A 115,343-nucleotide genomic window follows, 5' to 3' on the forward strand; every position below is an offset into this window, starting at 1 on the left:
GCCGTCGGCCGAGAGCCTGGCGAGGGAGGTCTCGCTGAGATCGTCGAGCGTGGTGAAGCGATGCTCGCCCGATGGACGGATGTAGATGTGCGAGCCGTGGGCATTGCGGTACTTGACCAGAGAAAGCCTTTCGAGGACCGCCGCGGCCGAGATGCCGTCGAGTCCCGGAAGCATTCCACGCTCACTGAGGACACCGACATCGTAGAGCGGTGCCTCGATAGCAGTGAGCATGATGCGAACAGTGGATTCGGTCATGTCCATCGATGTCTCCTTCCAGATGCCTTTTGGCTTGGGAGGGGTGCGGGGGAGGAACGGCCCCCGCCGCCCGCCTTTGAGTGGGCGAATCTTGGCATCTACTATCTAAGCGGGATGAGAGAGGCACTTTTTGACACCATTGCCCACTTTTTTGCGAAGAGAAGGGGGCTGCAAACGCAACCCCGACTCAGAGGGTGGTATTTTGCATGGGTGGTTCATCCTGTTTTGGGAACTGCGGCTTAGTACGGGATCGTCGAACCCGAGTCCAGGGCAATGCTCTTCTTAGAAACTCCCTGTGAGCGGCGTCCAGCGATAGCCTCGCCTGATGCAGGTCGAAGAGAGAGAAGCAAATGGAGCATCCACCCTTGATTCCACCACGTCCTTCTCGCTCCGGGTTGTAACGTGGATGCCGTTCGCACTTCGCCTTCACCCGCTCGGCGACCTTGAGTTTGTAGCTGAACTGAAACATGATCTCCTCCTTTTGGAAAAGAGCGGGAGCCGGTGAGCTGACTCCCGCTTCGGGTTAGGCTGCAACTTGTTTCTTAGCCGTCTTCTTCTTCGCTGCGTTCTTTTGAGTGGCCTTGATCGGTGTGGGTGCCTTCGCCGTCTTGCTGGCCGTCTTCTTGGGTTGTGGGGGAGCAAACGCGGCTTCGGCTTCGGTTAGAAAGTCGATCTCGCTTTCGCGTGGAATGGGTGTGTGTCCAGTAAAGACAAGCCGGAGGGCAAACCCGGTGAGCTTGTCATCTGGTAGTCCGTCGATGGTGGAAAGCAGAATCTCTTCGGAGGTCTGCTGGTTGTTCTCGTCGTTGGCGGCAAGCTGTTCCGCTACGTCATCGAAGGTGTAAGGGTCAATATTCACGAGGGCGCGAAGAAACACCCTCAACTGCGCCGCGCTGAACATGACTGGAGCCTTGTCGAGAATGCGGTCGAACTTGGATACACGCGCCTTATGCACCTTCTCTCTCCGGGCGCGTTCGGCTTCATGCTCCTTCTGTTCCCGCTCGAACTGCTGCTTCCGCTCTTCGGCTTTCCGCTCCTGCTCCTGCTCGTACTCCTTTCGTTGCTGTTCGTAGTTGCGCTGGCGTTCCTCGGCCTCTTCCTGTGTCTCGGCCTCGGGCGCGGGTGCCATTGTGGGGACTGGATTGGCGGCTTCTTCTGCTGCTGCTCGTGGGTCGTGTACGGGACAATCGTCGTCTGTGCATACGGTGAGAGTGGTTCCTACGCGCTTGCCATAGACGATGATTGCGGGCTTAGTGGCTGCACACGGCGGGGCGGGCTCGGCGTCCGGGTTCTCGACTACCGTTTCGATCTCGCGGAAGTGGCCGCGCTGGACGGCTCCGGGCCTCTGCTCTCGTGCGTTCCTCCAGCCGTTCTCGATCTGGATAAGCTCGGGACGGGCTGCAATCTCGCGGTCGATATGCGCGGTGAGCTTGATTTGATAGCAGGGTCCGGAGAGGCATTATGTGGAATCAGGGCAACTGGCAAGTATTTTCCGCTGGCCCGCCACCGGCGCACTCCCAGCGTGAGGAGAGATCACCGTCAAGGAAGTATTTGCCTCATTTTTTTTTGATCAGTGGATTGTCTCTGAGTTGCCGACGACTCGGAAGTAAAGAGGAAACTTGCCTTGTTCATTGTCTATATGACCTGAAGTTGCTCGAGTATCCAGCTTCCGAACTACTACTGGCCATTCCTATGCTCACGACTCGAACTACATCTACTCCAGGCGCAACGCACTCGTAGGATTCACGCTCGCTGCACGTCCTGCAGGCACCGCGCTCGCTAGCAGAGCTACAAGAGCAACACCAAGAATCGCGAATAAGTAGCTCTCAAGATCGAGCGGTTTCATTCCGTACAACGAACTCTCCAGTCCCTTGCCAGCCGCCATAGCGAGCGGCACACCAATTACAACGCCTGTCGCACACAACAGCAGGCTTCCGCGCAGCACCATCCACACCACCTGCGAACGCTTCGCACCTAGCGCCATGCGCACCCCGATCTCCGCAGTGCGACGGTTTACGCGGTATGCAAGCGTTCCGTAGAGCCCTGTCGCAATAAGCACCACAGCCAGCACACCGAAGCAGCCGGCGAGACGGGCGAAGAGAGCCTGCTGCGCGATGGACTGCTCGAAGACCGCGCTCTGTGTCATCGGCGCCAGCAGAGGCATGTCGGGATCGATCTGGGCGATGACCTTGCGCACGGTCGGCAGCATCGCCATGGGATCGCCGGGCACACGCATCTCGATGTCGAGTTGACTCACCGCACCACCCTGCGTAAACACCGTCCAGAGCATCGGCATCGCCTCTTCGGTGATGCTGGTGTACTTGTGGTCTTTCACCACGCCCACGATGAGGATCGGATGGCCGCCTTTCGAGTTGGTGAGCACGTGGCCTACCGCATTCAAGGTTCCGACATACTTCTTCGCGAAGGTCTCATTCACGATCAACACCTCTGGGGCGGACGTGGAGTCGGCATCGGAGAAGTCTCTTCCCTGCACGAGCGGGACACCCATGGTGCGAAAGTAGTCCGCGCCTACGGTGTTCTTTCGAAAGTTTGCCTGCCCCGGTTCAACCCCATTCGGCTTGTGCCCGTCCACTGTGACACCCGCGTTGTTGCTGGACCATCCGGAGCCGGGCCGACTGCTCGCCATCGAGACGCTCTCCCCACCGGGGATCGTCCGCAGCCTCTGCTGCAGCGCAACGAAGAAGGTGATACTTTCTTCCTTCGTATGCGCGTGCTGCGGATGCACACCGAAGACAAGCAGGCCCTGTGGCTTCTGGCCGAGGGGTGTCTTCAAAAGGTTGCGCAAGGTCCCGAGGAGCAGCCCCGCGCCCACCAGCAACACCACGCACAGGGCGATCTGCGTAACGATGACCGCATTGCCGGCACGCACCTGCTGCGAGCTGGACTGGGATACTGTCGCGGAGCTGCGGAGCACGAGCTCCGGGCCACTCGACATGGCAGACCGCAATGGGGCGAGCCCAAACACCAGCGCCAGCAGTAAGAGCACGCCTAGTGTGAACCCCAAAACCACTCCATCCGGCTGCAGGTTCGATTGAATCTGCGCCCATGATCCGAGGGCACGCGTTGCGCCCACTGCGAAGAACCACGCTGCGGAACCGCCGAGTGCGACGAGCAAGAAGCTTTCGGTAAGGAGCTGCCGGGCGATCTCCCTACGGCCTGCGCCGAGCGCGAGTCGGACGCTGAACTCTCGCTGCCTGCTGGCGTTGCGCGCGATGAGCAGCATCACGACGTTGCTCATCGCGATCAGCAGGACCAGGCCTACCATCGTCATCAGCATCGTCAACGCCCGGGCGAAGGAGCCATCCTGACTGTCGAACTGCTTGGCCTCATTGAACGAAAGCCGGTACGTCTCGTCGCCCGCGCGCTTCTGTGCAACGCCGGTGTACGCTGCCCGTTCAAAGAGGCCCTGCGCCTTCGCCAACGCCTGTTCCCGGCTGACGCCCGGCGCCGTGCGGACCATCAGCTTCATGCACCAGAACTTTTGCTCGGTCAGGTACATGCCATCCTCTGCCGGACTCCCCCACGCATTGAACTCGGGCCTGCTCTGCAGGGGAATCCAGAGGTCCAGCGGCAGCTTTCCTTCGGTGCCTTCGAATCCCTTCGCCGCCACACCCACAATGGTGAACGGAATCGACTTGATGTAGAGCGTCTTGCCGAGCACGTCGCGGCTGCGCTCATAGTGCGTGGCCCAGAAGCTCTCGCTGAGGACGACGACGGGCGCGTGGTCGTCCTCATCCTCCTCGGCAAAGCCGCGGCCAAGCTCCGTGCCGACGCCCAGCCCGCGGAAGTAGTTGCCGCTGACCATGTCGCCCGCGGCCTCCTCCGGCATGGTGCCGACGCGTACCGGGGCCTTGCCGCTGGTGGACATGGGGATGAAGGTCATGACCTCCTGCAGGCCGCCTTGCTCGCGTAAGGCTCGATAGACAGGGTATGAGAAGGAGGTATTCGGGTCGCCTGTCTGCGAGGCACCGTCCGGGTATCCCGTTGTGTGCACATAGAAGACACGCGAGGCGTCCTCGACAGGCAGCATCTTCATCAGCACCGCATGCATCACGCTGAAGACGGCTGTATTGGCACCCACGCCCAACGCAAGGGTCAGCACACACACGATGGTGAACACCGGCGTCTTCGCCAACTGCCGCACACCGTACCGTACATCCCGCCACACATTCGCAAAGAACATCGTTGTCCTCGATTCCCTCTGTCGCTGTTTCAGCAAAGCCGTATTGCCAAACTGTCGCCGTGCCGCTCGCGCTGCTTCCCGCGCGCTCATGCCCTCGCGCTCATACTTCTCCGCGAGCATCTCCAGATGCGTACTCATCTCTTCGTCGAAGGCACTGTCGGCTCGTCTCTGCGCAAAGAGTGCCTTCAGCTTTGCCATGAATGTCAGCACGCGGTCAGACATGACTAAGCCTTTGCCTCGAGCGCCAGCACGCGGCCAATCACCGCTGCAATGCGCTCCCAGTTCTCTGTCTCGACGGCGAGCTGCTTCATCCCGCGCCTGGTGATGCTGTAGAACCGGGCGCGCCGATTGTTCTCGGAGACACCCCACTCGCTGGCGATCCAGCTCTTCTGCTGCAGCCGCAGGAGCGATGTATAGACGGTGCCCTCATTCAACGTCAGCACGTCTTCGCTCAACTGCTCGATGCGCCGTGCAATCCCAAAGCCATGCAGCGGGCCTAACGCCTGCAGCGTCTTGAGGATCATAAGATCCAGCGTCCCCTGTAAAACCTCAGATTTGTCCGTTGCCATGTCTACTCCTTTGGATACTGCAAAGGAGCTATCACTTTCTCCTTTGGAATGTCCACAGAAGAGCTTTACGCAACGCTTTGTCGAATTGTTCCGTGCTTTTGCAGTTTCTCAATGGCAGAGCGATTACATGAGATGAGGAACGCCATTTGAAATTCGCAATTAGTAACCCGGATCATATGGTCCAAATCAATCCACGGCTCCGGCTACCAGTTCCTCTTGGTCACGGGCTTGTCGGATCAATCCAACAGGTTACAAGTGATCCGATGATGTTGTTCGCGATGGTCTCAAGGCCGTAATCTGCACGAGGTCGCTGCCAATCTGTCTCTGGGTCGGACCAGCAGGCGTCGGTATGTCTGTCAGCTTCAGCAAGAGCTTTTCGTAGGCAGCAACGCCGTCCTCCACGGCGGCCTCTTCCGCCTCGCCGAGTGGAATCTCCTGAAGCAGGCGCAGCAGGTTCGCCTTGCCTTCGAGCAGAAGGGCGGCTGAAGACTGCTTGGGCATGTAGAAGTCGCACTTGGCGCAGGCCATGCGATGCGGGCACTGCTCGAAGAAATCGTAGGTGCAGTAGCCGTGCCCAAGATCGTAAAACTTCCATGGATCTGCTGGAGCAATCCCGGTACGAACGGCATCCTGGTCGATGAGGACTTCAATCGCCCGGAGGTTACGCGCGAAATAGCCTGCGTCGGCATAAGATTTCGCCAGCTTTAGCGGAGTGATCTTTGCGTAGTGCTGGGTTGCAGAGGGACTTGCATGGCCCAACCACTCCTGCAGTTCAAAGAGCGTCATCGGCTCTTTTGCGTTGAAAAGCTGAGACGCAATAGTCGACCGCGCCCGGTGTGTGGTGATGTTGCCTCGAACGTCGGCGAGCGGAACGCCAGCCTTCCTACACAACGCGGGAATTATGGTCCGGTTGAGATAGTGCTTGCCAACTGTCGTGTTGCGAATCAGAAAGAGGAATGAAACGACCTCGCCAGTCTTCCAATCGGAGAGCTTGTTGCCTTGCGGTCGCACCTTCTCCCATGCAGCGATGGCTTCACCAACGAGGCGGTCTACGGGCTTGGTGAATGCCGTTCCGGTCTTGTTTACGGGAACATCAAGGAGGCAGACAGCATCGCCTGGAAGAAGTTCTCCGGTACCTGGGACCGTAGCGTCTTCCCGTTGCCAGCGAATACAGCCTAACCGCAAACAGATGATTTCGTTGTTGCGAAGGCCCGCAAACAGCCAGGTAACGACGAGTGCCCGGCACATCTCGATCGGATAGGCGCTGTGGTGCAGGCCAGAAGGTCGCGTGGGACCTTTATAGGGAAGATCTTCCGCAGTGATGTTCAGGCCGGCCCAAACGAGCTTGGCCCAGATATCGTCCGCTATAACGCGTGGGTTCGGTCCGATGAGGCCGACCAGACTCCTGGGCGCGGTCAGGTGACGCATGGGGTCGAACCTACGGGGGATCAGCTCCCACTCCTGTAGGTCACGAAAGAAGATACGGAGCGCGGCGATGCGGCCTGCCCTTGTACTGGGCGCGAGTATCTTGCCACGGCTCTTCACATGCGCCGGATCGACGCTGCACCAGTCGCCACCGTGCCACTGGCAAACGACAGAGACAAGTTCCGTGGCGAGATCACGGTTCCAATCGGCTGGGGAAGTCGCTGTGGGATGCGTATGACCGAGCCATCTTCCGACGTTCAACAGGAAGTAGAAGCTCTGTACTCTGGACCGCTCCGCATACGCGGAACGGTCGAACCATGTGTTGCAGAGCCGCATCCACTCTGCAGGCACACCGCGAGTAAGTGCCGGAGATGATCTATTGCTCAGCACTGGACGCTTGATCTCCATCGCCTCGGGCACTGTGCCCATACTGGCTAATACGCGGGAAAAAGCAACGATGCACCAACTGCCGACATGCCGCGGTCTGCGTGCAATCAGTGCCTCAAGGTGCTCCAGCTTCAACTCGCTCAGGTGCGGAGATCGAATGAACAGGAGCGCTTCGAAGACGGTCCGCATTACCTTCTTGCGTGTGCCGGTCATCCCATAGCCCCACTCGAGGAGCAGTTCTTGCATGCCCTGAGAGCCTGTACCGTCGTCCGAGTAAGGTATGGTCCGCCGCGCCAATCAGAAAAGCCTACCGAATGGGCTGGGGTTACGCTAGGGCAAAAAAGGCTCACCGGTCTCCGACGGGGCCCTCTTTAGTCGCAGCTGCTGGCACCCCATCAATCCTCTTGACAATGATCGTTGCAACGAATATTGTTGAAATGTAGATGAAAGCCACTGTCCAAATCGATCGCAAGCCAAAGCCGGGCTCCAGCCCGGAGGAGGTGATGTATCTGGAGATGATGCGGACGATGGAGGCTCTGTCGCATCGGTTTGCGCAGGTGTTGAAGGCGGAGGATCTTTCGTCGACGCAGTACAACGTCCTGCGGATTCTGCGCGGGGCGCCGGAAGGGCTGCCGTGCGGGGAGATCGGCAACCGCATGGTGACGCGGGACTCGGACATTACGCGGCTGCTGGACCGTCTGGAGAAGAGAACGTTGATCTCGCGCTGCCGGGAGAGCAAGGATCGGCGGACGGTCTGGACCCGGATTACGCCGGAGGGGTTGGAGACGCTGGCGCGGCTGGATGAACCCGTGCGTGCGGCGCATCGCGAGCGGCTGGGGCACCTTGGGATCGAACGGTTACACGTGCTGACGGATCTGCTGCGTCTAGCGCGCCGAGCTCCGAATTAAATTTTTTCGCCATATAGTTGTTGCAACGAATGTCATTGCAACGAATCAAATCACTGAAGCAACACAATTCAAACCATCTGAAAAAGGACACACCACTATGAGCACAGTTGCTACCCCCGCCATCACCACCTGGAACGTCGATCCGACTCACTCGGTTGTCGAGTTCAAGGTCAAGCACATGATGATCTCCAACGTGAAGGGTCAGTTCACGGGCCTGAACGGCACTCTGTCGCTGCATGAGGCCGATCTGACGCAGTCGAGCGTGGAGGCCGCGATCGAGATTGCGTCGATCCACACACGGGATGAAGGCCGCGATGCCCACCTGAAAGGTGCGGACTTCTTCGACGCCGAGCAGTTTCCGACGATGCAACTGAGGTCAACCCACATCGCGTTGAAGTCGGATGGGGAGGTTGTGCTTACGGGCGACCTGACGATCAAGGGTGTCACCCGCAGCGTGGCGTTTGCGGTGGAGGGACCGACGCCGGCGGCGAAGGATCCCTGGGGCAATACTCGCATCGGCGTGGCGGCGACGACGAAGATCAACCGCAAGGACTTCGGGCTGACCTGGAATGCGGCGCTCGAGGCCGGCGGATTGATGGTGGGCGAGGATATCGGCATCACTCTGGACCTGCAGTTTGTGAAGCAGGCGTAAGGGCGGCGGTGGAGATTGGAAGGATTCGCCGCCAGGGCATAGCAGCAACGTGTTCTGGCGGCGCAAAAGGAGGAAACGCGATGTCACTTCGTGCAGTGAAGGAAGTTATACATACACAGGCTACGCGGGAGGGAGCGGGGGTGAAGCTGGAGCGAGCCTTCGGTTTCGGAAAGACCAAGGAGTTCGATCCGTTTCTGCTGCTGGACGACTTTCGCAACAACAACCCGGCGGACTATCTGGCGGGGTTTCCGTGGCACCCGCACCGGGGGATCGAGACGATTACGTATGTGCTCGCGGGATCGGTGGAGCATGGCGACAGCCTGGGCAACCGGGGCAGCATGACGGCGGGCGATGTGCAGTGGATGACCGCGGGCCGTGGGATTCTGCACCAGGAGATGCCCAAGGGCGATGCGCAGGGACGGATGCATGGCTTTCAGCTGTGGGCGAACCTGCCTGCGTCGCTGAAGATGACGGCGCCGCGCTACCAGGACATTCCGGCGAGTGCGATCCCGGAGGTGACCGACGATGACGGCACACATGTCCGGGTGATCAGCGGCGAGTTCTGGGGCAAGAAGGGGCCGGTGAAGGGCGTGGCGGCGGATCCGCACTATGTGGATGTGTCGGTGGCTCCGCGCCGGCGAAAGCGGCTGAAGGTGGACATTACGCGCAACGCGTTTGCGTATGTGTTTGCCGGATCGGGCACCTTCCGGGATGCGTCGGCGCCGCAGGCGGTGCTGACGGAGCAGGCGATCGATCCGCATGCAGAGGCGGTGTACGACATCGGCAATCACTCGCTGGTGCTGTTCGATCGTGGCGATGAGATCGTGGTGCAGGCGGGGCCGTTGGGGATTCGCTTCCTGCTGGTCTCGGGTAAGCCGATCGAGGAGCCGGTGGCGTGGCATGGACCGATTGTGATGAACACCCAGATGGAGCTGCGGCAGGCGATGCATGAGCTGGAGAACGGAACGTTCATCCGGTAGGGAGTGCTCATGTGGGCAAAATTCGGAGCTCTGGGCTTCGTGCCCATGGCGAGCGCTTCTGTCTTGTTCTCTAAGAAAAAGGCGAAAACAACGGGTGGCGGTGCGCACTAAGGCACCGCTTGCAGATTCACAACCACTGATCTCCTATCCAGGTTGAAGGGAAATGTGCAGTGACGACCGGCGAAGACACACGCGTGAAGGCGAATCAATTCAGAGGTTCGGACGAAACACTCGCCGGCAGCTTTCATAAGGATCATGTGCGCATCGCTGATGATCGGACCCCGGCATCCCGACGGGGAGGCCAGAATACAAAAAGAGATGACAGGACCCCCCGCATAGTTCCACGCATTGTGGTTGCAGAACAGTGGCTCTGCTTCCTATTGGGCTTGATCTGCATGATCTGCGGCGTTTGCGGTCTCTTTACGAAATACAACCAGGACTCTCCCTTTGCGTATATCCGATGGCTGGGACCAGCACATGAACCGATATTACGAGCCACCGCAATTGCATGCTTCGTCATGGGCGCGATTCTGGTTCGTTGCGGGCTGGCCAGCCCGCAACAATCGTTGGTCTCTATCGATCAAAAGCCGTTGCAAACTTAGCGCGCGCTTCGAATCTATTTTCTGCTTCGGGGCCGATTTTGGTCTTCGGATTGAAGTGGAAGGGGAAAGGGCCACCATGAAAGACGACATATATGACATTCCCATGGTTTATTTGCTGTATATTCTTCTCGCTATTTTAGGAATCGTCGCCGCAGCGGTAATTGCGATCATTAGATGGCTCGATAGAGTGGCCGCCCGCCATGACGCGCCACCTCCCGGCTCACTGTCGACACAGGCCGTTGCAACCCATGGGCAATCTCCCGAATCGACGAACCGGATGCAATTCCACGTGAGATGTCTTCCCGCTCGGCCCGCGTGAGCGTTCGCAACGAGCGCCGACGAGCAGCAGGAACTATCCCGCCGCGCTGCGTCAATAGGAACCGAATAGAACCATGCCCCTTACCGAAGGCACGTCCAATGTCATGCAACGACTCGCCCGCCTTCCAGCGGCGCCACATGTCGATCCGCTGCTCCGTGGAAAGCCTGTCCCGTTTTCCTGGTGCCATAAACACCACCTTTAGAAAATGAATTCATATCAGATGGTGTTGCACCGACCGGTTGAGACCGCCGGACTTTGCGGGAACAATGAGTTCACCCCCGCTTGCGGGCAACCTCTCCGCCGCTACAGACGATCTCTCTCTGTTGAGAAGGGGAGCAAAGCATTGCAACTTCGACCTTCTTTGATCGGCCATAGACAGGGGGGATGCTAGCTTTCTGGTCAAACATGCCTTTGCTCCTGGCCTTAAGTCCGGTTCGGCGATTGCGACGGTGAATACGGCTTGGCAGAGCCCTGCTCGGACGCCTCGAATCACGGTTGAAATGGATAGCGGTGACGCGCGGATGCTCGACAGTCTGCGCGAAGACGTGGCCAGGCACCCCGATGATTTTGTCAGCTTTCAGGCGCAGACCGCGGCGCTGCGATTTATCGACGAACATGGCTTGGCTCGTGTTAACCCATTTCAAAAACGGAATCGCAATGTAACTACTGTTAGATCCTCCAGACCCAGACAGAACAAATAGTGTTAGGAAGATGCGGAGACGTTAGAGCGCGAAGCTAACGTTGCGGCACAAAGCCTCGCTCGATTAGCGTGATCCTTCGTTCTGAAAAAGCTAAAGTCAGAATCTCAGGGGGCGGTTTGAAGAAGGCAAGAGGAGTCATCGTCTCTTCGATCTTTTTTGGATTGGCAGTTGGAGCAAACGCGGGCACGGGTTCTTCCAATTCGAATACGACCTCCACGGCCTGGAAGAACGGACACTTTCATGTCGATGTTGCAGGAGTGCTGAGCCGGTCCGAAATCGTTCTGTCCCGTCCGAACCAAGACGCGGGCGAGGCGATGTCTCTTGGGAACGGGAGACTGGGCGTGGCTGTCTGGTCGCAGGAAGGTCTGACAGCGCAACTGAACCGCGCCGATACGTTTCCCGACCGGCTCTCGCCGGGACAGGTGATTCTCCCCGTGTTGGCCGAGCTGACCCGCGCAGGCGACTACTCCGGCAGGCTGGACCTTTATAACGGAGAGTTCCGTGAGCGGGGGGGCGGCATGGAGGTGGCAGCCTATGTGCAGCCTGGCTCCGATACCCTGATCTTCGATGTCATCGGGGCGCCCGCGGAGAAGACGCAGACGGCGGAGTTGAGGCTATGGGAGCCGCGCTCTCCCCGGGCAGTGACCGAGGGCAAGGTAGGGATGCTGTCGGAATCCTGGATCGATAGCGAGCGCCCGGAGTCGTCCGGACGCGCCTTCGGGTCTCTGTCGGCAATCACTGCGGACGGGCGCGACGTCTCGGTCAGAGTAAAGGACTCGAGAACAATCGAGATCTCCTTCAAGCCCTATCAGGACGGACACTTCCGCATTCTGGTCGCCGCTCCGCACTTCGATGGACGACAGGCCCAGTCGAAGCGGGTCCAGGCCGCTCTGGTTGATCGCGATCCCACGGCCCATCAGACGTGGTGGCATGGCTATTGGAATCGCGCCGCCACGATCAGGATCACCTCGGCGGATGGAAGCGGCGAGTACATGGAGAATCTCCGCAACATCTATCTGTTCGCCGCCGCGGCAGAGAAGGGGACGGAGTATCCGGGATCGCAGGCCGGGGTGGCCGACATGCTGTCCTCAGCCCGCGATGCGCATCGATGGGACTCTTCTTCTTTCTGGCAGTGGAACCTGCGCATGCAGGTTGCCGCGAACCTGGGCGCCGGCGTGCGGGAGCTGAATGCGCCTTACTTCAACCTTTACCGCGAGAACCTTCCGAGCATCGAGCAGTGGACAAAACGCCACATGGAGGGACGTCCCGGAGCCTGCGTCCCGGAGACGATGCGATTCAACGGTCGCGGCATCGAGTATGAAGCAAGCTGGAAGCCGGTGAGCATCGGTTACGACTGCGGGATCGAGTTCAAGCCGTACTATAACTCCCGCACGCTGACCACGGGCGCCGAGGTTTCGCTGTGGATCTGGGAGCAGTATCTGGCGACGAACGATCGCGCATTTCTTGCCAGCAACTACCCGGTGATGGCTGCTTCGGCGCGTTTCCTGCTGGCCTATCAGAAGCTGGGGCCGGATGGTCTGCTGCACACCTCTCCTTCGAACGCCCATGAGACGCAGTGGGATGTAAAGGACCCGACGACCGACATCGCCGCCGCGCGCGCGCTTTACCCTGTGGTGATTCAGGCGGCCAGGTTGCTGGGACGAGATGCGGATCTTGTGAGCAGACTTCAGGCGGCACTGCCGAAGATTCCGCCGTTTCCGCGCACGCCCGTGTCGGGCGAACGAACCTTGCTGACCTCGCAGGAGGATGGCGCGGGCCAGGACATGATCGCCGAATCGTACCTCCCTGAGGCAAAGAACCAGAATGCGGAGAACATCGGCCTCGAGCCAGTGTGGCCCTACAACCTGATCGGAGACAACTCGCCTATGTTCGCACTGGCGCGGCGCACCTACGAGCACCGACTTTTTTCGGGAGTCGCCGACTGGAGCTTCGATCCGGTTCAGGCCGCGCGGCTGGGCCTGGGCTCGGAGGTGAAAGACACGCTGGTCAAGATCACGGAGAGCTCGCAGCACAGCCCCAACGGCTTGGCCAACTGGGACAAACAGTATGGAGAGTTCTACGTCGAGCAGGTTGGCGTGGTCGCCCTCGCCCTGCACGAGATGCTGGCGCAGCAATATGACGGCCTGCTGCGGATCGCCCCCGCCGTTCCTCCGGGGTGGGATGTCGATGGAAGCGTCTTCGTCCGAGGAAAGACGAAGGTGAATGTGCAGACTCGCGATGGAGTCGTGACCACCGCGGTGATCGAGACCGGGATGCCGCAAAGGATGCGAGTCAGGAATCCTTGGCCCGGTGTGCCGGTCGATGTGGTGCTTGGGGCTACCGGACGGACGGTCGTGAAGGCGGATGCAGGTCCGGTCCTCAGCTTTCAGGCGATTGCGGGCGGACATTATTGGTTGAAGCGTCATGCGGCCCGCACGACCGAAGAACGTTTTGAACAGATAACGGGAGAACGCGCGCACTCAGCCAGAAGGCTGGGCAAGGTGAGGATTGGACTGGAATAACGGGTCCTGATTGTTCTGCATTGGATCGAGCGAAAGATTGGAAGGGGAGATATGTCTGTGGGAAGAAGGCAGCGAGCATTGACGAAGATAGGATTCCTTGTCGCGATGGCGGCATCCTGCGTGGCGGCATCGGCGCAGCAGATCGGCGTGACCTACTCGGCCGCGGCTCAGACGGAGACGGCGCTGAAGAGCCTCTCGCCGGCGTCGCAGGCGGTGATGGAGCGGCTGGAGCATCTGGGAAGCCTGCCCGTGGGCGACCTGCGCTATCACGCGGGAGCTCTGCCGGATGGATCGTCGGAGGCGCTGAACGATTCGTCGTGGAAGACCATCCAGATTCCGTATACGGCTTCAACGGATGAGGTCTGGCTGCGCAAGCGGATCGAGATCCCGAAGACGATCAACGGCTATGATCCGACAGGCGCGAAGCTCTGGCTTATGGGGCCGACGCGCGGCGACGTGGTGGTCTACGCCGACGGCAAGCGGATCGCGAGAGGCGAGGACATGGAGCCGCTCGTGCTGCTGAATCCGATCAAGCCAGGCGACAAGCTCCTGCTTGCGATTCATCTCGGCAAGACGAACGATCCCAAGCGGCTGCGGCGCATGGAGTTTCATCTCGACTTTGCGCCGAACCGGCCCAATCCCGAGGTCCTGCGCAAAGAGCTGCTGTCGGCGGCGCTGCTGGTCCCCTCGCTTGCGCCCGAGCGCAAGGCCTCTGTGGAACAGGCGATCGAGGCGGTCAACCTGAAGGCGCTCGACACGAGCGATCCGCAGGCCTTTGACGAGTCGCTCCAGAAATCGAAGCAGCTGCTCGACGCCCTCAAGCCGACACTCCAGGCGGGGACCTTCCATCTCTCCGGGAACTCGCACATCGATGCGGCCTGGCTCTGGCCCTGGACCGAGACGGTGGATGTGGTGAAGCGCACCTTCGGCTCCGCCGCGCAGCTGATGGATGAGTATCCGCACTATACCTATACGCAGTCGGCGGCGCAGTACAACGTGTGGATGGCGGAGAAGTATCCGCAGCTCAATGACCGGATCAAGCAGCGCATCAAGGAAGGGCGATGGGAGATCGTGGGCGGCATGTGGGTCGAGCCTGACCTGAATATGCCGGACGGCGAGTCGCTGGCGCGGCAGCTTCTGATCGGCAAGCGCACCTACAAGCAGCTCTACGGCATCGACGTCCGCATCGGCTGGAACCCGGACTCCTTCGGGTATAACTGGCAGTTACCGCAGATCTATAAGAAATCGGGGATCGATTACTTTGTCACCCAGAAGATGTCGTGGAACGAGACCAACCAGCTTCCGCTGAAGCTGTTCTGGTGGCAGTCCCCCGATGGCAGCAAGGTGCTGAGCTACTTTCCCGATGGATACGGCAATGCGAACTTCAACCCCATCCGGCTATCGAACGATCTACTGCACGCGCGAAAGCTGAACCCAGGCCTCGACAACATGATGGATCTGTATGGCGTCGGAGATCACGGAGGAGGCCCGACCCGCGCTCTGCTCGACGAAGGCGAGCAGTGGAAGGCCGCCGACAGGACGATTCCCACGATGAAGTTCGGCACGTCCCAGAACTACTTCGACGATGTTCAGGGGCGGATCGTCTCCGACTCTCCAACATGGAACTACGAGACAGCGGCGGCCGGCAAGACCCAGCTGCCCACTCCGCCGGACGGCAAGATCAGCATCCCGACCTGGAACGACGAGCTGTATCTTGAGTTCCATCGCGGTGTGTTTACCACTCAGAGCAATCACAAGCGCAATATGCGGCAGGCTGAGGTCGAGGTCCTCAACGCCGAGAAGTACGCCTCGCTGGCCTGGCTTGACGGCCAGCCTTATCCCGGCGATCAGATCACGGACGCCTGGAAGAAGATCACGTTCAACCAGTTCCACGATCTGGCTGCGGGCTCGGGCATCGGCGTCATCTATAAGGATGCGCAGGATGACTACGACCAGGTTCGACGCGTCACCGACGAGGTGGACGCGAAGTCGATGCGCACGCTGGAATCGCGGGTCGATACGCGCGTGGCAACGCCGAACGCCGTTCCGCTGCTCATCATGAATCCGCTGGGATGGAAGCGCTCGGGTGTGGTGGAGGCAGACGTCCAGATGCCCGCGGCCACGCCGTCGGGCGTTTCGGTCGTCGATCCCCAGGGACAGGTGCTTCCCTCGCTCGTCGTCTCCAGCGACAAGAAGACCAACACCTATCACCTCTTGATTCAGGCCCGGGACCTGCCGTCGCTGGGCTATGAGGTGGCGCGCGTCGTGGCCGGCAACAGGACGTTCCCCAGCGACCTGAAGGCGAGGGGAACGTCCCTCGAGAACAGCCTTCTGAAGGTGACCATCGATCCGAAGACGGGCTGCATCACCAGCCTGTACGACAAGAAGACAAACTTCGAGACGCTGTCGAAGGGAAGCTGCGGCAACGAGCTGGTGGCCTTCAAGGACAAGCCGAAGATGTTCGATGCATGGAACATCGACGCGGACTTCGAGGACTCCGCGACGAAGCTCGACACTGCGGAGTCGGTGAAGCTTGTTGAGGAGAATCCAGTTCGGGCCGTCGTCCGCATCACCCGCTCCTGGCAGGGCTCGAAGTTCGTTCAGGACATCGTTCTCTATAACGGATCGGACCAAGTGAACGTGGTCAACGACATCGACTGGCATGAGACGCATGTGCTTCTGAAGGCCGCGTTCGAGCTTGCCGCGACCAGTCCGATGGCTACCTACGAGATTCCCTATGGCACGATTCAGCGTCCGACGACGCGGAATAACAGCTGGGAAAAGGCGAAGTTCGAGGTTCCCGCGATTCGGTGGGCCGATCTAGGGGACCAGCAGCACGGCTTCAGCCTGATCAACGAGTCGAAGTACGGCTATGACGCCGCCGGTCATACGCTGCGCATCTCGCTGCTTCGTTCTCCTACCGACCCCGACCCCAACGCCGACCGTGGTCATCACCACTTCAGCTATGCTCTCTATCCGCATGGAGGGGACTGGAAGCAGGCTCTGACGGTGCGCCGAGGCTACGAGTACAACTACAAGCTCGAGGCGCTCCAGGTTCAGGCCCACGCCGGCTCCCTGCCGGCCACGCACTCCTTCGTCGCGCCGGACGCGCAGAACGTCGTCCTGACGGCGGTCAAGAAGGCCGAGGACAGCAACGCCCTCGTCTTCCGGCTGTACGAGTGGAGCGGAAAGCAAGGGGACGTCCGGATTCAGGTTCCTCCTGGCGCTTTGAAGGCTCAGCTGGACAATCTGATGGAGCAGCCCGCCGGTTCGTCCATCTCCATTGAGGGGGGAAACACAGTACGGGTTCCGGTTCACCCCTACGAAATCGTCACGGTGCAGGTCGATTATCCCGCGGCGGCTCCGGCAACACCTTAGTCGGACCACTCTTTTCGTCGTGCACACAGAGCGGGCCCGGCTGAATTCAGCCAGGCCATCTCGCTCTTTGTCCCGGCTGTCACGCCTCTCCAAAGGCTGCCGTCGATCCGTCAGGCGGTTCACGCAATGCTCTTTATGTTTCTCTCCGGAAGGGTATCTACCGTTAGGCATGGTGGTGCGTAGAAAACCTCAATAGATTCAGTTATCTAAGGAGGCGTTATAACGCCTCTATAACGTTGTCATTTGTAGGAACTGAAACATAACGTGATTCGCGGTTCTGAAACCCATAAATTTCGGACTTCCAAATAAACAGCTTTTCTACTCGTTCGTTTTGTGAGAGGCAACAGATGACGCGCACGATTTCATCGTTCATCGCAGAGAAGAAGGGGCTGGCCAGAAACCTCCGGGCCGCTCGAGCCACCGGAATGCTCCTGCTTACGGCGGCAATGTTGTTAATGATGCAGCCCGTTTCGGGATTCGCCCAGACAGCGGGTCTCGGCACGATCTCCGGTATCGTTACAGACCCTTCTGGGGCGGTGGTTCCGGGCGCGAAGCTCACGATCACCAATATGGCGACGGGGGTTTCGCGGGAGAGCGCAACCAATGGCACCGGCTACTATGAGGTGAACGCGCTGACGCCAGGGAAGTACAAGATCCTTGTGGCTCAGCCCGGCTTCCAGGATCTACTGCGCGAGGGAATCACGCTCGAGGCGGCCGCCCATGCCAATGTTCCCTTGCAGGTCGCGGTGGGAGCGAGCGTGCAGACGGTTGTGATTCAGGCCGACGCCAGCCTTCTGAATACGGAGAGCGGCTCCAGCGGCCAGGTGCTGACCACCAAGCAGGTCGAGGCGCTTCCGGTCTCGGGGAATAACCCGACCTGGCTGGCGCTGATCGCTCCCGGTGTTCAGGGCACGACGGGGCAGGCTGCCTCGACCGACGACACACTCGCCTGGACGGGGCTGACCACGAACTTCGGCTCCTATGGCCTCATTGGCTACAATGAGTTCAGCCTGGACGGCGCTCCAAACGAGACCAACAGCCGGCAGTCGGGCGTCAACCTGACGATCGATGAGCTTGGAGAGATGAAGTTCGACGTAGCCGGATACGACGCCAGTGTCGGACATACGTTGGGAGTCCTGGCGACGCAGACGACCAAGTACGGAACCAACGACCTGCACGGCACCATTCGCGAGACCTATACGGCGAAGCGCTGGGCGGCCATGAACCACTTCCAGGGGTTGAACTACCGCTATCAGAAGTCGCTGGCAAACTGCGTCAACGGCGGAAGCACCAGCCCCGACTGCTTCGCGATCGAGAACCAGTACGGATGGCCGGGCACGAACATGAACAACGGCTCCGCCGCGATCGGCGGTCCCGTCCGTATTCCTAAGATCTTCGATGGACGGAACAAGCTGTTCTTCTTCGCTTCGGTCCTGAACGACGTCTTCGCCGGAGCCCAATCGCAGTCGGCGACCCTTCCCACCATGCAGGAGAGGGGTGGAAACTTCTCGGATCTTCAGCAGCAGACCACGAACATTCCGTCGAGCTTCACCGCGGCCTGTCCCGCGGGAACTCCCTACTACGGTCAGTACCAGATCTACGATCCATATTCCGTGACGATCGACGGGAACGGGATTCCACGCCGCCGGCCTTTCTGCGGCAACGTTATCCCAGCGAGCCGTTTGGCCAACAGCGCGATGGTGCAGCTTTACAACAGTCTTCAGCCTGTCCCCACGCAGAACAATCCACTCGGCAGCAACTTCGCCTACACGCAGATCACTCCGCAGACCTATCGGGATTACACGGGGCGGGTGGATTACAAGTTCACGTCGAAGGACAGCCTCTTCGTCCGCTATACGCGGGGGAACTATACCAAGGGCCAGAACGACTGGACGGTGGGCAACGTTGGACAGCAGCAGGGTCCTCGCTGGATCGATGTTCCGGCGATAGGATGGGATCACGTCTTCAACGAGCATACAAATATCGATGTGACGTTCGGAGGCACGAACTACAAGACGCACTGCTGCTACTACCCGGGCTATGACCAGTACAGTCCGAGCTCCCTCGGCCTGCCGACCTACACCGATCAGTACGCGCAGCAGGCGAACGTGCAGCTGCCCGTGCTGCAGATCTCCGCCTATCAGAACGCGGTTCCGGGAGCGTCTCCGACCTCGCTGGGAGTGACGGACAGCGTGGCTTCGACCTATCGTTCCTTTGCGCTTCGTGGAAATGTGATTCATGTGCAGGGACGCCACACCCTGCGTGCGGGAGCAGAGTACCGATGGCAGAACGCTTCGCAGGGTGTCGGCGGAAACGTCTCGGGCACCTATAACTTCGATAACACCTATACGCAACAGAACAACGGATCCGACAGCGCCTACCAGCAGTCGAATACCGGCCTGAGCTATGCGGCTTTCCTGATGGGAATCAATTCGTCGGCCTCGGTCGCCAAGAACTCGTCGCTCTCCCTGCAGTCGCCCTATTATGCGATCTATGCGGGAGATACGTGGAGGCTAACGCCGAAGCTGACGCTCATTCCCGGACTGCGCTTTGAGTATGAGTACGGCGTGGTGGAAAAGCACAACCAGATGATTGTGGGATGGAATCCGAGTGCGGACCTAAGCGGGATCTCGCAGCCCGCGAACGCGGCTTACCTGGGCGCTGTTGCAGGAGCCACCACGGCGCAGAGGGCAATTTTGCCTTCTTCTTTGCAGATCCAGGGCGGCCCACTGTATGCCGGTGTGAACGGTGCTCCCAGAAGTGCGTGGGGCAACAACTATCGCTTCCTGCCCCGCCTCTCCGTCGCCTACCAGGCGACGGAGAGGCTGGTGATTCGCGGAGGGTACGGACTCTTCTTCGACACGCTGAACGCGCTGAATGTCACGGCCAATCAGGACGGGTTTAGCGCAAGTACAAGCGTCGTGACGTCCAACACCTTCGGGACGAACTTCGTACCCGGCGTGTCTCCGCTCTCCGATCCGTTCCCGATAAACGGAAGCGGCTCGCGGTTCAATACGCCGATTGGCAGCGCGGCGGGTTCTCTCTACTACCTTGGCGCCAGCCCGATTATCTTCGATCATGGCCTGGTTCCGGCGCGCCAGCAGCGCGGCTCGATCGGGGTGCAGTACCAGTTGACCGATTCGATGATGCTCGATGTGTCCTACAACATCGCCTACACCAGCAATCTTCAGGTCACGAAGAACTCCGCCTTCACGCCACAGTCGTTCTACGCCGGTGGCCTGCAGCCGAACACCGCTCCCAACGCGGTAATGAACAGCAAGGTCACCAATCCGTTTGCGATCTCGAACTTCAGCGGCGTGGCGTCAAGCAATCCGGCGGCGTACAACCAGATGTCGCTGAACTCGTACTTTACGCAGCAGCAGATCTCCATCTCGAACCTGGTAAGGGCCTATCCGCAGATGAACGGCCTTTCCCTGAACCAGTCTCTTGGAGCCACCCACTTTCAGGAGGCTCTGATTACCCTGACCCGCCGCTACAGCCGGGGCCTGACCGTGATGGGGTCAATTCAGTTCAACCACCAGTATGATCGCGATTACTTTGCGAATGGCTACGATGCCATGCCAAGCTGGGAGATTACGCAGTGGAGCCAGCCGGTGCGGTTTACTGCCGAGGGAGTGTGGGATCTTCCCCTTGGCCGTGGAAAGGCGTGGGCGACCAGCGGATGGAAGTCGGCGTTGTTTGGCGGCTTCCAGCTGAGTGCGAGCTATGAGGCTCAGCCGGGCGTTCCGGTCAACTTCCCCAACGCGTTCTTCATCGGCGATATCAAGGCCAGCAGCATCAAGATCAAGAAGCCGGTGTATCACAACGATCAGGCATCGGGAGGCTCAAACTACGTGCAGTGGCTGACCCCCGGAACCGTGACCGCTACTCCGACTACGGTTGCGAATCCCGATGGCTCGACGACGACGACCTGCAGCTACACCGGCTACGGCTTTGTGACCAATCCGGCGTGCCAGCCCACTGGGTTCAACACGAGGGCCTTCCCCTCGCGCGTGAATGGAGTTCGCCAGATGGGCATGAACGGAGCGGCGGCGAGTGTGCAGCGCGAGTTCCATCTGTATGAACGGCTCAGGCTGGAGACTACGTTCAATGCCTACAACGTCTTCAACCACCAGGTGCTGGGCAGCGTAAACAGCAACCCAACGGACCCGAACTTTGGCAGGGTTTTTGGCGATGGCTGGCCCAGCTCATCAGGGCGATGGCTGTCCATCCAGGGAAGGCTGCGATTCTAACGCGGTTTAGCTGAACCTCCACCGGGGCCTCACCATAGGCCCCGGATTTTTTTCCCCACAACAAAGATGTCATTCCGAGCGAAGCCGAGAATCCGCTTCCAAGGATCAAATTCAAATCCGTCCTCAGAATCTTGTCAAGCCCAAAATCGGCCTAACCAACACAAACTAAACAACATCTCAAGTGCCGATTAGTTTCCTCCACACTGCTAGACTAAAAACGGTAGAAGAAAGCCCGGGAAATACCCTCCCGGCATAACTCGTTTGATTTCAATATTTTTACCCATAAAGCATTTGTTTATAATATTTTAGCGAAAACAAATCGCTTAAATAACACAAAATAAAAGGTTTACATGTCAACCCACGGGGGGCCTGTGGTTCGGGCCAAATGCAGGGTTGCGCGACTTCGCCCCTGAGGCTTCGCGGGTAATGACACTTTTCGAAAGCGAGCAACTGGGAACCAGCAATTGGCACCTGCTGCAACTAGAACTGACAACTAGTGCCCGTCGGTCTCCGGTAGAACATGACAAGCTTCGACGTTGACGTTCGTTGGAGAGCCGGCCATCATGTTCAATCGCAGCAGAAGCTCGAAGTGGTGTACCGGTCCTCCGGGGGTGATGCCGCAGGTTTTGAAAGCTGCGGTCAGGCGGGGCAGGTCGGTTACGAGTTTTCCCGCAGCCTCGGTTCCTTCGGCGTTGGCTCCGCTCAGAAGAAGGACGTTGCCGTTCTGGTCGGGATTCCGAACCATCGCGAGGATGGCATAGGACTGGCCGGTAGCCCATCCCAGGGCCGTCGGCACATATTGGGGTTTTTCATGCGGTCCGGGATGGACGTTGAGGATGATCTCCTGCGAGGAGGCCTTGTCGTAGGAAAACCGGAAGCTCATCTGATCGCTGAAGAGCGTTATCCATGGGTTCGAGCGAGGACTTCCGAGGAGGACGAAGTTGTCGTCGGTCTGGAGATTCGAGAGCTGGATGCTTCTTGCCGCATGAACCTCTACGCGCCGCGAGCTGGCCTGTGCGAGCTCCGTAACTCCGACGGCGATGGGGGTATCGACCAGCGCCGCCTTGTTTCCGCCCAGAAGGATGCGGCAGATCTGGGTCGTCTCGGGCGTCAGCTGCTCAGGGTGAGGAATGTAGTTGTGATTCGCGTAATCGGAGATCGTGATGACCTGACCCGTATATCCCTGAATCTCCGCGATATCGGGATCGCTCGTGATGAGCTGCAGAGGACGCGGAGAGTCCAGGAGGGCAGACCAGGGAAGAACCCGGCGAGGATCCTGGGCGCCCGGAACGTTCCGGTTCCAGAAGAAGATCCACACTCCTATATTAAGGACGGTCAGTGCGAGCGCGGCATAGAGCCACCAGCGAGCCGGTCGCCGGGCCAGCTGTTCTTCCACAGAGGCGGCGGGTTGAGTCTCGGGGGTAGAGGAGGGCTCGTGCGGCGTAGGCTCTGGCGTGGCAATGACAGGAAGTCCGTTTGAAGACGGAAGAGCAACTTCGCTCGTCGCTGGTTCTGTATGCTTTGGGCCGGGTTGTGGGTCGCGAACGATCTCTGGGATGTAGGAGCCGAGCGGAAGACTGATGCGGAACGGAGACTCGTTTCCATAACGGCCATAGTGCTGCAGCAGACGTTTTCGGACGTCGCTCGCGGTGACTCGGACGATTGCGTCCTCGCCGGTGTCGTAGGTTGGGGAACGCCCGAAGAGCTCGACGCCGATCACGCGCTCCTTGATGGAGTCGAAGTGCCCGGCGACGCCCTGATCGATGATGTATTGGAGGAACTGCCCGCTGCGGTGGCTTCCTTTGAAGGCGGCGCCTTCGACGATGTCCTTTACGTGCTGCCTGAGGAGAGCTAGATCTTCTACCGTCTCGGCGATCTTTACGAATTCGACGCTATGAGGATTGCTCTGTCGTGGAGAAGACATGAAAGTGCCGGAAAGGAAAATTCTAGCACTGGGTCTCCTGAGCCTCTTCGGGGCTAACGAGGGCGGTTCCTTTAGGAGTACAAAACTCAACTTATGGCGCAACGCACAAAGCAACTGTGATTCGTTATAAATTGACTCCTCCGCTACAGAACTTTCAAGTTGTCAGCTCACATACTCCGTAAGCTGACACTGCTGGCACCCAAAAGCCGTCTATTATGCGAGCCCTCGCAGTACCAGGGCACTGGGCAAGGCGTAAACCATATCAGTTTGCGTCTCCCTTATTTCGACGAGAGGCGATTAAGGGGTTGAGCGGCAGGTGAAATTGCTCCTGCCGCTCGTGACAGATGCCGATTAAAACGTGGCCAAAACCTGAAGAGCGATCGTCCTTCCGTTTCCATTGTCCGCCGTGACGAGACCGAATTGGGCACTGGTTGGATTCAATTGAGCTCCTCCCACCGGGGCTACACGCTGATGGTTGAACAGATTCAGGATGTCCGCGCGGGCTTGAACCTGAACGCGCTCGCCTGCGTTGAACGTTCGCCCAAAGGCGCCATTCCAGTTATTGAGACCCTGCCCGCGCACACCCTCCACATGGATGGGAAAGACTCGCAGGTTGTAGTTGTTAGGCAGGCAGGCTGGAAGCAGGACAAATCCAGTGCCGCTGTAAGTGCAGTTTGTGATGGAGTTTGTCGTCGAAGCGGTTGCTGTCACGGATTGCGTGTTAAACCCCTGAATTGTCGCGACTCCGGCCGAATAGTTGGTGTTGTAGATCTGATCTTTCAGTTTGATACTGTTCGGATCGCCGATGAAGAAGATATTCCCCTGGCCGGAGCCCGATCCATTCGACGCGAAGGTGAGCAAAGTGCCAGGATTTGCCTCGTACGATCCAGAGAACTGGAATCCTCCAAAGACCGCACTCTGCCAACCGCTGTTTGCGAACCGCATATTTCTTCCGAAAGGAAGCGAGTAGACCCAGGACGCTGTAAATCGCCAGGGCGGGCTCTGCAGGCTCGACTCCAGACTTGGGGTAACATCGAACGGGTTCTGGAAGTAATCGCGATCCTTCTGATAGTTCTTTTGGTACGATGCGTTGGCGATGAGACCGTTACTGATGCGTTTGCTCGCGTTGGCCTGAAACTCCTGAAACTGGGAGCCCCCGATTGAGTTATACAGGCGTAGAGCCGCAAGTTGGGGATAAGGACGCACCAGATTGGCGAGCTGAATCGTCTTTGAGTTGACATAGCTGCTCTTCGTGAGCAGGTTGTAGTAGACCGGATCGCTAGTCGCTAAGCTACCTAGGTTGCCGATGTAAAACGGATTCGGCACATTTGCTCCAAGAAGACTATTCGTCGCGGAGTTCGGTTGAATGCCCCCTGTGAAGAAGGATGCAGGTACGGCCGTTGCGTTCAGGTAACCCGCAGTGTACGTACGAGTGGTATTTGCGCTTCCGTCGAGAGTGATATTTCTCGTACGCGAGGCGACATACGCTACTTGAACAACCAGGCTGCTTCCGATCTGATGCTCCATGCTAATCTGTGTTCTCCATGACCGGGCAGGGACTCGATTGTGGTCATAGATACCGATCGTCGCGGAGCTGCCCCCATAGTAATCCGCTCCTAACGAGCTGCCGACGGGAGCGGCGAAACGTGATCCATTGCTGAGAGGGAACGGATCGGACATGGGAGAGATACCCGGCACGAAGTTGGCGCCAAACGTCGTCGAGGAGGCGATCGGTCCTGTTGTGCTGCTGAATCCGTCCGTATTGATGGTTGCGTTCTCGTTCAACACGTCGAGCGTGTCGTAGTACAGGCCCGCGCCGGCACGAAGCACTGTTTGCGGGGTAATGGAATACGCCGCTCCAAGTCTTGGCAGCACCCTCCAGTTGTTAACCCACTGGCGAGTGGAGGCTCCATTCACACCGGCGTAGATCGGTCCGCCTTGTACCGGCAGATGGGCCGGAGCTACCGCTCTTTGCGCAGCAGTGAGGGAGGCCAGTGTCGACTGGTACGCCGTGTCCACAGTCGACGCAAAGGTAAGGTGCGCGTTGGGGTCCCACCCTACAATCTGGCGATTGTGTTTCTCCGTCGGACCGTATTCGAATTCATAGCGGATACCGGGGATTATGGTCAGCTTCCGTGAGACGCGCCATGTATCGCCAACGTAAAAAGCGTAGTACGGATTCGAGCGGGATGTCGATGTTGTGGTGGTGGTTTGTGAGGTCGTTGGAATACCGAGCAGGAACGATGCATAGCTCAATCCCGTGGACGTCGATGGATAGGTACCGTCGGTGCCGTTATTTTGCTGGACATAGGCATTGTCGAAGTTGAACTGTCCGGAAGGTCCGGCCGTTGTATTCGATGCTGCTGGACCGCCACCTGCCGCATTCTGACTTCTCCACTCGGCGCCGCCTCTTAAGGTGTGATTGGCCAATACCGCCGTCAGGTTTCCCCGGACTGCCAGGCTGCGAAAGTGAGTCACGTTGATCGCGGTCTTACCGATCGTCTGGTACCCGCTCATGGCGATCACAGGGAACTGTGCATTCGATCCTGCATAGTCGTCCAGATAGGTTGGAAGTCCCAGGTCGCTTGGCTTATAGGCCTGCCAGCCGGGGTAGAGGTCGCCGTATCCAGTCCACTCCGTTGCTCCAACGGTGGCATCGACAACCATTTTGGGAGAAAGAATATGAGACCAGCCGAGAGCCCCGGTTGGAATCCAGTGATGCACGCCTTGCCTGCCCTGATCACCCGTCTGGAAATCCTGTGCCAACTGATAATAGTGGGCCCGGCTCCAACGGAAGAAGATGTGATCGGCCTCGGACACCGTATAGTCATACCGGTTCGTTACAGCGCGATAGGTGTTCCAGTTTACGGGCGTGTAGTTGTAGTTATTTCCGGTCGAAGCCGTACTGGATGGGGTGGGCAGGAAGCCGTTGACCACCTGAACCAGCGGCAGATTGCTGATCAGACTGGAGGGAATGACATTTCCGCAGAAAGGGGCGCGCCGGGGAACACCCTTCGAATCGAAGGTCACGGAGTATGGATTGTAAATTTGGTATTGGCCATAGTAGGTTGCGTTCGGGCCACAAGCCGCGGTAAACGTAGCCGGCGCTACTGTGCCTGCCACTGGTAAAGGTAAATCGGAGAAGTCGCCGCTCCGTTGCCGGATCGTGGGTATTGCGAGCGTAGTCGACTGAGCATTATTCGGAGCATCAAGTACAACTCCGACAAAGAAGAAAAACTTGTTTCGGCCGTCGTAGAGCTTGGGGATAAAGACCGGACCGCCGATGGCCGCATCGCCGGAGTTCAAGTGCGTTCCAGGCCACCCATACGTGTTTTCGTCGTATTCGCACGCCGCCGAGCCAGAGTTGGTCGAACACTTGTCGAGCTGCGTGTGGTATTGATACGTGAACTTCTGGAAGTGCTGCAACCCAAACCAACGCAGGTCGTATCTTCGATATCGAACGCCGCCATGCAGGTCATTTGTCCCTGACTTGGTCGTCTGGGTGAGAAGTATGCCGTAAGTATGGCCAACCGAGGGATCGAACGGGGTTACGTTCACGCTGGTCTGACCGAGCTCTTCGGGGGAGAGGTTGATAGCCTGTCCTCGCTGGCCGGCCATATTGGGCGCCCCGTCCAGATTGAACTCGTTAGCGCCGATTCGACCATACGCGCCGAACTGGGGGCCCGATCCATTCCAGTTTGGACTCGCCCCACCCAGCGAATAGTTTTGGGCGTAGTTCGACTGAACACCGGGAGAGAGCATTGCGAGCCAGATCGCTGCCTGCCCGTTCGGAAGGGCCGACATCTCTTCCGAGGTAATTACCTGGCTGATCGACACTCCCTGGGTATCGATCAGGGGAGCTCCCGCATTGACGACAACACTCTCGGTTGAACTGCCGACCTTTAGCTGCAGATCGATACTGGGGTGCCCTTCAGCCTGGAGGACGATGCCGGAACGAATAAACCGCTCAAACCCCTGGACAGTAGTGGAGACTTCATAAGGACCTTCGTTTAAATTCCTTACCTCGTAGTAGCCAGTGTCATTGGTGAAGGCATTGATCGATACGTTCGTGTCGGTATTTCGAACGTTTACCGCCACGTGGCTTACGCTGGCGCCGGTTGAATCGCTAACAATTCCGGAGATGATCCCCTGACCCGTGCTTTGGGCGAGAGCCTGCGATGCGAAGAGTGCGCCGAAGACAACCAGGAGAAGAAGCCGTTCCAGTGGCCGCCGGCGAATGCTATGTCTAGAATATTTTCTTTTCTGTGCGTGCCCAATTCTTGCTGAAGTGTCCATCGATTGGTCTCCGTTTCAAAATGCTTCTGTTTCTACCTGCTGGCGTTAGAAGATGTGTGCAGCGTTGATCTGTGCGAACATCGCTGAGTTCAGGTCTGCCGTTCCGATACGCCCGTCGATATCGCGGACAACTACACGAAGCGACGCTGTTCGAGAGGGCACGGTCAAATGGACCCGGAGCAGGCTATAGCTGTTGGCTCCCGGGTTCGAGGGGAGTTTGAAAGAGACTGCCGAAACGCTATTGCCCAGCAGGACCGCGCTTTGATCGAGGGCGCCAAATACGGACACGATCGAAGCGTGTTCTTCTCCGTTTTCAGCGTCGGTTGCCGTGAGCGAGTGGTTATAGACGATGACCTCACAGGTCACCGTCTTTGTGTCGGCCTGGAAGCCGCAACTGCGGATCGCAACCCCAATCGAGTTGTACGGCATGCGGCTGACCGCGGCCTCATGGAGATCGAAGCGAAGGTCGCGCTCGTTCGGAGCGGCTTGACTGATCTCAGTCGGATAGTAGCCCTGTTTGCTTTGTACCTGCAGGTTCGAGTTCTTTAGACGTATCTCGATCTTCCGGTACCTTCCATCTTCGATGGGTGAGCTAGGTACATAGCCGATCGTGTAGAAGTGGGTCCCTCGATCGATGCTGCTTGCGATCTCATTGTTGAGGTCATTTCCGCCGTAGAAGTATTTGCCTCCCGACTGATCAACGAAACTCGTAAAACTGAAGGAGTGCAAAAATGGGTCTGCGGAGCTGAACGGGCTTATCGTTTGCGGGTTCCCGGATGTGGAGATACGGTCGGCAGGAGGCTCCAGATTGAGAGCGGGATCGACGACGTAAATCGCAGCGCGAGCGGTGAGCAAAAGATCCAGTGTGCTGCTCACGGCCCTGTTGAGGAGGCTCGTCTGTTCTTTCCCAAGCTGTGTGCCGTCCACGCCTGGGAAGCTGCGGCCGATCCATACGATCTGCTTGCCTCCCTTACTTCCCCTGCTAAACAGTGCGATCTGTTGAAGCGCGGCCAAAGACGAACTCAGACGCTCAACCCCGGCGCCGCGAGCCAGCTTCCCCGGTAGTGTCGGTCGCTCTGACTGCAACGCACGCAGAAGTTCCTGTCGCACTCTCGTCAAAGGTGCGATGGGGTGTATCCCTGCATCATCGAGCCAGAGAATCGTCGTCGGCTGGTTGAGGAGTTCGGGCTGCGCAGAGAGATATTTGTTCGCCTGTTGCCGAGAGTAAGCAATCTCGTCAAAGGGCGTGTTCAGGGCATCAAGAACCAAAAGGGTGAGCGGCGAATCTCCCCAGTCGTCCTTGCCAAATTTGTCCTTGCGGGGGGTCTCCGGTATGCGGTCGCTCGGACCTGGTACCGAGAAGTATCGGATCTCCTGCTCGACTCCATCTTCAAAGATCGAAAAATCGTCGCGATTGAGGTTTGTTACGACGCGACCGTCTTTGGTCGTCACGGCTGGGTCGAGTATGACAAGCTGACTCTTTACCCGGAGGGTCGAAGCAGCTGTGTTGTCCTGACCGAAGCAGTCTGGACAAAGAACGGATGTCAGTCCCGTAAGGCTCATCGCCGCCGCCATCAGGGAGCTGTATCCGCCGAGAGACCTGACAAGGCGGTCCAGACGGGATGCTTGAGTCGAATTGCCGCTTCGAGTGCGAAGCGGAGAATCGGACGGGTTCATTGGACTCCGAAAAATTGCCTCAGCTGCCCTCTCCCGGTCTCAGCATCGCTGCAAAGTCCGTTGATCGGTCGAGAGCGTATTGAATGGATCGGTAGAACGCTATGATTGCGTCCAACCTGCTGTCAATGGGGTAGAAGCGCTACGGAACTGATAGGAGGGAGGTTAGGAATGTTCGGCGGTGTCATTCCAGAGAGACGTCGCTATCTCTTGCGTTTAGAATCGCCTGCCGTCAGCATCGTTTGTCGTTGCGCAGCTTCCGCTACCGGTTAGTTCTCGGCTAACGTGTCCGCACACCTGTTTTGTTCGCGAAGCGAATGTAGGCCTTGGGCAACGGTGAACGATGTGGATCAGTATTTCCGAGGCGATTCGGATCGAAAAATCAAACGGCCACCAAGGTCTCGCGGTAGCTCCGCATAAAATCACACGCGATGCTGCTGTAAGGGCAAATGCCAGAATGGCAGCTACAAATCAAATATCAATATTGCAGTTGATGACAAGAAAGCATAACGACATGGCTGGGTAACCCGGCCATCATGTTGAGTTGCAATAGAATCTCAACATTGCCCACTTCGCGCCCGCTAGTGTAACCGCATCCACGAAGTGCTTCCTCCATGCGATGAGCGTCGACTGCAAACTGGCCGGCTGCTTCGGTCCCTTCTCCGTTAAGACCTGCAAGTACCAGGACATGGCCACGGTGATCCGGATTGCGGAGGTAAGCGACGATGGCGAGGGACTGCCCGGTCGCAAAGCCGAGTGCCGAGGGCGTGTACTGCGGCTTCTCCCCCGTTTCGGGCTTTATATCCTCTATATATTCACGTCCGGAAGGCTCTCTCGCAAAGCGGAAATCAGCGTTCGCAAGATACAACGAAGACCAGGGATTCGTGAGAGGGCTGCCAATGACGACATAGTTGCCGTCCGTTGCCAAGTCCGAAAGTTGGATAGCGCGAGCGGTTCGAACGAGCACATCGGTATCATACCTTTGGGCTGTGGCCGCGACATCTGCAACGATGGAGGCATCCACTGCAGCGACCTTGTCGCCACGCAGTATGTTGTTTGCAAACACCAGCGAGACGGGAGAAACTTTGCTCGGATCGGGTATGTAACGATGATTTGCGTAGTCAGAAACCGTGATCCGCTGTCCTGTGAGGCCCTGAATCTCGGCGATGTTAGGGTCGCTGGTAATGATCCGCAAGGGTTGATGCGGGTCGAGCAGGCCGGCCCAGACGGGTGGGGCCTGCGAGCCCGATGTAGTGTGCCCTAACCAGAACCAGCACCCCGAAAACGTGAGTAGCGCAGACGCGAAACAGGTGACTGCTATAGCTAGTGTCAGGGTGCCTTGTTTCAGAGGCGATCGGCCAGTCAAGGCTTCCACGTGCGATAAGGCGGCCGTGGTGGCCTGGGGCGTCTCCGCGACAGCGGGGACCTCCTCGATCGCGGTGGAAGCGAAAGTCCCACCGGTATCAGGCTTATCATGCTGTGGACTATGAATCAGCTCAGGGATATAGCAGCCACGAGGAAGCGTGACTCGCCACTCCATTGCCTCACCAAACTGTCCGTAATACTGCAGCAGCCGCTTGCGGACATCGCTCGCAGTTACGCGGACGATGGCATCTTCACCGGTGTCGTAGGTGGCGGACCGCCCGAAAAGTTCTATACCGATGAGCCGCTCTTTCAGTGCGTCAAAATTCCCAGCGATAGCCTGCTCAACTATATAGATAAGGAATTGACCGCTACGCTGGCTGTTGCGGAATGCTGCGCTCTCTGCGATCTCTCTCACGCACTGCAGAACCCGGTCCGCATCGTGCTTTGACCGGCCGATTCGAACCGCTTCCTTGCGTGCGTCTGGCGCTATCTCTATCGACTGCATTAGGGCTCTTGTCTAGTCGGGAAATCTTCTCACACCAGGATGGCACTCGCCAAGTACCATCACGATGCCCATCGAAATAGGTTACACGGTGCGGTAGAGGCATCGGCTGTTAGGAAACAGCGCCTAACGTCCAATTACATGGTTTCGTCGGTTATGCTTTCTCGGGCCACGAAAGTGACGGATTGGGGCCGAATTCACCAGGCTGAAGCCGGAATCGACTGTTGATGCGATCTTTGATGTTCTCCCTCGTATTTTCTTTTGCGCTGTCGGCGGCGGCGCAAGACCTGAAGGCTCCTGTCGACGAGGTGTCACCGAATATTGGAGGCATTGGCGTACTGCTCTCCGCAACGAAGCCCTTTGTCCAGAGGCCGTTTGGCATGGCGCGTCTCTACCCTATCACTCCTGCCGAGACCAATGATCGATACCTTGCCCAGCAGGTACACGGTTTCCCGGCTGGTCCTGCGACGTTGATGGTCTCCACTGCGGCCCGCAGCACCTCCCCCGCCTCCTACGGGTCGACGTACGACCATGACGACGAGGTGGCGACGCCATACTACTATTCGGCGCGACTCGAGACCCCCGGAGCTTTTGTGGAGTACACGGCCACAGATCAGGCTGCAATCTATCGATTCACTTTGCCGGTCGGAAAACAGACTCATCTTGTCTTCAGTCTTGAAGCCAACGCGGCCATCGATACCTTGAGCCCGAGTGCAGTCCAGGGAAGTGAAAGAGTAGAGGGTGCAGTGACCCAGGCCGTCCCTTCGGCGGGAGAGACAAGGCAATATTTCTATGCTGAGTTCTCGCATCCGCTCACGAACGTGGAAACATGGCAGGGAACAGCAATGGGGAATGACTCCACGCGGAGTGGCGATCATATCGGGTCCGTCGGTGACGTAGACGGCTCGGTGCGGACAATTGAGGTACGGGTCGGAGTCTCGTATATCAGCACGGCCCAGGCGCGACGCAACCTTCAGCGGGAGATACCTGACTGGAACTTCGACAAGATACGCAACGAGAGCCGCGAGGTTTGGAATCAGGCCCTCTCCCGAATCTCTGTCGAAGGAGGCACTGAGCGGCAGCGAACGATCTTTTACACGGCACTGTACCGTTCGCTCCTCCGTATGACCGATATCACGGAGGATGGGCACTATTTCAGTGGTTATGACCATCGAGTGCATCCGTCCGAAGGGCACGACTTCTACACGGATGACGGCCTCTGGGACACCTTCCGGTCCTTGCACCCGCTTCAGCTGATTCTTGATCCGAAGAGACAAGTCGACATGGTCTGGTCCTACGTCCGGATGTTTGAACAGAGCGGCTGGATGCCTTCCTTTCCTTCGGTTGCCGGGGAACAGGCGGTGATGATCGGACACCACGCGGATCAACTGATTCTCGATACCTATGCAAAGGGCTACCGCGATTTCAACGCCGGCCTCGCCTTCCAGGGCATGCGCAAGAATTCAACCGAGGCAACGATGCTGCCGTGGGAGAGGGGTCCCCTTACGGAGCTCGACAAGGTCTACTTCGATAAGGGATTCCTTCCCGCGCTGCGTTTCGGTGAAACCGAGACATCGACATCGGTGAACCGTTCTGAGAAGCGGCAGGCCGTGTCGGTAACTTTGGAGAGCAGCTATGACGACTGGTGTGTCTCGGAGTTCGCGGCAGCTTTGGGCAAAGACGCCGACGCACGCTATTTCGGAAATCTTGCGAGCAACTACCGCAACCTGTATGACCCTCGAATCGGCCTCATGGCGCCGAAAGACGCGAGCGGCGCATGGGTTGAACACTTCGATCCTCGTCGCGGCGGCGGTCAAGGCGGCAGAGACTATACAACCGAGGTCAACACCTGGCTTGCAACCTGGGGCGCCCAGCACGACGTTGCAGGTCTGATCAATCTGATGGGAGGAAGAGATGCTTTCAACGCTAAGCTCGATCGTGTCTTTACCGAGCCCTATGGAACGTCAAAATTCGCATTCCTCGGACAATTTCCCGACGCGACCGGCCTGGTCGGAATGTATGCGCAAGGAAACGAGCCCAGCTTCCATGTTCCTTACCTCTACATCTTTTCCGGTCAACCGTGGAAGACGCAGCGCCTGGTGAGACTGATGATGGACCTCTGGTACAACGACGGACCCATGGGCATTCCCGGAGACGATGACGGTGGAGAGACCTCCTCGTGGTATGTGTTCAGCGCCATGGGCTTTTATCCGGTGACGCCCGGTGTTCCTGTCTATGAGATTGGAAGCCCGATCTTTTCGAAGACCCAGATCACGCTGGCGAATGGAAAACGATTCAGCATCGTCGCCAACCATGTCTCCGCCAAAAATAAGTACATCCAGTCAGCAACCCTGAACGGCGCCCCGCTCGATCGTTCGTGGTTCGCGCACTCTGATCTGTCGCAGGGCGGCACGCTTACGCTCGAGATGGGGGACTCTCCCAATACAAACTGGGCAAGCGCTCCAGGGGCCGCTCCTTCCTCGATGAGCCGGGAGCAGGTGCTCCTCGGCTCATCGAGCGTGTCATCCGGCAAATAAACTCAGCGCAATTGGAAGTTTGCTGAGAGCGTTGCCGTCGAGGAGCCTCCGATCCAGGCGGTATATTGACCCCGCTCTGTAACCCACTGGTGTTGCCTGTTCCAGACGGCCAGGACTCGCTGCGGTACGCGTAGCTCCACCTCGCGGCTCTCGTTCGGATCGAGATGGATCCTTTGGAAACCCTTGAGTGCGCGGCCAGGAGTGGCGACCGAGCTTACCTCCTGTCGAACATAGAGCTGGACGATCTCGTCGCCGCTTCGCGTACCCGTATTTCTGACCGTAACCTTGGCCAGGACGTCCTGGCCGTCCGGTTGGGCACTGATCGTAAAGGCGCTGTATTCAAACGTTGTATAGCTTAATCCAAAGCCAAACGGAAACAAAGGCTTGCCGTCGCTATCCACATACCGGTGTTGCCGGGAAGACAGGGCGCTGTAAAAATCAGGAAGCTGGCCGATCGTTCGAGGAAAGGACACAGGTAGACGGCCCGCAGGGTTGATGTCTCCAAACAGAGTCTCCGCAATAGCCTGTCCACCGTACTCACCCGGATACCATGCTTCGACGATTGCAGGCACATGTTCGGCGGCCCAGCCGATCGTCAAGGGCCTCCCGTTTTCGAGCACAAGGACAACTGGCTTCCCCGTCCCTACCGCTGCTTCCAGAAGCTCCTGCTGATTGCCTGGAAGGTCAAGATTCGTACGGTCGAAACCTTCACCGGAGATCCCCTGCTTCTCCCCCAGTGCGAGAAGGATCACCTCCGCATCGCGTGCCGCCGCAAGAGCCTTTTGAATATCTACACCCTCGTCAAAACTTACGGTAGCTTCAGGTAAGAGTTTTCTTATGCCATCCACGATGCTGATGTGCAAACCATTCTTCTCCTCTTCGTAGTCGCCGTACCGGGCAACTGCACCATTCGGGCCGAGCACGGCGATCCGACGCACGCTCTTCGAGAGAGGGAGCACCGCGTTTGCGTCCTTCAGGAGCGTTATTGATTCGCGCGCGGAGCGAAGAGAAACCGCCAGATGCTCTGTTGAACGGTGCTCTTTGACGGCAAGAGCCTCGTCGACATACGGTTTTTCGAAAAGACCTAACTGAAACTTCACCCGCAGAACGGCAGAGACAGCACGATCCAGATCGGCCTGCTTTAGCCGACCATCGTGAAGGCAATCGATCAGTGCATGTTCAAAGACATCGTGGGGGTAGTCATAAAACTGCATGTCGACCCCTGCATGGACCGCCATACAGACTGCGTCAGAGGGTGAGCCTGCGACGTGATGCGCGGTCTCAAGACGCTTGATTGCTCCGAGATCGGAGAGAACGAAGCCGCGAAATCCCCACTCTCCCCGCAGGATCGTTGTCAGAAGCTCGCTATCAGCGGTGATAGGAATCCCGTCGATATCATGATAGGCCGCCATCGTGGCCATCGCCTGTCCCTCACGAAATGCTGCTTCAAATGGGGGAAGCATCGTTGACCTCAACTCTCTCTCTCCCATGTGAACCGGCGAGGTGTTGCTGCCTCCTTCCGGAGACCCGTGTCCGGCGAAGTGTTTCGGTTCCGCGACGATCGTGTGATCGGTGGCGAGACTGTCCCCCTGCGTGCCTTGAACGTAGGAGACCCCCATCCGGGTCGTGAGGAAGGTATCTTCACCGAAGTTCTCTTCGACACGCCCCCATCTGGGCTCCCGCGCCAGATCCAGCACCGGGGCGAGCACCATGGCCGCGCCGGTCGATCGCATCTCTGCCGCGATGCTCGCCGCAGTGTCATGAGCCAGACCGGGGTCGAAGGTTGCTCCCAGACCGATAGGGGTCGGGAATACCGTTCCGTTGCTGTATCCATGCAGGCCTTCTTCGATGAACAAGGCGGGGATTCCAAGCCTGTTATGACCGATCAGCCAACGTTGCATCCTGTTATACAGCCCCGCCGAAGGCTCCACGTCGTGTACGGCGCCCGCGCCCAGAGTCCCAAAGAGCTGTTCTGCGCGTGTCTCAGAGAAGACATCAGCGCCAGGTGGCGTCCGGTTACTTTTTTTGGGCAGCCCAGGTTGAAGGGACTCATCGCCGTCGTAGAAATCGAGTTGACGAGCCTTCTCCTCCAACGTCATCCGAGTGAGCAGATCGCGAACTCGAGCGTCAACGGACAGGGAAGCGTTGCGATAGGGTGGAGACGAACTGCGTCTTGCCTGCGCAGGGAGGCCGACGATGCCGGCAATCTGAGAGCTGAACAGAATGGCGCTTGAGGCCACCCAAATGAACTTCGTGTGCACTGATCGTCTCCGGGAACTGTTATTCCTTGATCTCATATTCCTTACTCGGTTGCTCCATTCAATTCGATCTGGGCACGCTTGCCGGCGGCGTTCATCACCTGCTGTCGACCCTCGAAGAGGTTGTGGCTTATGACAGCGCTGCGAACTCGCTCTCCAAGCTCAATCTGAGGTTTGCTCTGTTGGAACTCACATCCCCTTACAACAGCCTTGCCACCGGAAAACTGTAGTGCTGCCTTTTTCCCGCTCTTGTCCCATTCGCAAAAGATGCAATCGCTGAACGAGACCGTCCCGTGCCTGTCGCCATCCACCTTTGCGATCTGGGCGCAGGGGCCCCAGAATGCGCTGTTCACGAACCTCACCGAACCACTGTGGCCGGGGAGAACCTCAACTTGAGTGGGGTCGTCCCCAAGAAAGGAGGTGAACTCCCCGTTCGTAATAAGGATGCCATAGCGGGCACTCTGTTCGACGCGAACTGCGCGGTTGCAGCAGTCTGCCCCGATTCCGAGAAAGTTGCCGTTGCAGACGCCGGTGTCTGTCTTCACGAAGGAATACCCTACGCCATATCCAAAGGCAAACGTGTTGAGCACATACTCCCAGTCCGCACGGCCAAAGATGAATGCTTCGCCGTGTACCAGTTGCCATTGATAGAGCGGCCCTGAACTCGTCCACCAGGGATTGAAATGAACGTTCTCGATTCTGCCAATGTCGTAGATTGCGTCTACGAAGATGCCTCGGCGGATCGGCTGTCCCGTCACGTTGCGAATGTTATGCCGGGCGCTGGTCTTCGTGTCGATACCCTGGTAAGGATTGAGCAGCTCCACGTCGAGGACAGCGGCATTATCTCCCCGCATCGCGATTGCCCACGGATATGGCACCGGAGCCACATCGGTCACCTGTTCGGGGTAATAGATTGTCAGCCCCGCAACCGTGGAATTTGTGCCGGCTGTGAGGAATGGAACTCCATCCTCCTGCCCCTTGCCCCCCGTCACGAAAAGAGCTGTTCCGTCCTGTCCGGGTCTGACAGCGTGGAGATTCTTCACGATGCCGGAGTGAGAGGGCACGCAGCCATAGGAACCCCTCAGAGTGACTCCCCGGGGTACCTTCAGGTTCCCACGAAAAAGATAGCCGCCGGGCGGAGCATATACCGTCCCCCCGCCAGCCTTTGCGGTGTCGTCCATGGCCGATTGAAAGGCTTTTGTATTATCGAAGCTCTGGTCGGCGCGTGCTCCGTATTGCAATACATTTCTGTCAGCTGTCCCCAACTCTCCGCCACTTCCGGTAGAAGGAGAACCATAGGCGCTTCGGACGTTGGCCAAACCCTCGAGTCCGATTGCTGAGGCAGAGGATAGAAAGCTGCGGCGGGAAGAGAATTGCATGGGTGATGCGCTCCTTTAGGTTCCGGGGGTCCTGTGTCTACTTTGTTCCTTCTGGGTTTTTGACAGATCGTGTTTGCAACAGGAGAAGGAGATTGCCAAGCAGTCGCGTCGCGATCGGATCCTCACTGCCGATTTCCATCTCGCTTGCGATCAGAGTGCCTTTTCCCAGGCGGATCTGAAGAAGGGGCGATCCCCCAAACTCGGCCATCTGCTCCGGCCGCTTCAGGTAACCATGACGATCCATACAGTAGGCGAGGACACTCACGTCCCTACGAAGGTAACTGACTCTGTAAGTCCCGGAGCAGGCCTTTGGAATAGCGTCCCTTCCCATGTCAAACCAGCTGAGATCCAATGGAGTCAGACCTTCAAATGCGCTCGATTCCGGCCGCCACATCCAGGCATTCTCCCCTTCTGCCTTTCTGTAGCCCTGCACCTGATCCGGGCAAAGATCGGGCAGAGCGCGGCCCGGTTTTAGAAGAAGTGCTCTACCCCCTGCGTTGACGAAATCGCGAATCTGCTCCATCTGTTTCGTGTCTTGTAACAGGGTCTCCGCAGAGGAGACCACCAGGACTTCTTCGCTCGATGCCTCCGCAATGTGGGATATGCGATTGAATCGACCGGAACGAAATGCCGCGTTGATTGTCTGCGAGGGATCAAGAAGACAGAAGCGGTCCGCAGCTGTCATGCTTTGGTTCGCCCAACGCTCCGTGACGGCTGTGATGGAATATTCGTTTTCAGAGCGAGTCCTCTGGCCACTGAGGTATTCAAGATGGAATGTCGCGCTGGTTCTGTCCCGCGGCAGTTGTTGCGGCAGATGAATCTCTGTATCTACCCACACGTTGGAGTAGAAGGATGCCGGGGGGACTGCGACGAGGCCCGATGAAAGTACGGTTCCTTCGGATTGCATGCTCCATCGAACTTGGCCGGCACCGATGTCGGCGCCGTCACCGGAGTCATTGGCAATACAGATTCGAATACCGTACCCTCGACCCCCGACGAGGGTTCTTCCCCACAGCTCCGCGCTGACCAGTACAGGTTCCAAGGCTTTCTTGAGGGAATAATAGGACGGGTAGGGTTCGATCTGGTTGGCAGAAGTGACATTACGAAACCAGCTCACATAGGCAAAATGAAGGATGCCAGCCGACGTGGAGCGCTCCGATCTGCGGAAGGCTTCTGCAAGCTCCTTCGTGGACAGAGCCTGTTGTTCGAGGAAATAACGTGGATCGCGATGTTCGTAAGCCTCGTCCCCGACCATTGCCAGCGCCGTGTAGTGTTTGAAGGTGTAGAACCGGACTGCGTGTCCATCGTCGTTGCTCGAATAGCCGGTGGCCATCTCCTGGCTGATCAACGGCCGTAATTTGGTTGCAGACTGTTGACCGAATTCTCCGCGGAAGTAGTGGAAAAAGGAGCGTTCATACCATCCGAAATAGGAGTGACGATCGTCAATGTCGCCATCGTCAAAATGACGCGGGACGATAAGATTCTGATACTCCTGCGCGACTGATTTGCGAAGGTAACTGGAGTCGCAAACGACCGGGCGCGTGGGGTCGAGAGCTCTGATCGTGGACATCATGTCGTTCAGAACCTCCCATTTCTTCGTCAGCCTCTCTGGCTTTGAACGGTCCAGGACCTCAAATTTCATCTCGTTGTTGACGGTCCAGAACAGCAGGGACGGATGATTGCGAAATTGTCTGATGAGCGAAGCGAACTCCTCTTTCCATGCCTTCAGCAGTGCAGGATCCGGGGGGTCACCTTCAAGCATCAGCCAGGGCCATGTTCCTTCAAACGAAACCCCCATTCCCAGCTCGTCGCAGGCCTCCAGCCAGGTCTTGGTAAACGGCGCCGTATGAGACCGGGTGACGGCGACATTGCCTTCACGGGCGAGCGTGACGAAGCGTCTCGCCAATTCAAGGTCGTTCGGAGCAAGGGCGTGAGGAAAGTGATTTGCTCCGCGCAGCCAGTAGGGGCGGCCGTTGAGCAGTAGACGATTGCCTTCAACCGTGAAGGTTCTGAAGCCGAACGTCGTGCTGTGTCTGTCGAGCACCCGACCTTCGCTCGAGAGTGTGATCTCCAGTTTGTAGAGGTTTGGAGAGTCCGGGCTCCACGGCTTGCACTTCAATGCCGGTGTTTCAAAGTGTTGGGTGGAGCTGCCGGGACCAAGCCGGGATGTCTCCTTATGGAGCGACCCGTTATCTGAGGCTGGGCTGATCTCGTAAGAGAGATCGACGGCATGCTCTGGAGCTGGCCGGCGTAGAGTCACCGAGAACTGCAGCCGGTCCAGGGAGGGACGGAGACAGACCTCATCGACCGAAGTCGGTTCCATCACTCGTAAGTGAACGGGCTGCCATATCCCGCTGGCTTCCGCCGGATACATTCCGTGCGGCAGGGAATTGAGCATCGCCTCAGTCACTTCCACCGTGACCGCAACGCCGCTGACAGTATCGCCGCCATGGGATTGTGCCGGTTGACCGATAACGTGCACTGCGATCACGTTGTGCCCCGGCCGCAGGACCTCCGATATATCGCAGACCACCTCTGCGAACATCCCGGTGTGCTGGCCGACTTTGGTTCCGTTGACAAATACGGTGGAGATCTTGGCCACCGCGTCGAAGCAGAGGACTACGCGTTTGCCGGACAATTCGTTCGGGACGATGAGGTGATGCCGGTACCAGCCGCTCTTCGTCTTGCGCCAATCGAACGTGTAAGAGTCAAGACGAGCGATCTCCGCAGCATAAAGATTGTCCGCGATACCCTTCGTCTCCGAAACTCCGGGTAAGCTGAATCCAGCCTCGTGGTGGAGCCAGGTGAGAGTGGGTGTCCACATCCGGGGAACATCGAGCACGTGCCACTGGTCGTCACAAGAAGTGGGTACCTCAGGTCCAGCGCCCTGTGGCAGCTCGTGATCCGGCACGAAGAGCCACTGTCCATCCAACGCTATGTCATAACGCGGTCCCTGGGCCGCCTTGATCGTCAGGGGGCGGTAGGCGGCGCGAACGTCTCTTCTCTTCGAGGCACGATCCGGCGCGCTCTCCTGACGGTATTGAGACCCGATCGCGAGGAACCTTTCCAGGCATTGGCCCGCTAAAGGCTCCGTCTTCACCTGCCGAAATTCGGCAGCGAGCCATCCGCCGCCGAGCGAGACTGCGCCTCCATCCCAGAGAGCTTCCTTATCCTCTACATTGATCGACGGAACAGGCTCGTCTCCAACGTAAATATGGATGCGTCCCCCATGCGTCTCTGCGCGCAGGCGGTACCACTTGCCAACCTCAGGGCGGAACGGCAGACGGGCAACGCCTAGAAAGCGATTTCCGCCCTCCGGCGCATATCGCGCGAGATAGACATCATTATTCGCTCCTCCGCGAAGGCCAAAGAGATAACGGCTGTCCCGGTCCCGGCATCGGATAGCCGCCCATACCTGGACCTCATGGGCATCTTCCGGTGCACGGCCTTCGAAGCTGAAAGAGCAGCTCTGGGGAGCGATGTCTCTGGACAAGATGAAACCATCTTGCAGCCGGAGAGCACTCGCTCCGTAGTCCGCGGTCAGCCGGCCACAAACCTCCCAGCCCTGGCTGGTGAAGAGATCACGAGCAGGGTCCGAAATCTTCTGTACGCCGTCGTTCTTGGATGAGTCGAGTGGGAAAGCCATCAGATGGCGCGAGCTGGCGGTTGCCAACGCCGCAGCCATACTTTGACCGATAAACGTTCTTCGCGAAAGCTGTTCCATTTGTCAGAGGCCTCGATTCGAACCGTTGCGACGGACGGAAGATGAGGCCCAGCCGTCACGCGTCGCAAGTGTCTGGCTACCCAATGTCATGGTCTGAAGAACTGGCCGAACGGCGCTCCTCTGGATTCCGAGGTGCGCGTGCAATCGACCCATTCTTGGCATCGGTTCGCCCAGGCGTTGCTTGATCGGATCGTAAGATCGAGAGATTGCAGGGCCGTAACAGTTTGGGCAGGCAATCGATCAAGCGCCGCAAGCAGCTTCCAGCCTGTTAGCCAGGCGATAGCCTTTGACATTCAACAAGTCCTCCGAAGGTCGCAAACCTAAAAATCCAGACACTCTTCCGCAAGAATCTCCCCACGTCTTCAGTCGTGCGGAATTAGTCGAGCGTTTTCAGGGCAGAAGATTGCGCACAGCCCTGCCACCCAGCACGAGTATGAGCCTCCAGCCCTCATGGCACAACGTTAGGAGGCCATTTAACGTCGAGCTACATGATTCATTCTTCGGTGGTTAACCCGTAGGCACGCTCCTTACAGTACGAACATGACAGCGCATGCGATTCAGCGTCACTTTGCCGGGTTCTCATATGCTTTTTTGTGCTTCGGGTTGCATATGGAACCAGCTGGGGGGGCCAGACTGCCCATCCTCCTTTTGAAGGAGCGGCTACAGAACAAAGTGAATGGCCTCGGAAACTGTCGAGGTATCGTTCGATATACACTTTCAGCGAATTCAGATGGACAGCCCCGCATAGCGGCCCTCTGTTCATGGTCCGGTTGTGATGCGTTTTGGGCCAGCAAAGTTGGAATCGCAGAATAAATGAGTAACTCCTCAATAACACGCGTCCATTGACCAAAGGGTGATGCAATGTGCTCGGTTAGGCCCGTTGCGAGAACCAGATTGGAGGCGATCAACAGAGCTGGACCGAGCTTTTGCCGATCCACCTGCATACCTGCCTTAGCAGAGCAGAATGCTTGAGATCAAGAAAGGGCGCTGAACACTTGCCTCCGGTGGTGAGGAAGAGAGTTGACGTTCGGTGCGCAGTAGAGATCTGTGGAGCTGGGATTATCGCATTCGGGACCGGGGCCTTCAGAGTAACGTCTGATCCATGCGGATTATGTCAACGGACCGATTGGTCCTGATCTATATTTTGTTGTTCTGTTATGTGAGTCGATGGGTGAGCAGAATGGGATGTCACGAGCGCCATGGGCAACAGCCACGATTCGATATGCGTGGTCTGGTTACGGTAGATCACCACATATGCTCCTTCTGAAAAGAAGAGCAGGGGAAAATTGGTCAGGTCCCGGCGCTTGTGTCCCATGCCCGGTCGCTCGGCTAATACTTCGAATAGGCAGAACAGCTTATCCATCAACTGATCTGCAGCCTCAATGCTATTCTCTGCGATGTTATTCCCACGTCTCAGGCAAGGCAAAGACAACAAATTGGTTGTGTGTACCAGCTTCAGTAGTGGTTGCTTTGGCCTTGCCTCTCGGATGAGCTACACCGCTCGCCGCTGGAACTGCAATGTACTCACGTCCGTTGACCGAGTAGACGGCCGGAACTCCCACTGCCTTCTCTGGAAGATCCCCCTCCCACACTGTCTGGCCCGTGTCCGCATCGATCGCGATCAGCTTCTTCAAGCGCGCCTCCGGAACAAAGAGCAACCTGCTTGCTGTAATAGCGATGCCTACCTTGTTCGTGTCTCCGGTACCTGTCTTGATACCTTTGATCGGATAGCTGGGATCACTATCGACCGGAACCTGCCACAGAAGTGCTCCCGTATTCATGTCATAGGCGGAGAGTGTCGTCCACGGCGGACGCATGACTCCATTTCCTGATTTGGAGTACCAGTAGCCGTAGTCTGTGCGCCAGCGCGGCTCGCCCTCCGCCAAGCCCTTCATCGCCTTGCGCGGTGGCGCGTCGCTGGGGACGAAGCCGTTGTTGATGTAGGTCAGAAGATCCGTCATCGATTGCCCAGTAATACTGGGGAAACCTGGCATCGGCGATTTGCCGGCATGAATGTAATCGATCAGTTCTTCATTATTAAGACGGTTATTGACACCGATGAGTGATGGAAAAGTGGGTGGGTGACCGGTACGGTCTGCACTGTAGCTTTCAAGTTTAGTTGGCGCACTGTTTCAGAGCTATTTGGCGTAATGTTTCAGGATTATTTGGCGTACACGGCGTCAGCTTGTGCCAATCACAAGACTGTCCCGCGCCGCTTCAACTACTTCATTGGAGACGAGGTGAAGGTCGTTAACTTGTAGAACCCGTTCGATTTGGGTAAGGAGTCGAGTCAAGAGCCTGAAGTTTCCGCCGGTCATCCGTATGAGGCTGGCGACAACCTCCGGGATGAGTTTTTCATCGGGAAGCGTAACGCCCGCGGGAGTCCAGCGCTGATCGAGTAGTTCTTGCACTTGGTTGGCATCCAAGGGACGGAATTCATGGACGAAACCGATACGCGAATAGAACTGCGGAAATCGGGCTATGCGCTTCTCGATGCCGGGCATGCCGATCAGCACCATGCCGGCGGTTCCCTCGTCGAAAATCGATCTCATTTGTTCGAGGCTGTTCATCTGGAGGCGATCGGCCTCGTCCACAAGGATTAAAGTAGTCGGGTCTGACACTGCTCGTTGTTTAGCTTGATATTGCTTGTATGTCTCAAAGTATGTCGGATCGACCGCAGGGCGGTCGCACGGAGAACAGCCTGGTTTGTCCATGATTTCCCTACGACTCTTCTCGTCTTTAAGTCTGATCTCCTCCAGAACCATCGTCGCTTCCCGCCGAATAGGGTCCAGTACGATACTCATCACCCTTTCTCGCGCCATCTTGATGTCGTTTTCGACCCTGGAGGGAGTATTGATCACAGAAGTTGTATAAAGCAGGGTGTCGACAGGGCGATCGTCTCTTACTTCGCTTGTCCAGCGATCGCGCGGAACGATCTGATCCGCGCGGCTGTAGCGCACAGCGGAGAGTGTTTTGCCGATGCCGGGTGGTCCATAGCATAGCCCGATGTAGCGGAAGTGACGACATGCATCGCAGAACTCAACAAATCTGCTGTGTTCGATCGTCTCGACAAACGCGCGGCTAGCCACACGAATGCTGATGGTGAATCTCTTCAAGCCGCTCATCATGGGGAAGCCTGTGTCGCAGGAATGGCTCACAGAGATGATGGCTGTGATTCGCAGAGAGAAGCGGAGAGCGGCACAAGAAGTGCGCCAGCAATACTCGGATGACAGGGCAGGGGGCCAATAAGTATGGCGACACAATGGGGACGTAAAGAGACGATCATCTGGCCGCCACACGCGCCGATTATGAGCTATTCAGCCATTGCTGTGGCTTTGCTTTGCACGCTATTTTTCATATGGCAACGCCTCAATGTTTCTATGACGCCGCTCCAGCAGAGCTACATCACGGAGTACGTTCGTTCGCAGGTTGGAGCCACGTTCAAGGGTTCCCAGAACTATCAGCTCGTGTACCTGGCCGGGGACAAAGTGAAGCCCCGGCTCGCCCTGCCCGTCGATCTTACGGATGGAAAGACAACGCTTCCAAACGGAAAAACAGTGCCTATCGGACTGTCCGAGTTGGCATCAGTTCAGGGCTATCGCTGGTTCTACCGCGCCCCAGCTCAAAAGCTTCCCGACGCCTCTATGACCCGCTGGCTTCGTGGCGCGGTTTACAACGACAAGGGCTTGCTGGAGCTGTTCATGGTGAGCTTCATTGAGGGCGGAATCTGCCTCAGTGCGATGTTGTTCTTTGCAATCCCCAAGGACCTGAAGAGGTTCAAACAGATGAAATATGGTCGCGTCCTGCGAGGGCCGACGATGCTCTCTCCGGCTGAATTTAATAAAGCGGCCAAGGGTGACGGCATCGGGTTCAAGACCACGGAACTCGGCAAAATGATGAGAATTCCTGAGCGCAAGGAAGCCCAGCATTTCCAAATCATGGGCGACACAGGCGTAGGAAAAACCCAATTGATCATGCAGATCCTTCGGCAGATCAGGGACAGAGGGGACTCTGCGATTGTTTATGATCCGGCCTGTGAATATGTCCAGCGATTCTATGACGCCAACCGTGGCGACATCATTCTTAACCCACTGGACGAGCGTTGCCCGTACTGGGGTCCGGCCCAGGAGATGGAGACGAATGCCGAGGCCGACGCCATCGCCGCGTCCCTCTATCAGCCGACGACGGACGCGAAAGACGAGTTTTTTCACCAGACGCCCGCACAGATTTTTGCCCATCTATTAAAGAAGGGACCATCGCCGCATCAGCTCGCCGAGTGGATGGCAAACAGCGATACGCTTGAGCGTCTTGTAGCCGGAACCGAGATGAGCTTTTACATCGACCGGAAGGCTGGACCGCAGCGAGCCGGTGTCCTGGCTTCACTAGGATTGGTCGCTAAATCCTTCAGGCTCCTGCCCGAAAAAGAGGAGAGCGCCCGCACCTGGAATGCCCGGACCTGGGCCAAAGAGCGAAGGGGCTGGATCTTCATCACGTCGCGTCCACCCGAGCGGGAAACCCTGCGTCCATTGCATTCGCTCTGGATCGATTTGCTGGTCATGCGGCTTCTTAGTGCCCCGCAGCCGGGACAGCGGCAAGTCTGGTTCGTGATCGACGAGTTGGCCAGCCTGCAGAAGCTCCCCCAGCTCCACACCGCCATAACGGAGAACCGTAAAAGCAAGAACCCTCTCGTGCTTGGATTCCAAGGCAAGGCGCAACTTGAAGTGATTTATGGCCATCTGGCTGAGGTCATGTTGTCCCAGCCTGCGACCAAAATCTTTATGAAGACCGCAGAGCCAAAAGCTGCCGAGTGGATCTCCGAGGCTATCGGCAAAGTCGAAATCGAAAGGCTCAAAGAAACCAAGTTCGACGGGACGCGATCAGGACACAACTTCAGTCTGGACCGGCAGATTGAGCCGCTGGTCATGGGGTCAGAGATCACTGGATTGGATGACCGACACGCCTATCTGAAACTTGGGAACAATGTTGCTCGCTTCGATTTTGACTATTTAGACCTATCTACCCCGACCCCCGGTTTCCTTCCACGCAAGCATTCAGATGGCGGGATGAGTTTTGATCCGGACACGCTCGAACCACGTCACCTTTCGTTCGTAGATAGGGATGACGAGGACGACGATTACGAATCAGAAGATGACTCCGAGATGACGGCTGGTCAGCCCGTTTCCGAAGCATCGACGAGTGGCGCTCCGATCGCACACGCAAGGAAACCTCGACCGATTCCATGGCCGAAAGAGAACGACAATGAACCGGCTCGCGCCGGCGAGACGAACCGGCTCGCGCCTACCTCTGGTATTCAGCCTGTAAGCCCCACATCCTCGCCAAAGAATGAAACCGAAACGGCTCAGCAGATCCTTTTTGCTGACGGCACTCTTAACCCCGAAGGCCCAAGCCTTGAGATAAGGCCATAATCCCATGCTCAGTATTTCCAACGCACTTAATGCGTCCCAGGCAAAGACCTACCATCAGATGGACTATGCCTCCGCAACCCAGAGTTATTACAACAAGGGCGGAGAGGTCAAAGGTGAGTGGAACGGCAAGATGGCGGCCTCTCTGGGACTTTCCAAAGAAGTGAGCCCGCTCGCGTTCAGTCGGCTTGTGGATGGACAGCATCCAGAGACCGGCGAGCAGATGGTTCGGCATCGCCTGTCTCAGCAGTATGAAAACCCGGACGGTTCCGTAACTAAAGCGGTCGAACATAGGGCGGGATGGGACGCGCAGTTTGCGCCGTCGAAGTCGGTTTCCTTGACTGCACTTGTAGGCGGTGACGAACGGATTCGAGAAGCGCATCGCGAGGCTGTTAAGGTGGCTCTTTCCGAATTGGAGAGCTACACCCATGCGCGAATCGGCGGTAATAAACCTGCCGAATCGACCGGACGCTTTATCGCCGCCACGTTCGAACATGACACAGCCCGCCCGGTAGATGGTTACGCCGCCCCCCAGCTCCACACGCACGCCGTCATCTTTAATGTCACCGAACGCGAAGACGGTTCTACTCGCGCTCTACAGGAAAGGCCCTTCTTTGAGAGCCAGAACTATGTGGGCGCGGTCTATCAGGCCGAGCTGTTCTACCGTTTGAAAAACCTCGGTTACGAGATCGAGCGAGGGAAAAGTGGAGCGCCCGAGATCAAAGGCTATTCCTCGGAGTACTTGGAGGCCTCCAGCCAGCGCTCGCAGAAGATCCGCGAGCACATGGAACAGGCAGGGGTGAGCGGTCCTGAAGCCGCTCAGATCGCCGCCCATGCTACCCGTGAAGGCAAACAAAACCTGACTCCGCAAGAAGTCTTAGAAGCCCACCGAAAGATGGCCGCTGAGTTTGGAAACGAGCCGCAGCGCGTCGTTGAAGCAGCCCGCGCCCGTGCCAATCAGCAGGAACAGCGACCCGAAAACACCACTCATGCGAAAGAGGCCATTAGCTTCGCCCGAGAGAGCATCTTCGAGCGAGAGGCCGTCGCCGACAAGCGGGCCATTCTTACGACCGCCCTTCGTCGCGGCATGGGAGAAGCGACCTTTCGCGAAGTCCGAGACGAGTTCCAAACACAGCGTGAGAACGGCAGATTTCGCTCCGTCGAATCGCAGAAATATGACTCGGAACGCAGCTTCACGACGCCCGAGACCATCGCGGCAGAACGCGCCAACGTGAAGTACGTACTCGATGGCCGTAACTCAGTGAAACCGATCATGGGAGCGGAGCAAGCAAGGCATCAGGCGAATACAAAGGACTTTCTAAATCAGTCACAGCGGCAGGCGATTGAAGAGGTCCTAAACTCTTCTGACCGTATCCACGGTTTGCAGGGGCTCGCAGGGACCGGCAAGACAACTACGCTAGAAATCATCCGCAAAGGTGCGGAGACCGAAGGCTATAAGGTGGAGGGTTTTGCTCCCACGTCGAAGGCTGCGGGTCAGCTGCGCGATGCCGGAGTCGATGCGACGACTCTCCAGAGCTTTCTGTCTCGGAAGGTGAAGGCGACCCCCGACGAGCCAGAGCCAAAACACCTCTACATGCTCGATGAGTCCAGCCTCGCCAGCACACGGCAGATGCGAGCCTTTCTCCAAAAACTGAAGCCAGAGGATCGGGTTCTTGTGATCGGAGATACCCGCCAGCACCAGGCCGTGGACGCCGGGCGACCTTTCCAACAGATGCAGGAGGCGGGGATGCAGACCTCGCAGCTGGACAAGATTATGAGGCAGAAAGATCCGGAGCTATTGAAAGCCGTCCAACATCTCGCCAGCAATGAAACCGTCAAAGGAATCGAACTGCTGGCAGAGCAGGGAAGAATAACCGAGGTTAGAAGCGCTCAGGAACGGATTCAAGCCATTGCAAAGGACTACGCAGCCCGTCCAGAAAACACCATCATCATCTCTCCCGACAACAAAAGTCGTCAGCAGATCAATGAAAGCGTGCGGGCTGAACTTTTGAAGACCGGAACGCTCTCCGAAGACGGAAAACAGCTTCGGACCCTGTTGCACCGCTCTGATATGACCGGCGCGGATCGAACCTGGGCGGCACGGTATAACCCCGGCGAGGTTTTGCAGTACACGACGGGCAGCAAGACCGAAGCCATCGACCGCAACAGCTTCGCTACAGTTCGCTCCGTCGACGCCCGTTCCAACATGCTTACGGTCGAGAAGCAGGACGGAACAACCGTCAGCTACGACCCTAAGCGACTCCGTGGAGTGAACGTCTTCACCGAAATTGAACGCAAATTTGCAACTGGGGACAGAATTCAATTTACAGCCGGAGAAAAGAAGCTCAAAGTCTCGAATCGAGATCTCGCGACCATCGTAAAGCTCGAGGACGGTAAGATGACCGTCGAGCTGGACGGCAAGACCAAACGAAAGATCACCTTTGACACGGAGAAATTTCGCCAGTTCGACCACGGCTATGCTGTGACCTCGCATAGTTCCCAGGGGCTCACGGCTGGTCGCGTGCTCGCTAATATAGATACCGACTCCTCTCGCAGCCTCATAAACAGTCGCCTTGCATATGTTGCGATCTCTCGCGCCTCCGAAGACGCTCGCATATATACAAACAACGCTGAAACCCTAGGACAAAGGCTTGCAACCGACATCAGCAAAACGGCAGCAGTCGATTTCCGTCCTTCCACGGAACAGACCCGAGAAGCCGTCGATGCGTTCCGCAGCAATGACCCAGCCAAGGCGACCGAGCTATTGCAAAATCAGGAGCGTGTCTACGAATACGCTAATCCAGATCACCGGGTCGCTGCGGTTGCCCTTGATTACACAGCCCGTCCCGACCGCGCTGTTGTCGTCGTGCCGGACTCGGCCGAGCGAAAGGAGCTGACCCAGCTCATCCGCGCCGAGCTACAGGCGCAAGGCAAAATATCGGCCGAAAGCCATTCCGTTCCCGTCCTGGTCGAGCAGAAGTATTCCAACCCTAAACTTGCGGCTAGTTACTTCCCCGGCGATCAGATTCACTACCGCACCGGCAGCCCCTCCATTGAGGGAATCCCGCATGACAGCGCCGCGACGGTTCTTAGTACCGATGCCAAGAAGAACTTGCTCACGATAGAAACTCGCGACGGCGAGCAGGTCTCTTATAACCCAGTGCAACTCCGACAACAGACCAAACAGAGCACCGTCTACCGGCAGGGAGAGCTTGACCTGGCTGTAGGCGACCGGATCGTTTTCACCCGACCAGATCGTGAAAATCGCATTCGTTCCGGCGATTTCGCCACGTTGGAAAAGGTCGGAGATAACAATGCTCTTACCGTCCGCATGGACAATGGAAGGGAAGTGACCCTAGAAGCTGAGAAGGCGAAACATATCGACTACGGTTATACCGTCGAGACGGCGAAACGGTTGTCAGCAGACCGGATCGTTCTCACTGGTGATAGTGCCCAGCTCGCAGAACAGCAAGCCGCTCTCACAAAGCTTAATCCCAAAGTTCGCGATCTAGCGATCTACACATCCGACAGCGCAAACGCTTTGCATAAGGACCACGGCATTGCTAATGGGAGCCTTCTCACCAAGGAAGGAATCTCCAATGCTCCAAATCTCGGTAGTCTATCGGAGCCATCGAGCCCGGCAATCGAACTCGAAGGCTACGGAATTGGAATGTAAGATCACAACCCGGCTCCCTGGGCCAGAAAGCAGACGATCCATGACGCACCTTCCCCACCTGAGAACCATCGCCTTGCTAACGCTGATTACCGGCACGATCGGAGCGCAGACACAGAAGGCACCGCCGCCGACAGACTGGCAGATCGAGGCACAGGTTCAACAGGCGCTAGCGAAGGACACTGCTTTCAAGGGGTCGTCCATCATCAGCGGAGTTAACAAAGGCGTCGTCACCCTCACCGGCAACGTGCGCAGTGAAAGTGAGAAAGCCCTTGCCTCTCAGGACCTTGCCAATATCGAAGGCGTAAAGACCGTCCTTAATAATCTCACCATCGTAGATAACCGTTTCCACGCACCAGCACCCTCCACTCCAACCGGACCCACAGGCCCGAAGGTCGTCACTCTCGCCCAAGGGACTGCCATTCCAATTCGTCTCACCGACGAAATCAACACGAAGACGGCAAAGGCCGGAGACTCTTTCCACGCCACTACAGCCGCTAGCGTCACACTAGCGGGCTTCACAGTTATTCCTGCCGGAACACCTGTCACTGGCCGAATCATGGAGGCCAAGCCAGCAGGCCGACTCAGCGGAGCAGCTGAACTGGCAATCGAGCTTGTGAGCCTGCGACTCCCAACGCCCGAAGGTGCGCAGGATATTTCGGTGGTGAGCCAAGGACTTTCCAGCAAGGCAGCTGGCCGAGGAACCAATACAGCGGCTAAAGCGGGCGGGGGCGCCGCCCTCGGTGCTGTTGTCGGAGCACTTGCAGGAGGAGGAGCGGGGGCGGGAATCGGTGCCGCTAGTGGTGGAGCGCTCGGACTGGGAGCAAACCTCATCACCCATGGCAAAGAGATCGACTTAAAGCCCGAACAGCTTTTGCAGTTCCGCACCGCCGCACCCCTGAATGTAACGATCATGCTTGAGAACGGGCATCAGGTACTCCCAACTGCCGCTCCCGGCGCTCAGCTTCAGACCCGATCCGCTACAGGCAGTTCGCCTCAGTAGTTGGATCTTTGGCAACTCAAACATCTAAACACCTAACCGTCGAGGCGGTTGGAATGTGGGAGACGCCGGCAGCATCGGCGTCTTCCAAGAGACTGTGGGAAGAGTGGGACAGCCTTACCGTTCCAAGCTTTCCATAGTCACGCCATTTCCACGGCCTAGCAATACACTTGGATCATTGAGCATCATGCTCGAAACACTTTATAAATCCTCGAAACCAGATGTTTCCATCTGGGAAGGCGAATATCACTGTGCGGGTCTTAATACGTCAATGATGAAAGCCTGGGACTCGCCGACCAGGTAGGTTGAGTTATGAGGAGTATGCATGCACGGTGTGCGTAGGCAGTATGCAGAGCGGCGCTGTTGAGTCGCCGCCCTGAGACCAACTACCAACTTACGATCCATCCGCCGGAGGTCCATCTCCACTACCTAAGAGTCCACCTCCCTGTAGCTGAACATAGAAGCTTACGCTAGGAGTAGAACCACTGGTGTTCCCTGTGTACTCGTACGTCGGTTCGGCATCGATCGAGTATTGGTTGTTGCTTGTGTCCCACGAAAGCTTTGCCCCGGAGACAGAATCAAACCAATAGTGGCAGCTTCCCTTAAATCCAACTCCATCCATTGTCCAACTCGCCTGCCCGCCTGCCGCAATCGATGCGGGAGGCTGGGTAATAAATTCACCATCTTGGATTTGGATAGAGGCTGGGTCAAGAGTCAGTTCTAAAACATTTTGATTGTAAAAAGTGATGTCTAATTTGGTTTTTTGCACAAAATCGACGCTTATAGTTGCCTCTGTGCCACTCCCTCCCGTGTATGTAATGTTGTAGTCAGAAGAAGGATTACACGACACCGAATAAGTGTTACCGCTTGATATTGGATTGGACCATTCGACCGTAAGGCTACCACCGCTAGAGAAACCATAAGAAGCGTACGAATTGCTGTACCCTTGGAGTGATGACACTTTCTGAATCCATTGCACTTGTTGTCCTGGCTGAATTACGCTTGGCGGCGCGACATTGTGTAGAATGGAATCTCCCTCACAACTAAACCCTGTTCGATTCAATGTCAAAGACGTATTATTGTAAAAATTCACTGTCGTGGATCTGTTGAAGTCGATTTTCTCGCTCATTATCTACTCCTAAGCTCGTCGTTGAGGATTTTGTAACAAAGATATAAGCGTGCGATTATCTATCTAGATATAGACAACCGGTGATTAGTGCAACGGTACATTGGTATATGTACTTTTGGTATTCCAAGCATTTAGACAATGCTAGTGAACGGCCTTTATCCGAGCGACAATTCACTCCAGAATGAAGGTCAGGCGCGCCATCGTGGGTTTCCTCCCCTGAGCAAGCAAATGCTCATAGAAATCGTGGAACGGCCCACTGCTGCTGGCTCTGGTGGCTGCACCCTTGAAAATATCTTTGAGGTCGTGATTGTGGTCCTGATTCAGGCCACGAAGCGTTACCGGTTTCTTAGAGCGTTGTAGTTGTCCTTCGACCACGCGGTATTGTGCACTGTCATGTGTTTCTAAGCCCAGACCACTGTAGGTCCACAGTTGTCGTTTGGTGCGGAACCGGTGCGGGGTCTGGATCAGCGCGATCAGCAGGGCCGCGCGAATCGGGCCGATCCCAGGAATCAGGCCAAGCAGTCTCCATGTCTGGTGCTTCTTGCTTTCCAGCAACAGATCCCGGCGTATCTGCTGGTGCAACAGGGCGTTTAGCAGTACCTATCGACTAGCACGTCGATTCTGGTTCTTCAGCCAAGCCCGCAGGCCGCGCTCCGCGACGCCCGGCCCGAACATCCGGAACTAGTCCGGCAGGCCAGCGAGCGAGCGCAGCAGCGGCACGCTGTCTTTTGCGATGATGCCGTTGGGCAACTCCATCATCTTCTTCAGCGCCACGTCCCGGCGCTCGCCGAGCTTGGCGCGGTCGTCGGCGGTCAGCCCCTGCATGACCTCCTTCAGACGCGAGGCGCCGAGGTTGGTGCAGTAGGCGGCGCTGCCCGGCTGTTGGCGCCAGGACGCGTCAAGACCGCCGGCGTCGACCCCGTCGAAGCCGATCTCCTCGATTAGGCCGATCACCACATCCTTGGCCCGCTGGTCATCGCCCGCAACCGGCAGGGCGAAGCGCTCCGGCGAGCCCTTGGGGCGCCCTTGATTTCGGAGGCTGTCAAACGAGATATTGTTGAACGCCTTGACGACCGGTCGTCCCAGCTGCTCGGCGACCCACTTCGTCTCGGGCATGCCGCTTTCCAACGGCTCTATGCGTCCGTCACGCATGGAATAGTAGTTGCCAGTGTCGACCACGATGAGGTCGTGGCGTGCGCCATCGAATAGATTGACCGGAAATTGTTGGATAGCCTTCATCGGCACCGAGATAATCAGCACGTCTGACTGCTTGGCGACATCGACGACCGACATCGCCCTCGCGCCGACCTCCTTCGCCAGGTCGGCGAGAGTCTCGGAGCCGCGGGAGTTTGCGATCCGCACGGTATGCCTCGCGTCCTTGAGCTTTCGTGCGAGGCAGGCGCCGATGTTGCCGGCGCCGATCAGACTGATTTCCATGGTTTCTCCCGTTCTAGATGGCTTTGCGTCCGTGCGGCTCGCCCCTCTGGCAGACCGTCGGCGGTGATCAACTTCTTAAGGGCGGCTTCTTCCTGCCGCGGAGCTGATTTACTGCCCTGAAGAAAGACTAAATCTATGGTGATTAACACGCAATAACGCACGAAAAAGTGTAATACTAACCTTTAAGTAACCATGAAAAAGACGAAACAAACATTTACGCAAACATGTTCCACCGTGGAACTGGAAGAAGCGCTCAAAGTGTTGGAAGGGCGATGGAAGATACTCATTCTCTTCCATCTCTTCAGCGCACCGGTGCTGCGGTTCTCGGAATTACGCCGCGCAGTGTCCGGGATATCTCAGAAGATGCTGATTCAGCAATTACGTGACTTGGAAAAAGATGGCGTGGTTCACCGCAAGGTATATCCGGAAGTGCCACCCAAGGTGGAATACATGTTGACGAAAGATGGGGCGGCTCTTCGTCCGGCGCTCAAGGCGCTTAAGTCCTGGGCAGGATCACGAAAGATACCGTCTTCGGCAAAGAAAAAGCCTGCTAGTTAAGCAGACTTTTCGGTGACTCGGGTTTAGATTGCCTGCCCTGGATATAAGGTCTTGGACATACCTTCTTGTGAATACGCCCTGTTTACCTCGATGGGCCTTGTCGTTCGGAATCTGACTGCATCGAGCCAGATTAATTGATCAATTCAAGTTGCTGTGTAGCCGAGCTTCTCGGACAAGTCTTTTCGCCGTCCGTCCGGACCCCTGTGAAGGCGCCCTATGCCGCGCCAAATAGCGTTGAAGAACGACCGCCACTTATCTCTGAAGGTCACACTAATTTCCAATTTCGGCCCCAAAATTGACTTTTCGCGGTTTTAGTCAAAAACACCCATGTACGATTTTGGACGTTTGGTGGGATGACCCTAAATACACTTGAACCAGCAGCGGCACCTGGGGAGGGGCTCATGGCCATTGATGAAATCGGAACGCTAGCCGATCGCTGCAATGTTTCTCGTGGCCGAGTCATCATCTGGGAAAAGGAAGGCCGAAAGGTCTGTGCTGTGTGCTGCGAACCTGTCATCGTTGCGAGTTATATCCAGCCAACGCACGTGGATTTCCGCGTGAAGACACACGAAGCAAGGATCAGCGCCTAGGGGAATTCAAAACGACAATAGCACCACCGTCAACGGAGATGCTATTGTCTAAGTATACTTTCTAAGTTATTGATTCTACGTCTGATAAGTCGGTTTATGTATAGTGAAGCCGTAGACGCATAGAAACGTAGCGACCCAAGTCGAGTGGCCCCCGAAGAAAAGCACAGCTGCCAGTATCCTTATCGAAGGCATTACTCCTTATTTAGGGTAAAGGTTTCGGGGTTGGAGCCTGTCGAGATAGAGGTTTACATCAGTTGAACGCGGTTGAAATCGAAGAAGCCATCTCGCAGCTCGCGGAGCAGCCATTTGACGCTGCGAACTTCGCGTACTCCTTTCTAGAAGCCTTTGGCAACAAGGAGACGACGATCAAGCGGCTGCGCGCTGGGGCTACCAACAAGTCCGACCTCGGCGGCGTTCTCCAGACCGGCAATATCCACATCGCGACTTGCGACCAAGGGCGCGTCACGCAGACTCTCCGGACGCTTAGGGACAGTCCCGCGACAGCCAAGGCGAAGGCGAAGTTTGTTCTGGCGACCGACGGCGTGGACTTTGAGGCGGAAGACCTGGCGGGCGGAGAGACCGTAGCTTGTTCCTACGGGGACTTCCCGAACCATTTCGGCTTCTTCCTGCAGTTGGCCGGTATCACTACGGTCCAGCAGATCAAAGAGAACTCGTTCGATATCCGAGCAACGAGCCGCATGAATCGGCTCTATGTTGAACTCCTTAAGGACAACCCGGAGTGGGGTAAGTCCGAACGCCGCCATGACATGAACCAGTTTATGGCGCGCCTCATTTTTTGTTTCTTTGCCGAAGACACGGACATCTTCATCGGCAAGGGCCTATTCACCAGCACCATCGCCCAGATGAGCGAGCGTGACTCATCGAACACCCATGAAGTCATCGGCGCACTCTTTCGGGCCATGAATACGAAGGTTGGGGGGCGAAAGAGCGCTGGGCTCCCCAACTGGGCTGATTCATTTCCGTACGTCAACGGCGGCCTGTTCTCAGGGAATATGGACGTACCGCGCTTCAGCAAGATTGCGCGCTCTTATCTGCTGCATATTGGCGGCCTCGACTGGACGAAGATCAATCCCGACATCTTCGGCTCCATGATTCAGGCGGTCACGGAAGATGAGGAACGCGGCGCTCTCGGGATGCACTACACCAGCGTGCCCAACATCCTGAAGGTTCTCAATCCGCTTTTCCTCGACGACCTGCGCGCAAAGCTTCAGGAGGCAGGAGACAATCCTCGCGCTCTGCTCAACCTGCGCAAGCGCATGGCTAAGATTCGTGTCTTCGATCCGGCCTGCGGCTCTGGCAACTTTCTCGTAATCGCGTATAAGCAAATGCGTGAGATCGAGGCAGAGGTAAATCGGCGGCGCGGTGAAGCCGAACTAAAGAGTGACATTCCCGTCGAGAATTTTCGTGGTATCGAGTTGAGAGATTTTCCTGTAGAGATTGCACGTCTCGCTCTTGTCATTGCCGAATACCAAGCTGATGTCCTATACCTGGGTCCAAAGCTAGCATTGGCCGAATTCTTACCTCTGCGTTCTGAAAACTGGATCACGTGCGGTAATGCGCTCCGTCTTGACTGGTCAAGCTTGATGGATGTTGGAGGGACGGGTGTCAAATTGGTCGCCGACGATCTCTTCAGCACGCCCCTCAACCAGGCCGAGATCAATTTCGTGAATGATGGTGGAGAGATATACATCTGCGGAAACCCACAATTCAAAGGTGCCAGGAAGCAATCAAGGGCACAGAAGGAAGATATGGCATTCATCTTCAACGGCCATAACGATTTCAAAGATTGTGATTACGTAACAGCATGGTATCTGAAGGCCTCTGAACTCCTACAGAGTTGCAATGCAACGTTTGCATTTGTTTCAACGAGTTCAATTAGCGAGGGTGAGCAAGTCGCACATCTTTGGTCACGCCTTTACGAGGCAGGTTGCCACATCAAGTTTGCACACCAGGGATTCAGATGGCGAAACAACGCGTCGAATAACGCTGTGGTCCAGTGTGTCATTGTAGGGGTCGGTCGAAGTAAGCCGACCCGATGCATCTTATTCGACGGAGATGTCAAACGAGAAGTAGATTCAATCTCCCCGTATTTGATAGCCGGAGAGGAGTTGTATGTCGAAGCTCGCGATTTAACTCTTTGCTCTGAATTCGGAACTATGGTGTCCGGCAGCATGGCGCGTGATGGTGGCAATCTCATCATGACCTATGCCGAATCATTAGATCTACTCAGGAAGGAACCCTTGTCGTGGCCACTACTTCGCATTTTCCTTGGATCGCAGGAGCTAATCCACTTTCAAGATCGCAGATGTCTCTGGATAGAAGATGACCACCTGGAACTTGCCAAGTCGGTTCCAGAGATCAATGAGAGGATTGAGAGCGTCAGATCCTTCCGGGCCGCGTCTTCAGCAAAGACAACCAAGGGATACTCTAGCATCCCTCATAAATTTGCTCAGCGTGCTCACAGAGAGACCCTGTCCATCGCGATTGCTAAAACGTCATCTGAGACGCGAGAGTATCTCCCGGCGAACCTATGCGACGAGAGCATGATCATTTCGGATGCAGCATTTGCGATATATGCTCCGTCATTATGGGAACTTGCATTGCTGTTATCAAAGTTACATCTCGTTTGGATTACAACCGTATGCGGCAAACTGGAGAGTCGCCTACGATATTCATCGACGTTAGGCTGGAATACTTTTCCTGTGCCGACATTGACGGAAAAGAATAGGGGCGATCTAATGCACGACCAACTTTAGCGATTCCCAAGAGGCGGTTAATGCGGGCGTCTCGTTGGGCGTTCCGATCTATGATGTGCCTGTTCAACTCGGAATTAAGTTCACCGACGAGCAAAGAAAAGTCTGGAGAACCGCTCATTGCAGCAACAACACTGGAGATAAGGAAAGTTTTTCTTCCCTTGTGCTGGCAATGAAACAGGCCGCCCCTGAAATTTTGCAGGCATGGACGGCCTGCATTCAGAACTCTTGTGGGGGGCCGAAAGCTGCGCTTTCATGTTCCGTCACTAGCAAAATGAATGGAGCCTTATTCAAAGCGAATTGGGATCACACGGCCGGCGATACCCTGGCACCAAAAGTTGAATTCTTTCAAGCGTACGATGCCAAATGCAGTCCGCCGATACGTCAAAGCCAGACGATTAGCGAAGCCGGTGTTGTTCTAAATTGCAGCATACCCGTAAACCAAGAAGCTGTTTTCATTCTCCAAACGACCCGAGGTACGTGCGCACCGACGGCATCTGGCAGAACCTCTGCCGAGACGTTCTCGGGCAAACAGGTTCTGACAACGCCCAAAAACTACAAGGCTGAAAAAATCCTATTCACAGATGGCGCAGTTCTTGTCACGAACGGCAATAAGGTGACTTTCGACTGCGCTGAAATGGAATTCCAAGGCGCCCCCAAAATTATCTCTTTCGAGCCGGGAACAGCAGCAGGAAGATCAGCGGCTCCAATTCTTATTAAAGCCGATCGCATAAGTGGCACTTCGTTACAGATCATAAACACTGGCGAACCAGGGGCCGATGGAGCCGCGGGGGCACCAGGTGCCCCTGGAGCAAGCGGAAGACAAGGAACACAGAGGGACTTCGATATCACCGGAGCCCATGGAGGATCTAATGGGACTAGCGGAGGAACCGGAGGAGTGGGAGGCGACGGTGCTCCAGGCCAAGCGGGCGGCAACGGAGGGACTGTCATCTTTGATGTCAGCTCAGGAGTAAGGTCGGGCGCGATTCCACGACTCGATATCAAGGCAGATGGAGGAAAGGGCGGCGCCGGCGGCCCTGCGGGCCCGGGCGGCCCGGGCGGGGCGGGTGGCGCCGGAGCTCCCCCGAAAGGCGCTGCAGGAGGTACCGATGCAGGAAGTCCTGGTGCTGCAGGCCCTCCAGGCCGCGTCGGCCAAGCTGGCGCAGATGGCGCCAGCGGTCAAATCCTGGATTATCGGGCTGCCCACTGACTTAGGTAGGAAATTGCACCTGTGAGAGAGGGGCGGCTGATCGAGCGTGCAGAGAGTGTCAGCTCCATCGCGTTCCTAGATGGTTATGCGCTCGACTTCGGCGAGCGTCAATGTGTCACCCGATCGATCATAGAGCTTCGTCGTGCGCGGGCTTTCATGTGCGGCGATGGCTTGCGCGCCTTCGATGCTGCCACCGTTCAGGAGATAGGCAGTGATACCTGTCGCCCGAAATGTATGGCAATTCGACTGACTTCCCATTTCAGCAGCAGCGCAGCGGCGCTTGATCATGCGGAACGCATCGACACGGTGCATTCGGTTCGCACCTAAAACCCGCTCTTTTGTCATCGAACGCCATAGAGGGCCTTGAGGGGGGTGCCCGAGTACAGCCAAATAGGCGTCGAGATATTCTTCCGCAAGATGATGCGCCGGCACGGCATGAGCTTTGCCGCCTTTCTCGGCCAGCCGCAGCCACCATCGCTTACCCTGCTGGTAGTAATCGCCGACGTCCATTCCAACGACAGCCGATACGCGCGCGAAGCTATAGACCATGACGCCGAGGAGAGCGCGATCGCGCAGGCCCGCCGGCGTCGATATGTCGATACTGTCAAACAGCGCTCTTGCTTCGTCCGGCTGCAGCACGGGCGTTTTGCCGACCTTTACGACGTGCTTAGGCCCCCGCACCGACGCGGCGGGATTGAAAGGCAGGATCCCGCCCGTCACCATGAAATCGAACATCATGCGGATCGCGGCCAGATGCTGCTTGACCGATGGCTTCGCCATGTCGTTCGCCAGCAGCGTTTCGACATAGGCGGCGACAAACACCGGCCCGATGCGGTCGAAGCTCAGGCCTTTGTCCTCGCACCAGCTCAGGAACGCGCCGACAGCCCGGCCATAAGCCAGGCGCGTATTGCGGTTGCGTATGGTCGCGGTGAAGAATTCGATGAAGCGATTGGAGGCGCGTTCGCCAGCCGCAGCGATGATGGCCGGCAGGGCCAGACCCGCCGATGAATCGGACGACAGGAAAGAAGCTTGTCGTGCGATTAGCTCTGTCATCGGAAACTATCCGGGCCGGGAAAATCTTCGTAGCCCGCGATCATGACTGTGCCAACCCGGCCGACCGAACCGACATGACCAACCTGGCTGCGTCCTGCAAAGCTGCTGGCCCGCCTTGATCCCTTGGAAGTGTTGGTGATGAGCTTGCCGCTTTTCAGCTCCCCGAGATAAGAGCCATCGGAGCCGAAAACCTCGTCGCCTCGAAAGCGTCCAGCCTCGACGCCGTTCAGCGTGAAAAGCGAATCGCCCTGACGCTTGCCAAAATATGTTCCGCCCCATGTGTACAGACTGCTCATAGCGGCCTCCGCAAGTGAAGTAACATAACGTCCTTTATGTTACTCAATCCATCGACCTTTGAGAGCCCCGAGGAACCCCTTCTGTAACATGCTCGAATGGGTAAAAAACAGAACATCGTGATTGGCTGCTGTTTCTTCGCCGTCGCTTTGCTCCTGGCCGTCTACGGTGCCGGCTTTTCCTGGCGCGCCGTGATCGTGACCGGCGGCGCATTCTTTCTTGCCGGCGTCGGCCACGAATTCTGGAAGAGCGCCCATGCGCCGCAGCCGTTCGCCCGGTTCCAGTTTCGTATCGGGATGAACATCGGCGAAGCGCTTCACGATGCCGGCCTTTACAACGACGCGCTCTCGGAAGCCGCCGGCCTTATATCGAAGGACATGCCCGGTCGTGGCTGGATCGTCTTCACCTGGCTAGAGCCGGAACTTTTCTACGTCAACACGACAAACCATTATTCTTCGACGTTGGAAATCAACATTGATCTTCCGGCGTATGGCGACCGCGTCAGCAAAAGGACTTTCGAGCTTTCCGACCAGATCGAGATGCGCACGACGACGGAGGGCTACGAGCTGGCATTACTCACGCGGGAGCAGCTTTATTCCTTACATGGCTCGACACGCGGCAAAGGCCTAGTGATGTTCATGCTGCCCTATAAATTCTTTTGGGCGTTGCAGCGTGGCTATGAAAGCCACGACAAAGCGCGCGAGATTCTGACCGCCGCCGGCTTTACCTATCAGTCTGATGCCGAAGTCATGAGCGCATGGGACTATCGCAACAAGTACGGTTCGCTTCGCTGGTGGGACGTATGAGGCTCATCATCGAGCGGGCCGGCCTGCTCCTTCTTGTCTTTGCATGCGCATCGGCACTGCATTACTACGGCGGGTTACGCTACGAGGCGGCCTGGCTGATTGGCGGCGCATTCTCGCTTGTCGCAATATGGCTTTACATCCTGAAGGACCTTGCCACTTTCAAACCCTACCGCCTTGTCATCGGCATCAACTATGACGGCCTATGGGAGGATCTGAAGCTCGCGCCGACCGACGGCCCGAAGTTCGAGAACTTCACTTTCACAGCACTTAGCGCCGCGATCTTCGCCAGGTCGGACGACCGCGACTACAGCACGAAGCTGGACCTTTACAAGCAGATACCGTGCGGCGCGGCGACCTGGACGCCCGGGATTGGTGAAATCAGGAACGGCCCGAAGTTCTTTTTCCGGCCGGTGCGCGACGGCTATCAGTTCGGCATTCATGTACAGGATGAAAGGTGGAAGCTGCACAGCGCCCAGCTTGCACCGATGCTGCGTGACCTGCCTTTGTCCTACGGCAATGACGTTGTGCTGGGCCTTTTGCCTTACGGCTACATGCCGGAACATACCCGCCATTGGAATGAGACCATTTCCCTTTGGTACGGTTTCGACCGGAAACAGCGCCAGTGGAAGAAGCGCCTGCAGGACCATGGCTGGACGTACAATGAGGACGACCCCACCCACATAAAGCATCGTTACCTTGGCATCGGCTACAGCGACGTTTAGCCGTTCTTTCCCCGAAGCGTGGGTATGGCATTCCTCTAGTCCAAAGCTCGGACATCGCGCTCATTGATTACGCGAAAAGGGTTAATTATGTCGAGCATGGACATCGTCATAGGAGGTGTCCCCCATTTCGTGCTTATCTTGAATTGAAAGAGCCATCTGAAAGCCTGAGGTTAATTTAACTGGAATCGTTTAAATGTCGATATCAGGAATGTTCACGATCCTCGCGCTTCATTGCACTTCGGACACTTGTTCATATGCCTATAAAACGCTTCAGCGTATTGCCCCGTTGCGTCATCAGGAATATTTGGCGGGGACGCCGCCAGGGCCGGATCGTGCACAGCCCAGCGGCGTAATAACACCAGCCCCGTATCGCACGCGGGAGGATCGAAGTCCCGCCCTGGGACTGGTGTAAGCCATCGTGCATTGAATTCGCTCGGTCTCATGAGTTGGTGCTACGGTTGTTCGGCCACTCACGCTCCGCCGTTTAGGTTCCCCTTCTCTGCCAGACAAATACGACCCTCTTCCGAGTGCTGCCAAACCGAATCCGCCTTCATAGCCGACTTGCACGGGGCGGCGATGTTCTTCGCTACGTCGCCGTGCTGCATGAGCCAAACTTGCAGGTCAGCCACATTCGCTTTACTGAGGTCCGGTTCTGTGAATCCGGCATCTTTAACCTGCTGGACGATACTGGTTTGTGGACTCTCGACAGATCCTTTCTCAGACTTGCAACCTGCCAAACAGATCAGCGCCGCTATCGCTACATATATACGCTTCATCTCTACCCTCCAATTCTATTTGCGTAACATTCGATCCTCTGGAAACAGAGGAACGAGCTTCACTGCAACCGGCTTTACTGCAAAATTCAGGTTAGTTTGTTCGTGCGCTTCTGGATGCTGCTCACGCCATAGAACGCGAAGCAGCTCCGGCCATTCCCTACGAAGCATCTGCGTTCGAGTCACCATAGCATGATGGCCCAGGCAGAGCGTAATCATCAGATCTGGGTTATTGTTTCCCGGCACGCGATGGTGTACGGCCAATGACCGTTTGCCGCGCTTCAGGCTTGTACAACCGGGAATTCTGCATAGATGGCCATCTCGCGCAAGAACGGTCTCGCGATGGCCTCCGAAGTATTCTTCGTCCTGCCTCTTCAGGGTGTAGCAGGTCGCGCAGAGTCCCAACGCAAGAATCTTCTCGCACCCACACGGACAACAGAGCGCACGTTGAATAGGCTTCGTCTTCATCGTTTACATGACCAAAGTACGCCGGGGCTCAACTGCCTCAACCTCAACCATCCAACCGTGGACCTGGAACAATGCTCCATCATCGCAGCGCACAGTGAAAGTTGAATCAAGATCGCACGTCCCAGTGATCGGGTCGAAGTCTTCACCGCCGATAACTTCTCCCTCAACGTCGAACCCACCCCCAGTGCAAATTACTCGCATCACTTCCCTCCCCTCGGCCTGACTGATGTTCTTTTCGACTTCCTCGCTTTCGCAGAGACTTTTAGCTTCACCGGTCCCGGCCTAACGATGCGGTCAATGGTGGACTTCGACACATTAAACATCGCCCCGAGTTCGTGTTTCGAATACTGATTGCCGTCCCACAATGAGCGGATCTTGTTCATCTGGTCCTTCGCCAGCTTCGGCTTGCGTCCTCCCAGCCGCCCGCGAGCTTTGGCGGTAGCCAGCCCCGCCATAGTCCGCTCTCGAATCAGTTCCCTCCCAAACTCGGCCAGCGATGCGAAGACGTGAAAGATCAAGCGTCCTGCGGCATGGCTCGTATCGAACTTCTCTTTCAGAGAGACGAAAGCGATCTTGCGCCGCTGAAGAGTATTCACAATCTCCAACAAATCGGCTAACGATCTCCCCAGACGGTCAAGACGCCACACCACGAGCGTGTCTCCCTCATCCAGCCGGTCAAGGCAACGGGTCAGCTCAGGTCGATCGATATTCCGGCCGCTGATCTTCTCCTCGTAGATCCTTTTGCAACCGGCCTTCTTCAGCTCCGTGAGCTGGGCCGCGTTCGTCTGGTCGTCCGTCGAGACGCGAGCGTATCCAATAACCATGAGAAAAAGATATCACAAATCATGTCATATTCTATTTGTTTGTGACGTGAGTTGTGGTATGATTTAGGGGGATTCAGAACTCGCATCACAAGACGGCTCGCAAACGTTCCATAAACCGTCGTATTTGACGTCCTAAGCTGAAGGCGATGAGGACATCGGCGATTTGGACTAAACCCGCTTCGCGGGTAGCTGGAAAGTAGTACGATTTGGCAGGGCAATTTGCATGCTGCACGCCATCAGAATCAACACGGCGATCAGAACTTTTCTGCACAGGTCAATGTCGGAGTCGGCACGAAATTGCTGCGCTACATTGAATCCCCATAACGCAATTGCCCTGCCAAATCCCCACACGGTTTAGTCCAAATCGCCGTATCCACACTGCTCCACACCAACTGTCCTGCTCTCCGCCAACCTCTATCTGCGGAGCACTGTCGATACGGCACTAGAGATTTATCACTAATCGAGGTTAGAAACGCCGACCGCGGACTAACGAAGATTGTCTCGTAGTTGCCGAAATGTATGGTCCGCCGTCTGAATGCAAGGGAAAAGTTTATGGATGAAGGAATGTCTGCGTCAATGTATCCGGCCTTTTGGTGGAGATCAGTCTCCTGGCCATGATGAGATACGCCGCGTACCTGTCCTACAAAACCCCTCGGCTGTGGAAGAGCCTATTGAGCAATCAGGTTTCAGGTACGCCGTTTGACTGTTCTTTCATCTTTACTTATCCGGTGCAGACCTCGGTGGGAGAACTTGATCTTGATAGCTACGCTTAGCTAGGCCGCGACTGGCTCTTGAACTGCCCGATAGTCCTGGCGGCTTGACAGCACGGCCCAAGCGATCCTTGCCAGTTTGTTTGCCGTGGCGACGATGAGCACGTTGCGTGGCGCTCTGGCTTCAAGAGCGGTCATCCACGCGCCCATGGCGACGCGGTCTCGCTTCGATCGCAATACGACTGCGCGGGCTCCATGGATGAAGATCTTGCGCAGGTAGTTGTTACCGCGCTTGCTGATACCGAAGAGGCGGGCCTTACCACCGGTCGAGTGCTGTCGTGGCACAAGCCCAAGCCAGGAAGAAAACTCACGCCCCTTATGGAAGGCTGCGCCGTTACCGATCGCGGCTACGATCGCGGTTGCGACCAGCGGGCCAACGCCGGGGATCTGCCTGAGCCGCGTGCATGCCGCATCACTTGAGGCAATCAGCTCCACTTCCTGGTTCAGATCGACCACCCGCTGTTCAAGATCCTTCCACTCGTTCCAAAGTTGAGCCAGCAGGTTCCGCATACGCGGAGTGAGATCTTCCTCGGCGTTCTCGAGGATCTCGGGCATGCGCTCGCGCAGCCTGGCCGGGCTCTTTGCAAATACCAGACCCCGCTCCAGCAGGAAGGCCCGCAGCTGGTTGATGACTGAGGTTCTTCGCGCGATCAAACGATCGCGCACACGATGCAATGCCTGCAGATCCAGCTGGTCGTCCGTCTTGATCGGAACAAATCGCATGTTCTCCCGATCCACAGCCTCAGCAATGGCTTCCGCATCCAGGAAGTCGTTCTTGTTCGACTTCACGAATGGCTTCACGAACTGGGCCGGGATCAGCTTCACATCGTGGCCTTGTTCTCGTAAAGTACGGCCCAGGAAGTGCGCCCCGGAACAGGCCTCCATCCCGATCAAAGAGGTCTGCAGGTTAGCGGTGAAGGCAATCAACTGCTTCTGGGTAAACTTCTTCTTCAGCAGCACCTTGCAGTTATCGCCAAGAGCCACCAGGTGAAAGGTCGTCTTGCCAAGGTCAATGCCTACGGAACGAATCTCCATGTCGATGATCCTCCTTCAATCTGCCTATAAGATCCTCATCGCCAGGATGAGGTTTAAGCGGCGGACCATCTCAGTAACCCCGTTTTACGTGCACTACAAAAACAATGATTACCTCCGAATCCCGCACAGAGCGTGCGAGGGCCCTCACGGCTCACCTGTTGCTTTCCCAGTAGAGAATGTGGCATCCTCCTGTTGGTAAGCCAAATGAGCGGCTTGAGGATGCACCCCATGAAACAGAAAAAGGATGTCCAGCAAGGAACGTTGGCGTTGATGGTTCTGAAGACTCTCGAGGTGTTGGGTCCGCTGCACGGGTATGGCGTCGCTCGACGCATCGAGCAGATCAGCGGCGAGCTGCTTTCGGTTAATCAGGGAACGCTCTATCCCGTCCTGTTGAGGCTTGAGCAAGACGGTGCCGTCGCATCGGAGTGGGCCCCCTCGGAGAACAACCGCCGCGCGCGCTTCTATCGGCTGACGCGTGTGGGACAGAAATTGCTGGATGCTGAAAAGCGCAATTGGGAACAGACAGCGGCGATCATCTCGCGCTTTTTTGAAGTGAAAGCGGAGGATCTGGCGTGAGATCCCTGAATCGCTTTTTTACGCGTCTGCTCAACTTTTCAAGCAGGCACCGCAGTGATGAGCGCTTCAAAGAAGAGATGGAATCGCATATTGTGGCTCTGACGGAAGAGAACATTCAGGCCGGCATGACGATCGAAGAAGCCAGCCGCCGAGCCCGTCTGAAGTTTGGGGCCGTGGAGGCGATCCGGGAAAGCTATTACGCTGAAAAGGGCCTGCCATTTGCGGAAAGTATGCTGCTGGACGTGCGTTATGCATCCCGCGTTCTTCGGAAATCTCCTACGTTCACGCTCGTAGCCTTAGTCACTTTGATGCTGGGTATTGGGGCAAACGTCGTCGTCTTCGGAGTGCTGAATGCAATCCTGCTGCACCCGCTCGAGGTACGGGAGCCGCAAAGTCTGTACCAGGTGCGGCATAAGCAGTGGGCGATCGGACGGTTACTGACGACATCATATCCCGCGTTTGAGGATTTCCGGAAGCGCAACACGACCTTCAGCGGAATGGCAGGGATCTACGGGTACTCTCACGCCGGGCTGAGATGGGGTAACGCAGTGATGTCGGTCCATGGCGATGAGGTCACCGGCAATTATTTCGATCTCCTGGGGGTTCAGCCGCAGGCAGGCAGATTCTTCCACGCGGCAGATGAGCATGGCCCGAATTCAGCGCCTTATTTGGTATTGAGCGATGCTCTATGGCGAAGCACATTTCATGCCGATCCAAGGGTCGTCGGGATGACCGTGGATCTGAACAAGCATCCATTTACGGTGTTGGGCGTGGCATCGGCGCAGTTTCACGGCACTGAGCGGTTTGTATGGCCGGACTACTGGGTGCCCATGGTGAACCAGGAGCAGGTGGAAGGGTGGGACGACCTGCATAGCAGAACATCCACAACCGTCACGGTGATCGGAAGGCTTAAGACGGGCGTGACGTCGCAACAAGCAACGGACGATTTGAATGCGATTGCTGCCCAGCTATCAAAGGACTACCCGGAGACTGACGACGGACAGCCGCTGCGCCTCATCCATCCAGGACTCATCGGGGATGAGGGCGATGTCATTCGTGGGTTTCTGTTTAGCGTGACCATGCTGGCGCTGCTGGTTCTGGTGGCAGCATGCGCGAACCTGGCAACATTGTTTGCGGCACGCGTGGCAGATCGCAGCCGCGAGCTGGCGCTTCGCGTGGCCCTTGGATCAGGCCGGCGGCGACTGGTGCGGCAACTGCTGACCGAGGCCGTACTGCTATCGCTACTGGGCGGAGTAGCGGGCCTGGCTAGCGCCTACCTCCTGCTCGGTGTGTTAAACCGGTCGTCTCCGTTCGTTGGCACTCTGAAAGTAGGTGTGGACGCGCGCGTGTACCTGGTAGGTCTGACATTGACGCTCGGAAGTGCGCTTGGGTTTGGCCTGGTTCCGGCGCGGCAGGTGTGGATGAGCGATCCATTGCAGAGCCTGAAGAACGGATCGGCGGATGCAATGCATCTCGGTCGGTTCGCCTTGCGTGACCTTTTGCTGGGGGTGCAGATTGCCATCTGTACGCTTCTGGTAACAGCCTCGCTAGTGGCTGTGCGTGGCATGGTGCGTGCCCTGCAAGTGCCTCTGGGTTTCCAGCCACACGAGGCAATGCTTGTCGACATCGATATGAGCCAGATAGGGGAGACACGCGATGGGTCGCTTCAGACGAAGAGAGCGATCCTTGAGGCGGCGCGTAGTGTCCCCGGCGTGACGGCGGTGGGGATGGTGAGCCGGACGCCCTTTACTGGCGGAATGCACGGGACACCGATCTTCCGGCCGGGGACAACAGAGTTCAAGCTGAACAACGCTGTACTGGCGCCGTACGTGTTTACGATGTCGCCGGGATACCTTGAGGCTGCCGGCACCCGGCTACTGAGCGGGCGTGATGTCTTGTGGCAAGACACCCCTAAGACACCACATGTAGCAATCGTGAACGAAACCTTCGCCCGCAAGATGTGGGGAGAAACACAGCCGATCGGACAACACTTTATCCTATGGGGCTCCTTCACGGAAGTGGTGGGCGTGGCGGAAGACGGTAAGTATCACGACATGCAAGAGTCACCTCAGCCTGTGGTGTATCTACCGTTCTCGCAGAGCGAGGAGAGCGGAGAAGTCTACGTGGTGCGAACGCAGCGGGCGCCAAACGAGATGGCTGCGACGCTCGAACACACGCTGCGCAGCATCACGCCGAATGTGCCAATTACCGTGCATCGCTGGACTGATGCCTTGGATGGTGAGTTGTTTCCGGCGCGGGCTGCTACAGTGGTCCTGGGTGTCATGGGACTGCTGGCTGCGATGCTGGCCGTGACTGGCATCTTCGGTTTGGCAGCCTACAGCGTGAGCAAGCGGACGAAGGAACTAGGGATCCGCGTCGCCTTGGGTGCCCGCAAAACACAAGTGATAAGCGCAGCCATCGGCCGTCCCATTGTCCTGCTCGGCGTGGGATCTATAGCGGGCCTATTGTCGGGCATCTTCGCAAGCCGCCTGATGGGGCAGATTGTGTATCAGGCGAATCCGCGAGATCCCGTAGTCGTGGGTGGAGCCGTACTGACGATGGCGCTCATCGGCATTGCAGCGTCCGTCATTCCTGCCCGTCGAGCGCTTGCCCTCGATCCATCCAAACTCATGCGAGAAGAGTGAGGCAGGTGGAGGGATGCCCATCACACGCCAGCTCTGGACGTGGTTCAGCCATTTCACCAGATGTCGACTCGGTTCATGGCGTCGGTCTGATCGTCGTCCAGCGTGTCCGCAACTTTTGCAGTGTCACCAGCGCCAGACTTGTAAGCTGGCCGGGTCCGTGTTCTCACTCGCTATCTAATGACCAAAGCCTATGCATCATGGCGAACAGGAAGGCGGCGCTCAGCCCGAATAAGAGCCACCCGTTCAGCGCCTCCATTGCGCCCATGAGGTGCCAGCGGTCTTCCAGCTGCAGGTTCGTGTGGCCATAGCTTGTAATCGCGTTCAGCGAGTAAAGCATTGCTACTTGATAATCGGGCAAGGCTTTGAGAAATCGATACACAAGCGCCCAGAGAGCGGCCTCCATTCCGTGCAGGGCCGCCGCCGACAAGGTCATGCCGGAGGTGATCGTGAGCATCATGGTCCTGTGGTGGCGGCGAAGAACGGGATGACTGAGAGCCCGAAGCGCCGTCTGCCTTACCATCCATAGGCCCGACGTGTGGATGAGGACAGTCAGCACGATCAATAGCAATCCCCATGCCCATTCGGCCACCCACGTAGAGTGCTCCGTCATAAAAAAGCTGGAAACGCATCGGACGATCATGATTAACGCCCTCCGTCAATCGAGCTCTCGACGACCGCCCTATGGCAGCCAACTCTGGCTGCGTCTCTTGGAATTGCCGTTTGGGTGAGCAGCTTCGTTCGTCGAACGTCAGCTTCGTCATTGGCATCCTGAATTCACCCTTCCATATGCGCTGCCAGTCTACCTCCCTGAAAGTCCGCTTTCCGGCAAGTTCGAGACTGATCGGGCGCCCTGGTGGTCGTAGTTGCCGAAATGTATGGTCCGCCGTCTGACTGCAAGGGAAAAGTTGGTGGATGAAGAAAGTCTGCGTCAATGTATCCGGCCTGTTTGTGGAGATGTGCCTCCTGGCCATGATGAGATACGCCGCGTACCTGTCCTTCGAAACCCCTCGGCCGTGTAAGGGCCGATTCGGCAAACAGCTTCAGGTGCGCCGTTTTGACTGTTCTTTCATCTTCACTTGTCCGGTGCAGACCTCGGTGGGAGAACTTGATGTTGATGGTTACGCTTGGCTACGCAGCAACCGGGTCTTGAACTGCCCGATAGTCCTGGCCACTCGATAGCACCGCCCATGCGATCCGCGCCAGCTTGTTGGCTGCCGCGACGATGAGCACGTTGCGTGGTGCCCTTGCTTCAAGCGCCGTCATCCATGCGCCCATCGCGACTCGGTCGCGCTTGCATCGCAACACCATTGCGCGTGCCCCGTGAATCAGGATCTTGCGCAGGTAGGGATTGCCGCGCTTACTGATCCCGTAGAGCTTGGCCTTGCCACCGGTCGAGTACTGTTTCGGCACCAGCCCCATCCAGGCGGCGAACTCTCGCCCCTTGTGGAACGCAGCACCGTTGCCGATCGAAGCCACGATCGCGGTTTGCCACCAAAGGGCCAATGCCAGGGATCTGCCTGAGCCGTAGGCATGCCGCATCACTCGAGGCGATCAGCTCCACTTCATGGTTCAGATCGACCACCTGCTGCTCAAGATCCTTCCACTCGTTCCAGAGCAGAGCGAGCAGGTTCCGCATACGGGGAGTGAGATCTTCTTCGGCGTTCTCGAGGATCTCAGGCATACGCTCGCGAAGCTTGGCCGGGCTCTTCGCGAAGACCAGACCGCGCTCAAGCAAGAAGGCACGCAGCTGGTTGATCACGGACGTTCGTCGTGCGATCAGCCGATCTCGCACGCGATGAAGAGCCTGTAGATCCAGCTGATCATCTGTCTTGATCGGCACAAACCGCATGTTCTGGCGACCCACCGCCTCGGCAATCGCTTCTGCATCGAGGAAGTCGTTCTTGTTCGACTTCACAAAAGGCTTCACGAACTGGGCCGGGATCAGCTTGACATCATGGCCTTGTGCTCGCAAAACGCGGCCGAGGAAGTGCGCCCCCGAACAGGCCTCCATCCCGATCAAAGAGGTCTGCATGTTGGCGGTGAAGCTGATCAACTGCTTCTGGGTGAACTTCTTCTTCAGCAGCACCTTGCCGTTATCGCCGAGCGCCACCAGGTAAAAGCTCGTCTTGCCAAGATCAATGCCAACGGAATGAACCTGCATGTCGATGGTCCTCCTGAACCTGTCTACAAGATCCTCCACACTAACCGTGAAGTTCAAGCGGCGGACCATCTCAGTAACCCCGTTTTCAGGGAAACAACGATCAGCCTAACCTTGCCACTTTAAACGAAACAAACGAGGCCTTGAATCTGTCGAAAAGACTCCTGCAGACGCTCAAAGCCTTGTTTGGTTGGGGAGGACTGCCAGTCAGACTAAGACGACCGCCTTGCTTCATCCGCTTCTATGGCCAGCTGCTGCAGCGTTCCAAAGAACTGCTTTGACTGCCCCATGAAAAGCCCGCTTCCTGTGAGACTCTTCACCGCAGCCACCGCACCAGCGTTTTGGTCGGTCAGTGGACGGATGACCGCACACTTCGGCAGGTTGGGGTTGATGAATTCGCAAGGAATGGGGAAGATCAGGTTTGTCTGTAGCTGGGGATTAGGAGGATTGTTGAAGTTGGGGAAGGTGAGACCCTGATCGGTGATGGGGGGGCCTTGAACGGCGTTGCCGGCAAAGTCGACCCACTCGAGAAAGTGAGCGATCTCACTGCCACCAATACCCAGCGTGATCTCGAGCACCTCGGCGCCTGAGGCTTTCTGGCTCATTGCAGCGTAGAGACTTGTGCCACCTTGCTCGATCGAGCCAAAGTGAAATGCAGCGATATCTGCGATGGCCTGAATATGTGTGGAGTTGTCGAAGTCGGCGTCCGTGACCGGGATGGCCGAGCGGTTGTTGATGTTAAGCGCCTGTGGGAAGGTCGCGCCGAAGTCCGGGTTGGTGGTGCTGCGATACCGCGTGTACCAGCTTGTGTCTACGGTGAGGTGCATGAGGTTGGTGAGACGGCCGATATTTTTAGCTCCGGTCGCCTTGCTTCCCTGCAACTGCCGGAAGGCATCCAGGTTCACCGGATCTGCTCCCTTGGATTCCAGGTAAGCATTCAGGAAGTCGGAATGACTTACTTCATCCAGCGTGTTGCTTGTGATGTACTGCATGCCGTCCCCATCCAGATTGGTGAAGGCAGTTTGATAGGCGTTCATCGCGCTACCGGTCACACCTCCCAGTTCGGCATACTGCGTCCAGAGGTCGGCCTCGATCAGCTCCGCTGCGGCGAGAAACCGAAGAATCGCCGAATCGCCCCGGCTCAGATCCCGCCCTCTGTCATCCGAATCCTGTCCGAAGGCTGGACGATTACTGCTCAACAATCCGACGCCCATAGCTGCAGCGCCACCAGCCACTAAACCACCCCTCATAAATGAGCGGCGGTTGAGCGGATCTCCCGTGATACGTGCTTGCTTTTCCATGTGTTTTCACCTTGACGAACCATGAGCTGGCTCGTTGGAAACACGTTAACGAGGGCTCTCGAGCTCGCTTGTCATGGAGTTGTTAGGTGTTTGTCTTGTTCTTGTTCTGCTGATTTGGTTGCTTCGCAACTGCGCTTTTTTCGGTAGTATCCGGTCCTATCTGTGGACCTCCATACACTTCCGAAGCAAGCGGCAATCTCTGGCAGACTGCACATTCATGGTTCAGTAACCTGCGTTGGGGAAGACGAGTGGAACATACGGAACGGAACGGTCTGCCGAACTGTCCGAAAAAAGTCCTCTTTGAGCAAGTTCACTCGGCCAGTGGGGTTCGGTGCCGACTTCCGGAGACTAATTCACTTTTCATGGCTACGGCACCAGCTTCCAGGTGATTTCTCGAAGAATGGTCTTTGAAGCTTCTGGCCCGCGCTGCGTCAGTTCCCGGTCTGTGCATGTACGAGTTGTGAGCTCAACGGGGTTGTGCATCGCCGCGGAAAGTATGTGGCCATGGCGGGTGTCCACGAGAAGTCGAACGTCGAACGTTTCCTTGCCCATCTCTACAGTGAATCCGTCATCCTGCTTGGATACCTGTACGAAGTTGTTGGGCTTAGTCGACGTTGCCTCCTGCATCCACTTCGCAGGTACCTGAATATGAAGCGCCGGAGGAGGCACGTGCTGTATCAGTAGTGTTTCCGTTTGTTGAACCGGGTCTACGGTCTCTACTTTGAGCGAGAAATCAACCACGTCTTGGCCGAGCAAGATACGTTGTCCGTCGGTCCAAGAATTGGGAGTAGTATGCGATACATACGCGGTCTGGGCCGGATGCACAAGCTTTGCCCGCATGGCCAGCAGGAGATCGCTATAGATGGTCAACGTATCCGTGATAGGTCCGATCAGGAGAGGTTGAACGTTAGCCAAGTTCGGCACCTTCAGATACGACACAGGGTCATCCAGAGAGACGGTCTGGCGCAGAGCAAGGCTTGCAGGAGTGAGAGTCTGCTGAGCGTTGGAGGTGAGGCCCGACCAGCCGGTTTCTTCGTAGAATCGACCGTTCGCATCGCGCTTCACCACGTCGGTCGCGTGAATGGTGTACTGCCAGCCGTCGTTATTGCCTGTCATCAGGTAGTGCGAGACCGCCCCTTCTGCATATCGGCGTTGGAGGGTTCCTGCTTCTGTCGCGGCCTGCTGCGCGGCGATTGTAGGCGCTCCTGAAATCAAAATCACAGTGAAGACCAGAGGTATCCATCTCAGCACAGCGCCCTCCCAACTAAGCCACCACTTTACCAGCCAAGAGCGAAGTTTCCAGAAAGTCCTGCTGGCTCAGACGGTCGACGCAACACTTGCTTGCAGTCTAGCTGCAGGAGTTTGGAAACCCAAGGTCTTTCTGGGACGTTGATTCAAGCGCAGCGCGACCTGGTCGAGCTGCGCTTGCGAGATAGGGGCAAGGTTGGTTCCTCGGGGGAAGTATTGTCGCAATAATAGATTGGTGTTTTCATTGGTGCCGCGCTGCCAGGGACTCTGCGGATCGCAGAAGTACACTTTCACCTTGGTAGCCACTGTAAACTCCTTGTGCCTGGCCATCTCCAACCCGCGATCCCACGTCAGCGAACGCCGCAGGGTCGCCGGGAGTTTACGAACATGCCGGCTCAAGGCTTGAACGACCGCTTCAGTGTCTTTGCCCGGCACCTTGACCAGCATGGCAAAGCGTGAATGACGCTCCACTAAAGTCGCGATGTAACTGTTCTTTGCGCCGCTCAGCAGATCACCTTCCCAATGCCCAGGAACCGCTCGGTCTTCCACTTCCGCGGGCCTTTCACGGATCGAGACGGCATCGACGATCTGGCCGCGGGACTGTCCGCTGACCGTTGCATGGAGCGAGCGGCGCATGCGCCGCTTGCTCCGCAAGTGCTCCATCAGCTCTTGTTTCAGCACGCCCCGCGCCTGGATGAACAGGCTTCGGTAAATGGTCTCGTGGGACACGCGCATGCTCTCGTCGTCAGGATACTGTGTCTTCAGCCATCCGGAAATCTGCTCCGGCGACCAGTCCAACACCAGCTTACTCGCAACCATCTTCCGCAACTTGCGGTTGCTGGCCAGAAGACACCTCTTGGGTCGTAACCCCGACCCCCAGGCCTGGTTATCCGCATCGTGGGCGCGATAGGCGGCACGGCCGCCATGGCGCGTGACCTCCCGGCTCACTGTCGACGCCGCCCGACCGAGGCCGCTGGCTATCGTGCGGATCGATGAGCCGGAAGCCATTCCTCGCGAAATGTCCTCTCGCTCAGCCAAGGTGAGCGCTATGCGAGAGCGCTGGCGAGCGGCTGGAGCAATCCCTCCGCGAGGCAACAACACACAGCGAATGCAGTTATGGGGCTTGCCGTAGGCACGCCCAATCTCATGCAACGACTCCCCCGCCTTCCATCGGCTCCAAACATCAGCCTTCTCCGCGGGAGATAGTCTCGACTGCTTTCCTTCACTCATAAACACCATCCTCAATAGAAGAACTTCTACTAGATGGTGTTGCAGCGACCTATCGAATGCACCCCGGTTTGCGGCAAGTTCATTAGCGTCTGAATCGACGGGACGCGAAGTTGCCGGCAACACCGTTTCCGGAAAGTAGCCAAAATCGCAAAGCAGAACCCGGCCGCCCGGGTGGTTACGTCAATTATTCTGAACGGTCTCCAGAGAGGCTTTGAGTGCCCATCCGAAGTCATTTGAACCTTATACGTCTGCGCCTTGTTCATCAGTCCATCAATGAAACTTTCAAGGCTCACTCTTCACCGCGATGAAGCTCACTTATCCGGAGAAATGTCCCTATCCGGCATGAGCCCAATCGATTGTTGCATCGGCCGAATCTCCGGGTTGGACATAAAGGTGCGCCACACCAGCGCTGTGCGCCCATTCTCTATCATCACAGTCTGTGGCGCCTGGTTCAGTCCCATCGTGATTCCCGAATACCAGTTCTCCTGCTCGTTGAAAGCATCGCGAAAGCCGTAGATGTCCCAGAGCTGTGCGCCAAGGTCGCGGTACCAGTGCTTCAACGCCGCCATGGAGGCATTCGGCGTATATGCATACGCGCTGATTGCTCCCGTCGGCGCAATTGTGCCGTCGTCCGTGGCAAACGGCTTGTACTCGTGATACCTGTCGTTCGGCCCGTCTACCGCTGTCAGGCCCCAGCTATTCGCGCCATAACCTTTGAAGTGCCCTGGGTTCGCCACCGAGTATGCCTGGCTTACCAACGACTCGTTTTGGCTGTTGCGGAAGTAGTTGGTGTATTTATCGCGCATGCCGCGCGGATCGTATCCCAGATACGAATATTGTGTGAAGAACAACGGCCCGGGTGATCCCTCCACATATCCCTGTTCGAGCGGAATCCCGAAGTACGTCCGCTTGATCCCGTAGGGCCAACCCGTGCCCTCCCGCGCATATCCTGTCCAGTACAGGCTGGCCGGAACACCGTGCGTTGGGGAAGCGATCGCGAGCAAGTAAGTGATCATGACCTCGTTCCAGCCCTGAAGCCGATTCGCAATGTGATATGCGTAGTCCGGTGACCAATGCCAATAGAGCGCGTCCCGCTTCGGCGTCGCGCGAAACCAGTCCCACTCCACGCCGAGCCAAAGTGCCGTGATCCGGTCACGCAGTTCCCGCTCTTTTGGGTTCTCTCTATTGAAGTATTGCCGGGCTGTCAGCAGGCCTTCCATCAAAAACGAGGTCTCTACCAGGTCCGCACCATCGTCGTAAATTCCGAATACCGCGATCGTGTGTCCTGTCCTTCCGCTCAGGAAGTGCGGCCACGCCCCGTGGTATCGGTCTGCCCGCTCGAGAAATCGTGTGATCTGGAGCATGCGGTCAATGCCTTGCTCGCGCGTAATAAAGCCGCGGTCGGCTGCGACCACCATCGCCATCACACCAAAGCCGCTCGCACCCAGCGCGATGACATCATCAGCTCCCGGCTGCGACTCGCGCGCCATGCCTGATACCGGCTCTGCCGCCTCCCAGTAATAGCGAAAGCTCGCCTCCTCGACCATCGTCAGTAACTCGTCGTCCGTCATTGGCCGCGTTTTTGCCGTTGCCATGTACGTCATCGCCGACTCCGCCATCGCCGAGGTTCGTGCCGAGACCTTGTAGCTTGCCGTCGCATGCGGATCCCCGACATAGTCCGCGTATCGGTTCACGCCGTAACGCTGCACCCCGATCGCCTTATAGGCACCCCCGTTCAGGGAACGATAGATTACATACTGCGCAATTGTCGGGTCGTCCGCGCCCTCCCAGCGGAGATCCACGTGCCGCTCATAGCCGCGCGCCTCAAGGTTCGGTGGCGGTTTCGGCGCTTGTTCGAGCAGCTGACTGTTCTCGATCCGAATATCGTCCAGGTAAAGTTTGTGCAATCTCGCATCCGCCACACCCTGGGCCAGCACGATTGCACTCAGCCGGTTTGTCGCGAACGGTTTCAGCGAGGTGCTCGTGAAGCGTGCCAGTGGCACCCGCACGCGTGTCCAACGCTTCGCCTTCAGCTCCGTCGTAAACGCCCCCAGGGGCATCTGTGATGTGTGTCCACGGTCCAGGTCGATCAGCGCGATCCGGGGCAGGTCAGCTGGCGCGATCGCTTCGTCGCTCCAAAGCCACAGGAACAGGCTGTCGCCTGCCCAGTTGATCTCCCGGTTGCGCCAGTGGTAGACGTTCAACTGTACGTCCCACCCACCGTTCGCCATTGATTTCCATTGCAGCTCGAGCGCATTCGGCCCGCTAACATACTCCGCCGTCTCCACCGGAAGCTTGCCGTCAACCAGCTTAAGCGTACTCGGTGCCGACACCTTCCCTCTGCTATACGGGTACGACCCTGAGGCCACGCTGTTTTCAAAGAACACCTCCTGCGAGAAATGTTGATCCGCCCGCCCGCACTGACCGCTCAACAGCAATCCAACAATCAGCGCGACCGCGGCTACCACGCGAAAGAACTGGTTCTTCTGCCATTCCATTAAATCTTCTCCTTTGCACAACACTCCAACTGGAGGGTTGCGAAGCAATAGGCAACCACGGCGCGCTATTGGGCGACTGCGAATCGGGCTGGAGCGCGAGACGCGAGAACGAGCGGCCCATCGGCCCCCATAATATCGCTGTTCTCAGAAGAGAGAAAAGGGACCTGAGTTCTATTGCTGTCGCGGAACTTACCGATAACCCCGGCGGTCTCGACCGGTTGAGACCGCCCCGTTTTCAGGGAACAACGGCTTGAACCGCATCCGCAAACTTCCGAGAAGCGGACTTGTTAAGACTGATCGTTGTGAGACTTTTTCTTGACATCCCTTTTTATAGAACTCGATTGGTTGCCGGGTGAGTGTTCAAATCTCATCCGCGCCGAAGGCGTGCGCGGGAGATCCGAACTTGGTCAAAATCCCGTTTTGCGGGAGGTTGGGCGATACCGGCTTTCATTTGCTGGTCTTGCTCAACGAGTCAAGAATCTTCAATGCCGATTGGAGATGTTCAGGATTCCCTACGTACGCAATTGTGAAGCCGTCTAACGATCGGCAGTAGTAGTCGCTCTGTCCAGCCCCGAGCTGAGATTCAGCACATAAGACCCGGCCATCAAGGAAAAATCGTCCGTCGGTCTTTTGAAGTCCATGTTCCGCGAAGATGCGAGAACGCTCCTGAAGCCATGTCTTATCGTCCTCACTGGACATCTGACCTGTCTGTCTACCAAAGATCACGCTCGAGAATTTGTCTTTGAAGGCGGGACGGAGCGTCGAGAAAGTTTCTGCTTTCACGGTGTCTCCCCGGTTCGCCACGACCACCCATGGAAAGCCGACGTGGAGTACATGAGCGTGAAAGAGGATTCTACTCGGGTGTGAAGCTCTCCAAGCTAGAACCACAATCGGTTTCCAGAGGAGACTGATGCCGACCGCGAGTACCGAAATTGCAATCCATTTGCTGCGCCCCATCGAGCCCTCGGGCCTCAGGATATCAGCGAATAATATGGTGGGATAACGCTGCTTTAGGTGGTTCCTGAAAAGTCAGGCGGGCTCAACCGGTCGATGCAACACTGGCTTGCAGTTTACTCGCCGGGGTTTGAAAGCCCAAGGTCTCTCGTGGGCGTTGATTGAGGCGCAGGGCTACCTTGTTGAGATCGGCTTGCGAGTAGACGGACAAGTCTGTCCTCTTAGGGAAGTACTGTCTCAGCAGGCCGTTGGTATTTTCATTGGTGCCGCGCTGCCAGGGACTCTGTGGATCACAGAAGTAGACCTTTACATCCGTGTCCACCGTGAAGCTCTTGTGTTTGGCCATCTCGTGTCCCCGGTCCCAGGTCAACGAGCGCCGCAGGGTCGCGGGGAGTCTAAGCACGTGCTTGCTCAGCGCGGCGACGACCGTCGTTGTGTCTTTGCTGGGCACTTTGATGAGCATGACGAAACGCGAATGACGTTCCACCAGGGTTGCGATATGACTGTTTTTGCTGCCTGCGAGCAGGTCGCCCTCCCAATGACCGGGAACAGCGCGGTCTTCAACCTCCGCAGGTCTTTCGCTAATAGAGATGGCATCAACGATCTGACCTCGAGACTGTCCCGCAGCGCGAGAGTGTCGTGAGCGACGTATAAGCCGCTTTGACCTGAGGTGCTGAACCAGCTCTTTTTTCAGCACTCCGCGGGCCTGGATGAATAAGCTGCGGTAGATGGTTTCGTGGGACACACGCATGCTCTCGTTCCTGGGATAGCTCACTTTCAACCATGCCGAAATCTGTTCCGGCGACCAGTCCAGGATCAGTTTACTGGCCACGATCGTCCGCAGCTTCTGGTCGATGGCAAGAAGGCACACCTTGGGTCGCAGAGCCGACTCCCAGGCCTGACGATCTGCTTCGCTGGCTCGATAGAGTGGCCGCCCGCCGTGACGCGACACCTCCCGGCTCACCGTCGAGGCAGTCCGCTGCAGCCCTCTGGCTATCTCCCGAATCGACGAACCGGAAGCAATGCCTCGTGAGATGTCTTCCCGCTCGGCCACCGTGAGCGTTCGCAGCGAGCGCCGACGAGCGGCCGGAACTATCCCGCCGCGCTGCGACAACAAGAACTGAATGGAGCCATGGTCCTTGCCGAAGACGCGCCCAATCTCATGCAACGACTCACCAGCCTTCCAACGGCGCCACATCTTGATCCGCTGCTCCGTGGAAAGCCTGTCCCGTTTTCCTTGTGCCATAAACACCACCTTTAGAAAATGAATTCATATCAGATGGTGTTGCACCGACCGGTTGAGACCGCCCACATTTTGGGAAACTACGGCTTATCGCTTCCCAAGCGCTTTCAGGGAACTGCTGGTTCAGCTTCCCTTCAGCAACTCTTCCAAGATATTCAAACCGAGTTTCGGTTCCCCAATGCATTCGACTCTCACTCTGTTTGTTTGTGACATAGCTTATGGAGCGATTCAGAGGAACTCACAAACCGTCCTTTTTGATACCAAGTGACAGATCAGGATTCAGATGCCGAGGTTATTCCTTCATGGGACAACGTCCCCACCCGCCAGATCGCCGGCGAGTGGATCAAATCCGCCGAGGCAGCGAAGTGGCAGAAGAAACTGCAGCACGAACCGGCAATCGCCTGAACGCCGCGTCTTCAAACAAAGCGGTCACCAGAACACCGGTGACCGCAAACCCTATCACGCCGCCGTCGCCTCTGCCCGCGCCTCACAGCCCCTTGTAGAGACCGCCATCAACCAGCAGCGTCTGCCCCGTGATGTACGACGCACGCTCCGACGCCAGCCACACAATCGCATCGGCCACCTCCTCCGGCTCACCCACGCGCCCCAGCGCGGCCTCCCCCACCAGGCGTTCCATGTACTCACTGTCACTCACGTCCGCAGCACTCGCTCGCTTGGCCACGATCTCCATAAGCCGCTGCGTCGCCGTGTAGCCGGGTCCCACATTGTTCACCGTAATGCCGTCCCTGCCGAACTCGTTGGACAGGCTCTTCACCAGCCCCAGAACCCCCGCCCGCGCCGCATTCGAGTACACAAGGTCGTACACCGGCTGGCGAACAGAGACCGACGTAATAGTGACGATGCGCCCCCACCTCCTCCGCTGCATATGTGGCACCACCGCGCGGGCGAAATGGACGATGCTCATCAGGTTCAGCTCAATCGCCCTCTGCCACTCCTCGCCCGTCGTCTCCAGAAACATCTTCGCTGGAGGCCCGCCCGCATTCGTCACACACACATCCACCCCACCCATCCGCTCCGCCACCTGACCGACGAACCTATGCACCGCCGCCGCATCCGTCACATCCACCGGCTCCGCCAGTACCTCCACCGCATAACGCGCTCGAATCTCCTCCGCCGCCTTCCTCAGCTTCTCGCCATCGCGCGAGCACATCGCCACCCGTGCCCCCTCCGCCGCAAACCTCTCCGCAGCAGCGCGAGCAATTCCTTCGCTCGAAGCCGCAACGATCACACTTCTACCGCGAAGCCCAAGATCCAACCGTCACCCCTTCTCCGCTGTCGTCCCGCGCCGAAGATACGCATCATCGCGATCGATCCAATCCTGCCGCGGAGGATTGAAGATATCGACATCCACCGTGTCCTCCAGCGCATTGGCCTCATGCGGAACATTCGGCGGAATGCACAACACCTCCCCCGCCCGCACCACGATGCGCTCTCCCGCAATCAGGAACTCCAGCGCACCTTCCAGGATGTACGTAATCTGCTCGTTGTGATGATGGTGCAGAGGGACATTCGCGCCTTTCTTCAGCAGAACGCGCGCCACCATCACGTCCTTCCCAACTACAAACTGCCGCCCGATCAGCGGACTCAGTTCCTCCACCTCAACGTCCTTCCACCGCACGTAGGAAGGCCTATCCTTTGGGTCATCCATAACGCTCGCTCTCCTTTATCTTTGTCCCAGCCGGGATAGATCACTTACACAAGACAGACAAATCACGAGTCGTCAGGTCGAGATTGGCTTGCCCGATGTTTTGTACCAATGAGGAGTTAGTGTAGCGCGTTTATCTCTGAGTTCAGATAGCCGCCGTCTGGGGTGTGGAGAAGTGGGAAGCGCGTAGCGGTTTCCACTTCTCCATGCCCCTTGCTTGTTGCGATCATCCGGGCCGCCGGAGCTGGTGGTGTATATCCCAGCGAAGAGTGTGGTCTGACGGTGTTGTAGTGGACGCGCCAGCGTTCTGCCAGCACGCGAAGCTCTTTGATGGAGTAGAAGATCTCTCCGTTGAGGAACTCATCCCGCAGCTTCGAGTTGAAGCTCTCACAGTAGCCGTTCTCCCAGGGAGAGCCGGGTTCGATATACAGTGTCTTTGCTCCTGTGTTCGCCAGCCATTTGCGCAGGTCTTTGGCCACGAACTCGGGCCCATTGTCAGAACGTATGTGCTCGGGAACTCCTTTCCAGACCATGACGTCAGCCAGAGCGCTGATGACCTTGGCCGAACTCCAGCGCCGTTCGGCCCGTATCAGCAGGCACTCCCGGCTGTGCTCGTCGATCAGGTTGAGGATGCGCACACTGCGGCCATCGTGCGTTCGCGCACTCACGAAGTCGTAGCTCCAGACATGGTTCGAGTGTGTCGGCCTGAGCCGCACACACGAGCCATCGTTGAGCCATAACCGCCCTCTCGCCTTCTGCTTCTTTGGTACCTTCAGCCCTTCACGACGCCAGATGCGTTCGACTCGGTCCTTGCCGACCTGCCAGCCGGCTCGCTGGAGTAGCGCCGTGATCCGGCGATACCCATAGCGGCCATACTGGCTGGTAAGGGTAACAATGGCCCGAGTCAGAGCATCCTCGTCTTCACGCTGTGTCGGCCGGTAGCGCTGCGTGCCCCTGGGTTGCCCCAACAGAAGGCACGCATGCCGCTCACTGACTCCATGCTCGCAGGCACGGTTGACCGCATTGCGCCGTCGTTCAGGGCTTAGAAGTTTCCCGAGGCGATGTCCTTCAACACAAGCTTGTCCAGGCTCAACTCAGCGACCAACCGTTTCAGCTTCGCGTTCTCCTGCTCAAGCTCCTTCAACCGCTTCGCCTGATCCACCTGCAGACCGCCATACTCCTTGCGCCAACGGAAGTACGTCTGCTCCACGATTTCCGCTTCCTTGCACGCCTGCGCTGTCGTCTTCCCGTTCGCCACTGCCACTTCAATCTGACGGAGCAGGTTCACCACCTGCTCTGGCTGATACCTCTTACCTCGTGCCATATGCTCTCCTCGTTCCAGTGTGTCTCTTAGTCACTGGTACAAAGCAAGCCGGGCACTCCAGATGCATCTGGCCAGCGTCAGCGTAGCTGAACTTGCCGACCTTCAAATCGACAATGAGCAGACAGCGCAGGCGGCGGTGGAAGAAGACCAGGTCAATGCGAAACCAAGTGTCATCAATGCGAAGCCTCCGCTGACGACCGAGAAAGGTGAAGTCGTCACCCAGCTCCAACAGGAAGTCAGTGAGGTGCTCGATCAGCGACTCCTCCATATCGGATTCGGAGTATTCGTCCTTGAGGTCCAGGAACTCCAGGACGAACGGGTCCTTGATCGTCTCTTCTGGGGTAACGACATCGCTAGGCTCGGCGGTTTCGGCCTTCTCCAACATTGCTGCCTTATTTTTTGATAGGGCGATTCTTTCGTAGAACAGGCTGCTAATCTGCCGATCAAGCTGTCGAACGGACCAGCCAGCTCGGAGAGCTTCTGCCTCATAGAAAATTCGGGCCTCTGGATTCTTGACGGAGAGCAGCCGAACATAAGCAGACCAGGGCAACGGGAACTTTGTAGCCAATTCGGGCAAGGCAATAGATATTGCAGACGGTGTCTGCAGTATCTTCGATGATGGCCATGCGACGAAGAACGCACGCATTTGCATGAGGTTGCGCCATCCGAATCCTCTGCCAAAACGCGGCGTAAGGTCGCTGGCTAACCTCCGAATCAGCGCCTCTCCGTATTCTGCACGTTGCTGGCCTGCCTGCTCCGAATCAACAATCCTTCGTCCGATTTCCCAATACGTAGCAGTCATCAATGCGTTGACCGTGCGGACCGAGGCAGCACGAGCAGTGCCAAGGAGCTTGACGATCCCTTCATGGATGTCTATATAGTTTTCAGGAACGAGAGGGGCGTCATTCATTGCAATAACTCTATTCTCCTCCATAGGCTGCTTTTAAGAATGGCGCATCTCGACAGTTTCGGTCGGCCCATTCACAATCCCAAATTGTCGTTCACCGCGATTTCAATATCCTGCTCGGACCCTAGATAGCGCTCAGTCGACTGGATTGAGGAATGCCCGAGCAAGAATTTGATCTGCTCCAGATCCCCGCCGTTTTTCCGGCACAATTTAGCGCAGGTGCGACGAAGGTCGTGGGCGCCGAAGTGTTCGATCCCTATTTGTTTGGATGACTGTTCAACTATCGACCACACCGCCCAATCGCTCAAGGTGTCGCGATTGATCTTCCCGCTCTTCGAGACCGACCGGAGCAGCCGGCCATCTTTAATCTCAGCCGCGGTCATCCAGACATCGATTTCCCTTCTTCACCCAGATCGGGATGGCAACGGTACGGATCCGCCGGCCCTTCCCCTCGAGGTCCGCCAAGACCCATCGACCCTCCCTTTGCTGGATGGTCGTGACGTCGAGCTCCGCCAGTTCGTTCCGCCTGAGTGCACAACCGACCAGAAGGGCCAGGATCACATAGTCCCGCTTCCCTTTCAGGGGCGAGCGATCGGGGACGGTCAGGAGATCTTTGGCCTGCTCGCGGGTCAGCCAGTTTCCCAGCCGAGTTCCCTTCTGCCGGATGTTCGGAATGTCGGTCAGACTCGCCGCCTCCTCCTGGCCGATCATCCCGGCCCGCCGTGCTTCGCCGACCATCTTCCGTACGGCCGAGAGCCGGACATTAATAGTAGAGGGGGACAACGATTCCAGGGTCGACCTCCACTCCATCAACAGCTCCCGGGAGAGAGGTCGGCTGGCGCAGAATCGGAAGAGGTCATCTAAAGCTTTGGCGTAGTTCCGTCGGCTGTGAGGGGAGGAGACCGAGTCCAGCACCATCTTCCGGAGCAAAGTCTGGGCCGGGGTGAGGGCCAGGGGCCCCCCTTCCCTGCTTTCAGCCGGCACAGGCTGTCACTTTCAGAATTATTTGGCGTAGTTTTTCAGAGCTATTTGTCGTAGTTTTCGGAGGTTCGTTGTGACAGTTGCCTGGGAGCTGTAAAGCCATGTGACTGCAAATGGCATGACGAGTCAAACACTTAGCTGCGCGTATAGCGTCTCTGGCCTGTGCTAACGAGCGTTCGTGCTGCCCAATGTTGTTAGTCGAGCCCAGCAGAAGCGCCATATAACGCTCAAACATTACGACAAATAGCGATCAAAGCTACAGCCAAGGACAGTGCCGAGGAATACCTACGGCTTGCTAAGGAGTGTCTCCACAACAGGGACGTCATCAACGCCCTATCCCAGATCTCGGAAGGGCTTCGGTTGTCCGAAGGCCCCTTCTTTCTGGCCGTGAGGGATCAGCTTCAGGATCTGGCTGCTCAGGTCCGGAAGAAGATCGCTGCGATGACTCGCCAGGAGAATGCCCAGCTCGAGAACGAGTTAGCTCCTGTCCGGCAGCGCGGCTTTGGTGTAGTCAGAGGGGGCTTCAAGCTTTATGACAACCAAGGCAATGAGCTGAGCCTCAGCGCTACGGATGGCCGTTGGGGGAATGCAGTCCGAGCATGTTACCACCGAAGGACGGACCGCCTTGGATGATCTGAGGTAGTAGAAGTACATAAGATGCCTTATCAGTAGAGACTCTTCGAGCGACGACGGCCTGAAAAGGCTGTCGCCGCTTTCCACAATGCAGCCATTGCATCCATTTTTGTTTTCGCCTGTTCTTCGCCTATGGGTGGCGAACGCGAATCGACAACGCGGATGAGGGCGACAGGGGAGGAATGTTGTAGTTGCAAGCGTAGATCGGCATCTCCATTCCCCGGATACGAACGCTATTGCGGCAGGTGTGGACCCGGCCACCGGGTGTACATGCATTTCATGTTGCGTGACGGCTGGTACTGTCAGTTCCTAGAGGCCGACCTGAAGACGTCTCTTCCGCGCACGTTTACCTTTCGGACAGCGGCGAAGATTCGCGAGATGCATGACCGCTTCGGAGCGGATAAGAAACTGGAAGATCGCCAAGCGCTCGACTATGCAATCGAGACCGGTAGAGGTTCTATCTGGCTGAACCTGACGGAAGAACAATACATCAAACTGAAATAGCAACTCATGCATCAATACTGGATAACTGAGGCGTTCGCATGTTCTTTTGCGGTTCGTGTAGCGCTTTCTGCCTGGGGGTGGAATGAGATGTCCAGAATGTAAAGGACGGGACCTTCGCCATTCGCGATGCCGAGGATTTGATCGACTTCTGACGCTGATCTCCATTCGCCCTTTTCGTTGTATGGGTTGCGACGCGAGGTTCTACCGATACAAACTAAGCAAGCACTAGGGATCGCGGCTCTGCTACGCTTTCGCCATGGTCGAACCGTTCACTCTCACAGGCATACCCAATCTCCTGCCCGAGGGAGAGTTCAAAGGGCACCTTGAAACCATCACGTTCGTCACGAGTGACGGATACACCACACACAAATGGTGGTCTACGAATATTGGCACTTACGCGGAAGACCTCGCCAAGGTAATTCCGTCGGAAGAGGCAAATGTAATCCTTGCGAGACTGCGCGCCGGCGAGACAGTCACCTTTCCCGGATTCTGGGCCATCGATGAGATCAAGCACAGGTTCGGAGGACCAGGTAACGAATAAATGGCGACCAAGCGGAAACCACCGAAGAAGGCTGAGCCTCTCGATGTAAGCGCACGTCTCGCCGAAGCACTTGCCGAGAAGCAGCAGACGGAGAGTCACGCGCACCAAGACGCTCCGGTTGTTGGCGATATCGTTACCGTGGGAACTGGTAAGAGCGAACTGAGGATCACAAAGGTTTATGACAATGGGCAAGCGGTCGATCTGGAGTTGCCGGGCACAAACCTTGAGCGGTTCCGAGTGCCCGTTGAGGATCTGGACTTCGTGGAGCGCCAGCCCCGTAAGCCCAAAGAACCGCCGAAGCCGAAGATTGACGTCGCAGAGGTCCGCGAGCACATTGCCGCGGTCCATCACTCGATCATTGATCACATCAACGGAGAGATCGCCATTCTGAAGAAGTACCTCAAGAGCAAAGGTATTTCATCTGGATCTTTGGATGAATTCTGCAAGGCTACCGAAGCGGGTTGGAAGGATGCTGTCGAAGCTATTGAAGACGAGCTGGAGGACTAGGATCATGCAGCCCTCCTTATCTCAGTGGGCATCCAACTATCCATGGATGGTTTGGCAATACCGGTTGATGAGATTGAGCGCGCTAAACTCTGTCTTGCCAGGGCCCTCGTCGAGTTGCCGTGGAGTGTGGGGAGAATTCCACAAATCTTCGACGTAGAACATGAGGGCGCCCGTTGGGAGGTCGCCGTAAGACTCAAGGGCATAGAAGATGGTGACCTCCCCTCATTCGAGGAAAAGGACTTTACCGAGAAGCTGCCCGAATAACACTTGATCTTCAGCATCTAGCTGTGGCACTGTTCCAGCGAACAATCCCAGGATGTATCCGCGGAGGATATCGAAGATTGAGTACGGATAAGAACGCTAATTTCCTTCGCTCGAAGACGTCCACCAGAAATCAAACCTGTGACCTCTACATTGAGGATGCCGACTACCATCAGCTGACGCCAATAGTCCGCAAGACCGCCCAAGAAGCTTCTGAAATCACCGAAGACTGCATCTCCCCGAGTAATCACGGGCAGACTGTCTCGATAGACTTGGACCTTGACATATGGGAATATCGAACGGCCATTCTCAATGAGGATCTTCTTCGCTCTCGTCTCTATCTCAATGGATTGCAAGTGTCGGCCGCTACCACTAAACGCTCCGACAAACACGAGTGATAGGCTGGACCGTCAACATGTGCGGACGTTACTTCAGACGCAGCGACAAGCAGAAGATCGCCGAAGCCTTCCATGTAAAGCAGGTCGTCGACTTTCCCCTGCCGCCTTGGGACTACAACGTCGCTCCTCAGACCATGCAGCCCATCATCCGCGCTAATCGCGACACCGGCGAGCGCGAGCTTGTCCAATTGCGTTGGGGCTTGGTCCCGTTCAGCACCAAGTCCCTAGCAGACCTGAAGGGTAAATCCACCATCAACGCTCGAGCCGAAACCATTACCCGCGGTTGGTGGGCTCAGCCGTTCAAGAAACGGCGATGCCTGGTACCGGCGTCCGGATTCTACGAGTGGACGCACGATGATCCAAAGAACAAGCGCCCGTTCGCCTTCGATCTCGCCAACGGAAAGCCTATGGGTTTTGCCGGCCTCTGGGATGCCTGGAAGAATCCCACCGACGGAAGCTGGCTCCAGACCTACACGATCATCACCACGGATGCCAATGAACTCATGACAATAGTTAAGTGGAATAAAGCTTAGCTGCATGATGCTGTGTCGATGAACTCCACCATGGTGTAGAAAGGCTGCGCGTTCCCAATCGCGCTAGCGCGATTGGGAACGCGCAACGGAGGTGCCATGACTCTTCGGTTCGATCTTGAGCGTCACCATCACCTTGCCGGAGCCATTCATGCCCGTGCGTGGCTGACCATGCGAGAGCAGTTTGGCTTGGCTCCGAACACCCTCGACGCATACGCTCGTGCCGTCGATTCATATCTTGCGTTTATCGAACCCCGGGTTCACGACTGCGAAGCAAGTACGCAATCTGATGTTGCCGGTTGGATCAACGAATCACGTGCAAGAGGGCTGGCGAATTCCACCCTGATCCAGAGAGTGACCGCCCTGCGGTTGTTCTTTGAATATCTGGTTGAAGAAGGCCTGCGACCGGGGAATCCAGTCTCTCGTGGGGGCGCCTTCCGCTGTTGTGGGACGACCGTCTTTCGCACGGCCGGTCCTATTCGACGGATGCACAAGCTGCCATGGATTCCAACCGACGAAGAGTGGGAACGGCTTCTTCGCGCCACCTCGGAAGACTCCATCCGGGATCGCGCCATGCTGGCCTTGGCTTACGACGGTGCCCTCCGCCGGGAAGAACTGTGTTCCATCATGGTCAGCGATTTCGATTTTGCGCGGAAGCTGCTAACGATACGAGCGGAAACGACGAAGAATCGCAGCGGCAAGGTTGTGCCCTATTCGCTTGCCACTTCGGCCCTGCTGGGCCGATATCTCAATCGGCGGCGGACCATGCGGTGCGAGCCCGATGCCGTCTTCCTCTCGGAGTCGCCACGAAATCGCATGATGCCGATTACCTCCTATACCTGGACCAAGGTGGTCGAACGCATGGCTCTGCGCAGTGAGATCCCACATCTGACAACGCACACGATGCGACATCTGCGCCTGACGGACCTGGCTCGCGCCGGCCTTGATATGCATCACATCGCGACGCTCGCCGGTCATCGCGTGCTGCAGTCCACGCTGATCTACATCCACCTGAGCGCACGCGATCTTACCGATGCTCTCGCCAGAACCATGGGGAGCTTGGCTGCGCCTCGTCATCCATCGCTTGGACCGGAGGAGTAATGCCTAAGCTCGCAGCGGATACGTTGCCTTCCAGGCGGCTCGATCTCAGCCGCTACGATAGAACTCCTGAGTTCACACAGAGAGAGCGGTTGCGGATCGCAGCCGTTGCCGAAGGAGAATCTCTCCATCTTCGTCTCGACGACCCGCTTGCTCGTCTCCTGAACCCGCTGAAGGCATGCCTTGGCCTGACGGAGGCGCAACAGTCGCAGCACTCCCTTCTGCGGCATCTTGTAGCGGAGATGCATGCGACCCACACCGTGTTCTGGACCTGGGATGAGGAAGCGTGGACGAGTGTATACCATCGCTGCAAAGAGGCTCGCACTACAGCCAACACGTTACAGCATGTTCTCGCCATGGCGGCTCTGCTGTGTAGTGTCGATCTGCCCAAGCTGCGCAATCAGGAGCGGCGCATCCTTCGCCGCCGTTCTCTGGCGATCAAGGTCTTCGGGCGTGAGGAGGTGGACCGGTCGATCGGCAAGGTTCAGGCCGAGTTGAAGCGCCTGGGCTACACCGGATACTTCCATCTGGAAGTCCGCAACGCTCTGTGCGAGCTGTTCCTGGTCCATGGAACTGCTGACGTTGCGACCCTTACGGCTCAGTCGCTTGAAGGTCTGCGATGCCAGGAATGCGCTTACAGTCTGAAGCAGGCCACGTTCATGCTGTCTCATGCGTTCGTCGCTCTGGGGATCATGCAATCTCCGTTGCGGCCGTATGTCGCGCCGCAAGGTGTAAGCCGGCAAGTGGTACCTGGCGGGATCAGCCCGGAGTGGCTGTCGTGGTGCAATCGCTGGTATGAGACCTCAACACTACGGCCAAGCACAAGACGAAGCACCAGGTCGAGGCTGCTGGTGGTAGGTCGCTGGTTGAAGATCGTGCATCCTGAGGTGTCCCGGCCCGACCAATGGACGCGCCAGCTTGCTGCGGAACATGTGGCCGCCTCGGGAAGCTTCCGCGTCGGAGAGCTCGTCGACGACAAGCGAACAATCTACCCGGACCGGCTACTGAGCGTCGCTTCCCGGCTCGGACATATCAGCGCCCTGCGTTGCTTCTTCACCGATCTTTTGCTCTGGGAGCTTGTTCCTTACCGATTCGATCCCAAGCAGACCTTCCGCTACCCACCATCTCTCGCGCTTCTTCGTTCTCCCAACCCGCGCATCATCGCCGAGGATGTCTGGGCAAAGCTGCTGTGGGCCGGGCTCAATCTGGAGTCATCCGATCTGCTCCGTAGTACAAACTCGATGGGCCGGGTATCGGCTCCCCGGTATCCCGTCGCCATGATGCGGGCTCTGGCCCTTGTGTGGCTGTTCGCTGGCTTGAGAAAGGATGAGATCGGCCGCCTGCGTCTCGGGTGCGTTCGCCGGCACACATCACGAGATGAAGAGCTTGCCAGGGAGGGTGCCGCCGTCTGCCTTCTGGATGTCCCGGCAAACAAGACCAACGGCAGTTATACGAAACCGGTTCATGGTTTGGTACGCGAAGCGATCGAAGCATGGCAACAACTTCGTCCCGCGATGCAGGCAGTTACCGATGAAAAGACGGGAGAGGTCTTCCAGGTCCTCTTCGGCTACCGCGGAAGATCAATGGGAAGCTGCATCCTGAATCACTCCGTTATCCCGATGCTCTGCCGAAAGGCAGGTGTTCCAGACGCTGATGTTCGCGGTCCGATCACCAGTCACCGCGCCCGATCGACCATCGCGACGCAGTTGTACAACGCAAAAGAACCAATGTCGCTGCTGGCCCTGAAGGAGTGGCTGGGCCATCGCTGCGTTGCTTCCACCCAGTGGTATGCGACGGTCTCGCCCGACAAACTCACGCAGGCCTACGTCGACGCGCGTTACTTCGAGCGCAATGTTGCGGTCGTCCAGGTTCTTCTGGATCGTGCTGCAATCGAAAGTGGAGCAGCCGGTCGGGGCGAACCGTACAAGTTCATTCATCTCGGACACGGGTACTGCGCCAACCCATACTGGGCACAGTGCCAGCACCGCATGGCTTGCCAACGATGCGACTTCTACGTGCCGGGAGACTCGACGCGAGCCCAGGCGCTCGAAGCCAACACTCATAACCAGCGTATTCTGGAACAAATCCCCGTCACTGAAACGGAGCGGAAGGCGCTCGCGGGCGATCAGGCGGCGTTGCGGCAACTGATCGAGGCCAGTCCAAGGCTCGGATCAAACGCGGTCTGAACTATCCTGCGTCCGGCTTCCGCGTGATGTTCTCGCTTGGCTGTACAGCCAAGCGAGAACATCACGCCTCACATAAGCTTGACATCTCACCAATTCCACATAATGTCAGTCCACAACCGAATGCCGGTCATACTGCATGAAAGCGATTTCAACCGTTGGCTTGACAGGGAAGAGACACATCAGCCGCCCATCAATCTTCTGAGACCGTTCCCGGCTGATGAGATGGAGGCATTTGAAGTAAGCAGAGACGTAGGTAACGTGCGCAACAACTCGGCAGAATTGCTAGATGGCCTATGAACAAGCTAAGCAAGTCACTCGAATCATCGGTAAACATAAGCGGACTCATCGATACTGATCGCCAGCTACCTCCCGCATTTCTTCCCGGCTCGGAACGTTTATTCCGAGAAGTGCTTCGACAACGAGCTCCTCTTCTTTTGTAGGTTCCATCATGTCGATCCAGACGCCGTCCGCCAGTCGAGCGTGATCGGCAGTGTCTCCGAGCTTTTGCAAAAGACCGTTCTGAGACGCGGTAGATGTTTAGCATGCAATCCCCGGTGTTTTCCGCAACATTGCTAAAGTTAGCACTGACTCTAATGCTAGACCTGTATTCTGCCCTATTCGTCTGTCAATGTAACGGCGCCGAAGGATCAACCGTACGCCAAATGTCCGCACCCTCTTGGGTAACTGCCGTCAGAGATGCTGCGGAGTTGGAACAGGCGTAGATTGTAGATGCGACCGATACTGCCGGGGCCCTGCGCTGGCCGCAATATCGTCAGGAGTACTATGCATCTTCGCAATGAGGATTTCTGGCCGCTAGTGGTTGCTGCAGGATTACTGACGCTGATGCAGAACTCTGTGAGCGTATCGGCGCAGCAGGTGACTGCCAAGTCTGCAGCAACAAGCAGCAACCCGCGCAGCAAGAACCGAACCTCACGGTGGACCGAGATCCCGTAGCTTCGCCTGACCGTGATCCGCCGGCTAAGCACACACCTCAACCGCCACAGGAGGTTGGAATAGGGACGATTGAGCGGGGGGCAGGCGGGAAGTATACGCTGCGTCAGGACGCGTATGAGGTTCGGCTGAACACATCTGTCTTCAATGGGGATGGACGGTCTATCCAGACGCTGGATAAGGATGCTTTCCATGTGTATGAGGATAGCGTTCCGCAAACGATTGCCTCGTTCCGGCATGAAGATCTGCCGGTATCGCTGGGGATAGTCATCGACAGCTCAGGCTCGATGTATGACAAACGTGCGGCGGTGGAAAGGGCTGCGCTGGATTTTGTGAAGCTTTCGAACCGCGAGGACGAGGCGTTTGTGGTGGACTTCTCATGGCAGGCGTTCATCGACCAGGATCTTACGAGCGACATCAATAAGCTGCAGGATGGGCTAGGGTTCGTCAAGTCGAGTGGAGGAACTGCAATCTACGACGCGCTAGTAGCTTCGGCGGACTATTTGGCCAAAAACGCGAAGCATCCAAAGCAGGTGCTGCTACTTGTTACCGATGGCGACGATAATGCCTCGAGTACGACGCTAGAGCAGGCGATCCGGAGGATTCAGGACTTGGATGGACCGGTGATCTATTGCCTTGGGTTGCTGTTCGGGGAAGATATAGATAAGCGCGCATCGAGACATGCGCGCAGGGTACTGGAGACGTTGAGTGAGCAGACAGGCGGGGCGGCTTATTTCCCGAAGTCGCTAAAGGATGTTGACGCTATCGCAGCTGTGTTAGCGCAAGATATCCGCACCCAATATACGATTGCATATCACTCCACCAAGTCACCAACGCTGGGCGGGTACAGGCAGGTGTACGTGGATGCAAAAGCCAAGGGGTTCGGAAAGCTTTCGGTGCGGACGCGGAGCGGGTACTATCCAAAAGTCAATGCGGATACTGCTAAGCAGGGTAAACCCGACCTGAATGCTCCGGGCAAGTTGTCTGAGTGATGCGGGAACGGAGACGAATATGGATTTGGTTAGCCATTACGAGGGAGCTTGAACCAACAGCGTTCCCGTAGAGCGTCAGCTCTTCTCATCATTCGGTAGAATCAACCCCGTGATAGCCTCTTCTCGTAACCGGTCGGCACAATGGCGCCACACAGCCTCTGCCGAGGTCATTGCTCTCCTCCTGTGCGTCATGCCCGCCTTCGCCCAGGACTCCCGTGCAGTGGAATCTAATATTGCTGCTCCGCAAATCTCGCCCGCCGTGCCGGCCCAGCTTCCAGCGCAGCCAATCACCCGGCTGCAAGCCAGCGCCGGGCAACAATCCGTACCCACCTCACAACAAACCCCTGACACCACGACACCACGCTCTAGCGAGCCAGTTACAACTATTAAAGTTCAGGCCAACGAGGTAAACCTCATTTTTACGGTTACCGACAAAAAGGGCCGCTTCATTACCGGCCTAAAACGCGAGAGCTTTGGCTTGCTCGACGACGGCCGTCCTCCGGTCGCCGTCCTTAACTTCACCCAGCAGACTAATCTCCCACTCCGCGTCGGTATCATGATCGACACCTCCAGTTCGATCCGCCAGCGGTTTCAGTTCGAGCAGGATTCTGCAATCGAGTTCCTGCGCCAGATACTTCATAGCGGAGATCTCGCCTTCATCGAGGGCTTTGACATCAAGATTGACGTCTCTCAGAGCTTCACCAACGACATCACCCTGCTCAAACAGGGTATCCAGAAGCTCCGGCCCGGCGGAGGCACAGCAATCTTCGATGCCCTCCAGAAGACCTGCCACGACCAGATGCTCACCGTTCACGGCGAAGGGGCCGTCCGCCGCATCCTTATCCTTGTCTCTGACGGCGACGATAACTACAGCCGCTCTCATGCGTCGGATGCAATCAAAATGTGCCAGCGTGCCGAGACTATCGTCTACGCCATCAGCACCAATATCAGTCCGAGCAAAAGCAAGGGCGACGAGGTACTCCGCGTAATCTCCGAAGCCACAGGTGGTCAGGCCTTCTACCCCGTCCGTATCGAGGACGTAGCAACTGGCTTCCACAGAATTCAAGAGGAGCTCCGGAGCCAATACTCCTTGATCTACCGCCCGGCGAACTTCAAGAATGACGGTTCCTTCCGCACGATCAATCTCCAGGCGTTTGACCGTCGCTATAGGGTTCGCGTCCATACAGGCTATTTCGCTCCCCGGGTCTCCGACTGAAGTCTGCGCCGATCGATGTCATCTCAGGGGCCGCCTTTGGTATCAACACCAGTGCGTTAGCCAACTTAGGAGGATGCAGATGCGATTTCTGCGGGGATCGCAATCGATCCTCTGAAAACAGAGGAACGAGCTTCACTGCAACCGGCTTTACTGCAAAGTTCATAATTGTCTGTTCGTGCGCTTCCGGATGCTGTTCACGCCACAGAACGCGAAGCAGCTCCGGCCATTCCTTACTAAGCATCTGCGTCCGGGTCACCATAGCATGATGCCCAAGGCAGAGCATAATCATCAGATCCGGATTATTGTTTCCCGGCTCGCGATGATGCACCGCCAACGACCGCTTGCCGCGTTTGAGATTAGTGCAACCCGGGCCAAATCACAAGAAGGATGAGCGATGACTAAAGCACCCCCAAAACAACACCACTACGGAAAGATCGTTGTTTCTTCAGCACTTGAACGCTTAGAGAGAATAGCAGCCCTTATTGAATCATTGCCTCTCCGCTGGCCGATACTTTTTTTTGTGATCCTGTATGGCGCTGTCGCGGTAGCTACTGCGAAGACGAAACTACTGTGGGATGACGAGTTTTTCACTCTGTATATCTCAAGAGCCGGTAGTATGACTCAGATACTCGAAGCGCTGGCCACAGGCGCCGATCAACATCCCCCTCTCTTCTATTACCTTACGCATCTGTTTACCGTTGCTTTTGGCACCAGCCACCTTACGGTGCGCTTGCTGCCAATCTTCGGTTTCGGCATGATGTGCGTCTGTCTTTTCCACCTCCTCTACCGCAGAACATCTCTTCTTTGGGCGCTTCTTGGGATGACTCTTCCCCTGGCTTCCAGTGCCTTTTACTACGCAACGGAGGCACGTGGCTACGGTTCTGAGCTCGGGTTCTGTGCGCTCGCTTTGCTCGCTTGGCAACGGGTCACTTCCTCTTCGACTAACCGACCTCAATGGCTTGTGGTCCTCTTCTTTGCTTGCGGCCTTGCGGTCTCCAGCCATTACTATGCCGTGCTGTTCATCTTTGCTCTGGGCCTCGGCGAGGTGGCGCGCACTATCCAACTAAAACGCATTGATGTTTGGACGTGGCTTTCCCTTATGGGGGGCGTGGTTCCTCTGCTCGTCTTCTTCGGCACCATCCGCAGGGCCAGTGGCTATTCAGCGCACTTTTGGGCCGTCCCGATATGGGGAACCTTGATGGACTACTATCTTCAGCTTTTCGGTGGCCTCGCCAACGTTCTTGTTGTCGGCGCCGTACCGTATCTTGTCATCCTGCTCCGTTCTGAGGCTCGAGAAGAGGATTATCGCTTTGAGATTCGCCGCTTTTCTACATATGAGGTCGTGGCATGGAGCTCAATTGCCGCTATCCCTCTCTTCACGATGATACTGGCGAAGACCGTGACCCACGGCTACATAGAGCGGTATGCGATCTCCGCCATGGTTGGAGCCGTTGTTCTTCTATGCCACTTCGGATATGCCGTAGCTCCCAGACCTCGCAGCTTTGCTCTAATTCTATGTACAGTGGGACTGCTCTATTTCACCGCTCACAGTATCTGGCTGATTCGAATAAGTAGGCTCGATGTGAAGAGACTGTCCGATCACATGGCAATTCTTGAATCACATACTTCCTCGCCATTCGTCATGGCCGACATTACGAAATTTCACCAATCGTCCTTTTATGCTCCGCGAAATCAACTGCAAAACGTCGCCTACGTAGCTGATCCCCAAGCGTCAGTGGAGTACATCTTCAAGGACACCGTAGATCGCGGTCTCCTCGATCTGAGGCCTTGGTTTCCGATCAACGTGGTCCCCCGTCAACAGTTCGTCGCCGAGTACCATGATTTTCTCGTCTACAGCTATCTTGGGTCCTGGACTTGGCTCACTTACGTTCTTCTGCCCCCGCACTATCGGACTGAACTACTCGATCGGATCGATGCAAATGTTCTTCTTAGTGCTCGTCTGATAGACCGCACTCCCGCTATCAATGGCGTCTCCACTCGGCCGGTCGCCGATGCCCTGTTCAATAGAATGAGCAAGAATGGCCCGTCGCTCTGTAAACAGTGGATGCCGCATGACGACTTTTGTGACACGATTGAGAAGCAAAGACAAGAGTCAATCGAGGGAAAAAAAGCTGGCAATTCTAAGTAGGCCAACTTGTTGTATCGATAACGAAAAGGCTTTTCATTTTTCAGACACATGAGCAGCTTCTCTAGCCGCATTACGGGTCGGTGTCTTCCGGCTTGCGATAGATTTCAGAGCTCACGAGCCGACTGCCGAGTAGCGATCGGCCCTCGGTCAGTGCATTGGGGATCCATCACTGACCGAGCTTAGGAACCCGTCGACTGCTGGCCAACGGCAATGGCCTTACAGTTTCCCATATGTATGATCCGTCGCAGTGAATCGACCAAGGGACGGTGAAATTAAAAGACCGTTGCAAAGGGGATCGACGAAGAGAAGCAATAAAAGAAGGCGTGGCCCTGTTTGGCTCCACCAGGCGAAACGTGAGCAAATTCACTAACCAAGCGGCGAAGAAATCACAAATCACGTTCTAATCTATTTGTTTGTGTCCCGGCTTATGAGGCGATTTCGAAGGACTCATAAACCGTCATTTGTGAAAAGAGCGCTGACGTGTAATGCGCCATCAGTGAACTCGAATTGTGGGCGCCACACAACTGCATCGAGGTAGACCGGGGCTGCTCAACGCATCGACGTCGAGCACCAGCCCATCCCCGGGAACCGCGGCGATCGATCCCTCGCGGAACCATCAGCATTTGCCACCAATGCCTTGCTCGCGTTTCCTCTCAGCAGACGCGACCAAACTCAATCATCTAATTGACGTAAAAAGGATAATGAGGACATAATCGTTCCTAATGCAGCAAAAAAGGCATGAATACGGATGGGCACGCGTTGTCTTAGGTGCAATTCTCATGCTGTGCGTTTTATGTGCGACGACTTCCGCCGCCAGTCACACTCACCTTGCCGGTCAACAATCTGACAACGGACATTGCAGCCTGTGTATGCTGGGCGCGACACTCGTCGCTGTCGTCGTGGCTCTGGCAATCTACCTATCATGTTGTCGTGCGATGTATACGACAGGCTGCGACTCAGACCTTCCTGGCTTTGTTCAAGTGCGTGTCTATTCGATTCGCCCCCCTCCTGCGGCTTCTTTCCCCCACTAGAACCAGCCCTTCCCGGCGGTGTATGCTGCCGTGCTTTGCGGCGATTCCGCGAATTGCCGCCAGTAAACGCGTCGTTGAACCCAACGCTGGTCTTCGCTCTTCAGGTCGAGCGCTAAGGAAGTTTTATGGGAACCGCTATCTTTTCTGGAATGGACCGGGCAGCAATCGCGCGTCGTGGACGCAATCTCGAGTACTTCACTATCGCCTGGGCGGGTCTCGAAGCTGCAATCGCATTAGTCGCTGCGATCAGATCGAACAGCTTATCATTGACTGGATTTGGCATTGACTCACTCATCGAAGTTGTCTCCGGAGCCGCACTGCTGTGGAGGATGTCGCACGAGATGGACCATCGTCGGCGCCATCACGCGGAACACGTCAGCCTACGCATCGCGGGTGTCTGCTTGTTGGCGCTGGGAGCTTATGTCCTGATCGAGGCGACCTTCAATCTCTGGCGGCACCGTACTTCGGAGACGAGTTGGATCGGAGCCGGAGTCACAACTGCGGCATTGATCTTCATGCCCTTGCTATCCCGCGCCAAGCGCAAAGTGGGGCTGGCGCTCAACAGCACAGCCATGATGACGGACGCCAAACAGACAGATTTCTGCACGTATCAGGCGGCGATCGTTCTGTTTGGTCTTCTGGTTCATGCCACATTCGGCATTGGTTGGGCCGACAGTGCGGCAGCTTTGCTGCTCGTTCCCTTGCTACTGCGGGCGGGCACCCTTTCCCTGAGGGGCCGGGCCTGCTGCGCCCACCATTCCCACGTCCCTAACTAAATCGCTGAATGCAGATCGCAGTAGATGTACGAGAGACGGAAGCCTCCAACGCTTCCGTCAAATGCGCTTCCGGCCAAAATGGCCGACGCCGTACCACCTTATTTCAAGGTCTGCGGAGAAAGGCATGACCCAAGAATCGGGGTCGTCTATCCAGTAATGACGTGGGGGAAATCGTAGACAAAGAAATCGTGATCAAGATATTTAAAGCCCCTCGGCAGATGCGGCTTACGTGGTACATCGCATCCTTCAAGCTCATGAACAGCGCCGCATCTACGACACTGGAAATGATGATGATGCGCCTTTCCGGCAACCTCGTAACGTGCTGGACAGCCGGGAACTTGAACCGTAGTGAGCCATTTATCGTCGACTAGGCTGGAGATGTTCCGATATACAGTTCCTAGGCTCAACGCGTCCGCCCGCCTTTGTGCTAATGCAAGAGCCTCGTCTGGCGAAAGAGGGCGATCCGCTTCGAGGAAAGCTGCGCGGATGGCTTCTTTTTGTCGTGTTTTTCTGGTCTGGATCTCCTTAGTCATCCGAATACACCATAGACTAATAATAATTCACTCTCGTTAGGGTGCAGGCTTGAGGCTAGGTTGCTCTTCTGTTCCGAAAGTTAAGTAGAACGCGGATCGTAGACCACAACGCTGCCGTCTTCAGTAGCGACTGCCAGGTGGCCTGACGCGGTTGACCACGATAGGGCGGTGACCGGTGAGCCAAGCGAGGCTGTCATATCCGGATCGTCCCGCTTGCTTGGCTTCCAGATGGCAACCCTGCCCTCTGCGCACCCTGAGGCGAGCAATGGGCCGTCGCTCTGATAGCGCATGGCGCGCAACGGAAAGAGATGATGTTTCAGAGTCTGTGGCCTTCGCCCGGCTGGCCCTTTGCCGGAGCAATCCCACACCGTGATCTGCGGGCTGCCGGCGGTTGCGAGGTACTTCGATCGTCGGTCCCAGGTGTCACTTTGAGCGCTATTTGGCGTAAGTCTTTGGGCGCTTTGTGGCGTAAGCTCAGGTCATGCAAGAGCTCTTGGCGCTGGCGGAGGAAGACCGAGAGATTGCGATGCAGCGCTTTCGCTGGCTACAACCACACCTGGAAGAGAACAGGTCACTCCGTTTGGTGGCTGCCGAGGCGGGGGTGGCATTCCGGACTGCTCAACGCTGGGTGGCCCTGTACCGCGCTTCCGGTTTGGCGTCCTTAGCTCGCAAGACCCGACTGGATCACGGCGCACGGAAGGTTGTGTCTGACTCGATGAAGAGGGCGATCGAGGGTCTTGCGCTCGAGAGCCATCCGGTCCCGATCACCTCCGTTCACCGCCAGATCAAAGAGTATGCGGAGGCGATCGGCGACACTGTTCCAAGTTATTGGACCGTGTACGACATCGTTCGAGAGGTGCCGCCGAGCCTTCGCACCCTTGCTCACCAGGGAGCCAAATCATACGGCGAGAGCTTTGATCTGATCCATCGACGGGAAGCAAGCAAGCCGAACTCCATATGGCAGGCAGATCACGCACAACTCGACATCAAGTTGCTCAAGGAGGACGGATCGACGGCCAGGCCTTGGCTAACGATCGTGATCGACGACTACAGGACGACTACAGCCGGGCGATCGCTGGATATTACCTCGGATTTGACGCGCCTTCTTCCATCAGAACCTCGCTTGCTTTGCGGCAGGGGATATGGCGTAAAGGGCATCCGCACTGGAAGATCTGCGGCGTGCCCGACATCCTCTACACAGACAACGGCACCGACTTTACGTCCAAGCATCTTCAACAGGTAGCCGCTGACCTCAAGATCCGGCTGGTGTTTTCGATACCGGGTAAGCCTCAGGGCCGCGGCCGTATCGAGCGGTTCTTCCGGACGGTCAACGAGATGTTCCTCTGCGATCTCGATGGCTATATCCGTCATAAGAAGCGTGCCCCGAGCCTGTCCCTGGACCAGTTTGACGAGCGGTTTGGTCACTTCCTGCTTGAGATCTACCATCGGCGCTCGAACGCCGACGGACGGCTCCCCCCTTCTGAGCGCTGGGAGGAAGGAGCGTTTCTGCCCCGCATGCCAGAATCGCTTGAACAGCTCGACCTCTTACTCATGCACGAGGTGCGTGCCAGGAAGATTCGCAGAGATGGAATCCATTTCCAGGGATTGCGCTATCTGTCACTCACCTTGGCTGCTTACGTCGGAGAGGACGCAACGATCCGCTTCGACCCAAGGGATATGGGCGAAATTCGTGTGTTCTATAGAGACCGCTTCTTGTGCAGAGCAATCTCCGCTGAGTTGGCTGGAGAGACCATCCCGCTGCGAGATGTCATTCGCGTCCGCAATCAACGCCGAAAGGAACTGCGGTCGATCCTCCACGACCGCCAGAAGATGGTCGACACTCTTCTGCAACTGAAACAAGGGCCAGCCTTGGAGGAAAGCCATGTACCCGTCCCAGTCCCCGCCAGCCCCACGGTCCGCATCAAGCGATACCGCAACGAGTGATCCGGCCTTTGTGGAGACGGTCGAGCATCGTCGCTTCGTGGAGTTTTGTGACGCCTGCCGTGAATTTCGCTATATCGGGCTCTGCTACGGAGCTCCCGGGATTGGAAAAACGCTTTCGGCGTTGCAATATAGCCGTGCCGAGATGATCCTCAAAGCTCATCGTGAACCCGCAGAGTCGCGTGATCAGCTGCCTATTGACACTGTGCTCTACACCACCGAAGTTGTAAACACTCCAGCGAGAGTTCAGTTCGAGATTCGGACCACTCGCGAGAGGCTTAAGGAGGTGGCTCTTCGTCCCATTCACCAGGAAGCCACCGAGACTCTCGATGCAATTCGCCTACGGGACCAGGCGAAACGCGCAGAGATCCTGAACAAGCCGGGCTGCTCACCTTGTGATCGACCTGCGGTCGATCCTACTTACTTCCAAATTTTCGAGCATTTCCAGGCGCTCAAGAGAGCCGTGCCTGATCCAACGACTCTGATCCTCGTGGATGAAGCAGACCGATTGCACATGAACAGCCTTGAAGCCATCAGGTCCATCTTCGACGATGGGGGTATCGGCATGGTGCTGATCGGCATGCCCGGCATCGAAAAGAGGGTCGCTCGCTTCCCTCAGTTCTATTCGCGGATCGGCTTCGTCCATGAGTTCCGTCCCCTAGACGAAGCGCAGATGACGAGACTTCTGAACGAACGGTGGTTGCCGGCTGGAGTGAGACTTCCTGACGCAGTACTCGCTCCCGACGTGATCGCCACCCTGATCCGGATGAGCGGAGGAAATTTCCGGCTGCTCACCCGTCTCCTAACTCAAGTCGAGCGCATCCTTAAGGTCAATCAGTCTGAGATCGTCTCTAAAGAGATTGTCACCGCAGCAAGAGACAGTCTCGTCATCGGACAAGTCTGAACTCGAGAGTACGGCCCCTTACGCCAAATAGCGCTCAAATATCTACGCCATATTGCGATCCAAGCTACAGAGGCCTATATCACTACGATATTGACCTCTCCAGATAGCTCTAACTCCTCTAAGGCAACCCATAGGTTATGTGGTGGTGGGCCGAGCCAAAACATTCTATGACTCTGCGAATAAGCCAAACCACCTTTATGAATTACTTATGGGCCTTATGAGCTCGATCAACTTCAGCTCATCGGCATGCCTGTACACGAGTCTAGCGCGCTGGAGCGACTGATCCGCATGGATCTGGCTAACCGGATTCCACTGGACCGCAAAATAATGCAGGGTTTGGCAAGAAAAGACATCCCGAAACAGCGAGGAACTGAGGATTTAGCGATTGGCATGTGGTGGTGCGATTGCAGGTAGTTTGGGTTCGTCTAATACTGGAGATTCACCTTGCGAGTAACTATTCGTCTTTTTGCAGCGGCCATCGTTGTCGCTGCTTCCACCATTCCAGCGTGCGCCGATACGTTCACGTATGACTTCAATAGTACTTTTGGGGTGCCGACTTTTGGGGTGCCGTCTTCCTTCACGTACACGAGCCCCTATCTGATTACAACCTTCACACCCGTCACTCCAATAACAACTTGCTCGGTAAATGGATTTGCTTGCCTTCTTGTAGTGTTTGATCCGGCGAATCTGCATTTGCAGATCTACGCTGTTCCGAACGTTGACAACTTTCAGGGCAGCAATTTTTCGGGTTTTGATATGTTTAGCGTCGGCACCCATCAATTCTTCGACAGTATTACGATGACCGTTACCGATAACCCTGTCGCTCCTGTTCCTCCTCCTGTTGCTCCTACTCCTGAACCGTCCAGCCTGATTCTTCTCGGGACTGGAGTTCTTGGTGCGATAGGAGCATTCCGTCGAAAATTTGTCGTGCTCTAGCACTTTACAGCTCGATAAGCTTGCCGTTTTAATTGGGAGTGGAGACCCCGCGACTGGCCTGAGAATCGTCAGGGTGTACAAGCTTGCCCTGACTGCATATCTTGAGAAACGTCTGATTTCATAGAAAGGTAATAATTCGGGTTGCCGCTTCATGGATGCGCAACCCTCGCCCTCTATACGAAACGATAGGCTTATGTTTTCGAAAACCGCTCTGAGCGCATGCATTGGCGATAAATCGCCAATGCACGCTTCGAACATTTGATAGCGAATTCCAGAGTTCCGGACGGCGAACGGGCTATCCGGAAGTAACCCGTTTTACTCAAAAGATCCGGCTAGAGAGTGGTTCCTTTCAATTACGACGCCGAAGTAGCGGGTGCCTCTGCCTTTGGTTGCTTAGACTTTTTCACGACGCGGGCTTTCTTCACTTGAGCAGTCTTCCGATCGACCGCCTTCGCCGTCACTGCCTTCTTAGCTGGTATTGAAGCAGCTTTGTGTGCAGCTTTTTTCGCGACTCTCTTGGATTTTGCCCAGCGAGCCTTTTGTGCTGCGGCGATCTTTGCACGGCCTTCCGCGCTCATAGTGCGTCGTTTGGGTTTCTTCGCAAATTCTACTGGATTGAAGCTAGTTGCCTTATTGGGCATGGCCACACCGGCTGGACGGCCCGGCTTTCGTTTCGTGGTGAGGTCGGTGTCCGTCAAGAGTGCCTTCACCTTCTGCAACTGCGTGATCTCAGCATCGATCGCGAGAACGATATCGCTTGTATTCATGAATCCTCCACTCTCGAGCACAGCGTATAGGTCCGACCCAAGTGACCTTGAAGTATCGGGATTGAGTCTATCTCGTGACATCATGGATGCCCAAACACGTCGCTAGCTTCCGAGTGGCCGACAAACCGGGCAGCTGCATTTGTGCAAATTACTCGCATCACTTCCCTCCCCTCCGCTTGATTGTGGGTCTTTTTGGCTTTCGTGCCTTCGTCAATTGTGACGCGGGGTCGCCGAAAGACCTTAGTTTCCAATTTCCCGTTTTGAAGGTTCGCGAATGATCCGTATTCACTCTCGCACGGCTGATACTGTAGCGTTACCAATTCCAAAAAGGACATCTGAACGAACGGCTGGAGCGGTGGATGGGGCCGAGCGTTCTGAATGGCCATCTTCTGGCCGCTCTAACGCGGCTTTTACAGCCTTGCGGCCTGTTGGCCGACAGCGGCAAGCGCAAACGAAGCAAAAACGGAAAGCGAGCAAATTCGGCACAGCATAAGGAAAGTTCTCCGGGTGGGCAACAGTCTAGCGTAAAGGTCAACAAAAACAAGCAAGTTAGCATTAGTCGAGGTCGTTCCAGCGTCGATGACAGTAATAGGTAGCTCTGATTAAATCGCTGTTTTGAAGGGGTAGAAATGTCCGCCATGGATTCCTACCTTTCTTCAGCGACCTGGGCTATACGAGTGCGCAAGGATCGGTGCGCAGCAGAACTAACTATGTACTTTTATTTTTATGTCGAACCATCGCACTTTCCTGCAAATTCGGCGCTGGTTTAGACGTTCCGGACGTATTACGGGCAATCCGGATGTTTCCCATGAAAAGAGCCTCCCGTATATTGGACAAATAGGATGTCTGCGTAACGGTGGGGCTTATTCCGCCTCCTTACGTAAGCCTCAGCGTGCTCTATTGTCCGTTTTCTGACGGGCCCCTAGATGCCTATACAGTTTGGTGCTGTTACCCTTGATCCGTCGGTGATTTCTAGCAACTCCGCGTCGACATGAAAGACGATTGGTTCTACGACCCGCTTAACTATTCGGATATGCTGCCTCGGTGCAGTTTTTGAATGTGGCCACTTCCGGCAGGTCGCAAGCTTCTTGGACGTCTATCCGGACTATTACTTACTGCAGAGCATTCCCCGTTACGCTCACAACCAACGTTGCATGACCATCAACTGCCAAAGTCGGGAATCTCATTCGGATCCAGGAACCCCGCAATACAATCTAGGAGGTGGCGCACCGGATCACCCTTGTCCAGGCATTTGGAAAAGAGAACGCGGCTATCTGGGGACACCGCGTACACGGAACCGCTGAGCAACAGGATTGGAAACCGGGCATGGAGCGCTCTCATGCGGAGGAGCAGATCTCCGCCGTTCATTCCGGGCATATCGAAATCGAGGACCGCAAGATCGACGGTCGAAAGATCGTAGCGCAGTACCTGCATAGGGCAACTAAGCAATTCAACTGTGTAGCCCTGCAGCTCCAGAATCTTCCCGCGGAGTAATAGCTCTGGTACGTTATCGTCAACACAGAGTATCCTCTTTTGTGCGAAAGAAGGTTGTACGGGATCTGCGAAGATAGACAGTGATTTCGTAACGTCTTTCATCTGTTCTCTCTCTTCCTGTCATCGACTAGTGCAGTTCCATCGCCATCGTAAAATACTCGAAAATGCAATCCGGACAGGTATTTGTAATCACAGTTTGTTGCGGAATTAGCGAAATCGTGTTTTCGGACGTCGACGGTCGAAATCAGGGGTTATACCTGCTTGAATCGCTCGGTGTACTCGCCTGCGGTAATGCCAATGACTCGTTGGAAGGTGCGTCGCATCGAATCCGCAGATCCAAACCCGCAGTCGTCCGCGATCTCTTTCAGTCCCAGCGAGGAGCTATCAATCATCTGTTGAGCAGCCTCAACGCGCATCCGATCAACAAATTGCCCTGGATTCATCTTCATCTCGCGCAGACATACACGAGAAAAGTGTCTCGGACTCATCCCGATTCTCTCTGCTAGGGCCTCGACTGAGAGATCAGCCTTGAGATGTTCGAGCATATAAACCTGTAGCTCGCGCAAGGGTTCCGATGTCATGGCTTGCCGGGAGAGCATGTGGCTGTACTGCGCCTGGCCACCCGGGCGAACGAGGAACATGACAAGATGCCTTGCAACAGATAGGGCCGTCTGATGTCCGTGATCCTCTTCGACAAGCGAGAGAGAGAGATCAATTCCCGCGGTATTACCCGCCGAGGTGTAGATCGCTCCGTCTCGAAGGAAGATCCGGCTGGGTAACACGTTGATCTTGGGAAACTCCTGCGCCAGCCGATCGCAGAAACTCCAATGGGTCACCGCGTTCTTGTGGTCGAGAAGGCCAGCAGCGGCGAGTAAGAAAGCCCCGGTATAGATCGAGGCGACGCGGCGCGACCTGCCGGCGGCATCAGCGATCCAGCGAAGATAGTCGGAATCGTATTCACCGATTTCGGGATCGGGGCCGCCCGCAATGACGAGTGTGTCGATCGGATCCGACACGCTGTCGCGTGGCACTGCACCTGCGAGCTTGATTCCGCGATTGGTCATGAGTTGATCCGTTCCATCCGAGGAGACGAGCGTCACCTGATAGTCAGCAACATTCGAGAAGACCTCGAGGGGACCCGTTACATCGAGGATCTGGACTCGCGGCGGACCGCTGATGACAACCTTTCGCATACCCTTACCTAATTGGATGAATTTACGATGTCAGACCTCGTGGTATATCTCCGAATTTTGGAGCGTCAATGACCTAGAGGATGGGCAAATAACGGGTTTGCATAGAAGTTCTCGTTAAATACCCACACGGGAGTTGGCCTGCTTCAACACAGTCAAATATGCTCCACAGAAAAGCGCTTCTTCTTCACGCAAATAAAATTCCCGGACCGATCATCGAACGACCCTTTCAATAGAGCCAATGCCAGCTAAATACTTTTCTCGTCTTGCAGCCTGGTCCGTAAATGCTCGTTTTTGATGAGTAATTCAATGATGAGCAGTTGAAAACGCTCGTTTTCTGCAATTAGCTGCTCGATGCTCCTGAGTTCTAGGTCACGACATATCTCCGCCTCTGCCTTGCCTAGACGTGAGTACTCGATTCTCTGTGGTTCGAATTCTAGTCCCAAGTTCCCGAACTCCCAGCAGCCTCGTTGACACTCGATTGCCGAAACGAACAGCACTGACTTATGTAGATGGTTCGGATGGTCAACCAACCCTGAGCGTGATGGCCGAGAGAGCAGAAAAAAGGTTGATTAGTCATTGAGGATGCGACGACGCCCGATGCTGCGGTCATCCACTACACATCGCCCGCATTATTGTTCCCGAATTGCCGGCGAAGCCCAGGTGATCGATGCTGACTTGATAACAGATCATCACCGTCTCGAAAGCCCCGATGTGGATGCTCTTCCACGCGTGGCAGCGTGGAAGAGGTGGGTGAATGGTCCATCGTCTATCTCCATTGCGCCGGCGTCAGCGCGTGCCTTCCTTGAGATCCAGCAGGTCCCACTCCCACAGCAGGCCCTGGCCAAAGGCGCCGCCCCGTTGTGCGAACAATTTGGTGACCTTCTCGGCGGTTGCTGCACGTGCCCAGTCGCGCTGCAGTTCGGACACATAGACCCAGGTTGTGATCGGGCGTGCGCCTGCCTGCACCATGCGTTTCACCGCCATGTCGTGGGCTTCGCGCGACGCACCACCGCAGGCATCTGTGACGACATACACCTCATAGCCCGCGTCAAGTGCGGAGAGGACAGGCATAGCGACGCACACCTCGGTCCACTGCCCCGCGATCACGAGCTTCTTCCGTCCAGTCTTCTCCACCCAGTCGACGATACGCGGGTCTTCCCACGAATTGAGAGTCGTTCGGTCGATCGGCTTGACTGCCTTACTCGCCTCGGCCAGCGGCGCGACCAAACCCTGACGCTCCTTGAAGGCAGTCGTGGTCAGCAGTGGCACTTCGAAGATCGCTGCCGCCTCGACTAGGGCCACGGCATGGTTGATGACCTCGCTCGCGTCGTGCGAGCGGATGGTGAGCATCTGCAGATATTGGTGGTCGATCATCAGCAGCGAATGATTATCCGGGCTGAGCAGCGTCTTGGCTAGATTGGCAGGCACGGCATTTCTCCCTTAGCATGTCGGGCTTACAAGTTTCCAACTGACTGCTCCGACATCAGTAAGGAGATGATGTCGCACTTAGTCTGCACATGCATCCTGCGATGGAATATCCCTTCTCTACTACTATTGAGCCACTCGAGCGCGCGGAACTCTGTCTTGCTTTCCGGGTCAATAGTGCTTCACCATACCGTCATTTGTTTTTGAGCCGAAAGCGGGCGCGATATCCGGAAGAGTTTCGAATGAATTGCCGATGTTGCCGCTCGATTCTCTTGCGGCGATCGCAATCTATTGGGCAAAGTCTAATGAAACTAGTTGCCGTGTTGCGGGTGATAAATTCGAAATAGGTGCTAGCCAGATTTAGGAGCTTGCAACCTAACATTCATCAGCAGCGAATGATTATCCGGGCTGAGCAACTCCGGACTTTCAGAGCGCACAACATTGCGATATTCTTAAGCTCTACTACCTTTTCGGCAGCGATCATGGCTGTAGCTTCCCCTCGAAAGGCGCGACACATCGATCCCCCAGCAGCGTTGACCCGCCTCTTCGATGTGATCCTCGGATGCGCTGGTTTTTTGCTGCGGACTCTGAGACCGGGGGGTTGCCTGGACATGCGCTTCCCTAGCCACCATCGGCGTTCCAATCGCCCGCGCGCTGGATCTGCAACAGCGCACTGGACAGCTCTACCACACCGGTTAGACAACCAAGAATGGATTGGCGGGGATGGCCTTGGCGCAGACGGCGGACGGGTATTTGTGAGAAGGAACTACAGTAGGACTCTAGCGCTTCAACGGCGGTTGTTTTTCCGCTGCCTCCCGTTGGTTCTATTCCTGGCAAGTACAGTGTTTGCACTGAACCCGGAAAGACACATCTCCCAGTATGGTCACACCGCGTGGAGAATACAGGACGGATTGTTTGGTGGCGAGGTACGTACCGTTACCCAGACCACGGATGGGTACATTTGGATAGGAACCGAAGCCGGACTTTTCAGATTTGACGGGGTCCGGTTCGTCTCATCGACTTCGCAGGAGGTGGAACAGATGCCTTCCACCTCTATCACTGCTCTGCTGGGCGCACGAGACGGAAGCCTTTGGATCGGCACCGATGCCGGTCTGGTCCATCGGGTAAACCAACACCTGATCACTTATCTAAAGGGAGAGGGGGAAATCTCATCCATCCTTCAAGATGTGAACGGGGAAATCTGGATCACGCGTAATCGAAGTGGCGATAACACCCAGCCACTTTGCAAGGTCATCGGTATAGGAGTTCGTTGTTATGGGAACGAGGACGGGGTGCCTGCGTTCATCGCAGGACCTCTAGTGCAGGACGCTTCGAGCAATCTTTGGATCGGCGGCGACACAACACTTCTCAGATGGCGACCGGGATCATCTAACGCTTATAGACCTAAGGCATTGAAATCCAATGCGGGAGTGGACGGGGTGGAGGCCTTGTCAGTTGCAGCAGATGGCTCTCTCTGGGTTGGAATGGCTCTCAGGGGCCGCGGTCTGGGATTGCAACATCTGGTCGATGGCAGGCTGAAATCATTTGTCGCGCCCAAGTTAAATGGCGAAACCGTGGAAGTCACAGAGCTCTTGGAAGATCATCAGAAGAACCTCTGGGTCGGGACCAGCAACCAGGGTATCTACAGAATTCACGGTGCTGACGTCGATCATTATCGAACGACGGACGGCTTGTCGAGTGACTTCATATCCCAGTTTTATGAGGACCGTGAAGGCAACCTCTGGGTGGCTACGGCGAATGGCCTCGATTGCTTCCGTGACCTTCGGGTGAGTAGCTTTTCCACACACGAAGGACTAAGCGCGGACGCAGTCGATTCGGTTCTGGCGTCGCGGGATGGCACCATCTGGATCGGAAATGCGAGCAAGCTAAATGTCCTTGGCCCGGGTGGGGTGCCTTCTCAGGTTGGGAATGCTTTGCAAGGACATCAAGTTACGTCAATGATCGAAGACCACGCCGGTCGATTGTGGGCCGGAATCGACAATACCGTATCGATCTATCAGGGGGGAAAGTTTAGTCAGATTAAGAGGAAGGACGGCAGCCCGGTCGGAGTAGTGTTGGGGATGACTGAAGATTCGGAGCACAACATATGGGTTGAGATCAAGGGGCCGCCATGGACGCTCATTCGCATTCAGGATCAGAAAGTCCGAGAAGCGTTCCCAGCGCCGCAGATGCAATTAGCCCGCAAAATTGCGGCTGATCCGCAAAGCGGGATCTGGTTAGGCCTTTTGAATGGTGATCTGGCTCGTTATCGGTCTGGCAAGACAGAGACCTTCCCCTTCCCGCACCACCCTGGTTCTCGGGTTAACGAGCTCATCGCAGCTTCCGATGGATCTATATTAGGAGCGACTGCATTCGGAGTCGTCGGTTGGAAAAACGGTAAACAACAGATTCTCACTGTCCGCAACGGCCTGCCTTGCGACAGCATCCACACACTCATTTCGGACGATCGAGGCGACCTATGGCTTTACGCGCAGTGTGGTCTCGTGGAAATCGCAGATGCCGAACTGCAGCGATGGTGGCGGCGACCTGAGAGCACGCTGAAAATGAGAGTTTTCGACGTGTTGGACGGAGTGCAGCCGGGCCAAGGTCATTTCAATGCGAGTGCAAAAAGTCCAGACGGGCGATTGTGGTTCGCCAACGGCAGCATACTACAAATGATCGATCCAGATCATATAGCCGGAAACCATGTAGTGCCGCCAGTACATATCGAGGGTATCGTCGCAGATCGAAAGAGCTACTCCCCGCAGGATGGGCTTAGCCTTCCTCCTCTAACCCGCGATCTTGAGGTTGACTACACTGCACTCAGCTTCGTTGTGCCGCAAAAGGCTCTGTTTCGCTACATGCTTGAAGGCCACGACGCAGACTGGCAGGAACCCGGAACGCGGCGCCAAGCTTTTTATAATAATCTCCGTCCGGGCCACTATCGCTTCCGCGTGCTGGCCTGCAACAACGATGGCGTATGGACTTCAACTCCGGCTGTATGGCGCTTCGTTATTCTGCCTGCGTATTACCAGACGCTTTGGTTTAAAGCGGCATTGTGGACAACCGCCGTCATGCTGTTGTGGCTGCTCTATCTTTACCGCCTGAGGCAGCTTAGTGAGCAAATTCACAGTCGCCTCAACGTGCGCCTGAGAGAGAGGGATCGGATCGCGCGCGAATTGCATGACACTTTATTGCAGGGATTCCAGGGACTCGTCCTTCGATTTCAAGCTATTCTCAACCGCATCCCTGCAGACGACCCGCTTCGTTCAAGTGTAGAGAACGTCCTTCTCCGAGCCGATGAGGTCCTGATCGAAGGCCGGGACCGGGTACGTGAAATTCGGTCGGAGCCATCCCGCGACCTCCCTGACCTGCTGGAGTCATTCGGAAATAGCCTGGCATCCAAATCGACCTCCTTTCAGTTATTCCTTGTAGGAACAGTTGTGGCGCTCAGACCGGTCATTTGCGACGACGTATACTGCATCGCTCGCGAAGCATTGACCAATGCCTTCCGTCATGCTTCCGCAAACCATGTCGAGGCTGAGCTCACGTATGACCGGGCACAATTCAGTTTGAGAATCCGCGACAATGGAACCGGCATGGATGAACAGACGGCAAGCAGGGGACGCTTGGGTCATTGGGGGCTTCAGGGAATGCGCGAGAGAGCCAACTTGTTAGGCGGGAAATTGTCCATCTGGAGCCGTCCCGGTGCCGGTACTGAAGTTGAATTACTGATACCGGGAAAGCTCGCTTATGCGGAGTGCCGACGATCAGATAAAGTAGCGTGGTGGAAACGCGTGATTTGGCGTCGGAGGCGAAGCTAATGCGGGTTTCCGGTGAAATCACGGTTATGGTCGTCGACGACCACCCGCTGTTGCGAGAAGGTATCGCGGCTGTCCTCGAGGGCGAGGCGAAGATCGCACTTGTAGCTGAGGCGGCGAATGGACGGGAGGCTATCGAGAGATTTCGTGCCTTCTGCCCGGATGTCACGTTGATGGATCTTCAGCTACCCGACATCAGCGGCATTGAGGCCATCAAGTCGATACGTCTCGAATTTCCTTCAGCGCGTTTCATTGTGCTGACAACCTATCCTGGTGATGTTCAGGTTCTGCGAGCCCTCAAAGCAGGCGCTGCCGGTTACATGCTCAAAACCTCGCTTCGAACAGATCTGGTTGATGCCATTCGGGCGGTGCACCAGGGCCTGCGCCGCATCCCGCCCGAAATCGCGAAAGAACTTGCAGAGCACGTTACCGACGATATCCTCTCCGAACGTGAGATCGAGGTACTTCGCCGCGTCGCGGCAGGCACCTCCAACAAGATCATTGCCGATCAACTCAACGTGACCGAAGCTACAGTGAAGGCGCACATGAAGAACATTCTTGCGAAGCTCGGAGCCAATGATCGCACGCATGCTGTGACCATTGCCCTGAGGCGCGGCTTTCTTCCTTAGCTTCTCACTCCGGACCGATGGCGTGAAACCGCTTGGTTTAAGCCTCTTCACAAAATCACCCCGCCATCATGGGTAGGCGAACGGTATGAATATGAACGCAGTCGTACCGCTGTGTTCTGGATCTTTGCAGCTGGTTATTGCAACTTGGTCTGATGGTACTCAACGAGTTGCTTGGTTATCCAAATTCCAATGCCCGTGCAAAGATGGCCTTTAGTTGTGAAAAACGGCTCGAATATTCTCGACAGATGTTCCTGCTGGATACCCGCGCCACTATCTCGATCACAATCTGAACCCCTTCTTTCTCTGAGTTAGTTGTTTCACTAATCTGAATGTGAAGACCTCCTGCTTGGGGCATCGCGTCAATGGAGTTGGCAATGACATTTGAGAACACCTGCACCAGTTCACCTCTGTTAGCGACAACAGGACGATGATTGTCCAATCGACAATCGACGCAGATCCCATTGGGCCTTAGCTTCGTTTGTAATTGGTTAGCACTTGTTCCACCGATTCTCCAAGACCGACCTTGACCGGCGCGGCCTGCTCACGATGTAGGTAGTAGCCCAACGTTGCCTCACAATGTGAGCAACTCGTTCAAGATCCTTCTCCGCTAGCCGCGTGCCTTGTTAATCGAGACGCTCGTCCGGGCAAGAAAGACGAGATTCAGCACTGACTCAAGCGGATTGTCGATTTCATGAGCAACCGTCGCGGCCATGCGTCCAGTCGCGGCGAGTTTTGCAGACTGAATCAGCAATCGTTCCATTTTCTTGCGCTCCGAAATGTTGCGAGCCGTTTTGGAAGCACCGATAATACGGGCTTATCGTCTCTGATGGGAGAGATAGTTACTGAGACTTCAAACCTCTAACTTGATCCTTGTCGTCTCGTAGTGGTCGATCCGCGCACCCGACTTCAATTTCGTCAGGATCATATCTTCTTCGTTATGCATCTCCACGGGTATCAACTGCTGAATAGAATTGCCGATAATTTCTTCTGCGGTATACCCAAACATCCGACCTCGCGACGTCCTTCCAACTTGTGACAATCTAGTAGAGATCGGATCATCCACGCTTTTTACTGGTTGCGATTGTTGAGTGGATAGCGCGCCCGCTTTCGCTCAAAACAAAATGACGGCATGGTGAAGCCTGACCACCTGGAACGCAAAACAGAATTCCGGGCGCTAGAGCGTGGCTCAAAAGTAGTAGAGAAGAACTATTCGATCGCACGATGCGTCCGCGGACGAAGTGCGTCATTATCCCCTTACTGATGGCGGAGCAGTCAGTGAAAGGCTCCATCATGAGGGTTACAGCGGCAGGTGTTCAACTACGTCGCGAATGTCCGAAATTGCTGTATCGGCGTCATGGCACTCTTCGAGATGGCGATCTAATCGGAGCTAGTCAGACGCGACAACCAAGGAGGAAACACATGAAGAAACTAACGACTGCATTCGGCGCGCCTGTTGTCGACAACCAGAATATCCAAACCGCGGGGCGGCGCGGTCCCGCATTACTGCAGGATGTCTGGTTGCTTGAGAAGATGGCGCACTTCGACCGGGAGGTGATTCCAGAGCGCCGTATGCATGCAAAGGGCGCCGGTGCTCATGGAACGTTCACTGTCACCCACGACATCATTAAGTACACCAAGGCGAAGATCTTCTCCGAGATCGGGAAGAAGACCCAAATGTTTGCCCGCTTCTCAACGGTCGCCGGCGAACGCGGTGCCGCGGACGCCGAGCGAGACATCCGTGGATTCGCGTTGAAGTTCTACACAGACGAGGGCAACTGGGACCTCGTGGGTAACAATACTCCGGTCTTCTTCCTTCGCGATCCTTTGAAGTTTCCGGATCTGAACCATGCAATTAAGCGAGATCCAAGAACTGGCATGCGAAGCGCAGATAATAACTGGGATTTCTGGTCTCTGTTGCCGGAAGCGTTGCATCAGGTCACCGTCGTCATGAGTGATCGTGGTATACCGAAGTCTTTCCGCCATATGCATGGGTTCGGGAGTCACACCTACAGCTTCATTAACTCCGAGAACAAACGATTTTGGGTGAAGTTCACCTTCAAGACTCAACAGGGCATTCAAAACCTGACGGACGCTGAGGCAGGAGATATCATCGCGAGTGATCGTGAGAGTCATCAGCGGGACCTTTACGAATCCATTGAGCGGGGCGAATTTCCCCGGTGGAAGCTCTATGTCCAGATCATGAACGAAGAGGATGCGAACACCTATCACATCCATCCGTTCGACTTGACCAAGGTGTGGCCGCATAGCGACTACCCGCTCATCGAAGTTGGCATCCTTGAGCTCAATCGCAATCCAGACAACTTCTTTGCGGAGACGGAACAGGCTGCCTTCTCGCCGGCGAACATCGTTCCCGGTATCAGCTTCTCTCCGGACAAGATGCTCCAAGGTCGGCTGTTCTCGTATGGAGATACACAGCGGTACCGACTCGGGGTCAATCACAGCCTCATCCCAATCAATGCGCCGCAGTGCCCGTTCCACAGCTACCACCGTGACGGGGCCATGCGAGTCGATGGCAACAGCGGGGGAGCTACCAGCTATGAGCCGAACCGTCACGGTGAATGGCAGGAGCAACCTGACTTTGCGGAGCCGCCATTGGCCATCAATGGTGATGCCGGCAGGTTCAACTTCCGCGAGGATGACCATGACTACTACTCTCAGCCCGGCAATCTCTTTCGCATGCTGAAGCCGGATGAGCAGCAGCGTCTGTTCGAGAACACCGCTCGTGCGATCGGAGGAGCCTCGAAAGAAGTGCAGGATCGTCATATCGGCAACTGCTCGAAGGCTGACCCGGCATACGGAGAGGGTGTAGCCAAAGCCATCGCAGCGCTCTAGCAACATCGAGAGTCGAAGGAGGTAGTTTATGCAGAAGTACGTGGCTGAATTCATCGGGACCTTTTTCTTGGTTCTGACAGTTGGGTGCACGGTCATCGGCCACGGTGCCGGTCCGTTCGCCCCTCTGGCAATCGGTTCCGCGCTTATGGTAATGATTTTTGCGGGCGGGCATGTTTCCGGAGGGCACTTCAATCCGGCCGTTACGCTCGGCGTCTGGTTGCGCGGGAAGTGCGAGACCAAAGATGTCGTGCCGTACATGATTTTCCAGATCATGGGGGCTGTGTTGGCGGGCTTGGTCGTCAAGTTCTTAAAGGGAGGGGCCATTGTTACACCGCTCCACCCGGCGACCGTACCAGCGCTTCTGGCAGAGTTTCTTTTCACCTTTGCGCTCGTTTACGTCGTGCTGAACGTCGCTACGGCAAAGGGTACGTCGGGAAATTCTTTCTATGGGCTGGCGATCGGATTCACGGTGCTGGTGGGGGCGTTTTCCGTCGGCAACATTTCCGGTGGAGCGTTCAACCCGGCGGTGGCGACGGGCATCTCCGTTCTCGGGCTGTCGTCCTGGCAGAATATCTGGATTTACCTGATAGCTGAATTTGGCGGCGCCGCAGTGGCAGCAGGCGCTTTCAAGATACTGAATCCAGCCGAACGTGAAGATGTTCATCGGCTCCAATCGAGGGATCAACCGCGAGAACAAAGGGAGGTTGCCTGACCGGCTGCCTTCCAGGACAGCTATTCACATAGTTAGATCGTCTCTTAGGCTTTCCAACCTCCGCTAGTGTGGCGCTCTTCCAGCCACACTGGCGGCAGAGGGAAATCAACGCTCATTTTTGGTTCGCTTCACCGCGGCATGAGCCGAACGAGTAGTAACAGGTTACAGAACCCGAAGGCAACTTCGAGTATTGAAGGATTGAGAGAAATGAGAAGAGTATGGATTGTATTGGCAATGCTTGCGGCAACTCTGGCAGGTGGAGCGCCGCTGGCGCAAGC

The 115,343-nt window shown here is 56.5% G+C and carries 85 protein-coding genes and 7 pseudogenes (1 of these 92 running past the window's edge); 44 read left to right on the plus strand and 48 right to left on the minus strand.

Annotated elements, in window-relative coordinates; translation table 11 throughout:
• The 6 genes from BDD14_RS25930 to BDD14_RS25955 form a co-directional block, all read right to left on the minus strand.
• Positions 1–261 (minus strand): DNA-primase RepB domain-containing protein (locus BDD14_RS25930; RefSeq protein ID WP_242618288.1); only part of this gene is annotated, 261 nt, incomplete at its 3' end.
• A 181-nt stretch (positions 262–442) separates the two neighbouring features.
• Entirely contained in the window at positions 443–724 is a 282-nt protein-coding gene (locus tag BDD14_RS25935; protein ID WP_207231896.1) for a hypothetical protein, read from the minus strand.
• A gap of 54 nt (positions 725–778) precedes the next feature.
• Positions 779–1,384, minus strand: coding sequence for a hypothetical protein (locus BDD14_RS25940; protein ID WP_130423658.1), 606 nt, complete (start codon positions 1,382–1,384; stop codon positions 779–781).
• 585 nt (positions 1,385–1,969) lie between these two features.
• Positions 1,970–4,681, minus strand: coding sequence for an ABC transporter permease (locus BDD14_RS25945; RefSeq protein ID WP_130423660.1), 2,712 nt, complete (start codon positions 4,679–4,681; stop codon positions 1,970–1,972).
• 2 nt (positions 4,682–4,683) lie between these two features.
• The gene (locus BDD14_RS25950) at positions 4,684–5,028 is read right to left on the minus strand and encodes a PadR family transcriptional regulator (protein ID WP_130423662.1); all 345 of its coding nucleotides are present in this window, start codon (positions 5,026–5,028) and stop codon (positions 4,684–4,686) included.
• 249 nt (positions 5,029–5,277) lie between these two features.
• Positions 5,278–7,086 (minus strand): tyrosine-type recombinase/integrase, encoded by a 1,809-nt coding sequence (locus BDD14_RS25955; RefSeq protein ID WP_130423664.1) that lies wholly within the window; start codon positions 7,084–7,086, stop codon positions 5,278–5,280.
• Between the two features lie 197 nt (positions 7,087–7,283).
• Here BDD14_RS25955 and BDD14_RS25960 point away from each other — a divergent pair, with 197 nt between their 5' ends.
• The 3 genes from BDD14_RS25960 (at position 7,284) to BDD14_RS25970 (ending at position 9,380) form a co-directional block, all read left to right on the plus strand.
• Positions 7,284–7,748 (plus strand): MarR family winged helix-turn-helix transcriptional regulator, encoded by a 465-nt coding sequence (locus tag BDD14_RS25960; RefSeq protein ID WP_130423666.1) that lies wholly within the window; start codon positions 7,284–7,286, stop codon positions 7,746–7,748.
• Between the two features lie 97 nt (positions 7,749–7,845).
• Complete coding sequence (locus BDD14_RS25965; RefSeq protein WP_130423668.1) at positions 7,846–8,400, plus strand: YceI family protein; 555 nt, start codon at positions 7,846–7,848, stop codon at positions 8,398–8,400.
• Positions 8,401–8,480: 80 nt separating this feature from the next.
• The gene (locus BDD14_RS25970) at positions 8,481–9,380 is read left to right on the plus strand and encodes a pirin family protein (RefSeq protein WP_130423670.1); all 900 of its coding nucleotides are present in this window, start codon (positions 8,481–8,483) and stop codon (positions 9,378–9,380) included.
• A 778-nt stretch (positions 9,381–10,158) separates the two neighbouring features.
• Here BDD14_RS25970 and BDD14_RS25975 read toward each other — a convergent pair.
• Positions 10,159–10,488 (minus strand): annotated as a pseudogene (locus BDD14_RS25975) (helix-turn-helix domain-containing protein); the annotation flags it as partial.
• A gap of 630 nt (positions 10,489–11,118) precedes the next feature.
• Between BDD14_RS25975 and BDD14_RS25980 the strand changes: the two are divergent.
• The 3 genes from BDD14_RS25980 (at position 11,119) to BDD14_RS25990 (ending at position 21,155) form a co-directional block, all read left to right on the plus strand.
• A complete protein-coding gene (locus tag BDD14_RS25980; RefSeq protein WP_130423674.1) occupies positions 11,119–13,524 on the plus strand; it encodes a glycosyl hydrolase family 95 catalytic domain-containing protein in 2,406 nt (801 codons plus the stop codon).
• 78 nt (positions 13,525–13,602) lie between these two features.
• A complete protein-coding gene (locus tag BDD14_RS25985) occupies positions 13,603–16,902 on the plus strand; it encodes an alpha-mannosidase (RefSeq protein WP_242618289.1) in 3,300 nt (1,099 codons plus the stop codon).
• Positions 16,903–17,249: 347 nt separating this feature from the next.
• Positions 17,250–21,155: a carboxypeptidase-like regulatory domain-containing protein gene (locus BDD14_RS25990; RefSeq protein ID WP_130423676.1), complete on the plus strand. Its 3,906-nt coding sequence runs from the start codon at positions 17,250–17,252 to the stop codon at positions 21,153–21,155.
• 493 nt (positions 21,156–21,648) lie between these two features.
• Here the strand turns inward: BDD14_RS25990 and BDD14_RS25995 are convergent, their stop codons facing one another.
• The 4 genes from BDD14_RS25995 to BDD14_RS26010 form a co-directional block, all read right to left on the minus strand.
• Positions 21,649–23,079 (minus strand): hypothetical protein, encoded by a 1,431-nt coding sequence (locus BDD14_RS25995; protein WP_130423678.1) that lies wholly within the window; start codon positions 23,077–23,079, stop codon positions 21,649–21,651.
• A 351-nt stretch (positions 23,080–23,430) separates the two neighbouring features.
• Entirely contained in the window at positions 23,431–27,375 is a 3,945-nt protein-coding gene (locus BDD14_RS26000) for a carboxypeptidase-like regulatory domain-containing protein (RefSeq protein WP_130423680.1), read from the minus strand.
• 45 nt (positions 27,376–27,420) lie between these two features.
• On the minus strand, positions 27,421–29,052 hold the full coding sequence (locus tag BDD14_RS26005; RefSeq protein WP_130423682.1) for a VWA domain-containing protein: 1,632 nt from the start codon (positions 29,050–29,052) through the stop codon (positions 27,421–27,423).
• 475 nt (positions 29,053–29,527) lie between these two features.
• Positions 29,528–30,919: a hypothetical protein gene (locus BDD14_RS26010; RefSeq protein WP_130423684.1), complete on the minus strand. Its 1,392-nt coding sequence runs from the start codon at positions 30,917–30,919 to the stop codon at positions 29,528–29,530.
• A 224-nt stretch (positions 30,920–31,143) separates the two neighbouring features.
• Between BDD14_RS26010 and BDD14_RS26015 the strand changes: the two genes are divergently transcribed.
• A complete protein-coding gene (locus BDD14_RS26015; RefSeq protein ID WP_278045535.1) occupies positions 31,144–33,453 on the plus strand; it encodes a GH92 family glycosyl hydrolase in 2,310 nt (769 codons plus the stop codon).
• 2 nt (positions 33,454–33,455) lie between these two features.
• On the opposite strand, the gene BDD14_RS26020 is transcribed toward BDD14_RS26015, so the two are convergent.
• From BDD14_RS26020 to BDD14_RS26045, 6 genes are all read right to left on the minus strand, one after another.
• Entirely contained in the window at positions 33,456–35,714 is a 2,259-nt protein-coding gene (locus tag BDD14_RS26020) for a glycoside hydrolase family 3 N-terminal domain-containing protein (protein ID WP_242618290.1), read from the minus strand.
• A 41-nt stretch (positions 35,715–35,755) separates the two neighbouring features.
• Positions 35,756–37,090: a glycosyl hydrolase family 28-related protein gene (locus tag BDD14_RS26025; protein ID WP_130423690.1), complete on the minus strand. Its 1,335-nt coding sequence runs from the start codon at positions 37,088–37,090 to the stop codon at positions 35,756–35,758.
• Between the two features lie 37 nt (positions 37,091–37,127).
• Complete coding sequence (locus BDD14_RS26030) at positions 37,128–40,814, minus strand: glycoside hydrolase family 2 protein (RefSeq protein ID WP_130423692.1); 3,687 nt, start codon at positions 40,812–40,814, stop codon at positions 37,128–37,130.
• Positions 40,815–41,928: 1,114 nt separating this feature from the next.
• Positions 41,929–42,249 carry a type II toxin-antitoxin system RelE/ParE family toxin gene (locus BDD14_RS34735; protein ID WP_423201815.1) on the minus strand — a complete coding sequence of 107 codons (321 nt, stop codon included), beginning with the start codon at positions 42,247–42,249 and terminating at the stop codon, positions 41,929–41,931.
• Positions 42,215–42,775 carry an outer membrane protein assembly factor BamB family protein gene (locus BDD14_RS26040; protein ID WP_165420299.1) on the minus strand — a complete coding sequence of 187 codons (561 nt, stop codon included), beginning with the start codon at positions 42,773–42,775 and terminating at the stop codon, positions 42,215–42,217. The genes BDD14_RS34735 and BDD14_RS26040 overlap by 35 nt, the downstream gene beginning before the upstream one ends.
• A 219-nt stretch (positions 42,776–42,994) precedes the next feature.
• Entirely contained in the window at positions 42,995–43,930 is a 936-nt protein-coding gene (locus BDD14_RS26045; RefSeq protein ID WP_242618291.1) for an AAA family ATPase, read from the minus strand.
• Between the two features lie 135 nt (positions 43,931–44,065).
• On the opposite strand from BDD14_RS26045, the gene BDD14_RS26050 reads away from it, so the two are divergent.
• From BDD14_RS26050 to BDD14_RS26060, 3 genes are read left to right on the plus strand one after another with little or no spacing between them, the layout of a single operon-like run.
• Positions 44,066–46,240, plus strand: a complete 2,175-nt coding sequence (locus BDD14_RS26050) for a type IV secretion system DNA-binding domain-containing protein (protein WP_130423698.1) — start codon at positions 44,066–44,068, stop codon at positions 46,238–46,240.
• 4 nt (positions 46,241–46,244) lie between these two features.
• Positions 46,245–49,913 (plus strand): MobF family relaxase, encoded by a 3,669-nt coding sequence (gene mobF, locus BDD14_RS26055; protein WP_130423700.1) that lies wholly within the window; start codon positions 46,245–46,247, stop codon positions 49,911–49,913.
• 40 nt (positions 49,914–49,953) lie between these two features.
• A complete protein-coding gene (locus tag BDD14_RS26060) occupies positions 49,954–50,913 on the plus strand; it encodes a BON domain-containing protein (protein WP_165420300.1) in 960 nt (319 codons plus the stop codon).
• Between the two features lie 391 nt (positions 50,914–51,304).
• Here the strand turns inward: BDD14_RS26060 and BDD14_RS26065 are convergent, their stop codons facing one another.
• The 3 genes and pseudogenes from BDD14_RS26065 to BDD14_RS26075 form a co-directional block, all read right to left on the minus strand.
• The gene (locus tag BDD14_RS26065) at positions 51,305–52,039 is read right to left on the minus strand and encodes a hypothetical protein (RefSeq protein ID WP_130423704.1); all 735 of its coding nucleotides are present in this window, start codon (positions 52,037–52,039) and stop codon (positions 51,305–51,307) included.
• 171 nt (positions 52,040–52,210) lie between these two features.
• Positions 52,211–52,594 (minus strand): transposase, encoded by a 384-nt coding sequence (locus tag BDD14_RS26070; protein WP_165420301.1) that lies wholly within the window; start codon positions 52,592–52,594, stop codon positions 52,211–52,213.
• A 126-nt stretch (positions 52,595–52,720) separates the two neighbouring features.
• Positions 52,721–53,500: pseudogene (locus tag BDD14_RS26075) on the minus strand (NADPH-dependent F420 reductase); the annotation flags it as partial.
• Between the two features lie 168 nt (positions 53,501–53,668).
• Here BDD14_RS26075 and BDD14_RS26080 point away from each other — a divergent pair.
• From BDD14_RS26080 to BDD14_RS26095, 5 genes and pseudogenes are all read left to right on the plus strand, one after another.
• A complete protein-coding gene (locus tag BDD14_RS26080; RefSeq protein ID WP_130423709.1) occupies positions 53,669–54,034 on the plus strand; it encodes a winged helix-turn-helix transcriptional regulator in 366 nt (121 codons plus the stop codon).
• A gap of 401 nt (positions 54,035–54,435) precedes the next feature.
• Entirely contained in the window at positions 54,436–54,624 is a 189-nt protein-coding gene (locus BDD14_RS26085) for a hypothetical protein (protein WP_130423711.1), read from the plus strand.
• Between the two features lie 254 nt (positions 54,625–54,878).
• Positions 54,879–55,295 (plus strand): annotated as a pseudogene (locus tag BDD14_RS34740) (type IIL restriction-modification enzyme MmeI); the annotation flags it as partial.
• Positions 55,296–55,322: 27 nt separating this feature from the next.
• Entirely contained in the window at positions 55,323–57,401 is a 2,079-nt protein-coding gene (locus BDD14_RS26090; protein WP_207231898.1) for a class I SAM-dependent DNA methyltransferase, read from the plus strand.
• A gap of 895 nt (positions 57,402–58,296) precedes the next feature.
• Positions 58,297–58,608 (plus strand): hypothetical protein, encoded by a 312-nt coding sequence (locus BDD14_RS26095; RefSeq protein WP_130423713.1) that lies wholly within the window; start codon positions 58,297–58,299, stop codon positions 58,606–58,608.
• Between the two features lie 75 nt (positions 58,609–58,683).
• On the opposite strand, the gene BDD14_RS26100 is transcribed toward BDD14_RS26095, so the two are convergent.
• A complete protein-coding gene (locus BDD14_RS26100) occupies positions 58,684–59,661 on the minus strand; it encodes a tyrosine-type recombinase/integrase (RefSeq protein ID WP_130423715.1) in 978 nt (325 codons plus the stop codon).
• Positions 59,658–59,957: a hypothetical protein gene (locus tag BDD14_RS26105; protein ID WP_130423717.1), complete on the minus strand. Its 300-nt coding sequence runs from the start codon at positions 59,955–59,957 to the stop codon at positions 59,658–59,660. The genes BDD14_RS26100 and BDD14_RS26105 overlap by 4 nt, the downstream gene beginning before the upstream one ends.
• 96 nt (positions 59,958–60,053) lie before the next feature.
• On the opposite strand from BDD14_RS26105, the gene BDD14_RS26110 reads away from it, so the two are divergent.
• Positions 60,054–60,761, plus strand: a complete 708-nt coding sequence (locus tag BDD14_RS26110) for a hypothetical protein (RefSeq protein ID WP_130423719.1) — start codon at positions 60,054–60,056, stop codon at positions 60,759–60,761.
• The gene (locus tag BDD14_RS26115) at positions 60,758–61,483 is read left to right on the plus strand and encodes a hypothetical protein (RefSeq protein WP_130423721.1); all 726 of its coding nucleotides are present in this window, start codon (positions 60,758–60,760) and stop codon (positions 61,481–61,483) included. Before BDD14_RS26110 ends, BDD14_RS26115 begins: the two co-directional genes overlap by 4 nt.
• Before the next feature lie 791 nt (positions 61,484–62,274).
• On the opposite strand, the gene BDD14_RS26120 is transcribed toward BDD14_RS26115, so the two are convergent.
• The 3 genes from BDD14_RS26120 to BDD14_RS26130 form a co-directional block, all read right to left on the minus strand.
• Complete coding sequence (locus BDD14_RS26120) at positions 62,275–62,724, minus strand: HNH endonuclease (protein WP_130423723.1); 450 nt, start codon at positions 62,722–62,724, stop codon at positions 62,275–62,277.
• Between the two features lie 200 nt (positions 62,725–62,924).
• Positions 62,925–63,548: a recombinase family protein gene (locus BDD14_RS26125; RefSeq protein ID WP_130423725.1), complete on the minus strand. Its 624-nt coding sequence runs from the start codon at positions 63,546–63,548 to the stop codon at positions 62,925–62,927.
• Positions 63,549–64,321: 773 nt separating this feature from the next.
• Complete coding sequence (locus tag BDD14_RS26130; RefSeq protein ID WP_130417052.1) at positions 64,322–65,353, minus strand: IS110 family RNA-guided transposase; 1,032 nt, start codon at positions 65,351–65,353, stop codon at positions 64,322–64,324.
• Positions 65,354–65,581: 228 nt separating this feature from the next.
• Here BDD14_RS26130 and BDD14_RS26135 point away from each other — a divergent pair, with 228 nt between their 5' ends.
• Complete coding sequence (locus tag BDD14_RS26135; RefSeq protein ID WP_130423727.1) at positions 65,582–65,929, plus strand: PadR family transcriptional regulator; 348 nt, start codon at positions 65,582–65,584, stop codon at positions 65,927–65,929.
• Positions 65,926–68,574: an ABC transporter permease gene (locus tag BDD14_RS26140; RefSeq protein WP_130423729.1), complete on the plus strand. Its 2,649-nt coding sequence runs from the start codon at positions 65,926–65,928 to the stop codon at positions 68,572–68,574. The genes BDD14_RS26135 and BDD14_RS26140 overlap by 4 nt, the downstream gene beginning before the upstream one ends.
• Positions 68,575–68,737: 163 nt before the next feature.
• Here BDD14_RS26140 and BDD14_RS26145 read toward each other — a convergent pair whose 3' ends face one another.
• From BDD14_RS26145 to BDD14_RS26180, 8 genes and pseudogenes are all read right to left on the minus strand, one after another.
• Entirely contained in the window at positions 68,738–69,214 is a 477-nt protein-coding gene (locus tag BDD14_RS26145) for a hypothetical protein (RefSeq protein ID WP_130423731.1), read from the minus strand.
• A gap of 488 nt (positions 69,215–69,702) precedes the next feature.
• Positions 69,703–70,735: pseudogene (locus BDD14_RS26150) on the minus strand (IS110 family RNA-guided transposase).
• 209 nt (positions 70,736–70,944) lie between these two features.
• Positions 70,945–72,033, minus strand: a complete 1,089-nt coding sequence (locus tag BDD14_RS26155) for a ferritin-like domain-containing protein (RefSeq protein WP_130423733.1) — start codon at positions 72,031–72,033, stop codon at positions 70,945–70,947.
• Between the two features lie 366 nt (positions 72,034–72,399).
• Positions 72,400–73,284: a hypothetical protein gene (locus BDD14_RS26160; RefSeq protein ID WP_130423735.1), complete on the minus strand. Its 885-nt coding sequence runs from the start codon at positions 73,282–73,284 to the stop codon at positions 72,400–72,402.
• 66 nt (positions 73,285–73,350) lie between these two features.
• Positions 73,351–74,511: an IS30 family transposase gene (locus tag BDD14_RS26165; protein WP_130417389.1), complete on the minus strand. Its 1,161-nt coding sequence runs from the start codon at positions 74,509–74,511 to the stop codon at positions 73,351–73,353.
• Between the two features lie 311 nt (positions 74,512–74,822).
• On the minus strand, positions 74,823–77,009 hold the full coding sequence (locus tag BDD14_RS26170; RefSeq protein ID WP_130423737.1) for a glucoamylase family protein: 2,187 nt from the start codon (positions 77,007–77,009) through the stop codon (positions 74,823–74,825).
• A 447-nt stretch (positions 77,010–77,456) separates the two neighbouring features.
• Positions 77,457–77,792, minus strand: a complete 336-nt coding sequence (locus BDD14_RS26175; RefSeq protein ID WP_130423739.1) for a hypothetical protein — start codon at positions 77,790–77,792, stop codon at positions 77,457–77,459.
• A 256-nt stretch (positions 77,793–78,048) separates the two neighbouring features.
• Positions 78,049–79,209: an IS30 family transposase gene (locus BDD14_RS26180; protein WP_130423741.1), complete on the minus strand. Its 1,161-nt coding sequence runs from the start codon at positions 79,207–79,209 to the stop codon at positions 78,049–78,051.
• A gap of 261 nt (positions 79,210–79,470) precedes the next feature.
• Between BDD14_RS26180 and BDD14_RS32065 the strand changes: the two genes are divergently transcribed.
• On the plus strand, positions 79,471–79,611 hold the full coding sequence (locus BDD14_RS32065; RefSeq protein WP_165420302.1) for a hypothetical protein: 141 nt from the start codon (positions 79,471–79,473) through the stop codon (positions 79,609–79,611).
• Between the two features lie 82 nt (positions 79,612–79,693).
• Here BDD14_RS32065 and BDD14_RS26185 read toward each other — a convergent pair whose 3' ends face one another.
• The 6 genes from BDD14_RS26185 to BDD14_RS33870 all read right to left on the minus strand — a co-directional run bounded on the left by BDD14_RS26185 (position 79,694) and on the right by BDD14_RS33870 (position 84,087).
• The gene (locus tag BDD14_RS26185; protein ID WP_130423743.1) at positions 79,694–80,482 is read right to left on the minus strand and encodes an SDR family oxidoreductase; all 789 of its coding nucleotides are present in this window, start codon (positions 80,480–80,482) and stop codon (positions 79,694–79,696) included.
• A 3-nt stretch (positions 80,483–80,485) separates the two neighbouring features.
• Positions 80,486–80,875 (minus strand): cupin domain-containing protein, encoded by a 390-nt coding sequence (locus BDD14_RS26190; RefSeq protein ID WP_130423745.1) that lies wholly within the window; start codon positions 80,873–80,875, stop codon positions 80,486–80,488.
• A gap of 116 nt (positions 80,876–80,991) precedes the next feature.
• Positions 80,992–82,196 (minus strand): IS3 family transposase gene (locus BDD14_RS26195; protein WP_130420958.1). Its coding sequence is split into 2 segments (ribosomal slippage): positions 80,992–81,929 and positions 81,929–82,196, totalling 1,206 coding nucleotides; the frame shifts between segments, so codons are not numbered across the junction.
• Positions 82,183–83,106: a PDDEXK nuclease domain-containing protein gene (locus BDD14_RS26200; RefSeq protein WP_130423747.1), complete on the minus strand. Its 924-nt coding sequence runs from the start codon at positions 83,104–83,106 to the stop codon at positions 82,183–82,185. The genes BDD14_RS26195 and BDD14_RS26200 overlap by 14 nt, the downstream gene beginning before the upstream one ends.
• A gap of 71 nt (positions 83,107–83,177) precedes the next feature.
• On the minus strand, positions 83,178–83,486 hold the full coding sequence (locus BDD14_RS33865; protein WP_278045536.1) for a site-specific integrase: 309 nt from the start codon (positions 83,484–83,486) through the stop codon (positions 83,178–83,180).
• Positions 83,473–84,087 (minus strand): tyrosine-type recombinase/integrase, encoded by a 615-nt coding sequence (locus BDD14_RS33870; protein WP_278045537.1) that lies wholly within the window; start codon positions 84,085–84,087, stop codon positions 83,473–83,475. The genes BDD14_RS33865 and BDD14_RS33870 overlap by 14 nt, the downstream gene beginning before the upstream one ends.
• Positions 84,088–84,444: 357 nt before the next feature.
• Between BDD14_RS33870 and BDD14_RS26210 the strand changes: the two genes are divergently transcribed.
• The 14 genes from BDD14_RS26210 (at position 84,445) to BDD14_RS26275 (ending at position 97,857) form a co-directional block, all read left to right on the plus strand.
• Positions 84,445–84,717, plus strand: a complete 273-nt coding sequence (locus tag BDD14_RS26210; RefSeq protein WP_130423749.1) for a hypothetical protein — start codon at positions 84,445–84,447, stop codon at positions 84,715–84,717.
• Positions 84,718–84,987: 270 nt separating this feature from the next.
• The gene (locus tag BDD14_RS26215) at positions 84,988–85,221 is read left to right on the plus strand and encodes a hypothetical protein (protein ID WP_130423751.1); all 234 of its coding nucleotides are present in this window, start codon (positions 84,988–84,990) and stop codon (positions 85,219–85,221) included.
• A 256-nt stretch (positions 85,222–85,477) separates the two neighbouring features.
• Positions 85,478–85,762 (plus strand): hypothetical protein, encoded by a 285-nt coding sequence (locus BDD14_RS26220; RefSeq protein ID WP_130423753.1) that lies wholly within the window; start codon positions 85,478–85,480, stop codon positions 85,760–85,762.
• Positions 85,763–86,269 (plus strand): hypothetical protein, encoded by a 507-nt coding sequence (locus BDD14_RS26225; protein ID WP_130423755.1) that lies wholly within the window; start codon positions 85,763–85,765, stop codon positions 86,267–86,269.
• Between the two features lie 51 nt (positions 86,270–86,320).
• Positions 86,321–86,533: a hypothetical protein gene (locus BDD14_RS26230; RefSeq protein ID WP_130423757.1), complete on the plus strand. Its 213-nt coding sequence runs from the start codon at positions 86,321–86,323 to the stop codon at positions 86,531–86,533.
• A 412-nt stretch (positions 86,534–86,945) separates the two neighbouring features.
• Positions 86,946–87,461 (plus strand): SOS response-associated peptidase, encoded by a 516-nt coding sequence (locus BDD14_RS26235; RefSeq protein WP_130423759.1) that lies wholly within the window; start codon positions 86,946–86,948, stop codon positions 87,459–87,461.
• A gap of 96 nt (positions 87,462–87,557) precedes the next feature.
• Positions 87,558–88,559 carry a tyrosine-type recombinase/integrase gene (locus BDD14_RS26240; protein ID WP_130418409.1) on the plus strand — a complete coding sequence of 334 codons (1,002 nt, stop codon included), beginning with the start codon at positions 87,558–87,560 and terminating at the stop codon, positions 88,557–88,559.
• Positions 88,559–90,742, plus strand: coding sequence for a tyrosine-type recombinase/integrase (locus tag BDD14_RS26245; RefSeq protein ID WP_130418408.1), 2,184 nt, complete (start codon positions 88,559–88,561; stop codon positions 90,740–90,742). The genes BDD14_RS26240 and BDD14_RS26245 overlap by 1 nt, the downstream gene beginning before the upstream one ends.
• Positions 90,743–90,844: 102 nt before the next feature.
• On the plus strand, positions 90,845–91,039 hold the full coding sequence (locus tag BDD14_RS26250) for an SOS response-associated peptidase family protein (protein ID WP_130423761.1): 195 nt from the start codon (positions 90,845–90,847) through the stop codon (positions 91,037–91,039).
• Positions 91,040–91,525: 486 nt separating this feature from the next.
• Complete coding sequence (locus BDD14_RS33330) at positions 91,526–91,696, plus strand: hypothetical protein (RefSeq protein WP_242618294.1); 171 nt, start codon at positions 91,526–91,528, stop codon at positions 91,694–91,696.
• Positions 91,678–92,685, plus strand: coding sequence for a VWA domain-containing protein (locus BDD14_RS26255; RefSeq protein ID WP_242618295.1), 1,008 nt, complete (start codon positions 91,678–91,680; stop codon positions 92,683–92,685). Before BDD14_RS33330 ends, BDD14_RS26255 begins: the two co-directional genes overlap by 19 nt.
• A 109-nt stretch (positions 92,686–92,794) precedes the next feature.
• Positions 92,795–93,901, plus strand: a complete 1,107-nt coding sequence (locus BDD14_RS26260) for a VWA domain-containing protein (protein WP_242618296.1) — start codon at positions 92,795–92,797, stop codon at positions 93,899–93,901.
• A gap of 616 nt (positions 93,902–94,517) precedes the next feature.
• Positions 94,518–96,050, plus strand: a complete 1,533-nt coding sequence (locus tag BDD14_RS26270) for a glycosyltransferase family 39 protein (RefSeq protein WP_165420304.1) — start codon at positions 94,518–94,520, stop codon at positions 96,048–96,050.
• A gap of 1,156 nt (positions 96,051–97,206) precedes the next feature.
• Entirely contained in the window at positions 97,207–97,857 is a 651-nt protein-coding gene (locus tag BDD14_RS26275) for a cation efflux transmembrane domain-containing protein (RefSeq protein ID WP_130423767.1), read from the plus strand.
• 146 nt (positions 97,858–98,003) lie between these two features.
• On the opposite strand, the gene BDD14_RS26280 is transcribed toward BDD14_RS26275, so the two are convergent.
• Positions 98,004–98,390: a Fur family transcriptional regulator gene (locus BDD14_RS26280; protein ID WP_130423769.1), complete on the minus strand. Its 387-nt coding sequence runs from the start codon at positions 98,388–98,390 to the stop codon at positions 98,004–98,006.
• Positions 98,391–98,470: 80 nt separating this feature from the next.
• Entirely contained in the window at positions 98,471–98,758 is a 288-nt protein-coding gene (locus BDD14_RS26285; protein ID WP_130423771.1) for a WD40 repeat domain-containing protein, read from the minus strand.
• Positions 98,759–98,916: 158 nt separating this feature from the next.
• Between BDD14_RS26285 and BDD14_RS33335 the strand changes: the two are divergent.
• The 4 genes and pseudogenes from BDD14_RS33335 to BDD14_RS33345 all read left to right on the plus strand — a co-directional run.
• Positions 98,917–99,051, plus strand: a pseudogene (locus BDD14_RS33335) (helix-turn-helix domain-containing protein); the annotation flags it as partial.
• 296 nt (positions 99,052–99,347) lie between these two features.
• Positions 99,348–100,334 (plus strand): Mu transposase C-terminal domain-containing protein, encoded by a 987-nt coding sequence (locus BDD14_RS26295; protein ID WP_242618297.1) that lies wholly within the window; start codon positions 99,348–99,350, stop codon positions 100,332–100,334.
• On the plus strand, positions 100,273–101,235 hold the full coding sequence (locus BDD14_RS26300) for an AAA family ATPase (protein ID WP_130423777.1): 963 nt from the start codon (positions 100,273–100,275) through the stop codon (positions 101,233–101,235). The genes BDD14_RS26295 and BDD14_RS26300 overlap by 62 nt, the downstream gene beginning before the upstream one ends.
• 444 nt (positions 101,236–101,679) lie before the next feature.
• The gene (locus BDD14_RS33345; RefSeq protein WP_242618298.1) at positions 101,680–102,171 is read left to right on the plus strand and encodes a PEP-CTERM sorting domain-containing protein; all 492 of its coding nucleotides are present in this window, start codon (positions 101,680–101,682) and stop codon (positions 102,169–102,171) included.
• Positions 102,172–102,524: 353 nt separating this feature from the next.
• Here the strand turns inward: BDD14_RS33345 and BDD14_RS32625 are convergent, their stop codons facing one another.
• The 4 genes from BDD14_RS32625 to BDD14_RS26325 form a co-directional block, all read right to left on the minus strand.
• Positions 102,525–102,938 carry a hypothetical protein gene (locus BDD14_RS32625; protein WP_207231899.1) on the minus strand — a complete coding sequence of 138 codons (414 nt, stop codon included), beginning with the start codon at positions 102,936–102,938 and terminating at the stop codon, positions 102,525–102,527.
• Between the two features lie 1,161 nt (positions 102,939–104,099).
• A complete protein-coding gene (locus tag BDD14_RS34745; RefSeq protein ID WP_130423779.1) occupies positions 104,100–104,534 on the minus strand; it encodes a response regulator in 435 nt (144 codons plus the stop codon).
• A 149-nt stretch (positions 104,535–104,683) separates the two neighbouring features.
• Positions 104,684–105,625: a GlxA family transcriptional regulator gene (locus BDD14_RS26320; RefSeq protein ID WP_130423781.1), complete on the minus strand. Its 942-nt coding sequence runs from the start codon at positions 105,623–105,625 to the stop codon at positions 104,684–104,686.
• A gap of 786 nt (positions 105,626–106,411) precedes the next feature.
• A complete protein-coding gene (locus BDD14_RS26325; RefSeq protein ID WP_207231900.1) occupies positions 106,412–107,053 on the minus strand; it encodes an isochorismatase family protein in 642 nt (213 codons plus the stop codon).
• Between the two features lie 608 nt (positions 107,054–107,661).
• Here BDD14_RS26325 and BDD14_RS34750 point away from each other — a divergent pair.
• The 3 genes and pseudogenes from BDD14_RS34750 to BDD14_RS26335 all read left to right on the plus strand — a co-directional run.
• A pseudogene (locus BDD14_RS34750) lies at positions 107,662–108,021 on the plus strand (hypothetical protein); the annotation flags it as partial.
• A gap of 69 nt (positions 108,022–108,090) precedes the next feature.
• On the plus strand, positions 108,091–110,874 hold the full coding sequence (locus BDD14_RS26330) for a sensor histidine kinase (RefSeq protein WP_165420306.1): 2,784 nt from the start codon (positions 108,091–108,093) through the stop codon (positions 110,872–110,874).
• The gene (locus tag BDD14_RS26335; protein WP_130423785.1) at positions 110,874–111,500 is read left to right on the plus strand and encodes a response regulator; all 627 of its coding nucleotides are present in this window, start codon (positions 110,874–110,876) and stop codon (positions 111,498–111,500) included. The genes BDD14_RS26330 and BDD14_RS26335 overlap by 1 nt, the downstream gene beginning before the upstream one ends.
• Before the next feature lie 134 nt (positions 111,501–111,634).
• On the opposite strand, the pseudogene BDD14_RS34755 reads toward BDD14_RS26335, so the two are convergent.
• The 3 genes and pseudogenes from BDD14_RS34755 to BDD14_RS34760 form a co-directional block, all read right to left on the minus strand.
• Positions 111,635–111,766 (minus strand): annotated as a pseudogene (locus BDD14_RS34755) (PAS domain-containing sensor histidine kinase); the annotation flags it as partial.
• A gap of 341 nt (positions 111,767–112,107) precedes the next feature.
• Positions 112,108–112,260, minus strand: a complete 153-nt coding sequence (locus BDD14_RS32070) for a hypothetical protein (protein WP_165420307.1) — start codon at positions 112,258–112,260, stop codon at positions 112,108–112,110.
• Positions 112,261–112,350: 90 nt separating this feature from the next.
• Entirely contained in the window at positions 112,351–112,506 is a 156-nt protein-coding gene (locus tag BDD14_RS34760) for a PAS domain S-box protein (protein ID WP_130423787.1), read from the minus strand.
• 413 nt (positions 112,507–112,919) lie between these two features.
• Between BDD14_RS34760 and BDD14_RS26350 the strand changes: the two genes are divergently transcribed.
• The 3 genes from BDD14_RS26350 to BDD14_RS26360 form a co-directional block, all read left to right on the plus strand.
• The gene (locus tag BDD14_RS26350) at positions 112,920–114,353 is read left to right on the plus strand and encodes a catalase (protein ID WP_130423789.1); all 1,434 of its coding nucleotides are present in this window, start codon (positions 112,920–112,922) and stop codon (positions 114,351–114,353) included.
• Positions 114,354–114,381: 28 nt separating this feature from the next.
• The gene (locus BDD14_RS26355; protein ID WP_130423791.1) at positions 114,382–115,065 is read left to right on the plus strand and encodes an MIP/aquaporin family protein; all 684 of its coding nucleotides are present in this window, start codon (positions 114,382–114,384) and stop codon (positions 115,063–115,065) included.
• 207 nt (positions 115,066–115,272) lie between these two features.
• Positions 115,273–115,343, plus strand: partial view of a hypothetical protein gene (locus BDD14_RS26360; protein ID WP_130423793.1) — the 5' portion only. It continues 463 nt past the right edge of the window; only the first 71 of its 534 coding nucleotides appear in the window; its start codon is at positions 115,273–115,275; its stop codon lies beyond the right edge, outside the window.

Origin of the sequence: Edaphobacter modestus (assembly GCF_004217555.1) — a bacterium.
GTDB lineage: Bacteria > Acidobacteriota > Terriglobia > Terriglobales > Acidobacteriaceae > Edaphobacter > Edaphobacter modestus.

Excerpts from the sequence above, each read along its gene's own strand:
- BDD14_RS26005 (WP_130423682.1), bottom strand. The coding sequence starts at position 29,052 with ATGAACCCGTCCGATTCTCCGCTTCGCACTCGAAGCGGCAATTCGACT.
- BDD14_RS26225 (WP_130423755.1), top strand. The coding sequence starts at position 85,763 with ATGGCGACCAAGCGGAAACCACCGAAGAAGGCTGAGCCTCTCGATGTA.
- BDD14_RS26165 (WP_130417389.1), bottom strand. The coding sequence starts at position 74,511 with ATGAGTGAAGGAAAGCAGTCGAGACTATCTCCCGCGGAGAAGGCTGAT.
- BDD14_RS26015 (WP_278045535.1), top strand. The coding sequence starts at position 31,144 with ATGCGATCTTTGATGTTCTCCCTCGTATTTTCTTTTGCGCTGTCGGCG.
- BDD14_RS25955 (WP_130423664.1), bottom strand. The coding sequence starts at position 7,086 with ATGCAAGAACTGCTCCTCGAGTGGGGCTATGGGATGACCGGCACACGC.
- BDD14_RS26220 (WP_130423753.1), top strand. The coding sequence starts at position 85,478 with ATGGTCGAACCGTTCACTCTCACAGGCATACCCAATCTCCTGCCCGAG.
- BDD14_RS26170 (WP_130423737.1), bottom strand. The coding sequence starts at position 77,009 with ATGGAATGGCAGAAGAACCAGTTCTTTCGCGTGGTAGCCGCGGTCGCG.
- BDD14_RS26050 (WP_130423698.1), top strand. The coding sequence starts at position 44,066 with ATGGCGACACAATGGGGACGTAAAGAGACGATCATCTGGCCGCCACAC.
- BDD14_RS25950 (WP_130423662.1), bottom strand. The coding sequence starts at position 5,028 with ATGGCAACGGACAAATCTGAGGTTTTACAGGGGACGCTGGATCTTATG.
- BDD14_RS26180 (WP_130423741.1), bottom strand. The coding sequence starts at position 79,209 with ATGGCACAAGGAAAACGGGACAGGCTTTCCACGGAGCAGCGGATCAAG.
- BDD14_RS25935 (WP_207231896.1), bottom strand. The coding sequence starts at position 724 with ATGTTTCAGTTCAGCTACAAACTCAAGGTCGCCGAGCGGGTGAAGGCG.
- BDD14_RS26245 (WP_130418408.1), top strand. The coding sequence starts at position 88,559 with ATGCCTAAGCTCGCAGCGGATACGTTGCCTTCCAGGCGGCTCGATCTC.
- BDD14_RS26250 (WP_130423761.1), top strand. The coding sequence starts at position 90,845 with ATGTCAGTCCACAACCGAATGCCGGTCATACTGCATGAAAGCGATTTC.
- BDD14_RS25940 (WP_130423658.1), bottom strand. The coding sequence starts at position 1,384 with ATGGCACCCGCGCCCGAGGCCGAGACACAGGAAGAGGCCGAGGAACGC.
- BDD14_RS26105 (WP_130423717.1), bottom strand. The coding sequence starts at position 59,957 with ATGAGCAGTCTGTACACATGGGGCGGAACATATTTTGGCAAGCGTCAG.
- BDD14_RS25995 (WP_130423678.1), bottom strand. The coding sequence starts at position 23,079 with ATGTCTTCTCCACGACAGAGCAATCCTCATAGCGTCGAATTCGTAAAG.
- BDD14_RS26060 (WP_165420300.1), top strand. The coding sequence starts at position 49,954 with ATGACGCACCTTCCCCACCTGAGAACCATCGCCTTGCTAACGCTGATT.
- BDD14_RS33330 (WP_242618294.1), top strand. The coding sequence starts at position 91,526 with ATGCATCTTCGCAATGAGGATTTCTGGCCGCTAGTGGTTGCTGCAGGA.
- BDD14_RS26085 (WP_130423711.1), top strand. The coding sequence starts at position 54,436 with ATGGCCATTGATGAAATCGGAACGCTAGCCGATCGCTGCAATGTTTCT.
- BDD14_RS34760 (WP_130423787.1), bottom strand. The coding sequence starts at position 112,506 with ATGTTTGGGTATACCGCAGAAGAAATTATCGGCAATTCTATTCAGCAG.
- BDD14_RS26335 (WP_130423785.1), top strand. The coding sequence starts at position 110,874 with ATGCGGGTTTCCGGTGAAATCACGGTTATGGTCGTCGACGACCACCCG.
- BDD14_RS26145 (WP_130423731.1), bottom strand. The coding sequence starts at position 69,214 with ATGATCGTCCGATGCGTTTCCAGCTTTTTTATGACGGAGCACTCTACG.
- mobF (WP_130423700.1), top strand. The coding sequence starts at position 46,245 with ATGCTCAGTATTTCCAACGCACTTAATGCGTCCCAGGCAAAGACCTAC.
- BDD14_RS26320 (WP_130423781.1), bottom strand. The coding sequence starts at position 105,625 with ATGCGAAAGGTTGTCATCAGCGGTCCGCCGCGAGTCCAGATCCTCGAT.
- BDD14_RS33865 (WP_278045536.1), bottom strand. The coding sequence starts at position 83,486 with ATGACCGCGGCTGAGATTAAAGATGGCCGGCTGCTCCGGTCGGTCTCG.
- BDD14_RS26240 (WP_130418409.1), top strand. The coding sequence starts at position 87,558 with ATGACTCTTCGGTTCGATCTTGAGCGTCACCATCACCTTGCCGGAGCC.
- BDD14_RS26330 (WP_165420306.1), top strand. The coding sequence starts at position 108,091 with ATGCCTTCCACCTCTATCACTGCTCTGCTGGGCGCACGAGACGGAAGC.
- BDD14_RS26125 (WP_130423725.1), bottom strand. The coding sequence starts at position 63,548 with ATGGTTATTGGATACGCTCGCGTCTCGACGGACGACCAGACGAACGCG.
- BDD14_RS26235 (WP_130423759.1), top strand. The coding sequence starts at position 86,946 with ATGTGCGGACGTTACTTCAGACGCAGCGACAAGCAGAAGATCGCCGAA.
- BDD14_RS26025 (WP_130423690.1), bottom strand. The coding sequence starts at position 37,090 with ATGCAATTCTCTTCCCGCCGCAGCTTTCTATCCTCTGCCTCAGCAATC.
- BDD14_RS26355 (WP_130423791.1), top strand. The coding sequence starts at position 114,382 with ATGCAGAAGTACGTGGCTGAATTCATCGGGACCTTTTTCTTGGTTCTG.
- BDD14_RS26090 (WP_207231898.1), top strand. The coding sequence starts at position 55,323 with ATGAATCGGCTCTATGTTGAACTCCTTAAGGACAACCCGGAGTGGGGT.
- BDD14_RS26010 (WP_130423684.1), bottom strand. The coding sequence starts at position 30,919 with ATGCAGTCGATAGAGATAGCGCCAGACGCACGCAAGGAAGCGGTTCGA.
- BDD14_RS25965 (WP_130423668.1), top strand. The coding sequence starts at position 7,846 with ATGAGCACAGTTGCTACCCCCGCCATCACCACCTGGAACGTCGATCCG.
- BDD14_RS26300 (WP_130423777.1), top strand. The coding sequence starts at position 100,273 with ATGTACCCGTCCCAGTCCCCGCCAGCCCCACGGTCCGCATCAAGCGAT.
- BDD14_RS26190 (WP_130423745.1), bottom strand. The coding sequence starts at position 80,875 with ATGGATGACCCAAAGGATAGGCCTTCCTACGTGCGGTGGAAGGACGTT.
- BDD14_RS25990 (WP_130423676.1), top strand. The coding sequence starts at position 17,250 with ATGACGCGCACGATTTCATCGTTCATCGCAGAGAAGAAGGGGCTGGCC.
- BDD14_RS25960 (WP_130423666.1), top strand. The coding sequence starts at position 7,284 with ATGAAAGCCACTGTCCAAATCGATCGCAAGCCAAAGCCGGGCTCCAGC.
- BDD14_RS26040 (WP_165420299.1), bottom strand. The coding sequence starts at position 42,775 with ATGACGGATCTTCTGACCTACATCAACAACGGCTTCGTCCCCAGCGAC.
- BDD14_RS26350 (WP_130423789.1), top strand. The coding sequence starts at position 112,920 with ATGAAGAAACTAACGACTGCATTCGGCGCGCCTGTTGTCGACAACCAG.
- BDD14_RS26215 (WP_130423751.1), top strand. The coding sequence starts at position 84,988 with ATGCATTTCATGTTGCGTGACGGCTGGTACTGTCAGTTCCTAGAGGCC.
- BDD14_RS26295 (WP_242618297.1), top strand. The coding sequence starts at position 99,348 with ATGGCAGGCAGATCACGCACAACTCGACATCAAGTTGCTCAAGGAGGA.
- BDD14_RS34745 (WP_130423779.1), bottom strand. The coding sequence starts at position 104,534 with ATGAAAGACGTTACGAAATCACTGTCTATCTTCGCAGATCCCGTACAA.
- BDD14_RS26155 (WP_130423733.1), bottom strand. The coding sequence starts at position 72,033 with ATGGAAAAGCAAGCACGTATCACGGGAGATCCGCTCAACCGCCGCTCA.
- BDD14_RS26275 (WP_130423767.1), top strand. The coding sequence starts at position 97,207 with ATGGGAACCGCTATCTTTTCTGGAATGGACCGGGCAGCAATCGCGCGT.
- BDD14_RS25970 (WP_130423670.1), top strand. The coding sequence starts at position 8,481 with ATGTCACTTCGTGCAGTGAAGGAAGTTATACATACACAGGCTACGCGG.
- BDD14_RS26080 (WP_130423709.1), top strand. The coding sequence starts at position 53,669 with ATGAAAAAGACGAAACAAACATTTACGCAAACATGTTCCACCGTGGAA.
- BDD14_RS32070 (WP_165420307.1), bottom strand. The coding sequence starts at position 112,260 with ATGGAACGATTGCTGATTCAGTCTGCAAAACTCGCCGCGACTGGACGC.
- BDD14_RS26200 (WP_130423747.1), bottom strand. The coding sequence starts at position 83,106 with ATGAATGACGCCCCTCTCGTTCCTGAAAACTATATAGACATCCATGAA.
- BDD14_RS26030 (WP_130423692.1), bottom strand. The coding sequence starts at position 40,814 with ATGGAACAGCTTTCGCGAAGAACGTTTATCGGTCAAAGTATGGCTGCG.
- BDD14_RS26100 (WP_130423715.1), bottom strand. The coding sequence starts at position 59,661 with ATGACAGAGCTAATCGCACGACAAGCTTCTTTCCTGTCGTCCGATTCA.
- BDD14_RS26000 (WP_130423680.1), bottom strand. The coding sequence starts at position 27,375 with ATGGACACTTCAGCAAGAATTGGGCACGCACAGAAAAGAAAATATTCT.
- BDD14_RS26135 (WP_130423727.1), top strand. The coding sequence starts at position 65,582 with ATGAAACAGAAAAAGGATGTCCAGCAAGGAACGTTGGCGTTGATGGTT.
- BDD14_RS26270 (WP_165420304.1), top strand. The coding sequence starts at position 94,518 with ATGACTCAGATACTCGAAGCGCTGGCCACAGGCGCCGATCAACATCCC.
- BDD14_RS26130 (WP_130417052.1), bottom strand. The coding sequence starts at position 65,353 with ATGGAGATTCGTTCCGTAGGCATTGACCTTGGCAAGACGACCTTTCAC.
- BDD14_RS26110 (WP_130423719.1), top strand. The coding sequence starts at position 60,054 with ATGGGTAAAAAACAGAACATCGTGATTGGCTGCTGTTTCTTCGCCGTC.
- BDD14_RS26120 (WP_130423723.1), bottom strand. The coding sequence starts at position 62,724 with ATGAAGACGAAGCCTATTCAACGTGCGCTCTGTTGTCCGTGTGGGTGC.
- BDD14_RS26280 (WP_130423769.1), bottom strand. The coding sequence starts at position 98,390 with ATGACTAAGGAGATCCAGACCAGAAAAACACGACAAAAAGAAGCCATC.
- BDD14_RS26115 (WP_130423721.1), top strand. The coding sequence starts at position 60,758 with ATGAGGCTCATCATCGAGCGGGCCGGCCTGCTCCTTCTTGTCTTTGCA.
- BDD14_RS25945 (WP_130423660.1), bottom strand. The coding sequence starts at position 4,681 with ATGTCTGACCGCGTGCTGACATTCATGGCAAAGCTGAAGGCACTCTTT.
- BDD14_RS26065 (WP_130423704.1), bottom strand. The coding sequence starts at position 52,039 with ATGAGCGAGAAAATCGACTTCAACAGATCCACGACAGTGAATTTTTAC.
- BDD14_RS32625 (WP_207231899.1), bottom strand. The coding sequence starts at position 102,938 with ATGAATACAAGCGATATCGTTCTCGCGATCGATGCTGAGATCACGCAG.